Origin of the sequence: Lawsonibacter sp. LCP25S3_E2 (genome assembly GCF_052117285.1) — a bacterium.
Lineage (GTDB): Bacteria > Bacillota > Clostridia > Oscillospirales > Oscillospiraceae > Lawsonibacter.
Genome location: NZ_JBQKJL010000002.1, coordinates 222090 through 317052, shown reverse-complemented (window position 1 = coordinate 317052; position 94963 = coordinate 222090). Strand labels below are relative to the sequence as shown.

At 59.1% G+C, this 94963-nt stretch carries 87 protein-coding genes and 3 riboswitches; of the genes, 67 read left to right on the top strand and 20 right to left on the bottom strand.

Annotated features, from left to right (window positions below; all coding sequences use genetic code 11):
* Nucleotides 1-115 precede the first annotated feature (115 nt).
* Both ACTQ3R_RS03700 and alaS read left to right on the top strand, forming a co-directional pair.
* Nucleotides 116-535 carry a DUF3887 domain-containing protein gene (locus ACTQ3R_RS03700; RefSeq protein ID WP_441778048.1) on the top strand — a complete coding sequence of 140 codons (420 nt, stop codon included), beginning with the start codon at nt 116-118 and terminating at the stop codon, nt 533-535.
* A 20-nt stretch (nt 536-555) separates the two neighbouring features.
* Nucleotides 556-3231, top strand: a complete 2676-nt coding sequence (gene alaS / locus ACTQ3R_RS03695) for an alanine--tRNA ligase (protein WP_441778047.1) — start codon at nt 556-558, stop codon at nt 3229-3231.
* 75 nt (nt 3232-3306) lie between these two features.
* On the opposite strand, the gene ACTQ3R_RS03690 is transcribed toward alaS, so the two are convergent.
* Nucleotides 3307-4155 (bottom strand): polysaccharide deacetylase family protein, encoded by an 849-nt coding sequence (locus ACTQ3R_RS03690; RefSeq protein ID WP_441778046.1) that lies wholly within the window; start codon nt 4153-4155, stop codon nt 3307-3309.
* 202 nt (nt 4156-4357) lie between these two features.
* Between ACTQ3R_RS03690 and ACTQ3R_RS03685 the strand changes: the two genes are divergently transcribed.
* From ACTQ3R_RS03685 to ACTQ3R_RS03670, 4 genes are all read left to right on the top strand, one after another.
* The gene (locus ACTQ3R_RS03685) at nt 4358-4852 is read left to right on the top strand and encodes an RNA polymerase sigma factor (protein WP_441778045.1); all 495 of its coding nucleotides are present in this window, start codon (nt 4358-4360) and stop codon (nt 4850-4852) included.
* Complete coding sequence (locus ACTQ3R_RS03680; RefSeq protein WP_441778044.1) at nt 4839-5876, top strand: hypothetical protein; 1038 nt, start codon at nt 4839-4841, stop codon at nt 5874-5876. The genes ACTQ3R_RS03685 and ACTQ3R_RS03680 overlap by 14 nt, the downstream gene beginning before the upstream one ends.
* Before the next feature lie 66 nt (nt 5877-5942).
* Entirely contained in the window at nt 5943-6281 is a 339-nt protein-coding gene (locus ACTQ3R_RS03675) for a histidine triad nucleotide-binding protein (protein ID WP_441778043.1), read from the top strand.
* Between the two features lie 10 nt (nt 6282-6291).
* The gene (locus ACTQ3R_RS03670) at nt 6292-6465 is read left to right on the top strand and encodes a DUF4250 domain-containing protein (protein WP_441778042.1); all 174 of its coding nucleotides are present in this window, start codon (nt 6292-6294) and stop codon (nt 6463-6465) included.
* 107 nt (nt 6466-6572) lie between these two features.
* Here ACTQ3R_RS03670 and rpmB read toward each other — a convergent pair whose 3' ends face one another.
* Entirely contained in the window at nt 6573-6761 is a 189-nt protein-coding gene (gene rpmB / locus ACTQ3R_RS03665; RefSeq protein WP_087288054.1) for a 50S ribosomal protein L28, read from the bottom strand.
* 231 nt (nt 6762-6992) lie between these two features.
* Between rpmB and hprK the strand changes: the two genes are divergently transcribed.
* From hprK to mgtE, 10 genes are all read left to right on the top strand, one after another.
* Nucleotides 6993-7943, top strand: a complete 951-nt coding sequence (hprK, locus tag ACTQ3R_RS03660) for an HPr(Ser) kinase/phosphatase (RefSeq protein WP_441778041.1) — start codon at nt 6993-6995, stop codon at nt 7941-7943.
* A 1-nt stretch (nt 7944) separates the two neighbouring features.
* Nucleotides 7945-8895 (top strand): ROK family protein, encoded by a 951-nt coding sequence (locus tag ACTQ3R_RS03655; RefSeq protein WP_441778040.1) that lies wholly within the window; start codon nt 7945-7947, stop codon nt 8893-8895.
* A gap of 152 nt (nt 8896-9047) precedes the next feature.
* On the top strand, nt 9048-9950 hold the full coding sequence (gene murB / locus ACTQ3R_RS03650) for a UDP-N-acetylmuramate dehydrogenase (RefSeq protein ID WP_441778039.1): 903 nt from the start codon (nt 9048-9050) through the stop codon (nt 9948-9950).
* A gap of 29 nt (nt 9951-9979) precedes the next feature.
* Complete coding sequence (gene rapZ / locus ACTQ3R_RS03645) at nt 9980-10843, top strand: RNase adapter RapZ (protein WP_441778038.1); 864 nt, start codon at nt 9980-9982, stop codon at nt 10841-10843.
* 22 nt (nt 10844-10865) lie between these two features.
* Nucleotides 10866-11906: a gluconeogenesis factor YvcK family protein gene (locus ACTQ3R_RS03640; protein WP_441778037.1), complete on the top strand. Its 1041-nt coding sequence runs from the start codon at nt 10866-10868 to the stop codon at nt 11904-11906.
* Nucleotides 11907-11908: 2 nt separating this feature from the next.
* Nucleotides 11909-12799 carry a DNA-binding protein WhiA gene (whiA, locus tag ACTQ3R_RS03635; protein WP_441778036.1) on the top strand — a complete coding sequence of 297 codons (891 nt, stop codon included), beginning with the start codon at nt 11909-11911 and terminating at the stop codon, nt 12797-12799.
* 29 nt (nt 12800-12828) lie between these two features.
* Nucleotides 12829-13317: a GNAT family N-acetyltransferase gene (locus ACTQ3R_RS03630; RefSeq protein ID WP_441778035.1), complete on the top strand. Its 489-nt coding sequence runs from the start codon at nt 12829-12831 to the stop codon at nt 13315-13317.
* Nucleotides 13318-13333: 16 nt separating this feature from the next.
* Nucleotides 13334-13963, top strand: a complete 630-nt coding sequence (locus ACTQ3R_RS03625) for a hypothetical protein (RefSeq protein WP_441778034.1) — start codon at nt 13334-13336, stop codon at nt 13961-13963.
* Nucleotides 13964-14000: 37 nt separating this feature from the next.
* Nucleotides 14001-17471: a DNA polymerase III subunit alpha gene (locus tag ACTQ3R_RS03620; protein ID WP_441778033.1), complete on the top strand. Its 3471-nt coding sequence runs from the start codon at nt 14001-14003 to the stop codon at nt 17469-17471.
* A 52-nt stretch (nt 17472-17523) separates the two neighbouring features.
* Nucleotides 17524-17684: riboswitch (M-box (ykoK) riboswitch) on the top strand.
* Between the two features lie 244 nt (nt 17685-17928).
* Entirely contained in the window at nt 17929-18924 is a 996-nt protein-coding gene (gene mgtE / locus ACTQ3R_RS03615) for a magnesium transporter (protein WP_441778032.1), read from the top strand.
* Between the two features lie 40 nt (nt 18925-18964).
* On the opposite strand, the gene ACTQ3R_RS03610 is transcribed toward mgtE, so the two are convergent.
* Nucleotides 18965-19480 (bottom strand): ECF transporter S component, encoded by a 516-nt coding sequence (locus ACTQ3R_RS03610; protein WP_441778031.1) that lies wholly within the window; start codon nt 19478-19480, stop codon nt 18965-18967.
* 125 nt (nt 19481-19605) lie between these two features.
* On the opposite strand from ACTQ3R_RS03610, the gene pdxR reads away from it, so the two are divergent.
* Nucleotides 19606-20997, top strand: a complete 1392-nt coding sequence (gene pdxR, locus ACTQ3R_RS03605) for a MocR-like pyridoxine biosynthesis transcription factor PdxR (protein WP_441778030.1) — start codon at nt 19606-19608, stop codon at nt 20995-20997.
* Between the two features lie 49 nt (nt 20998-21046).
* Here the strand turns inward: pdxR and ACTQ3R_RS03600 are convergent, their stop codons facing one another.
* The gene (locus tag ACTQ3R_RS03600) at nt 21047-21670 is read right to left on the bottom strand and encodes an ECF transporter S component (protein WP_441778029.1); all 624 of its coding nucleotides are present in this window, start codon (nt 21668-21670) and stop codon (nt 21047-21049) included.
* Nucleotides 21671-21778: 108 nt separating this feature from the next.
* Nucleotides 21779-21906: riboswitch (FMN riboswitch) on the bottom strand.
* Nucleotides 21907-22081: 175 nt separating this feature from the next.
* Here ACTQ3R_RS03600 and pyrH point away from each other — a divergent pair.
* The 30 genes from pyrH to rsgA all read left to right on the top strand — a co-directional run bounded on the left by pyrH (nt 22082) and on the right by rsgA (nt 54314).
* On the top strand, nt 22082-22795 hold the full coding sequence (gene pyrH / locus ACTQ3R_RS03595) for a UMP kinase (RefSeq protein ID WP_441778028.1): 714 nt from the start codon (nt 22082-22084) through the stop codon (nt 22793-22795).
* A gap of 38 nt (nt 22796-22833) precedes the next feature.
* The gene (frr, locus tag ACTQ3R_RS03590) at nt 22834-23388 is read left to right on the top strand and encodes a ribosome recycling factor (protein WP_441778027.1); all 555 of its coding nucleotides are present in this window, start codon (nt 22834-22836) and stop codon (nt 23386-23388) included.
* Nucleotides 23389-23484: 96 nt separating this feature from the next.
* Entirely contained in the window at nt 23485-24234 is a 750-nt protein-coding gene (locus ACTQ3R_RS03585; protein ID WP_441778026.1) for an isoprenyl transferase, read from the top strand.
* A gap of 1 nt (nt 24235) precedes the next feature.
* A complete protein-coding gene (locus ACTQ3R_RS03580; RefSeq protein WP_441778025.1) occupies nt 24236-25054 on the top strand; it encodes a phosphatidate cytidylyltransferase in 819 nt (272 codons plus the stop codon).
* 47 nt (nt 25055-25101) lie between these two features.
* The gene (locus ACTQ3R_RS03575) at nt 25102-26247 is read left to right on the top strand and encodes a 1-deoxy-D-xylulose-5-phosphate reductoisomerase (protein ID WP_441778056.1); all 1146 of its coding nucleotides are present in this window, start codon (nt 25102-25104) and stop codon (nt 26245-26247) included.
* 40 nt (nt 26248-26287) lie between these two features.
* Nucleotides 26288-27361 (top strand): M50 family metallopeptidase, encoded by a 1074-nt coding sequence (locus tag ACTQ3R_RS03570; protein WP_441778024.1) that lies wholly within the window; start codon nt 26288-26290, stop codon nt 27359-27361.
* A 16-nt stretch (nt 27362-27377) separates the two neighbouring features.
* Nucleotides 27378-28415, top strand: coding sequence for a flavodoxin-dependent (E)-4-hydroxy-3-methylbut-2-enyl-diphosphate synthase (gene ispG / locus ACTQ3R_RS03565; RefSeq protein ID WP_441778023.1), 1038 nt, complete (start codon nt 27378-27380; stop codon nt 28413-28415).
* Nucleotides 28416-28504: 89 nt separating this feature from the next.
* Entirely contained in the window at nt 28505-32677 is a 4173-nt protein-coding gene (locus tag ACTQ3R_RS03560) for a PolC-type DNA polymerase III (RefSeq protein ID WP_441778022.1), read from the top strand.
* A 284-nt stretch (nt 32678-32961) separates the two neighbouring features.
* Entirely contained in the window at nt 32962-35103 is a 2142-nt protein-coding gene (locus ACTQ3R_RS03555) for an LTA synthase family protein (RefSeq protein WP_441778021.1), read from the top strand.
* Between the two features lie 86 nt (nt 35104-35189).
* A complete protein-coding gene (locus ACTQ3R_RS03550; protein ID WP_441778020.1) occupies nt 35190-35906 on the top strand; it encodes a Bax inhibitor-1/YccA family protein in 717 nt (238 codons plus the stop codon).
* Between the two features lie 168 nt (nt 35907-36074).
* On the top strand, nt 36075-36329 hold the full coding sequence (locus ACTQ3R_RS03545) for a DUF3343 domain-containing protein (RefSeq protein WP_441778019.1): 255 nt from the start codon (nt 36075-36077) through the stop codon (nt 36327-36329).
* Nucleotides 36326-37465: an aminotransferase class V-fold PLP-dependent enzyme gene (locus ACTQ3R_RS03540; RefSeq protein ID WP_441778018.1), complete on the top strand. Its 1140-nt coding sequence runs from the start codon at nt 36326-36328 to the stop codon at nt 37463-37465. The genes ACTQ3R_RS03545 and ACTQ3R_RS03540 overlap by 4 nt, the downstream gene beginning before the upstream one ends.
* Before the next feature lie 173 nt (nt 37466-37638).
* Nucleotides 37639-38517 carry a diadenylate cyclase CdaA gene (cdaA, locus tag ACTQ3R_RS03535; RefSeq protein ID WP_441778017.1) on the top strand — a complete coding sequence of 293 codons (879 nt, stop codon included), beginning with the start codon at nt 37639-37641 and terminating at the stop codon, nt 38515-38517.
* Nucleotides 38514-39746: a CdaR family protein gene (locus tag ACTQ3R_RS03530; RefSeq protein WP_441778016.1), complete on the top strand. Its 1233-nt coding sequence runs from the start codon at nt 38514-38516 to the stop codon at nt 39744-39746. Before cdaA ends, ACTQ3R_RS03530 begins: the two co-directional genes overlap by 4 nt.
* Nucleotides 39747-39781: 35 nt before the next feature.
* Nucleotides 39782-40204: a SoxR reducing system RseC family protein gene (locus tag ACTQ3R_RS03525; RefSeq protein WP_441778015.1), complete on the top strand. Its 423-nt coding sequence runs from the start codon at nt 39782-39784 to the stop codon at nt 40202-40204.
* Nucleotides 40205-40214: 10 nt separating this feature from the next.
* On the top strand, nt 40215-41081 hold the full coding sequence (locus ACTQ3R_RS03520; protein ID WP_441778014.1) for a DUF5685 family protein: 867 nt from the start codon (nt 40215-40217) through the stop codon (nt 41079-41081).
* Nucleotides 41078-41668, top strand: a complete 591-nt coding sequence (locus ACTQ3R_RS03515) for a J domain-containing protein (protein WP_441778013.1) — start codon at nt 41078-41080, stop codon at nt 41666-41668. The genes ACTQ3R_RS03520 and ACTQ3R_RS03515 overlap by 4 nt, the downstream gene beginning before the upstream one ends.
* Nucleotides 41669-42199: a hypothetical protein gene (locus ACTQ3R_RS03510; protein ID WP_441778012.1), complete on the top strand. Its 531-nt coding sequence runs from the start codon at nt 41669-41671 to the stop codon at nt 42197-42199. It begins immediately after the preceding gene.
* Between the two features lie 29 nt (nt 42200-42228).
* Nucleotides 42229-43107 (top strand): YicC/YloC family endoribonuclease, encoded by an 879-nt coding sequence (locus tag ACTQ3R_RS03505; protein WP_441778011.1) that lies wholly within the window; start codon nt 42229-42231, stop codon nt 43105-43107.
* A gap of 6 nt (nt 43108-43113) precedes the next feature.
* Complete coding sequence (locus tag ACTQ3R_RS03500; RefSeq protein ID WP_441778055.1) at nt 43114-43377, top strand: DUF370 domain-containing protein; 264 nt, start codon at nt 43114-43116, stop codon at nt 43375-43377.
* A complete protein-coding gene (gmk, locus tag ACTQ3R_RS03495) occupies nt 43371-43982 on the top strand; it encodes a guanylate kinase (protein WP_441778010.1) in 612 nt (203 codons plus the stop codon). Before ACTQ3R_RS03500 ends, gmk begins: the two co-directional genes overlap by 7 nt.
* A gap of 34 nt (nt 43983-44016) precedes the next feature.
* Nucleotides 44017-44244, top strand: coding sequence for a DNA-directed RNA polymerase subunit omega (gene rpoZ / locus ACTQ3R_RS03490; protein ID WP_441778009.1), 228 nt, complete (start codon nt 44017-44019; stop codon nt 44242-44244).
* A 69-nt stretch (nt 44245-44313) separates the two neighbouring features.
* On the top strand, nt 44314-46782 hold the full coding sequence (gene priA / locus ACTQ3R_RS03485) for a replication restart helicase PriA (protein ID WP_441778008.1): 2469 nt from the start codon (nt 44314-44316) through the stop codon (nt 46780-46782).
* Nucleotides 46783-46800: 18 nt separating this feature from the next.
* Nucleotides 46801-47292, top strand: a complete 492-nt coding sequence (gene def, locus ACTQ3R_RS03480; RefSeq protein WP_441778007.1) for a peptide deformylase — start codon at nt 46801-46803, stop codon at nt 47290-47292.
* Nucleotides 47289-48209 carry a methionyl-tRNA formyltransferase gene (gene fmt / locus ACTQ3R_RS03475; protein WP_441778006.1) on the top strand — a complete coding sequence of 307 codons (921 nt, stop codon included), beginning with the start codon at nt 47289-47291 and terminating at the stop codon, nt 48207-48209. The genes def and fmt overlap by 4 nt, the downstream gene beginning before the upstream one ends.
* Nucleotides 48210-48254: 45 nt before the next feature.
* Nucleotides 48255-49592, top strand: coding sequence for a 16S rRNA (cytosine(967)-C(5))-methyltransferase RsmB (gene rsmB, locus ACTQ3R_RS03470; RefSeq protein WP_441778005.1), 1338 nt, complete (start codon nt 48255-48257; stop codon nt 49590-49592).
* The gene (rlmN, locus tag ACTQ3R_RS03465) at nt 49589-50641 is read left to right on the top strand and encodes a 23S rRNA (adenine(2503)-C(2))-methyltransferase RlmN (protein WP_441778004.1); all 1053 of its coding nucleotides are present in this window, start codon (nt 49589-49591) and stop codon (nt 50639-50641) included. The genes rsmB and rlmN overlap by 4 nt, the downstream gene beginning before the upstream one ends.
* Nucleotides 50642-50653: 12 nt before the next feature.
* Entirely contained in the window at nt 50654-51373 is a 720-nt protein-coding gene (locus tag ACTQ3R_RS03460; RefSeq protein WP_441778003.1) for a Stp1/IreP family PP2C-type Ser/Thr phosphatase, read from the top strand.
* A gap of 38 nt (nt 51374-51411) precedes the next feature.
* On the top strand, nt 51412-53421 hold the full coding sequence (gene pknB / locus ACTQ3R_RS03455) for a Stk1 family PASTA domain-containing Ser/Thr kinase (RefSeq protein WP_441778002.1): 2010 nt from the start codon (nt 51412-51414) through the stop codon (nt 53419-53421).
* A complete protein-coding gene (gene rsgA / locus ACTQ3R_RS03450; RefSeq protein WP_441778001.1) occupies nt 53418-54314 on the top strand; it encodes a ribosome small subunit-dependent GTPase A in 897 nt (298 codons plus the stop codon). Before pknB ends, rsgA begins: the two co-directional genes overlap by 4 nt.
* A gap of 45 nt (nt 54315-54359) precedes the next feature.
* Here the strand turns inward: rsgA and ACTQ3R_RS03445 are convergent, their stop codons facing one another.
* Nucleotides 54360-55193, bottom strand: a complete 834-nt coding sequence (locus ACTQ3R_RS03445; RefSeq protein WP_441778000.1) for a formate/nitrite transporter family protein — start codon at nt 55191-55193, stop codon at nt 54360-54362.
* 463 nt (nt 55194-55656) lie between these two features.
* Between ACTQ3R_RS03445 and ACTQ3R_RS03440 the strand changes: the two genes are divergently transcribed.
* A complete protein-coding gene (locus ACTQ3R_RS03440) occupies nt 55657-57324 on the top strand; it encodes a formate--tetrahydrofolate ligase (protein ID WP_441777999.1) in 1668 nt (555 codons plus the stop codon).
* Between the two features lie 142 nt (nt 57325-57466).
* Here ACTQ3R_RS03440 and ACTQ3R_RS03435 read toward each other — a convergent pair whose 3' ends face one another.
* From ACTQ3R_RS03435 to ACTQ3R_RS03425, 3 genes are all read right to left on the bottom strand, one after another.
* Complete coding sequence (locus ACTQ3R_RS03435) at nt 57467-57910, bottom strand: Lrp/AsnC family transcriptional regulator (protein WP_441777998.1); 444 nt, start codon at nt 57908-57910, stop codon at nt 57467-57469.
* Nucleotides 57911-57933: 23 nt separating this feature from the next.
* Nucleotides 57934-59163, bottom strand: a complete 1230-nt coding sequence (gene hutI / locus ACTQ3R_RS03430; protein ID WP_441777997.1) for an imidazolonepropionase — start codon at nt 59161-59163, stop codon at nt 57934-57936.
* A gap of 176 nt (nt 59164-59339) precedes the next feature.
* Nucleotides 59340-61355: a urocanate hydratase gene (locus ACTQ3R_RS03425; RefSeq protein WP_441777996.1), complete on the bottom strand. Its 2016-nt coding sequence runs from the start codon at nt 61353-61355 to the stop codon at nt 59340-59342.
* A 392-nt stretch (nt 61356-61747) separates the two neighbouring features.
* On the opposite strand from ACTQ3R_RS03425, the gene ACTQ3R_RS03420 reads away from it, so the two are divergent.
* Together ACTQ3R_RS03420 and ACTQ3R_RS03415 are read left to right on the top strand one after the other, a co-directional pair.
* Nucleotides 61748-63583: an NAD(P)-binding protein gene (locus ACTQ3R_RS03420; RefSeq protein ID WP_441777995.1), complete on the top strand. Its 1836-nt coding sequence runs from the start codon at nt 61748-61750 to the stop codon at nt 63581-63583.
* Nucleotides 63577-65313 carry a [FeFe] hydrogenase, group A gene (locus ACTQ3R_RS03415; RefSeq protein ID WP_441777994.1) on the top strand — a complete coding sequence of 579 codons (1737 nt, stop codon included), beginning with the start codon at nt 63577-63579 and terminating at the stop codon, nt 65311-65313. Before ACTQ3R_RS03420 ends, ACTQ3R_RS03415 begins: the two co-directional genes overlap by 7 nt.
* Nucleotides 65314-65360: 47 nt before the next feature.
* On the opposite strand, the gene ACTQ3R_RS03410 is transcribed toward ACTQ3R_RS03415, so the two are convergent.
* Nucleotides 65361-66878, bottom strand: a complete 1518-nt coding sequence (locus ACTQ3R_RS03410) for a YifB family Mg chelatase-like AAA ATPase (protein WP_441777993.1) — start codon at nt 66876-66878, stop codon at nt 65361-65363.
* A 432-nt stretch (nt 66879-67310) separates the two neighbouring features.
* On the opposite strand from ACTQ3R_RS03410, the gene nifJ reads away from it, so the two are divergent.
* Complete coding sequence (gene nifJ, locus ACTQ3R_RS03405; protein ID WP_441777992.1) at nt 67311-70871, top strand: pyruvate:ferredoxin (flavodoxin) oxidoreductase; 3561 nt, start codon at nt 67311-67313, stop codon at nt 70869-70871.
* A 104-nt stretch (nt 70872-70975) separates the two neighbouring features.
* On the opposite strand, the gene ACTQ3R_RS03400 is transcribed toward nifJ, so the two are convergent.
* From ACTQ3R_RS03400 to ACTQ3R_RS03350, 11 genes are all read right to left on the bottom strand, one after another.
* On the bottom strand, nt 70976-71641 hold the full coding sequence (locus ACTQ3R_RS03400; RefSeq protein WP_441777991.1) for an HAD family hydrolase: 666 nt from the start codon (nt 71639-71641) through the stop codon (nt 70976-70978).
* Nucleotides 71638-72894: a phosphoribosylamine--glycine ligase gene (gene purD, locus ACTQ3R_RS03395; RefSeq protein WP_441777990.1), complete on the bottom strand. Its 1257-nt coding sequence runs from the start codon at nt 72892-72894 to the stop codon at nt 71638-71640. Before purD ends, ACTQ3R_RS03400 begins: the two co-directional genes overlap by 4 nt.
* A 195-nt stretch (nt 72895-73089) precedes the next feature.
* Nucleotides 73090-74262 carry a phosphoribosylaminoimidazolecarboxamide formyltransferase gene (locus ACTQ3R_RS03390; RefSeq protein ID WP_441777989.1) on the bottom strand — a complete coding sequence of 391 codons (1173 nt, stop codon included), beginning with the start codon at nt 74260-74262 and terminating at the stop codon, nt 73090-73092.
* Between the two features lies 1 nt (nt 74263).
* Nucleotides 74264-75016, bottom strand: coding sequence for an IMP cyclohydrolase (locus ACTQ3R_RS03385; protein WP_441777988.1), 753 nt, complete (start codon nt 75014-75016; stop codon nt 74264-74266).
* Nucleotides 75003-75218 (bottom strand): hypothetical protein, encoded by a 216-nt coding sequence (locus tag ACTQ3R_RS03380; protein WP_441777987.1) that lies wholly within the window; start codon nt 75216-75218, stop codon nt 75003-75005. Before ACTQ3R_RS03380 ends, ACTQ3R_RS03385 begins: the two co-directional genes overlap by 14 nt.
* Nucleotides 75219-75267: 49 nt before the next feature.
* Nucleotides 75268-75347: riboswitch (ZMP/ZTP riboswitch) on the bottom strand.
* Nucleotides 75348-75394: 47 nt separating this feature from the next.
* Complete coding sequence (gene purN / locus ACTQ3R_RS03375; protein WP_441777986.1) at nt 75395-76021, bottom strand: phosphoribosylglycinamide formyltransferase; 627 nt, start codon at nt 76019-76021, stop codon at nt 75395-75397.
* Nucleotides 76018-77061 carry a phosphoribosylformylglycinamidine cyclo-ligase gene (purM, locus tag ACTQ3R_RS03370; protein WP_441777985.1) on the bottom strand — a complete coding sequence of 348 codons (1044 nt, stop codon included), beginning with the start codon at nt 77059-77061 and terminating at the stop codon, nt 76018-76020. The genes purN and purM overlap by 4 nt, the downstream gene beginning before the upstream one ends.
* 35 nt (nt 77062-77096) lie before the next feature.
* Nucleotides 77097-78521 (bottom strand): amidophosphoribosyltransferase, encoded by a 1425-nt coding sequence (locus ACTQ3R_RS03365; RefSeq protein ID WP_441777984.1) that lies wholly within the window; start codon nt 78519-78521, stop codon nt 77097-77099.
* 39 nt (nt 78522-78560) lie between these two features.
* Complete coding sequence (locus ACTQ3R_RS03360) at nt 78561-79247, bottom strand: phosphoribosylaminoimidazolesuccinocarboxamide synthase (RefSeq protein ID WP_441777983.1); 687 nt, start codon at nt 79245-79247, stop codon at nt 78561-78563.
* A gap of 65 nt (nt 79248-79312) precedes the next feature.
* Complete coding sequence (purE, locus tag ACTQ3R_RS03355) at nt 79313-79804, bottom strand: 5-(carboxyamino)imidazole ribonucleotide mutase (RefSeq protein WP_441777982.1); 492 nt, start codon at nt 79802-79804, stop codon at nt 79313-79315.
* Nucleotides 79805-80082: 278 nt separating this feature from the next.
* On the bottom strand, nt 80083-81171 hold the full coding sequence (locus tag ACTQ3R_RS03350) for a glycosyltransferase family protein (protein WP_441777981.1): 1089 nt from the start codon (nt 81169-81171) through the stop codon (nt 80083-80085).
* A 132-nt stretch (nt 81172-81303) separates the two neighbouring features.
* Between ACTQ3R_RS03350 and ACTQ3R_RS03345 the strand changes: the two genes are divergently transcribed.
* The 16 genes from ACTQ3R_RS03345 (at nt 81304) to spoIIR (ending at nt 94872) form a co-directional block, all read left to right on the top strand.
* On the top strand, nt 81304-81876 hold the full coding sequence (locus ACTQ3R_RS03345) for a phosphatase PAP2 family protein (RefSeq protein WP_441777980.1): 573 nt from the start codon (nt 81304-81306) through the stop codon (nt 81874-81876).
* Between the two features lie 29 nt (nt 81877-81905).
* The gene (locus ACTQ3R_RS03340) at nt 81906-82754 is read left to right on the top strand and encodes an aminotransferase class IV (RefSeq protein WP_441777979.1); all 849 of its coding nucleotides are present in this window, start codon (nt 81906-81908) and stop codon (nt 82752-82754) included.
* A gap of 141 nt (nt 82755-82895) precedes the next feature.
* Nucleotides 82896-83324: a bilirubin utilization transcriptional regulator BilQ gene (gene bilQ / locus ACTQ3R_RS03335; RefSeq protein WP_441777978.1), complete on the top strand. Its 429-nt coding sequence runs from the start codon at nt 82896-82898 to the stop codon at nt 83322-83324.
* Entirely contained in the window at nt 83306-84421 is a 1116-nt protein-coding gene (gene bilR / locus ACTQ3R_RS03330) for a bilirubin reductase (protein ID WP_441777977.1), read from the top strand. Before bilQ ends, bilR begins: the two co-directional genes overlap by 19 nt.
* Nucleotides 84418-84906 carry a flavodoxin family protein BilS gene (bilS, locus tag ACTQ3R_RS03325; RefSeq protein WP_441777976.1) on the top strand — a complete coding sequence of 163 codons (489 nt, stop codon included), beginning with the start codon at nt 84418-84420 and terminating at the stop codon, nt 84904-84906. The genes bilR and bilS overlap by 4 nt, the downstream gene beginning before the upstream one ends.
* A gap of 94 nt (nt 84907-85000) precedes the next feature.
* Nucleotides 85001-85696: an RNA polymerase sporulation sigma factor SigK gene (gene sigK, locus ACTQ3R_RS03320; protein WP_441778054.1), complete on the top strand. Its 696-nt coding sequence runs from the start codon at nt 85001-85003 to the stop codon at nt 85694-85696.
* Between the two features lie 224 nt (nt 85697-85920).
* Nucleotides 85921-86979: a TAXI family TRAP transporter solute-binding subunit gene (locus ACTQ3R_RS03315; protein ID WP_441777975.1), complete on the top strand. Its 1059-nt coding sequence runs from the start codon at nt 85921-85923 to the stop codon at nt 86977-86979.
* Nucleotides 86980-87148: 169 nt separating this feature from the next.
* A complete protein-coding gene (locus tag ACTQ3R_RS03310; protein WP_441777974.1) occupies nt 87149-89128 on the top strand; it encodes a TRAP transporter permease in 1980 nt (659 codons plus the stop codon).
* Between the two features lie 136 nt (nt 89129-89264).
* Nucleotides 89265-89744: an Lrp/AsnC family transcriptional regulator gene (locus ACTQ3R_RS03305; RefSeq protein WP_441777973.1), complete on the top strand. Its 480-nt coding sequence runs from the start codon at nt 89265-89267 to the stop codon at nt 89742-89744.
* A complete protein-coding gene (locus ACTQ3R_RS03300) occupies nt 89741-90928 on the top strand; it encodes an aminotransferase class I/II-fold pyridoxal phosphate-dependent enzyme (RefSeq protein ID WP_441777972.1) in 1188 nt (395 codons plus the stop codon). Before ACTQ3R_RS03305 ends, ACTQ3R_RS03300 begins: the two co-directional genes overlap by 4 nt.
* A 23-nt stretch (nt 90929-90951) precedes the next feature.
* On the top strand, nt 90952-91551 hold the full coding sequence (gene thrH, locus ACTQ3R_RS03295) for a bifunctional phosphoserine phosphatase/homoserine phosphotransferase ThrH (protein WP_441777971.1): 600 nt from the start codon (nt 90952-90954) through the stop codon (nt 91549-91551).
* 37 nt (nt 91552-91588) lie between these two features.
* Nucleotides 91589-91804 carry a hypothetical protein gene (locus tag ACTQ3R_RS03290; protein WP_441777970.1) on the top strand — a complete coding sequence of 72 codons (216 nt, stop codon included), beginning with the start codon at nt 91589-91591 and terminating at the stop codon, nt 91802-91804.
* Entirely contained in the window at nt 91797-92024 is a 228-nt protein-coding gene (locus ACTQ3R_RS03285) for a hypothetical protein (protein ID WP_441777969.1), read from the top strand. Before ACTQ3R_RS03290 ends, ACTQ3R_RS03285 begins: the two co-directional genes overlap by 8 nt.
* A complete protein-coding gene (locus ACTQ3R_RS03280; protein WP_441777968.1) occupies nt 92014-93300 on the top strand; it encodes a DUF1015 domain-containing protein in 1287 nt (428 codons plus the stop codon). The genes ACTQ3R_RS03285 and ACTQ3R_RS03280 overlap by 11 nt, the downstream gene beginning before the upstream one ends.
* Nucleotides 93301-93315: 15 nt before the next feature.
* Nucleotides 93316-94167: a 4-(cytidine 5'-diphospho)-2-C-methyl-D-erythritol kinase gene (ispE, locus tag ACTQ3R_RS03275; protein ID WP_441777967.1), complete on the top strand. Its 852-nt coding sequence runs from the start codon at nt 93316-93318 to the stop codon at nt 94165-94167.
* Nucleotides 94168-94251: 84 nt separating this feature from the next.
* The gene (gene spoIIR, locus ACTQ3R_RS03270) at nt 94252-94872 is read left to right on the top strand and encodes a stage II sporulation protein R (protein ID WP_441777966.1); all 621 of its coding nucleotides are present in this window, start codon (nt 94252-94254) and stop codon (nt 94870-94872) included.
* The last annotated feature ends 91 nt before the right edge of the window (nt 94873-94963 follow it).

Below are 94963 nucleotides of genomic sequence, written 5' to 3'. Positions count from 1 at the left end.
GGTGATTACTGTCAGACCATTTACTCTCCCATTCTAACAGCTTCAGCTTTGAGATGGAAAAAGACGCGGCTGGCTGCCGCGCCTTAAACCGTAACTATATTGTAGGAGGTGGAATATGAAGAAGAGAAGAACCGGGCTTTTGCTGATGCTGGTCGGCGTGCTGGCCCTGTTTCTGCTGACTGGATGTAAGGGGAAACCGCTTCCGGATGGGATGGACGAGGAAACACTCCTTTCCGCCGGGCAGGAAGTGGTGGATCTGCTGATGGAAGCAGATTACCAGCAGGTCTACGACCGTTTCCGCGAGGATATCCGGGAGAACTTGACAGTAGACAACGTGAAAAACCTGATGGAATCGGAAACCAAGGGTGCCGGAGACTTTAAAAAAGTGAAGGACACACTGGCCACCGGCAGTACGGAGGGGGAAGATCACGGCATTGCGGTCATCTATTGCGAATATTCAAAGGAAAATGTAAGGTTTCGTGTGGCGTTTGACCCGGATTTGAACCTGATTGGACTTGAAATTGGACAAAATTAAACAATTTGGAGGTAATTCCCATGTACGATCCCAAACCCTATGGACTCAATGAGCTGCGTGAGATGTTCCTGTCTTTCTTTGAGACGAAGGGACACCTGCGCCTGCCCAGCTTTTCCCTGATCCCCCAGAACGATGCCAGCCTGCTGCTCATCAACTCCGGTATGGCTCCCATGAAGCCCTTCTTTACCGGCGAGCAGGAGCCTCCCCGCCACCGGGTGACCACCTGCCAGAAGTGCATCCGCACCGGCGATATTGAGAACATCGGCAAGACCGCCCGCCACGGCACCTACTTTGAGATGCTGGGCAACTTCTCCTTCGGTGACTACTTCAAAAAGGACGCCATTCACTGGGCCTGGGAGTTTCTGACCAGCAAGGAATGGGTTGGCCTGGATCCCAGCCGCCTCTATCCCTCCGTCTTTGCCGGCAACGAGACGACCCCCGCCGATGACGAGGCCTTCCGCATCTGGCATGAGGAGATCGGCATCCCTGCCGACCACATTTTCAAGTTTGGCAAGGCCGACAACTTCTGGGAGCATGGTTCCGGCCCCTGCGGCCCCTGTTCCGAGATCTACTACGACCGCGGAGAGCAGTGGGGCTGCGGCAAGCCCGGATGTACCGTGGGCTGCGACTGCGACCGGTATATCGAGGTCTGGAACGTGGTGTTCTCTCAGTTTGACAACGACGGCGAGGGCCACTATACCGAGCTGAAGCAGAAGAATATCGACACCGGCATGGGACTGGAGCGTCTGGCTTGCGTATGCCAGGGTGTGCCCTCCCTCTTTGATGTGGACACCGTCATGAACATCACCTCCAAGGTTACCGAGCTCACCGGCGCTTCCTATGGCCAGAGCCATGCCACGGATGTGTCCCTCCGGGTCATTACCGACCATATCCGTTCCGCCACCTTTATGATCTGCGACGGCGTGCTCCCCTCCAACGAGGGCCGGGGCTATGTGCTGCGCCGCCTGCTGCGCCGGGCAGCCCGCCACGGCAAGCTCCTGGGCGTCAACGAGCCCTTCCTCTACAAGGTGTGTGACACCGTCATCCACGAGAATGAGGGCCACTACCCCGAGCTGCGGGAGCGCCAGGACTATATCACCAAGGTCATCCGGGTGGAGGAGGAGAACTTCGCCAAGACCATCGACGGCGGTCTGCGCATCTTCAACGACATGCTCGCCGAGCACAAGGCCAAGGGCGAGCAGACCTTCTCCGGCTCCGATGCCTTCAAGCTCTATGATACCTATGGCTTCCCCATCGACCTGACCCTGGAGATGGTGGAAGAACAGGGCATGAAGCTGGACGAGGCGGAGTTCCACAAGCAGATGGACGAGCAGCGCCAGCGGGCCCGGAAGGCCCGTGAGGCCCTGGGTGACCTGGGTTGGGCCGGCGTGGAGTTTGGAAAGGACGTGCCCGAGACCCAGTTTGTGGGGTATGAAAATACCGCCATCGACGACGCCAAGGTCGTTGCCCTGGTCGTGGAGAATGAGCAGGCTGAGGAGCTTATGCCCGGCGTTGAGGGCATCGTGGTGCTGGACAAGACCCCCTTCTATGCGGAGATGGGCGGCCAGGTGGCCGACCACGGCACCATTTCTGCCGATGGCATCTCCTTCCAGGTGACCGACGTGCAGAAGAACAAGGGTGGCAAGTATATGCACTACGGCAAGGTGACCGAGGGTGTGCTGAAGGTGGGCGACACGGTCTCCGCCGCTATTGATGTGTCCCGGCGCAAGGCCGTTATGCGTGCCCACTCCGCCACCCACCTGCTGGACAAAGCCCTGCGTACCGTACTGGGCGACCACGTCCATCAGGCTGGCTCCCTGGTGGAGGAGGACCGTCTGCGCTTTGACTTTACCCACTTCTCTGCCATGACGGCCGAGGAGCTGGCCAAGGTGTCCGCCATGGTCAACGAGGCCGTGCTGGAGGGCTACGACATCCACACCGATGTGCTGCCCATTGAGGAGGCCAAGAAGCGTGGGGCCATCGCCCTGTTTGGTGAGAAGTACGGCGATACCGTCCGTGTGGTTGACATGGGCGAGGGCTATTCCGTGGAGTTCTGCGGCGGCACGCACCTGGATAATACTGCGAAGGTTGGTGTGTTCCATATCTCCAGCGAGTTCTCCGTGGCCAGCGGCGTGCGCCGTATTGAGGCCACCACCGGCCGGGCTTCCCTGGAAGTTATGAACCGCAACCAGGAGATGCTCTTCCAGGCCGCTGCTGCCATCAAGGCCAAGCCCGGCGAGCTGCGTGAGAAGGCAGAGGTCCTGATGGGCGAGGTGAAGGAGCTGCGCCAGGCCGTGGAGAAGTTCAAGACTCGTGAGGCCATGGGTCAGGCAGAGCGTTTCCTCTTTGGCGCTCACGAGGTTGGCGGCTTGAAGGTGCTTACCGCCACCGTTGCTGAGGCCGATGCGGGCAAGCTGCGCAGCATGGGCGATTTCCTGAAGGACAAGGAGCCCAATGTGGTGGCTGTTCTAGCCGCTGTGACCGGGGAGAAGATCACCTTCCTGGCCGTGTGCGGCAAGCAGGCCGTTGCCAAGGGCGTAAAGGCCGGCGACATCATCAAGCAGGTCTCCGCCATTGCCGGTGGTTCTGGCGGCGGCAAGCCCGACTCCGCCATGGGCGGCGGCAAGGATCCGCTGATGGTGGATAACGCGCTGGCCATGGTAGACAATGTGGTTTCCATGAAGTTGGGTCTGTAAGCCGCCCAGCGAGCGAGAGCGAGCCGCGCCGTGAGGCGTGTAAAAAATCCCCGCTGCAATGCAGCGGGGATTTTATTATGCCTGAATCAGTGCCAACAGCTCCTGAGGGGTACAGTCGTCTATGGAATACCGTCCCATCAGGTGCAGACTGTCTGGGTCATTGTGCCGTACAAGGGCCGGCTTTGCCTGGGTAGTCAGAGTAACCGAAAAGCCAAGCTGGGTGCTGATGGCCTCGCTGTCCTGGGTGTAAAGCCCGTGGGGGTAGGCCAACACCTGGATGATTGCTCCAGTGTTCTGATACAAGGTGTCTTTTGAACGCTGGAAATCCTGCTGCAATACCTGCAGGTAAGCCTCGGCAGTCTCTCCCTCCTTGGGCAAAACCCCCTTCCGGCCGCCGTCCAGCTCCAGAGGACGGTACTGGTGGAGGTCATAGGTGTGGCTTTGGATGGACATGACTCCAGAGTCGATCATCTCCCTGGCCTGCCCATATGTAAAATGAGGGATGGTGGAGACCCCGGTGTCCTTGTAGGTATCCTTGCCCACTGAGCTGCCGATGACAAAAATAGTGCCTACCATGCCACGGGCGCGAAGCGCGGGCCAGGCAATTTTATAGTTGCTCAGATAGCCGTCGTCAAAGGTGATGAGGATGGGCTTTTCGGGCAGAGAGAGCCCGTGTTTCACAAAGCTGATGACCTGTTGAAACGTGACGGTGTTATACCCAGCCTTCTGGATGGCGTCCAGGTGGGATAAAAACACCTTTTTGGAGATCGTACTGTCACCTTCTCCTGTGTCCTGAATGTCGTGATAGAGGAGAATGGGGATAGAGACCTGTTGGGGAACGTGGCTGGCAAAGACGGTGGAAATACCAGTTGCGGCCAGCAGAAGGAGAAGAACCAGCAGTTGACAGCGTTTTTTGATGAGCATGACTTGTCCTCCGTTACTATTTTATGGGGAAAAAGCGGCTTTATATCCAACACAAAGATAGGAGGAGAAATGTTGAGGATCTGTACGGGAAGAACCAAAACATGTTATAACATAAGTAAAAATGAAAAAGTTCCGTTCGGGCCAACATTTTGTCCTGCCCGATTGTGTAATGGGCAGAGAGACAGGGAAGGAGGTGTCCCGAATGGGAACCGTTCACACCGGAGAGGAAGTGGCCGCCCTCTACCGAAAGCATGTGGGTATGGTCTATCAGATTTGCCTCATGCTGATGAAAAATGTACCGGATGCGGAAGATGCCACCCAAACTGTCTTTCGCAAGGTGATGGAGTATGAAAAGCCCTTTCGTGATCCGGAGCACGAAAAGGCCTGGCTGATCGTCACTGCCCGAAATGAGTGCAGAAATCAGCTGAAGCACTGGTGGAGGAAAAACCGGGCAAGTGAAGAGACGCTGCAAAACCTGACCTGGGAGCAGCCCGAGGACGGAGAGCTGTGGGAGTATATTCTCTCTTTGCCGGAAAAGTACCGCATGGTGCTCTATCTCCACTATTATCAGGGATATACTGCCCTGGAGACGGCGGAGATACTGGGGAAAAATCCCTCTACCGTCCGCACCTGGCTGGTCCAGGCCAGATGGAAACTGAAAGAGATTTTGGAGGTGGAAGAGTATGGACAAATGTGAAGTGAAGCGGGTCTTTGACCAGGTAAAGCCAACCCCGGAACAAGAACAGGCTATGCTGGACCGCCTCCTAGAAGAACAAAAGGAGGTCAAACCTGTGAGCCGTATGAAGAAGATGACCGCCGTATTGGTGGCCGCCGCTCTGCTGCTGATGGCCTGTGCCTTTACGGTGGCGACAGGTGTGGATCAGCGTTTGCTGGCCCTGTTTCGTGGGGACGAACAAGACGCGCAGCAGATTACCGAAGGGGTCGTTTCGGTGGGAGAACGTTACAGCTATGACAATGGCTGGACGGTGGAAGTTGAGCAGGTGCTGGTGGATCGGTACTCGCTGGCCGTTTTGGTGGATCTGATCGGCCCGGAGGGAACGGTTATGAATGGGGAGGACTGCTTTATTGATTTTGCCTCTGAAATCATACCAGAGGATGGGGAGGGCGTAGGGAGCTATGTCAGCGGTTCCACCGTTTTGGAGGATGAAAACCCGGAAGATAACCGGATTTCATTCCTTTGGCAGCGGGGCCCATCCACTTTTTTGAAGTCCGGTACGCAGAGCTTGATTGGCTGTGAGATATCACTGCGGCCCACATGGCTTACGCGGGGGGGGAGCCGAGGGATCATTGCAGATTTTCGGGGAGATCAGAGAACGTTTACCATCCAATTGCCCGAAAAGGACAGCGGATGGACTTACCAACTGGGATGCCCAATCCAGGTGGACGAGGAAACTATGACACTGGAAAGCCTCTATATTTCTCCCATCAGTGTGGCTTGCTTTGTAAACGGAACCCCGCATGACGCCCGGATGTGGGGACCTCCTGGGCTGTCCGACATATATGAAAGCCTGGTGTTAAATATGGCAAACGGAGATTCGGTGACTATGAGCCAGTCTGTGAGCCAGACCTATAATCCGGAGTCTGGAGAAGGCCGCCTTGTATTTCAGACAGAACAGATCATCCAGCCCGAGAATGTGGTTTCCGTCACTCTGTTGGGCCAGACCTTCTCTCTGGAGGGCCTTGCCCCGGCGGCGGAGTAAAAATAGCTTGCAATCACGGGAAAAAGGGGTACAATGGTTTTACCAAGCAATAAAGGAGGTAACCCTATGTCTGACTGTCTGTTTTGTAAGATCGCAAACGGCCAGATCCCGTCCAACAAGGTCTATGAGGATGAGACGGTCTATGCCTTTTACGACATCGACCCCCAGGCGCCCACCCATTTTCTGGTGATTCCCAAGATGCACATTGCCTCTGTGGCCGAGATCACCCCGGAAAACGCCACCGTGGTGGCCCACATTTTCGCGGTCATCTCCAAGGTGACAAAGGAACTGGGACTGGAGAGCTACCGTGTGGTCTCCAACATTGGCGAACAGGCCGGCCAGTCCGTCCCCCATCTTCACTTCCATGTCCTGTCCGGACGGGATATGACCTGGCCTCCGGGCTGACGGAGGGACTATGCTGCCCCAAGACCCTGTGATATTGCTCAGTGTGGTCAACACCCGCCTGCGGGATGGCTGCGGCTGTCTGGAGGAGCTGTGCTCCCAGGAGGACGTGTGTCCCCAAGACCTGTGTGAAAAGCTGGCGGCCATGGGTTTTTCCTATGACCGGGAGAGCAATCAGTTTAAGTGAGATAAAATGGACCGCTCCGCCGGAGTGGTCCATTTTCACTGCGCTGAGAAAGGAAAAAACCTCTGTGTACGGTGACACAGAGGTTTTTGAGATTGCCTAATTCCAAATCACACAGCGCGGGTGACCTTACCGGAACGGAGGCATCTGGTGCAGACGTACACGTGAGTGGGAGTGCCCTTCACGATCGCCTTCACGCGCTTCACGTTAGGCTTCCAGGTGCGGTTGGAGCGGCGATGAGAGTGGGACACCTGAATGCCGAAGGTGACGCCCTTGTCGCAGAATTCGCATTTGGCCATGTTGCTTACCTCCTCGCTATGAGAATCGCTTTCCAAAAAAGCTTCGACTGATATGATACCAGAAAGTCCGACGGAATGCAAGAACTTTTTTTAAAATTTCCTGGGAAAATCGAAACTCTTCCCACACGGCTTTTTCTTGCCTAAATAAAGATTTTGGTCTATACTAATAATCACGAAACGGGCACAGGGTGAAAGGAGAATTTGTGCCCAGGCAGAGAGGGGAATTAAGCTATGACAGAAACTGTCAGCAGTGTCCGACTGGGAGAGATCATCCAGGAGTTTGACCTGGAGATCCTGCGCAAGGGACCCGATTATGAGAATGTGCCCCTGCGTACCCTGGACGTAAACCGGCCGGGGCTTCCGCTGACCGGATTTTTTGAGCATTTTGACACCGAACGCCTGCTGCTCATCGGCCTGACGGAGAGCACCTATGTGAACGGTATGACCCCCCAGCAGCGGCGGGACAGCTTTGACCGGCTGCTGTCCTATCCCGTCCCCGCCCTGATCCTGACCCGTGGGCTGGAGCCTACGCGGGAGTGTATGGAGATGGCGGACAAGCATGACCGGACGATCCTGCGTACCCATGTGCAGACTTCGGAATTTATGAGCGCCCTGATCAGCAGTCTATATAATCACCTTGCCCCGCAAATTACCCGCTCTGGGGTAATGATGGAAATCTATGGCGAGGGCGTCCTCTTCCAGGGGGAGTCGGGCGTGGGCAAAAGTGAGGTTGCCATTGAGCTTCTGAAGCGCGGACACCGCCTCATTGCTGACGACGCGGTGGTCATTAAGATGACCAACCACAAAACATTGGTGGCCAGCGCACCGGAGCTCATCCAGGGATATATGGAGCTGCGGGGGATCGGCGTGGTGGATGTGAGCCGTCTGATGGGTATGGGAGCCATCAAGATGAGCCAGCAGATCGACCTGGTAGTCAATCTGGAGCCCTGGGACGACAACGCGGTGTACGACCGCTTTGGCCTGGAATCTGCCTTTACCGAGATCATGGGGGTAAAGGTGCCCGCTGTCACCATTCCGGTGAAGCCCGGCCGGAATCTGGCCAGCATTGTGGAAGTGGCGGCTATGAACAACCGCAACCGGAAAATGGGGCACAACGCGGCTCTGGAGCTGACCCATCGGATGGATCGGCATTTTCAGACGATAGAAGAAGGGGGAAAATGAGATGTATTATATCGGCATTGATGTGGGCGGCACCAACCTGGTGGCCGGTCTGGTGAATGAGAAGGGACACATCCTGGACAAGGTGAGCCACCCGGTGGACAAGTCCATGACGGCGGAGGAGCTGTGTCATGAGCTGGCCCGCCTGGCCCAGAAGGTCTGTGAAATGGGCGCGGTGCCCTATGAGGAAATTGAGGCAGTCGGCGTGGGTCTGCCCGGCCTGGTGGACAATGACACGGGAATGGTGATCCAGACGCCCAACATGGCCTTCTCCGATACTCCCTTCCGCAAGCTCTTCCAGGAGGTTTGGAATGTCCCTGTTTTCCTGGCCAATGATGCAAACTGTGCCGCGGTTGGTGAGTACTGGGCCGGCGCGGCCAAGGGCTGTGACCCTGCTGTGGTGGTCACGCTGGGCACCGGCATCGGCGGAGGTCTGGTAGCCAATGGCAAGCTCTTTACGGGCTATGCCAACTCCGGCATGGAAGTTGGCCACATGATCATCAAGCCCAACGGCGTGCTGTGTGGCTGCGGCAACCGGGGCTGCTGGGAGCAGTACGGTTCTGCCACCGCCCTCATCCGTCTGACTCAGGCGGAGATGGAGAAGGATAAGAGCAGCGTGATGTGGGAGCTGTGTGAGGGCGACCGGTTCAAGGTCCAGGGCCGTACCGCATTCCAGGGTGCCCGTCTGGGAGACCCGGCGGCCAAGCGGGTGCTGGGTGTCTACCTCCAGGGGCTGTCCATCGGCATCATTAACCTGATCAATGTCCTCCAGCCTGAGATCATCTGTCTGGGCGGCGGCATCAGCAATGCGGAGGACGACCTGCTGCTGGAGCCGCTCCAGGAGCTGGTGAAGCAAGGTTCCTTTGATAAAACCCGCCCCACCCGGCTGGAGAAGGCTTCTCTGGGCAATGACGCGGGAGTCGTGGGCGCGGCTCTGCTGTGCAATATGATGTAAAAATATTTCGTCCAAGGGGGCATAGTCCCATGGACGATACGCTGCGGGACCTGGGCGATGCCTGGGTCCTGCTTTTTTTGCGGGAGCTATTCTATTTTAGAAAAAGTTTTGTTATAATGACTTCGTATCGAGTTCTCTCATGAGGAGGAAATATGAAAGAGTTTGAAGCGCTGAGGGAGCATCTGGCTGCGCTGTGTCCCCAGCTGGAGCTGCGGGCAGAAGAGCCCATGAGCCGTCACACTACCTTTCGGGTGGGCGGTCCCTGTGCCCTGATGGCCCTTCCTAAGACGGAGCAGGAGGCACGGGCGGCCGTTGCAGCGGCCCATGAGTTGGGGATCGCCCCCTTTTTCCTGGGAAATGGATCCAATCTGCTGGTACCGGACCGGGGCGTGGAACGGTTTCTGATCAAGACGACCGGCCTTGACTGGGTGGAGCGGCAGGGAAATGCCCTGGCAGCCGGCGGGGGGATTACCCTGGCCCGTCTGGCCCGCTTTGCACAGGGAGAGGGCCTGTCCGGGCTGGAATTTGCCCACGGGATCCCCGGAAGCCTGGGAGGCGGGGTCACCATGAACGCCGGAGCCTATGGGGGAGAGCTGAAAGATGTGGTGTGTTCGGTCACCTGCCTCAATGAGGCGGGGGAGACCGAGGAGGTCACAGACTTTGACTTTGGGTATCGCCGCAGTGCCTTTTCCGATGGCCGGCGTATGGTCCTTTCCGCCCGGCTGGAGTTGACCCCAGGAGATCCGCAGGCCATTTTGGCGCGGATGGAGGAGCTGTCTGCCCAGCGCCAGGCGAAACAGCCCCTGGAGTATCCCAGCGCTGGGTCCATGTTTAAGCGGCCCCCAGGACATTATGCCGCCGCCCTCATTGACCAGTGCGGCCTGAAAGGTTTCCTGGTGGGGGGCGCCCAGGTGTCCGAAAAGCATGCGGGCTTTGTAGTCAACCGGGGAGGAGCCACCTGTGAGGATATCCTGATGTTGGTGGACCGGGTAAGGACCATTGTGCGGGAAAAAACCGGCGTGGAGCTGGAGATGGAAGTGAAACTTCTCCAGTAACCTGGTCTTGTACAAAAGAGGTGTTTTCAATGGAATTTGTCATCATTTCGGGCCTGTCCGGAGCCGGAAAAAGCAAAGCTGCCTCCTTTATGGAGGATATGGATTTTTTCTGTGTGGACAATCTGCCCGCTCCGCTGATTCCCAAGTTTGCGGAACTGGGCATGGCCGGAGCCGGAGAGTACGACCGGGTGGTGCTGGTGACCGATATTCGGGGCGGTACCAACTTTGACGGGCTCTTCCAGGCCCTGGAGGATTTAAAGCGGATGAAGTGTTCCTACCGCATCCTCTTTATGGAGGCTTCCGATGCGGTGATCATCAAGCGCTATAAAGAGAGCCGCCGCAGCCACCCCCTGGAGGAGCAGTGCGACAGCTTGGAGCAGGCCATTGCCCTGGAGCGGAAGATGCTCGCTCCCCTGCGGGAGCGGGCGGAGTACATCATCGACACCAGCAACCTCTCCACGGCCAAGCTGAAGGGGGAATTGCGCCGGCTGTTCGGCCGGGAAGGCAGCGCCGAGGGGCGGATGGATGTGCGGGTCTTTTCCTTCGGCTTCAAGCACGGCCTGCCCATGGAGGCTGATCTGGTCTTTGACGTGCGGTTTTTGCCCAACCCTTACTATATGGCCGATCTGCGGGCCCACACAGGCCTTGAGCAGGGGGTGCGGGACTATGTGTTCCACGGCGGCCAGGCAGAGGACTTTTTGGAGCGGCTGTGGAATCTGCTGGGCTGGCTGCTGCCCCGGTATGAGGAGGAGGGCAAGACCGCACTGGTCATTGCCATAGGCTGTACTGGCGGACACCACCGCTCGGTGGCCATTGCCCACGCCCTGTCGGAAAAGATCCGGGCAGAGGGCTGGTCCGTGGCAGAGAGCCACCGGGATCTGGGCCGCACCTGAACATAAAAATGGAGGAACATCCATGTCAAATCAGTATCCAAACCTTCAGCAGTGGGAGCGGGGCCCGAAGATCGTCGCGGTGGGCGGCGGGACGGGACTGTCTACCATGCTGCGGGGCCTGAAAAAATACACCAAGAACCTCACCGCCATTGTTACCGTGGCCGATGACGGGGGAGGGTCGGGGATCCTCCGCCAGGACCTTGGGATGCCCCCTCCGGGGGACATCCGCCACTGTATGGAGGCTCTGGCCAACACCGAGCCGGTGATGGAAAAGCTGCTTACCTACCGCTTTACCGAGGGGAGCCTGGCGGGACAGTCCTTCGGCAACCTGATTCTAGCGGCTCTGAATGGCATCACCGGTTCCTTTGAGGAAGCGGTGACCCAGATGAGCCATGTTCTGGCCATCACCGGACGGGTCATTCCGGTGACCAGCGCCGATGTGCAGCTGGAGGCCGTGTTTGAAAATGGGGCCAGCGTGATAGGAGAATCGAAAATCTATGCCTGCAAAAAGGAGCAGGACTGCCGCATCCACCATGTGGCCCTGATCCCGGAGCGGCCCGAAGCTACCCCTGCGGCCCTGGAGGCCATCGGAGAGGCGGACCTCATCGTGCTGGGTCCTGGGAGCCTCTATACCAGCGTCATCCCCAACCTGCTGGTGGAAGGGGTGGCCCATGCCATTGCCCAGTCCGATGCCCCCAAAATTTATGTATGCAATATTATGACCCAGGACGGAGAGACCGAAGGTTACACCGCCGCCGACCATCTGGAAGCCCTGATGGTACACGGTGAGCCGGGGCTGGTGGATCTGTGCCTGGCCAATTCCGCCGCCGTACCCCAGAATCTGGTGGATAAGTACAGCCAAGAGGATGCCGCCCCCCTGTATGTGGACCGGGAGCGGATCGCAGCCATGGGCTTTGAACTGGTGGAGCGGCCGGTGGCCTGGGAGGGGGGGAACTTTGCCCGCCACGACCCGGACAAGCTGGCCGAGGCCCTGTTGGAGATCTACCGCCGCCGTGCGGTGCGTATTTTCCACGGAGCGCGGCGCTATATTTTGGAGGAATGACCATGTCCTTTGCCGGAGACGTAAAAAGTGAACTGTGCCGCGCCCCTCTGGGGCGCAAGTGCTGCATCCAGGCGGAGGCCTACGGCGTACTGCTCTACTGCAATACCTTCAGCCCACGGGAGATCCGGGTCGTGACAGAGAACGAAGCCTTTGCCCAGCGCCTGCCGGTGCTGTTTAAAAAGGCCTTTCGCCTGAGCTTTGACCATCTGCCGGAGGGGGAAGGAAAAAAGGTTTTTTCCATTACACAGCCGGAAAAAATTGAGGAGATCCACCATATATTTGGTGCAGACCAGGGAGCGCTGGCCCTCCATGTAAACTTTGCTGTGGTGGAGGAGGCGTGCTGCCGGGCGTCATTTCTCCGGGGTGCCTTTCTGGCGGGCGGGTCGGTCACCGACCCCAGAAAGGGATACCACCTGGAGCTGGCCACCGCCCACCACAGCGTCAGCCGGGAGGTGCTGGCCCTGATGCGGGAGCAGGAGCTGGAGCCTAAGGCGGCCCAGCGCAAGGGAAATTCGGTGATCTATTTCAAGCAGAGCAACCGCATTGAGGATTTCCTTACCTGTGTGGGCGCCCCTCTGGCCGCCATGGAAGTGATGAACGCAAAGCTGGAGAAGGACCTGCGGGGGAGCGTCAACCGACGGGTGAATTGTGACGCGGCCAATCTGGACAAGGCGGTGGAGGCCGCCATGGCCCAGCTGGACGCCATCCGCCGCCTGGAGGAGCGGGGAGAGATGATCGCCCTGCCGGATAAGCTTCGGGAGGCTGCCGCACTGCGTCTGGCCCATCCAGAGGACACCCTCAGCCAGCTGGCGGAACGTTTCGACCCGCCGATTACCAAATCCGCCCTGAACCACCGCCTGAGAAAATTGGTGGAGCTGGGCAAAGAGTCCTGAACCGCAATACTGAAATAGGAGAGATACCAATGGCAAACTGTACCTTTCGCTCTGCCGTCCAAGGGGACGAGGAGCTGATTTTATCCTTTATCCGTGCCCTGGCGGAGTATGAACATATGGCCGACCAGGTGGTGGCCACCCCGGAAATTTTGCGGGAGTGGCTCTTTGAAAAGAAAAAGGCAGAGGTGATCTTTGCCGTCCACGGGGGGAAAGAAGTGGGCTTTGCCCTGTTTTTCCATAACTTTTCCACCTTCCTGGGCCGGGCGGGCATTTATCTGGAGGACCTGTTCGTTCTGCCCGAGGAGCGTGGCCACGGCTATGGCAAGGCCCTGCTCAAGCACCTGGCCCACATTGCCGTGGAGCGGGGCTGCGGGCGGCTGGAGTGGTCCTGCCTGGACTGGAACACTCCCTCCATCGACTTTTATACCAAGCGCATGCAAGCCGTTCCCATGGATGAGTGGACGGTATACCGCCTGACTGGGGAGACTCTGGAGGAGGCTGCCCAGGAAGAGGCCTGAGCCGGGAGAACATACCATGAAAAAACTACTGGCTGCCGCGCTGGCCCTTGCTTTGCTGCTGGGGGCTGGGTGTGCCAACAAAGAAACAAATACCGCCTCGTCAAGCCAGACTGAAACCCTTGAAAATACAGAAACTGAACAGGAAAATCCCTTGACAGCGTCAGGGGTGCTGAACTTTGTCTATTCCAGCGGCGCAGGGGGCTGGAGCACCCAGCTGAGCCTTCAGAGCGACGGCTCCTTTACGGGCCGCTATGAGGATACAGACCTGGGAGACATGGGGGAGGAGAACCCCAATGGGACAATCTATGTCTGTGATTTTTCCGGCAGCTTTTCCCAGCCCGGCAAGGTGGATGACCACTTTTGGACTATGGAGCTGGAGTACCTGTCCACCCAGAAGGAGCCGGGAGAGGTTACCTATGAAGAGGGGATCAAGTACGTCTCTGCCGAGCCAAACGGCCTGGAGCGGGCCCAGGAGGTCTGGCTCTATCTGCCGGGGGCAGAGACGAAGGACCTGCCCGAAGAATTTCTGTCCTGGGCCACATCCGCCTTTTCTGGGGATGTGCCCGAGCAGCTGCCCTTTTACGGGCTTTACAGTGTAAATGATCAGTCCGGCTTTGTGGGATTCCCGGTGGAAGAGACCGCCTGAAGGAACACCTGCGCCGGACTCTGAGAGAGGAGAACCTATGTCCTTTGTCCATCTACATCTGCATACGGAATTTTCCCTGTTGGACGGGGCCTGCCGGATCAAGAAGCTGGTCCAGCAGGTAAAGGAGCTGGGCCAGGAGGCAGTGGCCATCACCGACCATGGGTGCATGTATGGAGTCATCGACTTCTATCGCGCCTGTAAGGCCGAGGGGATCAAACCCATCATTGGCTGCGAGGTCTATGTGGCGCCTCGGGGCCGTACCCGCTTCCAAAAGGTCCACGAGTTTGACGCGGAGGCCCGTCATCTGGTGCTTTTGTGCCGGAATGAAGAGGGGTACCGCAACCTCTCCTACATGGTCTCCCAGGCCTATCTGGAGGGGTTTTACATCAAGCCCCGCATTGATATGGACCTGCTGCGGGAGCACTGCGGCGGACTGATCGCCTGTTCCGCCTGTCTGGGAGGAGAGATTCCCCGTCTGCTCCTGGCCGATGACTATGAGGGGGCCAAAGCGGTGGCGTTGGAGATGCGGGAGCTGTTCGGAGAGGACGGCTACTACCTGGAGCTCCAGGACCACGGCATTGCCGCTCAGAAGCGGGTGAACGCGGGCCTGCTCCGCCTCCATGAGGAGACGGGCATTCCCCTCATCGCCACCAACGATGCCCACTATCTCCGCCGGGAGGATGCGGAGATGCAGGACATCCTTATGTGCATCCAGACGGGCAAGACCCTGGACGAGCCCAACCGGATGCGCTTTGAAACACGGGAGTTTTATGTAAAGTCAGAGGGCGAGATGGCCGCCCTGTTTCCCAACCATCCGGAGGCGCTGGAGAACACCGCAAAAATTGCCCAGCTGTGCAACGTGGAGTTTGAGTTCGGCAAATACCACCTGCCCCATTTCCAGCTGCCTGAGGGCTGGACCGATGGAGAGGCCTATTTCAAAAAGCTCTGTCTGGACGGGTTTGCCCGGCGCTATCCGGATGGACCGGAGGAGTACCGCAAACAGCTCCAGTACGAGATGGACATGATCCGAAAGATGGGCTTTGTGGACTACTTCCTCATCGTCTCGGACTTTATCGCCTTTGCCAAGGGAAACGGCATCCCCGTGGGGCCGGGCCGCGGCTCGGCGGCGGGGTCCATGGTGTCCTACTGTTTGAACATCACCGACCTGGACCCCATGAAATATAGCCTCTACTTCGAGCGTTTTCTGAACCCGGAGCGGGTGTCCATGCCGGATATCGACATTGACTTCTGCATCCGCCGCCGGCAGGAAGTCATTGATTATGTAAATCGAAAATATGGCTCCGACCATGTGGCTCAGATCGTCACCTTTGGTACCATGGCCGCACGGGGGTCCGTGCGGGACGTGGGACGGGTGCTGGGCATGCCCTATGGGGACGTGGACGCGGTGGCGAAACTCATTCCCAGTGGTCCGGGTGCCCTGCACATCACCCTGGAGGATGCTCTGAAGCTGTCCAAGCAGCTGAAAGATGCCTATGACGGGGATGAGAAGGTGAAGAAGCTCATCGACACCGCCATGGCCATTGAGGGAATGCCCCGGAATACCTCCACCCACGCCGCTGGCGTAGTCATCACCAGCCGCCCAGTGTGCGACTATGTACCTCTGGCCACCAACGATGGCCTGCCCGTGACCCAGTACATTATGACCACCCTGGAGGAGCTGGGGCTGCTGAAAATGGACTTTCTGGGCCTGCGGAACCTGACCATTCTGGACGATGCCATGCGCATGGTGAAAAGCAAGGAAAAAGACTTTACCCTTGCAGCCATTCCTGAGAATGATCCGGCGACTATGGCTATGCTTTCCGAGGGAAAAACAGCCGGCGTGTTCCAGATGGAATCGGCGGGGATGACAGGGGTGTGCCTGGGCCTGAAGCCCCAGAACATCGAGGACATCACCGCCATCATTGCCCTCTACCGCCCCGGCCCCATGGATTCCATTCCCCGGTTTATTGCCTGTAAAAATAACCCAGGGAAAATCACGTATAAGCACCCCTCTCTGGTGCCCATCCTGTCCAATACCTACGGCTGCATTGTCTATCAGGAGCAGGTGATCCAGATTTTCCAGCAGCTGGCTGGCTATTCCCTGGGACAGGCGGATATGGTGCGCCGGGCTATGTCCAAGAAGAAGGCTAAGGACATTGAGCGGGAGCGGGCTGCCTTTGTCCACGGGGACCCCTCCCGGAATATTATCGGCTGTGAGAAAAACGGCGTCCCCGCCGCCGTGGCCGAGTCCATCTACGACGAAATCAACGACTTTGCCAACTACGCCTTCAACAAGGCGCATGCGGTCTGTTACGCCGTGGTGGCCTATCAGACGGCCTGGTTTAAGTGCCACCACCCGAAGGAGTATATGGCCGCCCTGCTTACCTCCGTGCTGGACTCCACCGAGAAGGTGGCCGACTACATCGCCGAGTGCCGGGACATGGGGATCCCTCTGCTGCCCCCGGACGTGAACGAATCGGACGCCGACTTCACCGTGGTGGAGGGAGGGATCCGCTTTGGCCTGGTGGCCCTGAAGGGAGTGGGCCGGGCGGTGATCAATAGCCTGCTGGAGGAGCGGCGTAAAGGCGGAGCCTTTACAGACTTTATGGATTTCTGCGATCGACTTTTTGACCAGGACCTGAACCGCCGGGTGGTGGAAAGTCTCATCAAGAGCGGAGCCTTTGACGCCATGGGCTACCGCCGCTCTCAGCTTATGCAGGTCTATGGCCAGGTGCTGGACGGCATTGCCGCCAGCCGCAAGCGGAATGTGGAGGGCCAGATGGATCTGTTTGGCTTTGGCGGGGGAGAAGAGAGCCCATCGCCGCTGCCCACCCTCCATTTGCCCGATTTGCCTGAGTATTCTCCCCAGGAGCTGATGACCATGGAGAAGGAGACCACGGGTCTTTACCTCTCCGGCCACCCTATGGACCAGTACCGGGAGCAGGCCAAAGCTGTGGGAGCGGTGACGATCGGTTCCATCCTCGGCGACTTTTCCAGGGAGGACGGCCCCAGACAGTACCGGGACGAGCAGCGTGTAACCATCGCCGGGGTCATTTCCGCCTATAAAACCCGCACCACCCGAAACAACACCTTGATGGCTTATGTCAACCTGGAGGACGACACCGCATCTATGGAACTGCTGTGCTTCTCACGGGTGCTCAATGAGAGCGGCAGCTACATCCGGGAAAACAGTGCGGTGCTGGTGACGGGAAAGATCTCCGTCCGGGACGAAAAGGAGCCCCAGATCATGGTGGACTCTATCCGGCCGCTGGGAGATCTGGAGCCGGAGGCGGGGAAAGAGGAGAAGCTGTGGCTGCGTCTGCCCAGCCGGGAGGACCCCCGTCTGCGGAAGATCCGGCTGGCGTTGTCCTTCTTCCCAGGAGAGAGCCAGGTGATCCTCTATTTTGAGGACTGCAAAAAGCGGGTCGGGTCCCGTTGTCAGATCCATCCTGCCCTGGTGCGTGATTTGAAAGAACGCCTTGGGGAGAAGAACGTGATCGTCCAGTAGTCTGATTTTCTCTTTTTTGGTTGACAGAAGGTAAAAGTTGAGGTATAATAACCCTGTAATCCGGTAGGTAAGGCTACCGCAGGGATATGGGTCGCTGCCGCAAAAGGATGGAGACATCCTTCGTTGGTTTGAACAGGTCCTGTCGAATTCAAGGCAGAATCTAACGCGATTTCACCGCCCTGCGACGCTAAAGCTTGGACGGTGGTATGTGTTTGGTGTGTGTAGAGCACGCGTGCCGCCGCCGCGGTATGCGTGCTCTTTTTATCTGCCTGGAGAAAGCTTACAGAACAAAGTGAGGTGAACATTCCATGGACAGTGGCAGTCGAGGTCCCGGTATACGAACTCAATATTGGCTCCGGCGTCCATGGATGGGCGCCTATCTAGCCGGCTGAGTTTGCCGGACCTCCCTGTCAGGAAGGAGCGAAAGCTTGACTTTAATGACAAGGAGGAAATTCCCATGAAGAAAATGAATCTTATGCCCGTTGTCCCTGAGACGGTTGGGGCTATCATGTCCCGCGAGATGCTGATGTTTTCCCCTCTCATGCGTGCACGGGAGGCTCTGGCCCGGCTGCGCCAGGTGGGCGTGCCCGAGGATTTTATGAGCAACTGCTATGTGGTGGATGAGCAGGGGCTGCTGCTGGGGGTCTTTACCCTGCGCGAGCTGGTCATGGCGCCCGACCACAAGCGGCTGGACCAGTTCATGACCTCACCCAGGGCTGTTCTTGCTCCGGATGACGACCAGGAGCAGGCGGTGGCCCTGATGGAGCGGGTGGACTGTGTGGAGCTGCCCGTGGTGGATGACGAAGGGCTGCTGGTTGGCACCGTCACGGCTGACGACGCCCTGGAGGTCCTCCGGGAGGAGGCCACCGAGGACATGGAGCGCATGGCCGCCATTCTCCCTTCGGAGAAGCCCTACCTTCAGACCCGGATCTGGGACATCTATAAAAACCGGGTGGTATGGCTGCTGCTGCTGATGGTGTCCGCCGCCTTTACTGGGGCCATCATCACCCACTATGAGACCGCCTTGGCCGCCCAGGTAGTGCTCACCGCCTTTATTCCCATGCTCATGGATACCGGCGGAAACTGCGGCAGCCAGTCCTCGGTTACGGTGATTCGCGGCCTGTCCCTGGGGGAGATCCGTTACAGCGACTGGCTGCGGGTGGCCTGGAAGGAGATCCAGGTGGGATTGCTGTGCGGCGTGACCCTGGCGGCAGTCAACCTGCTGCGTCTGACCCTGCTCAACCATCTGGACTTCATGGTTGCCATGGTGGTGAGCCTTACTCTGGTGGTGACGGTGATCGTCTCCAAGCTGCTGGGCTGTTTCCTTCCCATTGCTGCCAGCCGGGTCCACCTGGACCCCGCGGTGATGGCCAGCCCCCTCATCACCACCATTGCCGACGCCATCTCCCTGGTGGTTTATTTCCGCATTGCAACCATGCTGCTGGGTATTTAAAAAATGGAGCGAGGAAGGATAACCTTCCCGCTCCATCTTTTTATATCCCAGCCAGGGCCCGGCCCCGGCTGAGAAGGTGGTACACTGCCGCCGCCGCCCCAAGGCCGAAGATTCCCTGAACGATGTTCCCAGGAATGGAGGCAGCGGCAGCCCATCCCTTGCCCAGCCACAGGCAGGCGTAGCCGAAATAGCCCAGTACCATAATGGTTTCCCCCACCAGACCGCTTACCAACTGGGTGGGGAGCAGGCACACCGGCTTTTGCCGCAGGGACTGGAAGAGCCAAGCCGCCGCCGCAGCCATGGCCAGCTTGACGGCAAAGGTTCCTGGGGCGTAGTGGGCGTAGCCGGAGAGCAGGTCGGCCAGCATGGAACCCACTCCGGCGGCCGCGCCCCCGTACCAGGGACCCAGTACCCAGGCGGAGAGAAGAACGGCGCAGTCCCCTAAGTTGACATAACCCTGCATGGGGGAGGGGACCTGAATGACCATGGTCATGACGGTGCACAGGGCGGCAAAAAGGGAGGCCTGCACCAGCTTGTGGATCTGTTTGTGGGACATAGTGATCGCTCCTTTGGCAGAAAAATTTCCCTTGCATTTTTTATTTATCTGTATTTTAATTATATCTGGTACTATGAAAAGAACCAAATTGATACTATTTTATAAGACCAGATGGAGCGATTGCGATGTTGACCTATGATTTGGAGCAGCGGGGGAACCTGGCCCGGTATGATTATCTGTACCGGTGTATTCGGGAGGATATTCTGTCCGGACGGCTCAGACCGGAGGAGCGGCTGCCCTCCAAACGAAGCCTGGCCGCCCATTTAAACACGGCAGTGGTAACGGTGGAGAATGCCTACGCCCAGTTGGAAGCGGAAGGGTATCTCTATGCCCGTGAGAAGCGGGGGTACTATGTGGCGCCGGTGGAGGCGCATACGTTGAAGGGGGAGCCTCCGGGACGAGAGCCGGAGCAGGTCCTTCCTCAGTGGCTGCTGGATTTGGGAGGACTGGGAAGTGGGACGGAGGGATTTCCCTTTTCCCTTTGGGCCAGGCTGACCCGGCGGGTGCTCACCCAGCGGGGAGAGCAGCTTTTGCGGGCTATGCCTCCCAACGGCGTGATGGAACTGCGCCAGGCCATTTCCCGGCACCTGTACCATGTTCGTGGGATCTCCGCTGCCCCGGAGCAAATTGTGGTGGGGGCAGGGACGGAGTATCTCTATAACTTGTTGGTGCAGCTGCTGGGGCGGGACCGGATTTATGGCCTGGAGGACCCTGGCTATTCCAAAGCGGAGCGGATCTATACCCTCAGCGGGGCCCGGTGCCTGTCTCTTCCGGTAGAGGAAGGGGGAGTCCCTTTGGAGGAGCTGGAAAAAAGCGGCTGCCAGGTCCTTCACATCTCGCCCAACCACCAGTTTCCTACCGGGACGGTCACGCCCATTTCCCGACGGCAGGGGATACTCCGCTGGGCCGGGGCGGGGGCAGAGCGGTATATTATTGAGGATGACTATGACAGCGAATTTCGCTTTACAGGCCGTCCAATTCCAACACTTCAGAGCATTGATCAAGAAGAAAAGGTGCTTTATGTCAACACATTTTCCCGCACCCTAGCCCCTTCCCTGCGTATTGGGTATTTGGTACTGCCCCGGCCGCTGCTGAACGAATATGAGAGGCGGCTGGGCTTCTATTCTTCCACGGTTCCGGCCATCGAGCAGTATACGCTGGCTTTGTTTTTGGAGGAGGGGCATTTTGAACGGCACCTGAACCGCATGCGGGTCTTTTACCGCAACCGGAGGGACCAGGTCATTGCCGCCATCCAGCATAGCCCTTTGGCCGGACGCTGCCAGATCATGGGGGAGGAGGCCGGACTCCATTTTCTTCTGCGCTTGGATACCCAGGTGGAGGACACCCAATTGGAGGCTGCGGCTCGGGCACAGGGAATCCGGCTGTCTTTTCTGACCCAGTATGAACAGGTGCCGGGGCGGGCCAGCCCGCACACGCTGGTGGTCAGTTATCCGGGATTGGACGAAGAGAAATTGGGAGCGGGACTGGAAGTGCTGGCAAAGCTTCTGGACAAATGAGCGCAAAAAAGCGAGGCAGATGATCTGCCTCGCTTTGAAACGGTTTGGCTCAGCGGTTGGTTCCGTGGAGAATGGGGGACAGGGGCTTATAGACCAGGAAACAAAGGGCGGTGGTCAGCAGCCCCTTGACCAGAGTAAAGGGGGCGTTGAAGACGATCAGACACTCCAGCAGGCCGCCGGAGGTGGGACGGATCTCTCTGTACATGTTTAAAATAGCGTCAATGGGCATGAACTTGGTGTAGATGGGGTAGGAGATGTAATAATTCAGGGGCACAGACAGGATGGCCATGATCACCGCGCCCACCAGAGCGCCCAGCAGGGCCCCCTTCCGGGATTTCATGTGCTGGTAGAGGTAGCCGGCGGGGAAGACAAAGCAGGCGCCCAGCAGGAAATTACACAGCTCTCCGGCGCCGCCGGTGGAGGTAATGGTCAGGTGAATGAGGTTTTTCACCAGGCAGACCATCACGCCGTATACGGGGCCCAGGCTGAAGGAAGCCAGCAGGGCGGGCAGCTCAGAGAAGTCCATCTGCACGAAGGAGGGGATGAGGAAGGGGATGGGGAAGTCCAGGAACATGAGCATGAAGGCCACCGCGGACAGCATGGCGGTGACGGCCAGGTTCCTGGCGCGGGTGTGGCTGGTGGCGTGGGGGGTGGCTGCAATGGGATTGGACATAAAAAACACTCCTTATTGATTTGATACACCCGGAAAGCCATGCCTTCCAGGTGTCAAAACAATTAAGGAGGTGCGCACGCACGCGCAAAAATGCGCGTGAATTGTCTAACACATCTTCTTCCATCCGGACTATAACCGTTGGTCCCGGAGTTTCACCGGGTCAGCGGACGCAGAACCTGCGCCCGGTCGCGGACTGTACCGCCAGTGGGGAATTTCACCCCGCCCTGAAGACATCCTATCCAGTTGTTCTCCCGTATTATACGCTTTGCCCGAAAAAAATGCAACCCCCAGATTTTGTTCTTCTGAAAAAAGGAAAATGTGGACAAATTGAAAAAGTTTGACTTTCCCCCTATGCAAACGGAGAGAATTATATTAAAATAGGGGACAAGAAAAATGACAGGAGTGGTACCCATGGCACCAAAGTATAAGCGCGTATTGTTAAAGATCAGCGGAGAGGCCCTGGCGGGGGAAGCATCCCGGGGCCTTGATTTTAATGTCATCGGCAGCGTGTGCGACGTAGTCAGCAAATGCGTTGACCTGGGCGTCCAGGTCGGCATTGTGGTGGGCGGCGGCAACTTCTGGCGCGGCGTCAAGGATGGCGGCGACCGGATGGAGCGTGTCCGGGCCGACCACATGGGTATGCTGGCCACCGCCATCAATGCCCTGGCTGTGGCAGATGTGCTGGAGCAGAAGGGCGTGGAGGTCCGCGTCCAGACGGCTGTGGAGATGCGGGCCATGGCCGAGCCTTATATCCGGTCCCGTGCCATCCGCCATCTGGAGAAGGGCCGCGTGGTCATTTTCGGCTGCGGCACCGGCAACCCCTTCTTCTCCACTGACACCGCCGCGGTGCTTCGGGCCGCAGAAATTGACGCGGACGTGATCCTGCTGGCCAAGAATGTGGACGGCGTCTACTCCGCCGATCCCAAGAAGGACCCCAACGCTGTGAAGTACAGCAAGATCACCTATGATGAGGTTCTGGCCCAGCATCTGGCGGTAATGGATTCCACCGCCACTTCCCTGTCCATGGACAACAAGATCCCTGTGCTTCTCTTTGCCCTGAAGGACCCCGAGAACATCCTCCGGGCCATCATGGGAGAGGAGATCGGCACCATTGTGGGCGGCTGAAGGGCTGCTGAAACAGAAACGGAAAGGAAGTAGAGCGTATGAGCCCCGAGATTAAAGAATATGACCAGAAAATGCTGAAGACCATTGACGTGGTCAAGGCCAATTTTGCCTCTGTCCGGGCCGGGCGTGCCAACGCCGGTGTGCTGGACCGCATTATGGTAGAGTACTACGGGACCCCCACCCCCTTGAATCAGGTGGCGGCCATCTCTTCCCCAGACCCCCGTACACTGGTGATCCAGCCCTGGGACGGCACCCTGCTCAAGGCCATTGAAAAGGCCATCCAGACCTCTGACCTGGGCATCAACCCCCAGAATGACGGCCGTGTGGTCCGCCTGGCCTTCCCTCAGCTTACGGAGGAGCGCCGTAAGGACCTGACCAAGCAGGTACGCAAGTATGGCGAGGAGGGCAAGGTTGCCCTGCGCAACATCCGCCGGGACGCCATGGAAGACTTTAAAAAGATGAAGAAGAACTCCGAGATCACCGAGGATGACCAGAAGAATCTGGAGAAGGAGATCCAGGAGCTCACCGACAAGCGGTGCAAGGACATTGACGAACTCACCGGCAAGAAGGAAAATGAGCTGATGGCGGTGTAAGCCCAGCGGGAAACCAACATAGAATGATGAGAAATACAGAATGTGGAATACCATGTGTTCTGCATTCTGTATTTTGAAGTGTAAGGATGAGACAGTATGCCTCTGTTTAAGAGAAGAAACGCACAGCCCAGCGCTGAGGTGGACTTTACCAAGCTCCCCCGGCACATCGCCATCATTATGGACGGCAACGGACGTTGGGCCAAAAAACGGGGCCTGCCCCGCACTGCGGGCCACGCCGCCGGAGCTGAGACCTTCCGCACCATTGCTACCTACTGTAAAGAGATCGGCCTTGACTACCTCACGGTTTATGCCTTTTCCACGGAAAATTGGAAGCGGCCCCAGGAGGAAGTCTCCGCCATTATGGGCCTTCTGAAAAAGTACCTGCTGGAGGCCATCGGCCAGATGGAGCGGGACAAGGTTAAGATGGAATTTTTTGGAGACTTGTCCCCTCTGACCCCTGAGCTGCAGGAGCTGTGCCAGCGCACACGGGAAATTTCCAAGCATTATGAGGGATGCCAGGTAAACATCTGCCTCAACTATGGAGGGCGGGATGAATTACTGCGAGGAGCCATGGCCTATGCCAAAGACTGTATGGAAGGGAAGGCAGACCCCAATCATCTGACCCAGGATCAGTTTGGGCAGTATTTGTTCTCGCGGGGCGTGCCTGACCCGGATCTGGTCATCCGGCCCAGCGGAGAGCTGCGTCTTTCCAATTTCCTGCTGTGGCAGTCCGCCTATGCGGAATTCTACTTCACCGACGTGCTCTGGCCGGACTTCTCCAAAGAGGAGCTCCACAAGGCCATTGCGGCCTATCAGCACCGCAGCCGCCGGTTTGGAGGTGTATGAGTTGGTAACACGGATTCTTGTGGCGGTGGTGCTGGCTCCGCTGTTTTTTGTGGTGCTCTTTTTCCTGCCTACCCTGTGGCTGGCCCTTCTGGTTGCGGCCATCAGTGCGATGGCATCTTTTGAACTTTTGCGCGCCACAAAAGTAGCCCATCACAATGGAATGTACTTTTATACCGCGCTGGCTGCCGCCGCCATTCCCATTGGCTGCTGGCTGGGATACGGCCTGGTGGTGACACAGCTTGCGGCCCTTCTGCTGGTGGTGACTATCTTCTATATCGCCATCCGCCTCTATGACGAGGAGCGGGCGGTGCGCTTTGAAGATGTGCTGGTGTGCTTTTTCGGCGGACTGATGATCCCGCTGGCCCTGTCCGCCCTGGTGCTGCTGAAAGGGATGGAACACGGCCGGTATCTGGTGCTGCTGCCGGTGATCTGTGCTTTTCTCACAGACGCCGGAGCCTATTTTGCCGGAGTATTTTTGGGAAAGCACCGGGGCATCACCAAGGTCAGCCCCAACAAGTCCCTGGAGGGATACATCGGCGGCATTTTGTCCGGCGGAATCTTCCTTTTGCTGTATGGCATGATTCTGCAGCGGTTTGCGGGGCTGGAGGTCTCTTTGCCCATCATGGCGATGTACGGTCTTCTGGGCAGCGGAGTGACTGAGCTGGGGGATCTGTCCTTCTCCCTCATTAAGCGGCAGTTTGGGGTCAAGGACTATGGAAACCTCCTTCCGGGTCATGGCGGGATGCTGGACCGGTTTGACTCCATGACCTTTGCGGCGCCGCTGCTGCTCATTCTGGTAGAGATGATTCCCGCCTTTTAAGGAAACACGGGAAAACAGGATGCAACATTGGATGAAGGTATGGTATGATGGAAATCAGTAAACGGATTACAATTTTAGGTTCCACAGGTTCCATCGGGCGGCAGTCATTAGAGGTGATTGCCGCCTGCGGCATGGAGGTGGCTGCCCTGGTGGCCAACTCCAGTGTGAAGCGGATGGAGGAGCAGGCCCGGCAGTTTAAGCCCGAGCTGGCGGTCCTGGCCGATGAGAAGGCGGCTGCTGACCTGCGGGTGCGCCTGGCGGATACCAATGTGCGGGTACTGTCCGGGATGGGGGGGCTGATCGAAGCTGCCACCGTCTCCAGCGCCGACACCGCCATTGCTGCCCTGGTGGGAATGGTGGGCCTGCGGCCCACGCTGGCCGCCATCCGGGAGGGAAAGCGGATCGCTCTGGCCAACAAGGAGACCCTGGTGTGTGCCGGCCCCCTGGTGCTGGAGGAGGCCAAGGATTACGGAGCCCGGATTTTGCCCGTGGACTCAGAGCATTCCGCCCTCTTCCAGTCTCTGGAGGGCAACCGGGACAGAGGAGAGGTAAAACGCCTGATCCTCACCTGCTCCGGTGGGCCCTTCTATGGGAAGAAAACAGAAGAACTGCAGGGGATGACAAGGGAAGACGCCTTGCAACATCCCAACTGGTCCATGGGGGCAAAGATCACCGTGGACTCGGCCACACTGATGAACAAGGGCCTGGAGGTTATCGAGGCTATGCACCTCTACCACATGCCCGTGGAGAAAATTTCTGTGGTGATCCACCGAGAGAGTATTATCCACTCCCTGGTGGAATACTGTGATAATGCCATGATCGCCCAACTGGGGGCGCCTGACATGTGCCTGCCCATCCAGTATGCCCTTACCTGGCCGAAGCGGATTGCCAGCACCGCAACTACCCCACTGGATCTGTGGAACTGCGGAACGTTGACCTTTGGAACACCGGATCTGGACACCTTCCGGTGTCTGGCACTGGCTCTGGAGGCGGCAAAGACTGGCGGTACCGCGGGAGCCATCCTCAATGGAGCCAATGAGGCGGCAGTGGCACAGTTCCTGGCCGGTGAAATCGGCTTTTTGGAAATTGCCCAGCGGGTCGCTCTGGCCATGGAGCGGGTTCCGGTGGTTCAGGACCCCACCCTCAACGACATTCTGGAGGCGGACGCCGCCGCACGGGAGGCCGTCCGCTGACGGCGGGCCCGATGATTTCAAGCTTTTTTGGAGGCTGCCAATGCTGTATGTGATCCTTGCTATCCTGATTTTCGGCGTGCTCATCGCCACCCATGAGCTGGGCCATTTTGCCAGTGCAAAGCTGCTGGGGGTAAAAGTCAACGAATTTGCCGTTGGTATGGGCCCCGCAATCATTAAACGCCAGAAGGGAGAAACCCTTTACAGCCTTAGAGCATTCCCGATTGGCGGCTATTGTGCCATGGAGGGGGAGGACGATGACTCTGCCGATCCCCGTTCCTTCGGTAAGGCTGCGGGCTGGAAAAAGCTGATTATCCTTTGCGCGGGAGCGGCGATGAACTTCCTCACTGGGGTCATCATTTTCCTGGTGATTTATGCCCAGTTTTCCGCGTTTACTATGCCCAAAATCAGCGGGATCATGGAAGGCTATGGTCTGGAAAACTGCGGCCTGCAGGCGGGAGATCAGGTGATTTCCGTGGACGGCCACAGGATGTATGGCTACAGCAACCTCTCCTTCTTCCTCAGCCGGGCCGGTGACAGCGTGGACTGGGTGGTCGAGCGGGACGGTGAGCGCATCGTCCTGAAGGACGTCTATATGCCCCTTCAGGAGAAAACCGACGAGGAGGGCAACACCACTTACCTGCGGGGACTGTCCATCGGGGTGGAGGTACTGCCTGGAACGTTGGGCAACAAGCTGCTGTTTGGCTGGTACGCGGCGCTAGACAATGTGCGCCTGGTCTGGATCAGCCTGGGTGACCTGCTGTCCGGAGCGGTGGGCCTGCGGGACCTGTCCGGTCCGGTGGGCATTGTCGATGTGATGACCGAGGTAGGCAGCAATCCGGAATATTCTCCCACGCCGCTGGCAGCGGCCATCAATATGGCCAATTTTGCCGGATTGATCGCCGTCAACCTGGCGGTGATGAATCTGTTGCCCCTGCCGGCACTGGATGGCGGACGGGTGTTCTTCCTGGTGCTCAACGGTATTTTGAATGCCCTGTTTAAGCGTAAGATTGATGCGAAGTATGAGGGCTATGTCCATTTAGCCGGGCTGGCCATGCTCATGGGCCTTATGCTGGTAGTCACCTTCAGTGACATTGGAAAATTGTTTGGAAAATAAGGAAGGGGGAGTCCCTGTGACAAAACAGATCCAGGTGGGCGGCGTGGCCGTGGGCGGCGGCGCGCCGGTATCCATTCAGTCCATGACCAATACCCGTACCGACGATGTGGAGGCTACCCTAAGCCAGATCCGTGCCCTGGCTGCCGCCGGATGTGACATTGTCCGGGTGGCTGTGCCCGACATGGCCGCCGCCCGTGCGGTGGGCAAGATCAAGGAACAGTGTCCCATTCCCCTGGTGGTGGACATCCACTTTGACTATAAATTGGCCCTGGAGGCCATTGCGGCCGGGGCGGACAAGGTGCGCATTAACCCCGGCAATATCGGTGGGGAGGACCGGGTGAAGGCGGTGGCCGACGCCTGCCGTCAAAAGAATATCCCCATCCGCATCGGGGTCAACGGCGGTTCCCTGGAAAAGCCCCTGCTGGCCAAATACGGCGAGGTATGCCCCGAGGCCATGGTGGAATCCGCCTTTGGCCATATCAAGCTGCTCAATAAGTTTGACTTTGACGATATCTGTGTGTCGTTGAAATCGTCCAGCGTGCCTATGACTATGAAGGCCTATCAAATCATGGTACAGGAAAGCAATTATCCTTTACATATCGGAGTGACCGAGGCGGGCACGGTCCGTATGGGGACCCTTAAGTCTGCCGTGGGCATCGGAGGGCTTCTGGCCCTGGGCATCGGCGACACCATGCGGGTGTCCCTGTCCGCTGACCCAGTGGAGGAGGTATACGCCGCACGGGATATTCTGAAGGCGGCGGGCATCCGCCGGGAGGGGGCGGAGCTGGTGTCCTGCCCCACCTGCGGGCGCACCCGCATTGACCTCATTGCTCTGGCCGGAGAGGTGGAGCAGCGCCTGAAGTCGGTGGACAAGCCCATTACCGTGGCGGTCATGGGCTGTGCCGTCAACGGTCCCGGCGAGGCTTCCGCCGCCGACTGCGGCATTGCCGGCGGCGTGGGGGAGGGGCTGCTCTTTAAAAAGGGTGAAATCATCAAGAAGGTCCCCCAGGACAAGCTGGTGGATGAGCTCTTTGCCCTTATTGAAACCTTGTGATCCCTTGGAACCAATTCAGGTGAATTTTTGTACTGCGTTTACGAAACAGTGGCTATGCCACTGTTTCGGCATTTAGGAGAGTTACCATCATGTCCAGGAAAATCCCATTTTTAGAAATGTTTGCCGCCCTGCGCCAGTGGACGGAGCTGTCCGCTGGAGTGGAGGGCTGGTTCATTGTGTCTGCCGCCATTGATAAGCGCAGCCGCAGCGCCAAGATTCTGGTGGAGGGGATCCAGGGAGCAGGCCCTAACCTGATTGCCCAGGCGGAGGAAGCCGTGTGCCGGTGCTACGGGCTGAACAGCGTGAAAATTCAGGCTGCACCGGCGCAAGGACAGCCGTCCCATGCCCCCCAGGCGGAGGGAGAGAAGGCCCAGTCGGCGGACAAGGCCCAGCAGCCTGCTCCCAAAGCGGAGGAAAAGAAGGCGGAGGAGGACCCCTTTGCCCGCACCGAGGCCATCCGCCGGGCGGCCATGAAAAAGAGCGCCCACCCTGCCGCCGCCCCTGCGCCTGCCAAGGGAGGCGGGGGAAAGAGCCAGGGGAAAGCTATTTTCGGCCGTCCCATCACCAAGGCTACTACGCCCATTGAAGAATTGGAACTGGACATGGGCATGGTAGTGGTGGAGGGTGACGTGTTCGCCGTGGACAACCGGGAGCTGAAAAAGCGCAACTCCTGGGTGGTGGCCTTTGACATTACCGACTACACCGGCTCCATCCGGGTGAGCAAGTTCTTCCCCCAGGCAGAGGAGGCCAAGCCCCTGGTGGATGGAGTGAAGAGCGGTATGCACCTGAAAATCCAGGGGCGGCTGAACCTGGACCGCTTCTATGGGGACATGGTGCTGGAGCCCACCGCCGTCACTACGGCGGAGAAGAAGATGAAGGAGGACACCGCCCCGGAAAAGCGGGTGGAGCTTCATCTGCATACCACCATGTCCTCCATGGACGCCCTCACCGCTGTGGGGCCCAAGCTGGGGCCGGACAAGAACGTGGTGAAGCGGGCCCAGGCCTGGGGGCACAAGGCTATCGCCATCACCGACCACGGCGTGGCCCAGTCCTTCCCCGATGCCTGGCACTCGGCCAAGAATATCAAGCTTCTTTACGGGGTGGAGGCCTATTTTATCAACGATGTGGATGACCGGGTGGTGGTCCACGGGGAGACGGATGCCGCCTTTGACGACGAAATCGTCTGCTTTGACATTGAGACCACGGGCCTCAATAAAAAATACGAGGTCATCATTGAGATCGGCGCAGTGGTGCTGAAAAACGGGGAGATCACCGAGACCTTCAATACCTTTGTCTCCCCAGGGCGGCTGCTGTCCCCGGAGATCGTCCGCCTCACCGGCATTACCGATGAGATGCTGGAGGGGGCCCCCTCCCAGAAGGAGGCCCTGGAGGCCTTCCTGGCCTTTGCCGGGGACCGGCCTCTGGCTGCCCACAACGCCGAATTTGATATGGGCTTTATTGCAGCGGGCTGCCGGAAATACGGCTTACCCTTCCATAACCCCTCGGTGGACAGCCTGATCCTGGCCCAGAACCTGCTGCCCGATCTGGGCAAGTACAAGCTGGACATTGTGGCCGACCACCTGAAGCTGCCCGCCTTCAATCATCACCGGGCCAGTGACGACGCGGCCACCGTGGCCTATATGCTGCCTCCCTTTTTCCAGATGATGGAGGAGCTGGGGCTGCATAAGCTCAGCGATATCAACCCCTATATGCCAAAGCTGCGCAAGGGCGGCAAAGCCCGCCGCCAGCCCAAGCACCTGATCGTCCTGGCCAAGAACCAGACGGGACTTCGAAATCTCTACAAGCTTATTTCCTTGTCCCATTTGGAGCATTTTAAGCGTGTTCCCACCATGCCGAAGTCCCTCATCAATGAGAACCGGGAGGGCCTGATCATCGGCTCAGCCTGTGAGGCGGGAGAGCTCTTTAAAGCCGTGGTGGACGGCAAAAACTGGGAGGAGCTCAAGCGCATTGCCTCCTGGTATGACTATCTGGAGATCCAGCCCATCTGCAACAATCTGTTCATGCTCCGCAAGGGCATGGTAAAGGACGAGGAAGAGCTGCGGGAGTTTAACCGCACCATCGTCCGGCTGGGAGAGGAGCTGGGCAAGCCCGTGTGCGCCACGGGAGACGTCCACTTCCTGGACCCGGAGGACGAGATTTACCGGCATATCCTCCTGGCCTCCAAGGGCTTTGAGGATGCGGACGAGCCCCTGCCCATCTACTTCAAAACCACCGATGAGATGCTTCGGGAGTTTTCCTACCTGGGTAAGGAAAAGGCCTATGAGGTGGTGGTGAAGAATACCAACCTCATTGCCGACTGGTGCGATCCCATCGAGCCCCTGCCCCAGGGCCTGTTTGCCCCCAAGCTGGAGGATTCCGACGGGGAGCTCAAGCGCCTGGTGTGGGGGAAAGCCCATGAACTTTACGGGGAGGAGCCGCCTCAGATCGTGGTGGACCGCATCAACGTGGAGCTGGGCGATATCATCCGGTGTAAGTACGACGTCATCTACATGTCCGCCCAGAAGCTGGTGCAGAACTCCTTGGAGCATGGCTACCTGGTGGGCTCCCGTGGCTCGGTGGGCTCCTCGCTGGTGGCCTTCATGTCGGGCATTACGGAAGTAAATTCCCTGCCCGCCCACTACCGCTGTCCCAACTGCAAGCACACGGACTTTGACTACGCCCAGGACCCCGCCCACCCCTACGGCTGCGGGGCAGACATGCCCGATGCCAACTGTCCCATCTGCGGGGCCAAATATGTGAAGGACGGCTTCAACATCCCCTTCGAAACCTTCCTGGGCTTCGGCGGCGACAAGGTGCCCGATATCGACCTGAACTTCTCCGGCGAGTACCAGTCCAGCGCCCACCGGTATACCTTTGAGCTGTTCGGCCAGACCCACGTGTTCCGGGCGGGTACCATCGGCACCGTGGCGGAAAAGACCGCCTTCGGCTACGTGAAGAAGTATCTGGAGGAGAAGGGAAAGACCGTCTCCAAAGCGGAGGAGAACCGCCTGGCCATCGGCTGTACCGGGGTGAAGCGCACCACGGGCCAGCACCCCGGCGGCATGGTGGTCATCCCCCAGGACAAGGAGATCTATGATTTCTGTCCCGTCCAGCACCCCGCCGATGACCCCAACAGCGACATCATCACCACCCACTTTGAATACCACTCCATGGAGAGTAACCTGCTGAAGCTGGACATGCTGGGACACGATGATCCCACCATGATCCGTATGCTGGAGGACCTTACCGGGGTGAACGCCCGCACGGAAATTCCTCTGGATGACAAGGACACCATGTCCATTTTCCAGTCCTCCAAGGTGCTGGGGTATGAGAACGACAAGATCCTGGGCCCCACAGGAGGCACCGCCATCCCGGAGTTCGGCACCACCTTCGTCCGGGGCATGTTGGAAGACACCCAGCCCAACCAGTTCGATATTTTGGTGCGCCTGTCCGGCTTCTCCCACGGGACCGATGTGTGGCTGGGCAACGCCAAGGACCTCATTACCTCCGGCACCGCCAAGGTCAGCGAGGCCATCGGCTGCCGTGACGACATCATGCTGTTTTTGATCTCCAAGGGCATGGAGCCCAAGCGCTCCTTCAAGATCATGGAGGCAGTGCGTAAGGGCCGGGGACTTCCCGAGGGGGCGGAGGACGAGATGCGCGAGCACGGGGTACCTGAGTGGTACATCGGCTCCTGTAAGAAGATCGCCTACCTGTTCCCGAAGGCCCACGCGGTGGCCTATGTGATGATGGCCTTCCGCATCGCCTGGTTCAAGGTCCACCGGCCCCTGGCTTTCTATGCGGCCTACTTCTCCATCCGGGCCAAAGCCTTCGACCAGGAATTCATGTGCCACGGCATGGATGTGTGCCAGCGGAAGATGCGGGAGATCATCGCCAAGGATAAGGAGGCCTCCGCTGTGGAGCAGGACATGCTCACCACGCTGGAGGTGTGCTACGAGTTCTATCTCCGGGGCTTTACCTTCGCCCGGATGGATTTGTACCGCTCCCAGGCCATCAACTTCGCCGTGGACGAGGAGGCAAAGGCCCTGATCCCGCCCTTTGTGTCGGTGGCCGGTCTGGGAGAGACCGCGGCCATCTCTCTGGCGGAGCAGTGCAAGGGACGGCGCTTTATCTCCATTGAGGAGGTCTCTGCCGCCTGTCCCAAGGTTTCTAAAACCCATATCGACAAGCTCACCGAGGCTGGGGCGTTCGGCGACCTGCCCCAGACCAGCCAGATGGATTTGTTTTCCATGCTGGGTTAAGACGGGAGCAGGGGCAGCAGCCTGCCCCGGACCAGCCAGATGGCTCTGTTTTCCGTACTGCAAAAATGAATCGGGAGAGCCGTTGTCCAGCGTTGAGCTCATCAGCCGGACCCCACGGGGTCCGGCTGTCGTTTTTTTCAGAAAAAAGAAAAAGAAAATTCACAAGAGAGCTCTTGACTGGGCAGAGGGAAATGGGTAAAGTATGGATGTTAAATCGTTGTAAAGGATTTCCTGGGCTGCCTATGATGGGGGGCCGGGTTTTCCATGCAGTCCGGAGGTTTTATATGTCTTACCATGGAAAACGGGCCTATGGCCGCAACCGGGAGATGGAACCCTTTCAGACCCTGGGGCGGGTGCTGTTGTTCCCGTTGCTGATCCTGTACCTGGAGCTGGTACTCCACATTTATATGAAGCTGTCTCTGAGCTATCTCCCGGTCTATCTGGTGTTCAGCGTGGCGGGAGGGCTGTTTTGCGCGGCCTTCACCCTTCCCTGGCACCGCCGGGCCAACGGGATTGTGACCAGAGTGCTGGCCGTACTCATCAGCCTGGTCTATATCGTGGAGATCATCGCCAAAAAGATTCTCCAGTCCTACTATCCCTTCAGCACCCTGGGATTAGCAGCGGGCAACCGGCTGACGGACTATTCCGAGGTCGTTGTGTCCACCATTCTTTCCAGCATCCCCATCATTCTCCTGGTGATGCTGCCCAGCGTGCTCATCTGTGTGCTGGGTGGGAGATTTCTGGGCTTCGAGCGCTTTGATATCCGCTTTGCCGGACTGGTGCTGGCGGCAGCAGCCGTTTTCCATGTGGCGGGCCTGGGGGTGATCCACCTGCCCTGGAAAGGGGACTTGACCCCCAAGCAGCTCTACCAGGTGGACACCAATCTGGATGACCAGGTGGAGCAGCTGGGCATGTGGACCATGCTCCGCTTAGACCTGAAGCATATGGTGATCAAGCCCAGCCGAAGCCTGGACGCGGACTTCAGCGGCCTGGGTGACCTGGGCGGGAGCGGGAGCTCCTCCTCTTCCGGAGGGGACATGTCCCAGGAAGAGAAGCCGGTCATCGACACCTCCCCCAACGTGATGGATGTGGACCTGACGCAGCTCGCCCAGAGTACCGATAACAGCGACATCCAGTGGCTGTGTAACTACTTCAACAGCGTGACCCCCACCAAAAAGAACGAATACACCGGCATGTTCGAGGGGTACAATGTGATCTTTTTTACCCTGGAGGGATTTTCCAGCTACGCCATTGATCCGGAGCTCACGCCCACCCTCTATAAAATGGTGAACGAGGGCTTTGTATTCCATAACTTCTATACCCCCCTCCACTTTACCAGTACCTCGGGCGGAGAGTGCCAGAACCTGCTGGGCCTCTATCCCAAAAACGGGAATCCTGCGACGGTGCCTCACACCGGAGAGCTGGGCACCAACCTCTATTTCTCTCTGGCCCAACAGCTGGGCCGTGAGGGCTACCTGGTCCAGGGCTACCACGCCAACTCCAATATGTATGACCGGGATCTGTCCCATCCCAATCTGGGCTATGACTGGCACCAGTTTGGTGTCAGCCAGGAGGAGCAGGAGACAGAGCGGGCGCGGGGCAAGCTGAGCAATTTTGATGGCCTGGAGCTCAATGACAGCGGAAAGCTCCTCTGGCCCCAGCGGGACAGCTATGCCATTGAGGCCAGCATTGACAACTACGTGAACAGCGACCAGCCCTTCCATGTCTACTACCTGACCATCAGCGGCCACATGCCCTATTCCGATAACCGGATCGTGTCCCCCTACCGGGACATCGTCCGGGCTCTGCCCTACAGCGAGACCACCCAGAACTACATTGCCACCGCCATGGAGGTGGATAAGGCCATGGAGACTCTGATTGAGAAGCTGGACCAGGCGGGCAAGCTGGACAATACCCTCATTGTGGCCGCCCCGGACCATATTCCCTATTTTGACGTAGCCACTCTGGAGGAGCTGGCAGGGGAGAAGTTCGGCAGCTCCGATGACCTGGAATATTTGAAGGAAGGGAGCCTCAACTTTGAGGTGTACAAAAATTCCCTGATCATGTGGTCGGCCAGCATGGAGGAGCCTGTCCAGGTGGATAAGGTGGTCGGTCAGGTGGACATCCTGCCCACCCTGTCGAACCTGCTGGGCCTGGAGTACGATTCCAGGATGATGGCGGGCAAGGATGCCCTGTCTGACCAGGAGGGCCTGGTGATCTTCTCTTCCCAGTGCTGGAAGTCTGACCGGGGCTTCTACAACCGTTATACCAGAGAGTTCACCCCGGCCGCCGGGGTCACGATGACCGCCGAGGAGCAGGAGAGCTACGTCTCCACCATGAAAAAGCTGGTGCAGTACCAGCTGGAATGCACGAACATGATCGTGGAAAATGATTTTTATAACTATGTATTCGGCGGCGGTTCCTGATTGATTTTTCGGCGTGATTATGGAATCATAATAACTGGGAATGCGGGGAAATCTAATTTGGCCCCCCGCGGAAAGGAGTGTTTCCTATGAGCTTTGATCCCTATGAATTTGACCGCAGCTATGACAGAAATGTGCCTGAGACTCTGGGCCAGTATACCGCCAAGACCTTCCTTTGGATGATGGTGGGCCTGCTGGTGAGCTTTGGCGTGGGCATTGTAAGCTGGAGCACCGACCTGACCTGGATCATGTACCGGGATATTCCGGGCTTTCACCTCATCTTGCTGGTGGGCACCCTGATCATCTCCTTTACCATGGTGGGCCGGATTGAGAGAATGTCCGTGGGGACGGCCATTACCCTGTTCCTGGTGTTTTCCGCTCTGTTCGGCTTTGATGTATCCCTTTTCATGTATGCCTATCAGATCGAGAGCATCCTGCTGGTTTTCCTGGTCACCGCCCTCTACTTTGGGGCTCTGGCGGCCTATGGTTTTCTGACCCGGAGCAATTTGTCCTTCCTGCGTCCCATTCTCCTTTTTGGCCTGGTGTTCCTCGTCATCTTTTATTTCCTGTCTCTGTTTATTCCGGGGCTGATGGCCTTTGACCGGCTGATTTCCATGGGAGCCATCGCCATCTTCCTGGCCTACACTGCCTACGACACCCAGCGCATCAGGGACTACTACAACTACTATGCGGGTTATCCCGATATGCTGGCGAAGGCATCCATTTTTTCCGCCCTGCAGCTGTATCTGGATTTTCTGAATCTCTTTGTCCGGCTTTTGAGCATTCTGGGCCGGCGCCGCAATTGATGCAACAAACCATCTCCGCCGGGGAAGCGCAGCGCTTCCCCGGCTTTTTTATGCCGGTGTCGCGGAGGCAGGCGGGCGCATAAGATGGGGCGGGAGGGGAGCCCAACGGGTTCCTGCGCCCAAGTTCTGCGCGACGGCCCCGAGCCGTCCCGGGAAAGGAACGAACCAATGCTCTATTATCTCATTGTATGCCGCTCGCTGACCTATGCCCAGCGTACGGCGGCCGCCCTGGAGCGCGCGGGGATTACCACCCGTGTGCTGCGCTCCCCCAAGAGCATTTCCGGGGAGGGGTGCAGCCATTCGGTAAAAATTTCCCAACGCTCTTTGCCCGACGCCCTGCGGATCCTCCAGCGGGTGGGGCTGTCCCCAAAGCGCATCTATATCACCGCCGGAAACGGCAGCTACCAGGAGGTGGAACTGTGATTTATCTGGACAGTGCTGCCACTACCCTGCAAAAGCCTGCCAGCGTGGCCCGTGCGACCGCCTGGGCCATCAACCATCTGGCCAGCCCCGGACGGGGAGGACACCGGCCTGCCATGGCTGCGGCGGATACCGCCTTTGCCTGTCGGGAGGAAGCGGCCGCTCTCTTTCATGTGTCGGAACCGGAGCAGGTGGTCTTTACCTTCAACGCCACCCACGGGCTGAATATTGCGCTTCACACCCTGGTCAAGCCGGGCAGCCGGGTGGTCATCTCCGGCTATGAACACAACGCTGTGACACGGCCCCTCCATGCCATCCCCAATGTGGAGATCCGGGTGGCCAGAAGCCCGCTGTTTGACCGGGCGGCCGCCCTGGAGGCCTTCCGCCAGGCATTGGACCAGGGGGCGGACGTGGCCGTGTGCACCCACGTGTCCAATGTTTTTGGTTTTATCCTCCCGGTGGAAGAGATTGCCGTACTCTGCCGTGACCGGGCAATCCCTCTCATTGTAGACGCCTCCCAATCGGCGGGGTGCCTGCCCCTGGACTTTGAGGCCCTGGGGGCAGCTTTCGTAGCCATGCCGGGACACAAGGGGCTCTATGGTCCCCAGGGGACGGGGCTTCTGTTGTGCGGCATGGAGCCGGACCCCCTGCTGGCAGGGGGGACAGGGAGTGAATCCAGGCTGCAGTCCATGCCCGCTTTTCTCCCGGACCGTTTGGAGGCGGGGACCCACAATATCGCGGGGATCGCCGGACTTTTGGAGGGACTGCGGTTTGTACGCCGGCGCGGGGTGGAAAACATTGCCGCCCAGGAGAGCCTGCTGGCCCGCCGGCTGGGGGAAGGACTGAGAGAAATTCCCGGTTCTCAGGTTTTTTTGGCCCAGGACCCCATGGATCAGTCTGGAGTGGTGTCCTTCCAGCTGGAGCATTGGGACTGTGAAGCTCTGGGAGAAGCGCTTGGAAAGCGGGGGTTTGCCCTGCGGGCGGGGCTTCACTGTGCCCCCCTGGCCCACGAGAGTGCGGGAACTCTGGAGCAAGGCACCGTCCGGGCGGGGCTTTCTGTGTTCAACACCCACCGGGAGGTGGAGCAATTCCTCCGGACTTTGGGCAGGTTGGCAGAGAGAGGAGAGGACCCCGCTTGATGGCCCTGCAGTCACACACCGCGGTTTTCCCCCATCCTCTTGCAGGAGGATGGGGGATTTTCTATAAAAATTTATAAAATTTTCATTTTGCCTTCCCTCTTTCGTGTTGCCATTAGGACGGGAATATCGTATAATGACATGATGAAGAATTTTGTACCTAAGGAGGGAGCCTCATGGCTGAGATGATCCAGAGGATTTTTCAGGGTTATTTCCCTTTGATCCGTATCCAGCTGGCCGACCTGCTAGACATCGCCATTATGACAGGGGTCATCTATAAGCTTTTGTGGATGCTGCGTAAGACAAGCTCCGGCCGAGTCCTGCGAGGCATTTTGATGCTGCTGCTTGCGATGGTGGCTTCCTCTGCGATCTCCCTGACCGCAACCAGCTTCCTGCTCAAGCAGGTGGTGGAGCTGGGTGTGTTGGTGCTGGTCATTTTGTTCCAGCCGGAGATCCGCCGCTTTTTGGAGCGGATGGGCAGCGGAGGTCTGGGCCTGGTCTTTGCTTCCAGCAGAGAGCCGGGGGCCGAGCTGGAGACTGCCATCCAGCAGACCACCGAGGCATACAGCGACATGTCCCGAGACAAGGTAGGGGCCCTGATGGTCTTTGAGCGGCAGAACATGCTGGACGATGTGATCAAGACCGGTACGGCTCTGGACTGCGGGGTGTCCAGCGAGCTTTTGAAAAATATTTTCTGGAACAAGGCGCCCCTCCACGACGGGGCGGTCATTGTCCGCAATGGCAGAATTGTGGGAGCGGGCTGTATGCTTCCCCTGTCGGGCAATGTGAACCTCAGCCGGGATCTGGGAATGCGCCACCGGGCGGGCATCGGTATGAGCGAGCACTCGGATGCGGTGGTAGTGATCGTCTCGGAGGAGACAGGCTCTATTTCTGCGGCCGTGGGCGGCATGCTCAAACGGCACCTGGCCCCGGAGACCCTGGAGCGCCTTTTGCGCAACGAGCTGCTCAACGACAACGACAAGGAAAAGAAAAGCAGCCAGATCCCCCTGCTGGGCCAGATCTTCGGCGGACGGAAGGAGGGTGACCGGGAATGATGGAACGGCTGCATGACAGCAAGTGGGTTTATATCCTGCTGTCCCTTCTGCTGGCGGTGATGTTCTGGATGTATGTTCGCCTGGAGGTGGACCCAGAGGACAGCACCACCATTCATAACGTGCCCATCGAGCTCACCGGAACCAATGTGCTCACCGGACAGGGGCTGACGGTCACCGGGATTTCCACGGAGACGGTGGATCTTCGTGTTTCCGCCACGGTGAGTGTCATTGACAACCTGATCCGCTACCGGGACGACATCTATATCCCTCTGGACGTATCCCGTCTGACAGAGGGGGAGAACCGTCTGACCTACCAGCCCAAATGGCCGGAGAATTTCAACACCAGCGACGTGGTGCTTCAAGGTAAGGACCCTGGGACCATTACGGTGACAGTGGGCAAGCTCTATACCAGCACCTTCAACGTGGATTTCCGCCTGAACGGCCAGGTGGCCGAAGGCTATCAGATGGGCACCCCCACCATTGAGCCCACCACTGTGACGGTGAGTGGTTCGGCGGAGGAGGTCAGCAAGGTGGCAAAGGTGGTGGCGGTGCTGGAAAACGAGAATCTGGACCAGCGCTTTACCGGAGACCTGCCCCTGACCCTGTTGGACAGCCAGGGCAATCCCCTCACAGACCTCAATGTGACCCTCAGCTCGGACACCGCCTATGTGGTGGTACCTGTGGTGGTGGAGAAGGAAGTGAAGCTTGCGGTCAACTTCCAGAATGGCGGCGGAGCCACCATTGACGACATCACCTATGACATCGACCCCAAGACCATCACGGTCTCGGGGGAGGAGAGCGATATCAAAAACCTCACCGAGCTGTCCATCGGCAGCATTGACCTGGCCAAGGTGGTGGGAACCAACACCTTTACGTTCCCCATCTCCCTGGACCCCAGCCTGGAGAATGTGAGCGGAGAGACGGAGGCCACGGTGACGGTCACGGTCAAGGGGCTGGATACCAAAGTATTCACAGTGGACAACATCTCTGTGCTCCAGCCCGCCAACGGCTACAGCGCCGTAGCGGTGACCCAGGAAAAACAGGTGACCGTCCGGGGCAAGACCGAGGACCTGAATGAAATTGATGCCAGTCAGCTGCGGATCGTGGCAGATCTGACCGATTTTACTACCACAGGGCAGATCTCCGTCCCGGTCCGGGTCTATTTGGATACCAACCGCTCGGTAGGGGTCATCGGAGAATATACCATTGTGGTGGATATCAGCCGGTAAAACCGGAGCTGTCCCAAGTTTTGGAGGAAAAAACCATGGTTCAAAACGCGATTGTAAAGAAAATTGTCCGGGATGGAGTGGCGGAGGTCTCTCTGCTGCGCCAGATGGAGTGCGGGCTGCACTGCGACGGAGCCTGTGCCGGCTGTACCGCAAAGCCGCCCCAGGAAATTCTGGCCCTGGCCACTAACCCCATTGGGGCGCAGCCGGGGGATTTGGTGGAGGTGGAGCCCTCTGTGGGCCACAACATTGGGACCTCGGTCGTGGTCTTTCTGCTCCCCTGTGTGGGGCTGGGTGCTGGCTATGTGCTGGGACAGGCTCTGCTGAACCTTGGGGAGCTGGCCGCCATGGGGACAGCCGTACTGGGGTTGGCTGTGGGCTTTGTCCCTGCCTTCCTCCTGAACCGCTCCATGACCCGCAGTACCGCCCCGGAATTTTCGATTTTGAAGCATATCCGGTGAGGAACACGGCGTGTTTGGTTATGTACGTCCCTACCGCCCGGAGCTGAAGTGTAAGGATTTTGACCTTTACAGGGCTACCTATTGCGGGCTATGCCGCTGCCTGCGCAGGCGCTATGGCCTGATCGCCCCCATGTTTTTGAATTTTGACTTCACCTTCCTGGCCCTGGTGCTGTGGGAGGGGGAGGAGCGCTGGGAGCCCTGCCGGGGGCGGTGCCACGCCAATCCTCTGGTGAAAAAGACCATGTGCGTGCAGAGCCCGGCCTTGGAGCTGGCCGCGGATGAGAGCGTGGTGCTTGCCTGGTGGAAGCTGCGGGACAGCGTGAAGGATGAGGGCTTTTTCGGAGGGCTGCCTGCACGGGGGCTGTCGCTGCTGCTGGGGCGGGCCTATGGAAAGGCAGCCCGGCGCGTGCCCGATTTTGACCGGGGAGTAAAGGTGTGCCTGGAGGAGCTGGAGAAGCTGGAGCAGGAGCGCTGCCCTTCGCTGGACCGGACCGCGGATACCTTTGCGCGACTGCTTCAGTCCGCTGCACCCGCGCAGGGAGAGCAGGGGCGGATCCTGGGGCAGTTGCTCTACCACCTGGGCCGGTGGATTTACCTGGCCGACGCGCGGGATGATTTATCAGAGGATCAGGCGTCCGGGCGCTATAATCCTGTAGCTGCGCGCTATGGTCCCTCCGGGGACGACAAGTCCCTGGCCCTGACCATGGACCAGTCCCTGGGGCAGATGGGGGCCGCGCTCCAGCTGGGGGAGTTTGGCTGCCGGAAGGCCCTTTTGGAAAATATGATCTACCTGGGCTTACCTTTGGTACAGCGGGCTGTCTTTGACGGCAGCTGGGCCCAGATCAAAAAACAAAAGATATGGAGACACGACACATGAGAGATCCGTACAGCGTCCTTGGGGTGAGCCCAAACGCCAGCGACGAGGAGGTCAAAAAGGCCTATCGGGAGCTGGCCAGAAAGTACCATCCAGACAACTACCAGAACAATCCTCTGGCCGACCTGGCTGAGGAGAAGATGAAGGAGATCAACGAGGCCTACGATACCATTACCAAGCAGCGCTCCGGCGGGGGCGGGTATCAGAGCTCCCAGAGCTACGGGGGCGGCTATCAGCAGAGCTATTCCTCCAACAATTCCACCTATGCACGGGTGCGCAGCATGATCAACGGCGGCGATCTGGCAGGTGCGGAGCGGCTTTTGTTCGAGGTCAACCAGCGGGATGGCGAGTGGTACTTCCTCAGCGGAAGCATCGCCTACCGGAAGGGCTGGATGGACGAGGCCATGCAGAACTATTCCCGTGCTGTCCAGATGGACCCCAATAACATGGAGTACCGTCAGGCTCTGGCCATTATGCAGCGTGGGGCGGGCGGCTACCGCCCCGCCGGCTACGGCGGAGGAATGGACAGCCTGGACTGCTGTACCACCATGCTCTGCCTCAACTGCCTGTGCGGCGGAGGACACTGCTAAATGGGCGGGCAAGTTCCCGGCCGGGCAGGGAAAACCGCCCTGGGAGGGGTTTTGGCAGCGGGAGCACTGGTCATGCTGTGGCTGGCCTGTGTGGCGCCCTCGGGCCGCCTGGGGCTCACTGCCGTTGGCGGGCTGTTCCCCATGGCTGCCACCTTGGCCGCGGGCCGCGGGGCCGGCTATTTGTGCTGGGGTGCCGCGAGCCTGTTGGGGCTGGTGATGCTCCCGGACAAGGGTGTGGCGCTGCTCTTCCTGACCTTCTTCGGCCTCTATCCTGTGGTGAAGGAGCGGGTGGAGAGCCTGCGAAAGCTGCCTCTGGAGTGGGTGCTGAAGCTGGGCTATTTCAATGTGGTCCTGACGCTGGGCTGGTTTGTCCTGCGCAGTCTCTTTCTCCCCAACCCGCCCCCGTGGCTGGGGGAGAATGTCTTGCTTCTCTATGGAGCGGGAAATGTGGTGTTTGTGATCTATGATGTGGGTCTGTCCCGGCTGATCGCCATGCTGGGAGCCCGGCTGCGGTCGGGACGTCGGGGCTGACCGAGAGAGTTTAAAGGAGCGTGACCCATTTGGTCAAGAGTATGACTGGCTACGGCCGGGCGGAGGAGACGGTAAACGGCTGCACCATTACGGTAGAGCTGCGTTCTGTCAACAACCGCTATCTGGACTGTAATGTCCGTATTCCCCGGCTCTACCTCTTTGCCGAGGATGCCATCAAAAGCCGGGTGCAGAGCACCATTTCCCGGGGAAAGGTAGATGTGTTCGTCACCCTGGACAGTACCGGAGCAGAGAAGGTACAGGTATCGGTGAACAAGGCGGTGGCTGACGGCTACTATGCCGCCCTGAAACAGCTGGCGGCGGACTATGGCCTGTCCGATGACATCTCCGTCTCTCTGCTGTCCCGGTTCCCCGACGTGCTGTTGGCGGAAAAGGCAGAGGAGGACGTGGAGCAGATGGCAAAGGACATCTGCACGGTGCTGGACCGGGCTTTGAGCGATTTTGATGCTATGCGCACCAAGGAAGGGAGCCGGCTGAAGGAGGACATCCTCTCGCGGGCTGCTGCCATCGAGGAAAAGGTGGCTCTGGTGGAGGAGCGTTCCCCCCAGACGGTGGCGGAGTACCGCGCCAAGCTGGAGGCCCGGATGAACGAGGTCCTCTCCAACACCCAGCTGGACCCCGCCCGCATCCTGACCGAGGCAGCCATCTTTGCCGACAAGGTGGCGGTGGACGAGGAGACCGTGCGCCTGCGCAGCCACATTGACCAGCTGCGGGAGATGCTCTCCAAGGGCGGCGCTACCGGCCGGAAGCTGGACTTCCTCATTCAGGAGTTCAACCGGGAGGCCAACACCATTGGCTCAAAGTGCAGCGACATCGACATTGCCCGCCAGGAGGTGGACATCAAGGCAGAGATCGAGAAAATCCGCGAGCAGGTCCAGAACATCGAGTAAGGAGGGCTGGGCGTGAAGCTCATTGATATCGGATTTGGAAACCTGGTGTCTGCCGGGCGGCTGATCGCTGTGGTCAGCCCCGACTCCGCCCCCATCAAGCGTATGGTCCAGGAGGCCAGAGACCGGGGGCAGCTGGTAGATGCCACTTACGGCCGCAAGACACAGGCGGTGCTTATTTTGGACAACGACCATCTGGTGCTGTCCGCCCTCACACCGGACGTGATTTCGGAACGGGTGTCAGGGACGGACAGGAAGGAGGAACCATGCTGAAACAGAAAGAGAGGGGCCAGCTCATCGTGCTCTCCGGCCCTTCCGGTGTGGGAAAGAGTACGGTGATCGCTGAGCTGTTCAGCCAGCGCGACAACATCCACTTCTCCGTCTCCTATACCACCCGGCAGCCACGGGTAGGGGAGCAGGACGGGGTGAACTACAATTTTGTCTCCCGAGAGGAGTTTGAAGGGATGATCCAGCGTGACGAGCTGCTGGAGTATGCCGAGTATGTGGATAACTACTACGGCACTTCCCTGAAAGCCATTGAGAAGCAGCTGAGCCAGGGCGTGGATGTGCTTTTGGACATCGAGGTCCAGGGGGCGGCCAAGGTCCGTTCCCGCTGCCCGGACGCCCTGTTCATCTTTATTATTCCTCCCTCCTTTGAGGAGCTTTCCCGCCGCCTCCACGGTCGGAACACCGACAGCGAAGAGGTCATCGCGGGCCGCCTGGAAAAGGCAAAGATCGAGTTCCGGGAGATCCCCAACTACGACTATCTGGTGATCAACGACAAGGTGTCCCACGCGGTGGCGGAGATCGAGGCCATCCTCACCGCGGCTGAGTGCCGGGTAGAAAACCGGACCTCCATTTTGGCCCAATTTGCCTAATGATGGAAATTGAAACGAGAAGGAGTTTTTTGTTATGATGCTCTATCCTGCTATGAAAGATCTGCTGAAGCATGTGCCCAGCCGCTATGAGCTGGTGAATGTGGTAGCCTGCCGGGCCCGGCGCATTGCCCGAGAGGCCGAGCTGGAGGGGGAGCCTCTTCAGGAGAAGCCCGTCAGCATTGCCATTCAGGAGGTAGCCGACGGCAAGCTGGAGGCGGAAGCCGCCCAGCAGGAGAACCAGACCGAGAACGAGCAGGTGTAAAAGGGAGAAAAGCAAGCGTAGGGAGAACCGCCCTTCGCTTGCTTTCCTTCCGTTTAAGGGGGCAGGGCCATGGGGCGAACAATTGCAAAAGTGGCTGTGTCCCGTGCGGTGTACGCCATCGACCGACCCTATGACTATCTGGTTCCCCCAGAGCTGGAGGATCGGCTCCAGCCGGGGATGCGGGTGCTAGTGCCCTTTGCCGCGGGGAACCGGGGTTCAGAGGGCATTGTATTGTCCATCGGGGAGGAGCCGGGGGAAGCCCGGAGCCTGAAACGCATCGAAGCGGCCCTGGACGAGGAGCCAGTGCTGGACCGCAAGGCGATCCAGCTGGCCCTTTGGATGCGGGAGCGGTACTTCTGCACGGTGTATGACTGTGTGAAAGCTATGCTGCCCGCGGGGCTCTATTTTTCCCTGCGGGACTGCGTGGCCCTGAAGCAGGGGGTGGACCGGGAAAGCGCCTACGCCGCCGCCGAAGGAAGCGCCGCCGCCCAGCGGCTGCTGGATATGCTGTGGAGCTGGGGCGGAACGGGGGACATGGAGCAGATCCGTTTGGCCTTCGGCCCCCAGGACCCCAACCCCGCCATCCGCCGCCTGACCGAGGCGGGGGTGGCCCAGGTGGAGACCAGTACCCAGCGGGGAGTGGGGGATAAAACGGAGAAGCTGGCCGTACTGGCCATTCCCGCGGAGGATGCCATGGCAATGGTGACCCCCCGGCGAAAGAGCGCTCCCCTGCGCTATGCGGTGACGGAGCTTCTGTGTACCCTGGGAGCAGCTTCTGCCAAGGAGCTGTGCTACTTTACCGGAGCCTCCATGCCCACCATCAAGTCTTTGGAAAAAAGCGGAATCCTAACTCTGGAAGCCCAGGAGGTCCTTCGCCGCCCGGTGCTGGAGGAAGTGGAGCCCGCCCCGCCGCCGGTACTTAACGAGGAGCAGCAGCGGGCCTTTGAGGGGCTTGACCAGCTGGCCGGGCAGGGGAAAGCCGCCGCGGCGCTGCTCTATGGCGTGACGGGCAGCGGCAAGACACAGGTCTATATCCGTCTGATTCAGAGCACGCTGGAACGGGGCAAAACGGCCCTGGTGTTAGTGCCGGAAATCGTTTTGACACCTCAGCTGTTAAGGATATTTGCCTCACACTTTGGAACGCAAGTTGCCCTCCTCCACAGCTCCTTGCGGGCGGGGGAGCGGTATGACGAGTGGAAGCGGATTCGCCGGGGAGAGGCCCAGGTGGTGCTGGGCACCCGGTCGGCGGTGTTCGCTCCGCTGAAAAATCTGGGCCTTATGATCCTGGACGAGGAGCAGGAGGCCAGCTACAAGTCGGAAAACGTCCCCCGGTACCATGCCAGAGATATTGCGAAGTACCGCTGTGTCCAGAATAAGGCCCTTTTGGTGCTAGGGTCAGCCACCCCGTCAGTAGAGTCCATGTACCATGCCAGGCAGGGGGACTATGCCCTGTTTGAACTGTGCCGGCGCTACAACCAGAAAGCCCTGCCCCAGGTGCTGCTGGTGGACATGAAGAAGGAGCTGCGTGCCGGGAACAACACCGACGTGAGCGGGGTACTCCGGGCGGAACTGGAGGAGAACTTCAAGCACGGGGAACAGGCCATCTTGTTTCTCAACCGCCGGGGCGCCAGCCGGATGGTGTTCTGCGGGGAGTGCGGCCAGGTGCCCGAATGCCCCCGGTGTTCGGTGAAGCTCACCTACCACTCGGCCAACGGGCGGCTCATGTGCCACCACTGCGGCCATTCCCAGCCTCTGCCACCTGCCTGTCCGGAATGCGGCGGAATTCTGAATTTCATCGGCACCGGCACCCAGCGCCTGCAGGAGGAGCTGGAGGAACTGTTTCCCTTCTGCCCGGTGCTGCGCATGGATACCGATACCGTTTCCGCCGCCCACCCCCACGAGGAGCTGTTGGACCGGTTCCAGAAGGAAAACATCCCCATTCTGGTGGGCACCCAAATGGTGGCCAAGGGGCTGGACTTTGAAAACGTCACCCTGGTCGGAGTGGTAGCGCCCGACCTGTCCCTCTATGTGGATGATTTCCGGGCGGGGGAACGCACCTTCTCTCTGCTTACCCAGGTAGTGGGCCGGGCGGGCCGGGGGGAGAAGAAGGGCCGGGCGGTGATCCAGACCTTCACCCCGGATAACGATGTGATCCGCTGTGCGGCCCGCCAGGACTATGACCAATTTTATGAGGAGGAGATCGCCCTGCGGCAGCTGCGGCGGTATCCGCCCTTTGCCGATCTGACCCTCCTCACCGCCTCCGGCGTGGAGGAGGGGGCTGTGCTGCGCTGCTGTACGCGGCTGCGCCGGAGCCTGGAGCAGGTTTTGCCCCAAGTGCCCGGCCAGTGGCAGTTACTTGGCCCGGCCCCGGCGGCCGTGGCAAAAATCAACAACCGCTACCGCTACCGCCTGACCCTCACCGGGCCGGTGGGGAGAGAGGCACGGGCCCTGCTGGCCCACTTGCTCCGGGCGGCCTATCAGGATAAAGAAAACCGGGGGGTGTCCGTCTATGTGGACGTGAACCCCTACAATAGCTGAGAAAGAGGAGAATTGATTATGGCGATCCGCACCATTTTGACCGAGGGCGATCCCGCCCTGAACAAGGTCTGCCACCCTGTGACCAAATTTGACGACAAGCTGGCCGATCTGCTGGACGATTTGAAGGAGACTTTGGCCAAAGCCAACGGCCTGGGCCTGGCTGCCCCCCAGGTGGGGATCTTGCGCCGGGCGGTCATCGTGGTGGATGACAACGGGGAGATGCTGGAGCTGGTGAATCCCGAGATCATCGACCAGAAGGGGGAACAGGACGGCCTGGAGGGCTGTCTGTCCGTGCCTGGTAAGTGGGGCTACGTAAAGCGGCCCGAGTGGGTGAAGGTAAAAGCCCAGGACCGCAGCGGCAACTGGTTTGAGGTAGATGGAAAGGACGTCACCGCCCGCTGCTTCTGCCATGAGCTGGGCCACTTGGACGGCCACCTCTATGTGGAGCTCACCGACCGGCTCTATACCAATGAGGAGCTGGATGCCATGGCCCAGGAGGACGAGGAATGAGAATCGTCTTTATGGGTACCCCTGACTTTGCTGTCCCCTCCCTGGAGGCTCTGGTCCAGGGGGGACATGAGGTCGTGGGGGTCTTCAGCCAGCCGGACAAACCGGTGGGACGGCACCAGAATAAGCTCCAGCCCACCCCGGTGAAGGTGTGCGCCCAGAGCCATGACATTCCGGTCTATCAGCCCACCACTCTGCGGGATGGGGAGGCCCTGGCCACCTTGCAGGAGCTCTCCCCGGAACTCATCGTGGTAGCGGCCTACGGACGGGTGCTGCCCGATGAGATCCTGGCCCTGCCCCCCAAGGGATGCATCAACGTCCATTCCTCCCTGCTGCCCAAATACCGGGGAGCCGCCCCCATCAACTGGGCGGTGGTCAACGGGGATCAGGAGACCGGGGTCACCATTATGGACATGGCCCATGAGCTGGATGCGGGGGATATCATTGCCCAGGTGCGTACTCCCATTGGCCCGGATGAGCTGGTGGGAGAGGTCCACGACCGGCTGGCCGCTCTGGGCGGGCAGCTGCTGGGACAGGTGGTGGAGCAGATTGCCCAGGGGACGGCCCGGAGAACTCCCCAGGACCCCGCCCTGGTCACTTACGCCCCCATGCTCTCCCGTGCGCTCAGTCCCATCGACTGGAGTCAGAGCGCCCAGAGCATTCACAATAAAATCCGGGGCCTCAATCCCTGGCCTGCCACCTCTACGGACATTTTCGGCCGTGATGTGGTGAAGGTGTTCCGCTCCCAGGTGACGGACCGGACGGCCAAAGGCACGCCCGGAACCATTCTGGGAGGAGGAAACGAGGGCATTGAGGTGCTGTGCGGAGACGGGACCGTTCTTCGGATTCTGGAGCTCCAGGCCCCCGGTGCCCGGCGGATGTCCGCCGGGGACTACCTGCGTGGTCACCCCCTGGCCTGAGACCGTTCCGGCCGGATGAGAGAGAACAAAGAAGGAGTGGAGCCTATGGATGCCAGAGAGGTTGCCCTGCTGACCCTAAACGCCTGCCAGCGGCAGGGAGGCTGGTCGGACAATATTCTGAAAAAGCAGCTGGCCCAAGCCGGTCTGGACAGCCGGGATGGGGCCCTGGCCACCCAGCTCTGCTTTGGTGTGCTCCAGAACCAATTGCTGCTGGACTTTTATCTGTCTAATTTTTCCAACCTTCCCTTAAAGCGCATGGAGGGAAAGGTGGTCCAGGCCCTGCGTCTGGGGGCCTATCAGATGCTCTTCCTGACCAAAATCCCCCACAGCGCCGCGGTGAACCGCTCGGTGGAGATGACCCGTACCCACTGCAAAAACCCACGGGCTCCGGGAATGGTCAACGCCATTTTGCGCAGCCTGGAGCGAAATCTGGACAACCTGCCCACCATCCCACAGAGGGACCCGGTGAGCTATTTGTCCGTGCTGTACTCAACCCCTGAGTGGCTTGTAAAGGAATTTCTCCTTACATTAGGAGAAGGGGAAACCGCCAAGCTTTTGGCCGCCAACAACACCCGAGCCCCCATCACCGCTATGGTAAACACCCTGAAAACAACTCCCGAGGAGCTGATGGAGGCTTTGCAGGAGGAGGGGGTAGAGGCCCAGCCCCATCCATGGATGGAAGGGTGCCTGCTTCTGTCCAAAACCGGAGACTTGGAGCGGCGGAAGGTGTTCCAGGAGGGCCTCTTTTACGTCCAGGACCCGGCTTCCCGCCTGGCCATTCAGGCCGCGGGCGTCAAGCCGGGCATGCGGGTACTGGACTGCTGTGCCGCCCCAGGGGGCAAGTCCTTTGCCGCGGCCATTGCTATGAAAAATCAGGGGGAGGTCATTTCCTGTGACCTCCATCCCCACAAGAAAAAACTCATTCAGGCGGGAGCGGACCGGCTGGGGCTGTCCGTGGTGACCCCCATGACCGCCGACGGAAAGGTGTTCCGGCCGGAGTGGGAGGGGGCCTTTGACCTGGTACTGGTGGACGCTCCCTGTTCTGGGCTGGGGGTCATCCGGAAGAAGCCGGATATCCGCTACAAGCAACCGGAACCTCTTGCGGGACTGCCTGAGATTCAGAAGGCCATCCTGGACAACGCCCAGCGGTATGTGCGCCCAGGCGGTGTGCTTCTCTACTCCACCTGTACCGTCCTGTGCCGGGAGAACGAACAGGTGGCGGCGGACTTTTTGAACCACCACCCCGATTTCAAGGGAGAAGACGTTACATTCCCTGGAACGATTGGTACTTCCGAGGGCGGCATGATGACTCTGTGGCCCCACCGCCACGGGACGGACGGCTTTTTTATCTGTAAATTAAGAAAAGGGGAGGGTACCCTTTGACTGACCTCAAATCCATGAATCTTCCCGAACTCACCGCCTGGTTCAAAGAACGGGGACAGCCCGCCTTCCGGGCCAAGCAGGTATTTAAGTGGTTCTACCGGGGAGTCACCTCCTTTGAGGAGATGAGCGACCTGCCCAAGGCCCTGCGGGAGGAGCTGACGGAGCAGTGCATCTTCACGCCGCCTAAGGTGGCCCGGAAGCAGGTCTCCGCCCAGGACGGGACCATCAAATACCTGTGGGAGCTGGGAGACGGCAACTGCGTGGAGTCGGTGCTCATGCGCTACCAGCACGGAAATACCGTGTGCATCTCCTGCCAGGTGGGGTGCCGCATGGGCTGTGCCTTCTGTGCATCCACCATTGCAGGGCGGGTGCGCAACCTGACCCCGGCGGAGATGGTGGATCAGGTGCTCTTTGCCCAAATGGACAGCGGTGCTCCCATATCCAACATTGTGCTTATGGGGATCGGAGAACCTCTGGACAATTTTGATACCGTAATGCGTTTTTTAGAGCTGGTCAATCACCCCGACGGGCTGAACATCGGCATGCGCCACATCTCCCTGTCTACCTGTGGTCTGGTAGATCAAATTGACAAACTGGCCCAGTATGGGTTACAATTAACACTATCTGTCTCCCTCCATGCCCCAGATGACGAGACCCGGTCCAAGATCATGCCGGTGAACCGCAGTGTGGGCGTGGAGAAGCTGGTGGAGACCTGCCGGCGGTATTTTGAGACCACCGGGCGGCGGATCTCCTATGAATATGCCATGATCGATGGAGTAAACGACAGCGACTGGCAGGCGGACCTGTTGGCAAAGCGCCTGCGGGGGGTACCGGCTCATGTGAACCTCATCCCCCTCAACGAGGTGGAGGAGAGTCCTCTGAAACCCAGCCGCCGGGTGGCCGCCTTCCAGAAGCGTCTGGAGAGCCATGGAATTACCGTCACGGTCCGGCGCAAGCTGGGCGGCGACATTGATGCCTCCTGTGGTCAGCTGCGGCGCAAGGCCATGAAGGAGAATGAGAGAAACAGTCCGGAATACCGGAAGAAATGAGGTTGGACGGCAATGCAGGTATGGGGTATCACCCACCGGGGCGCGGTGCGCAGCCAGAATCAGGACGCGTACGCCGCCCGGCAGTTGGAAGATGGCCGGATCATCGCCTTGGTGTGCGATGGGATGGGCGGAGCCCGTGCGGGCAACGTAGCCAGTACCATGGCCGTGGAGCTGTTTATGAAGGAGTTCCTAAACCAGGCGGGAGACACCAGGGAAGAGGAGCGTATGCAGCGGGCGGCTGCCCTTGCAAACCAGGAGATCTTCCAGCGTTCCATCCGGGAAGAGGAGTGCACCGGTATGGGGACGACCCTGGTGGCAGCCCTGGTTGGGGAGCGGGAGGCCGTCATCCTCAATGAGGGAGACAGCCGGGCCTACCACATTAACCAAGATGGCATCGTCCTCATCACACGGGACCACTCTTTGGTAGAGGATCTGGTGGAGCGGGGAGAGCTCACAAGGGAACAGGCCCGGACCCATCCCCATAAAAATCTGATCACACGGGCCTTAGGTGCCGAGCCGGTGCTGATGGCCGACTGCTTCCGCAAGGAACTGCTTGCCGGGGATTACCTGCTGCTGTGCAGCGACGGGCTGAGCAATGTGGTGGGAGAGCAGGAGATGCTCTACGAAGTCATCCACGGCGGAGAAGAAGAAACCTGCTGCCAGCGCCTGTTGGAAATTGCCCTGAATCGGGGCGCGCCGGACAATGTGACGGCGGTGCTGGTCTCCCGGTGAGCTGTTCCGGGACAGAAGTAAGAAGGAGGATATTTACCATGGATCCCTATATCGGTAAATTACTCGATAACCGTTATGAAATATTGGAACCGGTAGGGACCGGCGGTATGGCCAGGGTTTATAAGGCCCGGTGCCACCGCCTCAACCGCCTGGTAGCCATTAAAATTCTGCGGGAGGACCTGGCCCAGGACGCGGAGTTCCGCCGCCGTTTCCATGACGAATCCCAGGCGGTGGCTATGCTGTCCCACCCCAACATTGTGGCAGTCTATGATGTAAGCCGCTCCTCAGAGCTGGAGTATATCGTCATGGAGCTCATCGACGGTATCAACCTCAAGCAATACATGCAGAAAAAGGGCAACAAGCTCAATTGGCGGGAGGCCCTGTACTTTATCACTCAGATCACTAAGGCCCTGGGCCACGCCCACAGCCGGGGGATCATTCACCGGGACATCAAGCCCCACAACATTATGGTGCTCCGGGACGGCAGCGTGAAGGTGGCCGACTTTGGCATTGCACGGGTTGCCTCGGGGGGGCACAGCACCCTCACCCAGGAGGCGCTGGGATCGGTGCACTACATTTCTCCTGAGCAGGCACGGGGCAGCCACATTGACGAGCGCTCCGACCTCTACTCCGCCGGTGTGGTGCTCTATGAGATGATCACTGGCCGCCTGCCCTTTGAGGGGGACACCCCTGTGGCGGTGGCCATCCAGCATATCAATTCCATCCCGCTCTCTCCCCGGGAGATCGACCCTACCATTCCCGAGGCCCTGGAGGCCATCACCATGAAGGCCATGGCCCCCAACCCCAACAACCGCTATTCTTCCGCCGACGAGATGCTCGCCGACCTGGAGGAGTTCCGGAAAAATCCCGACGTCAACTTTGAGTACCATGTTTCCGATTTTTCCCCTGAGGCAGAGCTGGACGAGGACCGCACCCAGGTGCGTCCCATTGCCCCTTCCCACAGAAGCGGTACCCAGCGCGCGTCCTACAGCGCCCCCCGAGAGACCCGGCGGGAGCGGGAGTACCACCCCGAGGAGGAGGAGCCTGCCCGCAGAGGACCCATGTGGCCGGTGATCCTGGCGGTGGCCGGTGTGCTGCTGTTTGTGGGACTGGTATTTTTCTTCCTGTGGAATTCTGTATTTTCCGGTTTGCTGGAACCTCCCGAGACTTATTCCGTGCCGAAGCTGGTGGGGAAGATGTATGAGGACGTGAAGGACGATACCGCCCTTCTGGGTGAGCATTTTACCGTCGTTTTGGGCGACACGGTGGCCGATGATTCCGAGCCGGGTACCATCATCAAACAGGACCCGGAGGATGGGAAAAAGGTGACCGGAGAGCTGACGGAGATCACCATTACCATCAGCGGCGGACAGGAAATGATCGAAATGATCGATCTGACCAACATGGACTTCCAGACCGCCTATAATACCCTGGTGGAAATGGGACTGAAACCCCTTACGCCTGAGTACGAGTTTGATGACAAAGTCGAGGAAAACCACGTTATTTCTTACACCCCGATGAAGGGGGTGCCGCTGTCCCCAGGGGATGAGGTACAGATGGTGGTGAGCAAAGGCCCGGAGAAGAAGACCTTTGTCATGCCCAGTCTGGTGGATATGACCCTGGAGCTGGCACAGACCAACATTGACAACTGCAACCTGAGCCATGGCAGAGTGCAGGAGGCCTATGACGATACCGTCCCTGAAGGCAAGGTCATCAGCCAGTATCCCACGGCGGGCACAGAGGTGGCTGAGGGTGACGAGGTCAATCTGATCGTCAGCAAGGGCCCTGATCCCAGTACCCTGCCCCCCGAGCCTACTGAGGTGACCAAGACCATCTATGTCCCCATGCCGGGAGACGCCGAGGGTTTGGTGAATGTGCGGGTCCTGGTGGATGGAGAAGAGGTATTGAACCAGGCTCTGGATGCCACCATGTCCGCCCAGGTGCCTGTGACTGTGACGGGAACCGGAGTCAAGACCGTGACCTACTACTTCGATGGAGAGTACGGTGGCTCCATGACGGTGGATCTCACCCAGGCGGACGGCACATGAGCGAAGGAATCATTCGAAAGGCCCTCAGCGGCTTCTATTATGTGGATGACGGACAGCAGGTGATCACCTGCCGGGCACGGGGCAAGCACCGTCATGCCGGACAGTCTCCCCTGGTTGGGGACCGGGTGCGCTTCACCCCCCTGGAAGAGGGGGCTGGGGCACTGGACGAGATTTTGCCCCGGAAAAATGAATTTTACCGCCCTGCGGTGGCCAACATCGACCTTCTGGTGGTGGTGGCCGCCCAGGCGATCCCGGTGACCGACCCATACCTCATTGACCGGGTCGTGGCCATTGCCGAAAGCCGGGGATGCGACAGCCTTATCTGTGTGAACAAGTGTGATCTGGCCTCCGGAGAGGATCTGGCCCGGATCTATGAAAAGGCGGGGTTTCAAACCGTTCGCCTCAGTGCCCAGACGGGGGAGGGCGTGGAGCAGCTGCGCCAGGCTATTGCCGGGAAAGTTTGTGCCTTTACGGGAAATTCCGGCGTTGGAAAGTCCAGCCTCCTCAATGCTCTGGAGCCGGACATGGATCTGGCCACCGCTCAGGTCAGCGATAAGCTGGGGCGGGGCAGACACACGACCCGCCATGTGGAGCTGTTTCGCCTTTCCTGTGGAGCGCTGGTGGCGGATACGCCCGGCTTCTCCTCTTTTGATGTGGACCATATGGAACTGGGCCGGAAGGAGGAACTCCAGTATGCCTTCCGGGAATTTGCTCCTTACCTGGGCAAGTGCCGGTTCCAGGACTGTGCCCATTTGAAGGAGAAAGGCTGCGCTGTGTTGGAGGCGGTGGCGGCAGGAGAGATCCCCGCCACCCGGCACCAGAGCTATCTGCGCCTCTATGAAGAGGCAAAGGCGATCCCAGATTGGGAGCGAAAAGAGGATAAAAAAAGGTGATTGGAAGATCCAATCACCTTTTTTTGTTCTTTGATTGTCGGAAGCTTATACTCCGGCGGGCTTGCGGTCTTTCAGATGAATAAACCACATGACCCAGGCGGGGGCCAGGCCGCCCAGAATGTTCCCGATGGTGACGGGAATCAGGTTGTTGATGAGGAAATTGGGCAGCGTGAGAGCGGTCAGATCAATGCCCATCTCAGCGGCCAGCTGGGCATAGGCGGGAACGCTTTTGGCCATGAGACCAGCAGAGATGTAGTACATGTTGGCGACGCAGTGCTCAAATCCGCACATGACGAAGAAAGCCACAGGGAGATAGGCACAGATGATCTTGCCGGCGCTGTCCTTGGCGGACAGGGCCATAAGCACGCCCAAACATACCAGCAAGTTGCAGAAAAAGCCCAGCACCAAACCGTTCTGGAAGGGGATAGCACATTTGGCAGCGGCCACTTTCATGGTGTATACCGCCAACTGTCCGCCGCCCAGATCCATCTGCCCAAACCAGGCGCAGCCGCCTGCTACGATCAGGGAACCGACGAAATTAGCCAGATAGACAATGACCCAGCTGCGCAGCATCTGCAGCAGAGTACACTTTTTATCCAGCAGAGAGATACCAATCAGGCAGTTGCCGGTAAACAGCTCTGCACCCATAATGACGACCATACCCAGGCCGAAGGGGAAGAGCAGTCCGCAGATGGTCTTAATGGTCCAGGGATCGGTAATCCCATAGACCGCTGTGTTGGTGGAGGCACCGCCCAGGGCGATGAGAATTCCGGCCAAAATACCCAGGACGATCAGCTGGGAAGTGGGGCGCGTGGCTTTACCAGCGCCAATGTCAGAGTAACGCTTGGCAATGTCGGCGGGGGAGAAGCTCAATTCCATATAGGTTCCATCCTTTCCTTGTCTTTGAAACATCCCGGCCAGTAACAATAACAATTTAAAAAATATATCATAAAAACCCTGAAAATGCAACAGTACGTGGTAAAAACTTAGTATAATCAACGAAAAACGATAAAAAATGTAATTATTTTAAGGAAAACGAATGACTGACATTAAAATATAAGCTGACATAAAATGGAAATCATACTGTGCAAAACAAATGATTTTTTACGTTAAATAGTAAAAAAATAATGTAATTTATCCATATTATAGGGATGTTTTGAGGAAAAAAATGATGGTAAAATTCGTAAAGTAAAGATCGGAATTCACTTAATGAAAAAAAGCATGTTTTTCAAAAAGAACAACAAAAATCCTGTACGAAAAGGGGAAAATGATGTATAATACTACCATCGTAAACCCCATTAGGTGACCACATAATTTACATTAATTTAAGGAGGCCATCGTCATGACTGACATCGAAATCGCCCAGCAGTCCACTATGCTGCCTATTGTTGAGGTTGCTAAGTCCATCGGTATTTCTGAGGACCAGCTGGAGAACTATGGTAAGTACAAGGCCAAGGTAGATATCCACGCTCTGCGCGACCTGCCCCGCAAGGCTAAGCTGGTTCTGGTGACCGCCATCAGCCCCACCCCCGCTGGTGAGGGCAAGACCACCACTTCCGTGGGTCTGGCCGATGCTCTGAACAAGCTGGGCAAGAAGACCATCGTCTGCCTGCGTGAGCCCTCCCTGGGTCCCGTGTTCGGCGTCAAGGGCGGCGCTGCCGGCGGCGGCTATGCTCAGGTTGTCCCTATGGAGGACATCAACCTCCACTTCACCGGTGACTTCAACGCCATCGGCATTGCCAACAACCTGCTCTCCGCTCTGATTGACAACCACATCCAGCAGGGCAACGCTCTGGACATCGACACCCGCCAGATCACCTGGAAGCGCGTGGTCGATATGAACGACCGTCAGCTGCGCCACATTGTCTGTGGTATGGGCGGCAAGGCCAGCGGCGTGCCCCGTGAGGACGGCTTCGACATCGTGGTGGCCTCCGAGATCATGGCCGTTCTGTGCCTGTCCACCGGTCTGGCTGACATGAAGGCCCGTCTGGCCAAGATGGTCGTGGGCTACAGCCGTTCCGGCAAGCCCATCACCGCTCACGATCTGAAGGCTGAGGGCGCTATGGCTGCCGTTCTGAAGGACGCCATCAAGCCCAACCTGGTTCAGACTCTGGAGCACACCCCCGCTTTCATCCACGGCGGCCCCTTCGCCAACATCGCTCATGGCTGTAACTCCATCCAGGCCACTGAGACCGCTCTGAAGCTGAGCGACTACACCGTCACCGAGGCCGGCTTCGCTGCTGACCTGGGCGCTGAGAAGTTCCTGGACATCAAGTGCCGTGCCGGCGGCTTCCATCCCGATGCCGTTGTTATCGTGGCCACTGTCCGCGCCCTGAAGTATCACGGCGGCGTGCCCAAGGCTGACCTGAACAACGAGAACCTGGAGGCTCTGGAGAAGGGCCTGCCCAACCTGCTGCAGCACGTGGACAACGTGAAGAACGTCTATGGCCTGCCCTGCGTGGTCGCCATCAACGCCTTCCCCACTGACACTGAGGCCGAGCTGAAGCTGGTTGAGGAGAAGTGCAAGGAGCAGGGCGTCAACGTCCGTCTGTCCGAGGTTTGGGCCAAGGGCGGCGAGGGCGGCAAGGCTCTGGCCGAGGAGGTTATCCGTCTGGCTGAGGATACCACCAACGATCACTTCCAGTTTGTCTACAACGTGGAGGACTCCATCGAGGACAAGCTCAATGCCATCGCCACCAAGGTCTACCGCGCTGACGGCGTGACCATCACTGCTGCTGCCAAGAAGCAGATCCAGCAGCTGACCGAGCTGGGCTTCGACAAGATGCCCATCTGCATGGCCAAGACTCAGTTCTCCTTCTCCGATGACCAGACCAAGCTGGGTGCTCCCCGCGGCTTCAAGATCACCATCCGTGAGGTCAAGGTCAATGCCGGCGCCGGCTTCCTGGTTGCCAAGACCGGTGACATCATGACCATGCCCGGCCTGCCCAAGGTGCCCGCTTCCGAGCGTATCGACATCGACGAGAACGGCAAGATCACCGGCCTGTTCTAAGAAATCGTTTAAACTGATCTGGAATGAATTGACCCGGCGCGGGGAGTTTCCCCGCGCCGGGTCGGCGTTTATATTATGATTTTCTTAAAAAAGAAACGCTGAGGAACGTTCCTCAGCGTTTCTTGTCATGGTATGGTTCGGCTTATTTTTGAAGGGGAATGGGAATATCCTTATAATCAAAATAAGTCTTGAGAGCTACCGAAGTCTGAGAGTTGCCGTATTGCTTGATGGAGGAGAGGAGGGTCTCCAGCTCCTGAGTTCCTTGTACGGCAAAATGCAGCAGAGCGTTAAACACACCGATGGTGTGGTAATGGGCGGTAATCGCCGGGTGCTTCAAACAGAAATTACAGAAATCATTGTACTTTTCGGGCTCCGGGGCCACCCAGATAAAACCAGAAATGTTACAGTTAATCTGTTCCCGATCCACATCGATCCGATAAGCTCTTATCACGCCCTGTTCTTCCAGCCGGCGTGTGCGTTCCGAAACAGCGGGAGCGGTAAGGCCCACCTGGTCGCCTATGCTTTTTAGCGTTGCCCGGCAATCACGCTGTAGGATATTCAGGATCTGATAATCGGTTCGGTCCATATGATTTCTTCCTTTCTCTGGATTCAGCGCACCACAGTGCCCTTCTTAATAACGGTCTGAGTCAGGTTGCTGCCCACGCGGTAGCAGATATAGTCCAGGTCAGGGGCATCCCAAACCACCAGGTCGGCCAGCTTACCCACCTCAACAGAACCCACCTGGTCGGCCATGTCAATGGCGGCGGCGGCATTCAAGGTGACGGCGGTGAGAACCTCCTCGGGGGTGAGCTTGTACTTCAGGCAGCCCAGGTTGATGACGAACTGCAGGTTCAGGCAGGGGCAGGAACCGGGGTTGAAGTCGGTGGCCATAGCCACGGGGACACCGGCCTTGACCATGTCACGGGCGGGAGCAAAGACAGCGCCCAGGTTGAAGCTGGTGGCAGGCAGCAGGCAGGCGATCACGCCGCCCTTGGCCAGGCTCTCGATGCCCTCGGGAGGGCAGACGATCAGGTGCTCGGCGGAGATAGCGCCGATCTCACCGGCCAAAATGGAGCCGCCGATGGCCTCGATCTCGTCGGCGTGGATCTTGGGACGCAGACCATACTTCAATCCGGCCTCCAGCACCTGGCGGGACTCCTCTACCGTAAAGGTGTCTGCCTCGCAGAACACATCGCAGAACTTGGCGATGCCCTGCTCCTTCACCGCGGGGATCATCTCCTCGCACACCAGACGGATATACTCCTCCCGGTTCTGCTTGTACTCGGCGGGAACCAGGTGAGCGCCCATGAAGGTGGGGACAATGTCCATAGCGTGACGGTCGTTCAGGTTCTTGATGACCTGGAGGGCCTTCAGCTCATGCTCGGTGGCCAGACCGTAGCCGCTCTTGGCCTCGCAAGTGGTAACACCGAAGCCCATCATCTCGTCCAGAGCCTTAGCGGCCTTTTCGGTGAGCTCCTCCTCGGTGGCCTGACGGGTGGCGTTGGTGGTGGACTGGATGCCGCCGCCGGCGTTCTGGATCTCTAGATAGGTCTTGCCGTGGAGCTTCATGCCCAGCTCATTCTGGCGCCAGCCGCCGAAGATCAGGTGGGTATGGGCGTCCACCAGGCCGGGAGTGACCAGCTTGCCCTGGGCGTCTACAACCTCAGCGCCCTCCACGGCGGGAGCGGCACCGGTGCCTACCTGGGCAATGCGGCCATCTTCACACAGCACCCAAGCATCCTTCAGAACCTGGATATTTCCCTGCTCCTCCCCCTTCTTGGGGCCCTTGCCCTGAGGGGTGGCCAGCATGCCGATGTTGGTCAGCAGTAGTTTCTTCATAGTTTCGTGTCCTTTCTGGGGGAATCCCCCAATGGTAATTCGACTCTATTCATAGGAAAGCATATTTTTCCCTCCTTGTCAACCAAAGAAACATGAAGATTTTCTGGAATGGATGACAGGAGAAAAAAGGGGGCGTGATGACACGCCCCCTTTTCAGGTTACGGGATATTTGGGGCTTAGCCCTTCATGCCCTTCACAGCCTCAGCCACGACAGCGTCGTCAGCCAGGTAGGGCAGAGTGATGTGGTCCTGACCCTCGTAGATCTTGTTGTACTCAGCAACGGTGGTCAGAGCGTTCTCGTTGCGGGCCCAGGCGCGGCGGGAAACACCGATCATGGTATCCCAAGGCATAGCCATCTTCAGGATGGTGTCCACGCGCTCGGAGCCGTCCAGCACCATGCCGAAGCCGCCGTTGATGGAGTTACCGATACCGGTACCGCCACCGTTGTGGAGGGCGATGTAGCTCATGCCGCGGGCAGCGTTGCCGGCGTAGCACTGGGTAGCCATCTCAGCCATGATGTTGGAGCCGTCCTTGATGTTGGAGGTCTCACGGAAGGGGGCGTCGGTTCCGCCAGTATCGTGGTGGTCACGGCCAAGGATAACGGGACCGATCTCGCCGTTACGGACCATCTCGTTGAACTTCAGAGCGATGCTCATGCGGCCCAGAGCGTCCTGATAGAGGATACGGCACTGGGTGCCGACAACCAGCTTGTTCTTCTTCGCGTCGCGGACCCAGACATAGTTGTCGTAGTCCTGATAGCGGCGGTTGTGCTCCTTGATGTACTCGGCGGCGGCGGCGTCGGTCTTGTCCAGGTCCTCGGGGTTCCGGGACAGGCAGCACCAACGGAAGGGACCGTAGCCGAAGTCGAACAGGCAGGGACCGAGGATGTCTTCCACGTAGGAGGGGAAGATGAAGCCGTCCAGGTCGTTCTCGCCGTTCTTGCAGATGGACTTCACGCCGGTGTCGTACACGGCCTTCAGGAAGCTGTTGCCGTAGTCGAAGAAGTAGGTGCCCCGCTCGTGGAGCTTGCAGATCATCTCATAGTGATGCTGCAGGGTCTTGTCAACCAGCTTGGCAAAGCCCTCGGGGTCCTTGTCCAGCATGTCGGTGCGCTCCTCGAAGCTCAGGCCCTGGGGGCAGTAGCCGCCGTCGTAAGGCACGTGGCAGGAGGTCTGGTCGGACAGCAGATCCACGTGGATGTTGTTGTCGTACAGGTACTCCAGCAGGTCCACTACGTTGCCGTGGTAAGCGACAGCGCAGGGCTCCTTCTTCTCCATGTGCTCCTTGGCGATGGCCCAAGCCTCCTCCAGGCTGGAGGTGCGGTGGCTGACCCAGCCCTGGCTGTAACGGGTCTCGATACGGGAGTCGTCCACCTCGGCGATGATGGAAGCAGCGCCGGCGATCTCAGCGGCCTTGCCCTGAGCACCAGACATGCCGCCCAGACCGGCGGAGACGAACAGACGGCCGGCCAGGTTGCCGTCCTGGGGGATACCCAGCTTCAGACGGCCGGCGTTCAGCAGGGTGTTGAAGGTGCCGTGCACGATGCCCTGAGGACCGATGTACATCCAGCCGCCGGCGGTCATCTGGCCGTAGTTGGCCACGCCGATAGCAGCGGCACGGTTGAAGTCCTTCTGGTTGTCGAAGGTACCGACCATCAGGCCGTTGGAGATGATAACACGGGGAGCCAGCTTGTGGCTGTGGAACAGGCCCAGGGGGTGACCGGACATGACCACCAGGGTCTGCTCGTCGGTCAGGACCTCCAGGTACTTCTTGATCAGGCGGTACTGCATCCAGTTCTGGCAAACCTGACCGGTCTCACCGTAGGTAACCAGCTCGTAGGGATACAGAGCGATGTCGAAGTCCAGGTTGTTGTCGATCATCACCTGGATGGCGCGGCCCTCGATGCACACACCCTTGTACTCGTCGATGGGCTTGCCGTACAGCTTGCCGGCGGGACGGAAGCGGTAGCCGTAGATACGGCCGTGCTCCTCCAGCTCCTGAGCAAACTCCTTGGCCATCTGCTCGTGATGGTCGGGGTGGATGTAGCGCAGGGCGTTCTTAATGGCAAGGGCCTTATCAGACTCGCTCAGGTGGGACTCCCGGCGGGGAGCCCGACGATACTGGGGGTCAAAGGCGGGGTACTCGGGCAGCTCATAATCCAGCTTGATGGTCATGGCTTCTTCCAGATTCATGGTAATTCCTCCGCTTCTCATTTTTTGTGAAAACATCATAATTACACCGCATGTTTTCCTTACGTCTTGTATTTTACATGAAAATTGATATAATGAAAAGTACTACTATTGTATAATTGCTATATCTTAAAAGTATGGCGTATAAATATAAAAAAAGAAAAGAAAAAAGGGAGAATCCCTAATAAAATTAAAGACAAATGTTGAGAAACGCAGTTGCGAACCGGAAATAGCTTGTGAAAAAAGCTGGATAGCGGGAAACCAGTTAAACCTTCCCTTTTGGAAAAATATAGTGTACAATTTCCTTGATTTGTCGTCCTGCCCGGAGGGAAGGAACCGGGTGGGGGGAATGATGCAGGGGTGCAATGCCCCTAATTTTGGAAGGAGGAATGAACTTGAGCCGGCTTTCCATTGAAAACCCTGGAAGAGCTCAAACCGTATTAAGCGGATTGTATATGGACATGGACCGGAGGATCCGTTCCAGCCAGCCGGGACTTTGCCCGGTGGACATGTCCCTGAACTTTCTGCGCCTTTGTCACGCGCAGACCTGCGGCAAGTGCGTGCCCTGCCGGGTAGGGCTCAATCAGCTGGCGGTACTCATCGAGCGGGTGCTGGACCGCACGGCCGATCTGCCTACCATTGATCTCATTGAAAGTACTGCACAGGTGATCGCGGATTCTGCCGACTGTGCCATCGGTTATGAGGCGGCCCATATGGTGCTCAAAGGGGTGCGAGGCTTTCGGGAGGACTATGAGGAGCATGTGCGAAGCGGCCGGTGTATCTGCGGGCTGAGCCACCCGGTGCCCTGCGTGTCCACCTGCCCCGCCCATGTGGATATTCCGGGATATGTGGCCCTCATCCGCATGGGCCGGTATGAGGATGCGGTGCGCCTCATTCGAAAGGACAATCCCTTCCCGGCGGCCTGCGCCTATGTGTGTGAGCACCCCTGTGAGGAGCAGTGCCGGCGGAAGATGGTGGATGACAGCGTGAATATCTGCGGCCTGAAGCGGTTTGCCGTGGACCACGCGGGAGACTTGCCCGCCCCGCCCCGTGCGGAGGAGACGGGAAAGCGGGTGGCTGTCATCGGCGGCGGCCCCTGCGGCCTGACTGCGGCTTACTACCTGTCCTGTATGGGCCACGCCGTCACGGTATATGAGCAGCGGCCCAAGCTGGGCGGCATGCTCCGCTACGGAATTCCTGATTACCGGCTGCCCCAGGATGTGCTGGACCGGGACATTGCCCATATTCTCTCGGCGGGAGTCCAGGTACATACCGGCGTCTCTGTGGGCCGGGAGGTGCCCATGGAGGAGATCCAGCGCAGCTACGATGCGGTCTATATTGCCATTGGCGCCCACACGGACAAGAAGCTGGGCCTGCCTGGAGAGGACAGCAAAAATGTCATCAGCGCCGTGGAGCTGCTCCGGGGCGTGGGAGAGGGGAATATCCCCGACTTTACCGGCAAGCGGGTATGTGTCATCGGCGGCGGAAATGTGTCCATGGACGCCACCCGCACGGCTCTTCGCCTGGGGGCGGAGCAGGTCACCTGCGTCTACCGCCGCCGGGTGGATGATATGACCGCCCTCAGCGAGGAAATTGAGGAGGCCATGGCCGAGGGCTGCCAGATCCTGCCCCTCCAGGCCCCCGATCATATTGAGGCGGACGAAGAGGGCAAAGTGGCCGCCCTGTGGACGAAACCTCAGATCATCGGCCGCTATGGCCGGGATGGCCGGCCCGCCCCTGCCGGAGCGGACGCGAAGCAGTTCCGGATTCCCTGCGACTATGTGATCGTGGCCATTGGCCAGGCCATCGAAGCCCAGCCCTTTGAGACCATCGGCGTCACTACCCGCCGGGGCGCCATTTTGGCGGATCTGAGCAGCGCGGTACCTGGTGTGGACAATGTCTTTGCCGGAGGCGATGCGGTTTCCGGCCCCGCTACGGTCATTCGGGCAGTGGCGGCTGGAAAGGTGGCTGCCGCTAACATTGACAATTATCTGGGCTTTGACCATAAAATCAGCTGCGACGTGGAAATCCCGCCTGCCCACCTGACCAACACCCCGCCCTGCGGCCGGGTGAACCTGCGCAACCGGCACCTGCGGGGCTGTGTGGGTGATTTCTCTCTGGTGAAGGAAGGGATGACCCTGGAGGAGGCACAGCAGGAGTCCAGCCGGTGCCTGCGGTGCGATCACTTCGGGTACGGCAGCTTTAAAGGAGGCAGAGAGACAGAATGGTAACCTTGACCATCAACGATCAGATTGTTCAGGCGGAGGAGGGCACCACCATTTTGCAGGCTGCTGCCCAGGTAGGAATCCAGATCCCACACCTTTGCTATTTAAAGGATATCAACGAAATTGCCGCCTGCCGGGTTTGCTGCGTGGAGGTGGAGGGAGAGCGGGCCATGGTCACCGCCTGCAATACCCCCGTACGGGAGGGAATGGTGGTGCACACTAACTCTCCCCGAGCCAGGACCACCCGCCGGATCAATGTGGAGCTCATGCTGTCCCAGCATGACTGCATGTGTGCCCTGTGTGTGCGCAGCGGCAACTGTGCCCTCCAGACCATCGCCAACGATCTGGGGATCATCACCGTCCCCTATGAGACCCAGCTGCCCCAGGGTCTGCGCCGGGCCTGGACCACGACCTTCCCGCTGTTCCATGATTATAATAAATGTATCAAGTGCATGCGCTGCATTCAGGTATGTGACAAGGTCCAGTCCCTGGGTATTTGGGAGCTGACCGGTACCGGCGGCCGGGCGACCATTGACGTGTCGGGCAACCGGGTCATCAAGGACTCCGACTGTGCCCTGTGCGGCCAGTGTATTACCCACTGTCCCACTGGAGGTATGCGGGAGCGCAGCGACACCAAACCGGCCTTTGCCGCCCTGGCTGACCCGGAGAAGATCACCGTGGTCCAGGTGGCCCCCGCGGTGCGTACCGCCTGGGGGGAGTACTTTGGACTCAGCAGGGAGGAGGCCACCGTGGAGCGCATGGCGGCCACTTTGCGCCGTCTGGGCTTTGACTATGTCTTTGACACCAATTTTGCCGCCGACCTCACGATCATGGAGGAGGGCCACGAGCTGCTGCGGCGCATGAAAACCGGAGAGCTGGAGTGCTGGCCCATGTTCACCAGCTGCTGCCCCGGCTGGGTGCGGTTCCTGAAGAGCCAGTACCCGGAGCTGGTGGGCCAGCTGTCCACGGCCAAAAGCCCCCAGCAGATGTTCGGCAGCATAGCGAAAACCTGGTTTGCCCAGAAGCTGGGGGTGGAGCCGGAAAAGATCTTCTGTGTGTCCATCATGCCCTGTGTAGCCAAAAAGGCGGAGAGCGAGCTGCCCACCATGGCCACGGAACATGGCCGGGACGTGGATCTGGTACTCACCACACGGGAGCTGGTGCGGATGATCCGGGCCGACAAGCTGGACCCGGCCAGTCTGCCCGAGGAGCCTCTGGACGACCCCATGGGCGTCCACACCGGAGCGGGGGCCATCTTTGGAGTGACCGGCGGGGTGATGGAGGCCGCTTTGCGTACTGCCTGCTGTGTGCTCACCGGACAGGAGCCTTCCCCGGAGCAATTCAGCCAGGTACGTACCGGCCCCGGTTTCCGGGAGGCCGTCTATGAGCTGGGCGGCACCACCCTGCGCTGTGCGGTGGTCAGCGGGCTGGGCAACGCCAGAGCGCTGATGGAGCGCCTGCGTGCGGGCAAGGTCCACTACGACTTTGTAGAGGTCATGGCCTGCCCCGGCGGCTGCGTGGGCGGCGGCGGACAGCCCATCTCCATGGACGAGGAGGAGCGGGCGCCCCAGCGGGGAGAGACCCTATATCAGCTGGATAAAAAGAATGCAATTCGCCTCTCTCACAAAAATCCGCAAGTACAAAAGCTTTACAGCGAATTTTTGGGTGAGCCCCTCAGCGAGCGTGCCGAGGAGCTGCTGCACACCGACCATACCGCCTGGGAGATGCCCCATTAAACGGAAAATGTCCCTCTCTGCATTATGCGGAGAGGGACATTTTATTTCTAACGGCGCAGATAGGCGGGGGGACGGTACTGAAGTGCTTCGGCCAGGTGGGGGACCTGAATGGCGTCGCTTCCATCCAGATCGGCGATGGTCCGGGCCACCCGGAGGATGCGGTCGTAGCTCCGGGCAGTGAGGCCCATGCGGTCGAAGGCGCCTTTCATCAGTCTCTGGCACCCCTCGTCCAGGGCACAGAACCGGTCCAGTCCCTCTCGGCCCAGCCGGGCGTTGCAGGGGACTCCGGTGAGGTCCTGACGGGCGGTTTGGAGATTCCGGGCCTTGTCCACACGGACCTTGACCTGGGTGGAGGACTCAGAGCGTTCCCCCTGGGCCAGCTCCTCAAATTCCAAGGGAGCTACCTCCACAAACAGGTCCAGTCGGTCCAGCAGAGGCCCGGAGAGACGGGAGAGATACTTCTTGACCTCGCTTTCGGTGCACCGGCACCGGCCGGAGGGGTGGCCGTACCAGCCGCACTTACAGGGGTTCATGGCACACACCAGCATAAAGCGGCTGGGGTAGGTGACGGTGCCTGCGGCGCGGGAGATCTGGACCTGGCCGTCCTCCAGAGGCTGGCGCAGCACCTCCAGCACCTCCTTGGGAAATTCGGGCAGCTCGTCCAGAAACAGGACCCCGTTGTGAGCCAGAGAGATCTCGCCCGGACGGGGGTTGGAGCCGCCGCCCGCCATTCCGGTGGAGGAGACGGTGTGGTGGGGCGAGCGGAAGGGACGCAGGGTGATCAGGGGCTGCTCCGGGGTGGTCAGGCCCATGACCGAGTGGATCTCGGTGGATTCCAGGGCCTCTTCCTGGGTCATGTCGGGCAAAATTCCCGGCAGGCGCCGGGCCAGCATGGACTTGCCCGTCCCCGGAGGGCCGGACATGAGAAGACTGTGCCCTCCGGCGGCGGCAATTTCCAGGGCCCGCTTCACCTGCTCCTGGCCTTTCACCTCGGAAAAGTCGGGACAGTGGACCGTCTGACTGCCCGGCTTCCAGGCCGGGGCGGGGGAGAGGGGCTCCTCCCCGGTGAGGTGGCGCACCAGCTGCCCCACATCCCGGAGGGGATAAATGGTGGGGCCTTCGGCCAGAGTGGCCTCGGCGGCATTGTCCTCGGGGACAAACAGTACCTCAATGCCCGCCCGTTTTGCGGCCAGGGCCATGGGAAGCATACCCGCGCAGGGCCGCAGCTGACCCGACAGGGACAATTCCCCCACAAAGGCGCAGTTGCCTTTCGGCAGCTTCAGCTGTCCGCCTGCGGCCAGAATTCCCACCAGAATGGGCAAGTCGTACAGGGTGCCCACCTTTTTCACATGGGCAGGGGCCAGGTTGACGGTGATCCGGCTGACGGGGAAGGTAAAGCCGCAGTTCTTGATGGCCGCACGTACCCGCTCCCGAGCCTCACTCACTGCCGCGTCAGGCAGGCCCACCACCGTAAAGGCGGGCAGGCCGCTGGACAGGTCGCACTCGGCAGACACCGGATAGCCGGACACCCCCTGCAGTCCCAGGGAACGAATGGAACAGACCACTGCCCCCACCTCCTCCTTAGAAATGTGTCAGTATAATAAAACCATTTTACCTGTTTCTTCCCTGCTTTTCAAGAGCGAAGGAAACGGGGGCGCCTCCCGGACCGTTGTTCTCGGAGAAAAGGACTGTGGATCGGGGTGGCGGAAAAGGGAGGAGGAACATGGAGGGGATTTTTTTGCCCGTGAGGCTGAAAAAATGCAGGTAAAAAGTTTACAAACACTTAAAAAAGTGATACACTGTCCCCGTACACAAAAATGACCAGCACCCTTTCTGCCGGGGTGCGGTACTGTTATGTCCCGGCATAATTAAACAGCTATAGCATCTATAACTGTTTTCACCATAGCCAGATTTGGACAGGGCTGTACAATAGAGCAGAAAGCGTTTCCGGGGCGTGGCTTCCACGCCCCAAAATAAGGAAGAAAGTAGGGAACTCTATGGCAAGAAAGTTCAAAACCATGGACGGCAACAATGCTGCGGCATATGTCAGCTACGCCTTTACCGAAGTAGCGGGCATTTACCCCATTACACCGTCCAGCCCCATGGCTGACTATGTTGACCAGTGGGCGGCCCAGGGCCAGAAGAACATCTTCGGTACCACTGTCAAGGTCATCGAGATGCAGTCTGAGGCCGGTGCCGCCGGTACCGTTCACGGCTCGCTGAATGCGGGCGCCCTGACCACCACTTATACCGCCTCCCAGGGCCTGCTGCTGATGATCCCCAACATGTACAAGATCGCCGGCGAGCTGCTGCCCTGTGTGTTCCATGTCTCCGCCCGTACCGTGGCCACCCAGTCTCTGAACATCTTTGGTGACCACTCCGACGTGATGGCCTGCCGCCAGACCGGCTTTGCCATGCTGGCTGAGGGCAACGTGCAGGAGGTTATGGACCTGGGTGCTGTGGCCCACCTGGCCGCCATCAAGGGCCGCGTTCCCTTTATCAACTTCTTCGACGGCTTCCGTACCTCCCACGAGATCCAGAAGGTCGCCATTTGGGATTATAACGACCTGGCTGAGATGGTGGACATGGACGCGGTCAACGCCTTCCGTAAGCGCGCGCTGAACCCCGAGCACCCCACCATGCGCGGCTCCCACGAGAACGGCGACATCTTCTTCCAGCACCGCGAGGCTGCCAACAAGTACTATGATGCCCTCCCCGAGATCGTGGAGGAGTACATGGGCAAGGTCAATGCCAAGCTGGGCACCAACTATCAGCTGTTCAACTACTACGGCGCTGCTGACGCCGACCGGGTGATCATCGCCATGGGTTCCATCTGTGACGTGGCCGAGGAGGTCATCGACTACATGAACGCCCACGGTGAGAAGGTGGGCCTCATCAAGGTCCGTCTGTACCGCCCCTTCCGTGCGGACAAGCTCATCGCCGCCATCCCCGCTACCGCCAAGAAGATCGCGGTTCTGGACCGCACCAAGGAGCCCGGCGCTCTGGGCGATCCTCTGTACCTGGACGTGATCACCGCTCTGGCCGGCGCCGGCATCACCGACAAGACTGTCGTGGGCGGCCGCTATGGTCTGGGTTCCAAGGACACCCCGCCCAAGAGCGTGTTTGCCGTGTATGAGAACCTGGCTCAGGCCGAGCCCAAGAACCACTTCACCATCGGCATTGTGGACGATGTGACCAACACCTCCCTGGAGGAGAAGGCCTCTCCCAATACCGCTGCTGAGGGCACCATCGAGTGCAAGTTCTGGGGCCTGGGCGGCGACGGTACCGTTGGCGCCAACAAGAACTCCATCAAGATCATCGGCGACCACACCGACAAGTACGTGCAGGCCTACTTCCAGTACGACTCCAAGAAGACCGGCGGTGTGACCATCAGCCACCTGCGTTTCGGCGACAAGCCCATCCGCAGCCCCTACTACATCAACAAGGCCGACTTCGTGGCCTGCCACAACCCCTCTTACGTCACCAAGAACTTCCCCATGGTGCGTGACGTGAAGCCCGGCGGTGTCTTTATGATCAACTGCCAGTGGTCCAAGGAGGAGCTGGAGCACCACCTGTCCGCTGAGGCCAAGCGGTATATCGCGGAGAACGACATCCAGCTGTACACCATCAACGCCATCGACCTGGCCGCTCAGATCGGCATGGGCAAGCGTACCAACACCATCCTCCAGTCCGCCTTCTTCTCCCTGGCCAAGGTTATGCCCGAGGCCGAGGCCATCCAGTACATGAAGGACGCTGCCACCCACTCCTACCTGAAGAAGGGCCAGGACGTGGTTGACATGAACCACAAGGCCATCGACGCCGGCGCCACCGCCTATGTGAAGATCGATGTGCCCGCTTCCTGGAAGGATGCCAAGGACGAAGAGAAGGTCAGCAAGCACACCGGCCCCGTGAAGCTGGTGGACATGGTCAACAAGATCCTGGATCCTGTGGACCGCATGGACGGCGACAGCCTGCCTGTTTCCGCCTTCGTGCCTCACGCCGACGGCACCTTCGAGCTGGGCGCTGCCGCCTATGAGAAGCGCGGCGTGGCCGTTCAGGTTCCCACCTGGGATGCCACCAAGTGTATCCAGTGTAACCAGTGCTCCTACGTCTGCCCCCACGCCACCATCCGTCCCTTCGCCCTGACCGAGGAGGAGGCCGCCAAGGCTCCCGAGGCCGCCAAGATCGTGGACGTGAAGGCCGGCAAGGGCAAGGGCACCTACAAGTTCTCCATCGCGGTCAGCCCCCTGGATTGTATGGGCTGCTCCGTGTGTGCCAACATCTGCCCCGTGAAGGCCCTGACCATGGTGCCTCAGGAGCAGGAGGCCAAGCAGCAGGACGTGTTCGACTACATGGTGGCCAATGTCACCGTGAAGGAGGACGTGGCCGACCTGACCGTGAAGGGCAGCCAGTTCAAGAAGCCTCTGCTGGAGTTCTCCGGTTCCTGCGCCGGCTGTGCCGAGACCGCTTACGCCCGTCTCATCACCCAGCTGTTCGGCGACCGGATGTATATCTCCAACGCCACCGGCTGTTCCTCCATCTGGGGCGGTCCCGCTGCTACCTCTCCCTACACCACCAATGCTGAGGGTCACGGTCCCGCCTGGGCCAACTCCCTGTTTGAGGACAACGCCGAGCACGGCCTGGGCCTGTATCTGGGCCAGAAGGCCATCCGCAGCCGTTTGGCCGCCAAGACCGAGGCTCTGATCGCCATCGACTACACCGACGAGGCCGTCAAGGTTGCCGGCAAGGAGTGGCTGGACACCATGGAGGACGGCGCCGCCAACGGCGAGGCCACCAAGAAGTATGTGGCTGCCCTCCAGGATGCCGTGAAGGAAGACTGCCCCTGCGAGGCCTGCGCTCTGGGCCGGGATATCCTCCGGGATCAGGAGTACCTGGCCAAGAAGTCCGTGTGGATCTTCGGCGGCGACGGCTGGGCCTACGACATCGGTTACGGCGGTGTGGACCACGTCCTGGCTTCCGGCGAGGATGTGAACATCTTCGTCTTCGATACTGAGGTCTACTCCAACACCGGCGGCCAGGCTTCCAAGGCCTCCAACATCGGCCAGGTGGCTCAGTTCGCCGCTGCCGGTAAGGTGATGCCCAAGAAGTCTCTGGCTGAGATCGCCATGACCTACGGCTACGTGTATGTGGCTCAGGTTGCCATGGGCGCCAACCCCAACCAGACCCTGAAGGCCATTGCTGAGGCTGAGGCCTATCACGGTCCTTCCCTGATCATCGGCTACGCTCCCTGTGAGATGCATTCCATCAAGGGCGGCATGGCCAACTGCCAGGCTGAGATGAAGAAGGCGGTTGAGTGCGGCTACTGGAATATGTTCCGCTTCAACCCCGCTGCCAAGGCTGAGGGCAAGAACCCCTTCACCCTGGACAGCAAGGCTCCCGCCGGCGGCTATCAGGAGTTCCTGATGAACGAGGCCCGCTACTCCTCCCTGACCCGCTCCTTCCCCGAGCGCGCCAAGGAACTGTTCGCCAAGAACGAGGAGACCGCCAAGGCCCGTTACGAGCACCTCATCCGTCTGCAGCAGATGTACGAGGGCTAAGCGCCTCCATTCATAAGCACAAAGGGCCGGGATGGAATTCCATCCCGGCCCTTTTTATGAAAAAACCGCCTGACACAAAAAAATCAGTGTCAGGCGGTTTTCCATTACAGCACTTGTGCCAGATAATCTTTTAGCTCTAACAGGGAGGTAAATTTCTGAAATGCCAGTGCCTCCAGCTCTGGGGTAGGGGGGAGGAGGTCAGGAATCATCACCGTCATCATTCCGGCGGCATGGGCGGAGAGTACGCCATTTTTGGAGTCCTCTACTGCCATGGAATGGACGGGATCGATGTCCAGCGCCTGGCAGGCGGTGAGGTAGATTTCCGGGTGAGGCTTGCCATGGCTGACCTTATCTCCGGTGATCACCGCTTGAAAATATGGCTCCAGGCCAGAGCTTTCCAGCTTAAACTGGGTGGTGGGCCATCCGCTGGAGGTGGCCATGGCCACGGGAAGCTGTTTCTGAGCACAGAATTCCAGCAGTTCCCGCGCGCCTTCCTTCACGGGCACCCCCTCCCGGTTCAGCTTTTCCCGGCTGCGTTGGGAGCAAGTGGCCAGAAATTCGTCCAGAGGAAAATCCGCAGAACAGACCGACCGGAGCAGGGCGACGATCCCTTCCCGGTTCCGGCCGATAAGTTCCATGTAGTGCTCCGCAATCGCCGTTGCCTTCCATTCCTGGGCTACTCCCAGCCAGACAGTACGGGCCAGACGCTCAGTGTCAAAAAGGGTGCCGTCCGCGTCAAAGACGATCCCCTGGAGAGAAAGCTTGCTCATACTTTACCGATGTCCGTGCGGAAGTGCATGTCCTGGAAGGAGATGGGCTTGGCGGCCTCATAGGCCTTGGCAATGGCATCCTCCAGGGTAGCTCCGGTGGCGGTAACACCCAGAACGCGGCCGCCGGCGGTGAGGATCTCACCGTTTTCTCCCGCCTTGGTGCCCGCGTGGAAGACGGTGGCGGACTGGCCTGCCTCTTCCAGGCCGGAGATGGGGTAGCCGCTCTGGTACTTCACCGGATAGCCGCCGGAGGCCAGTACGATGCAGCAGGCCGCGCCGGGTTTCCACTTGATGTCTATCTGGTCCAGAGTGCCGTCCACACAGGCCTCGAAGATGTCCATCAGGTCGCTGTCCAGCATGGACAGGATGGGCTGGGTCTCCGGGTCGCCAAAGCGGGCGTTGTACTCCACCACACGGGGGCCGTCCTTGGTGAGCATGAGGCCGAAGTAGATGACCCCCTTGAAGGGCCGGCCCTCGGTCTTCAGGGCCTCCACAGTGGGACGGAAGATCTGCTCCTCACAGACCTTGGCGATCTCCGGGGTGTACTTGGGGGAGGGGCAGAAGGCGCCCATGCCGCCGGTGTTGGGGCCCTGGTTGCCGTCATAGGCACGCTTGTGGTCCTGAGAGGACAGCATGGGAACCAGGTGCTCTCCGTCGCAGAAGGCCAGCACGGTGACCTCGGGGCCTACCATGCACTCCTCGATGACCACGGTGGAGCCGCTCTCGCCAAACTTCTTGTCCTCCATCATCTCACGGGCAGCGGCCTGAGCCTCCTCTACGGTGGAGGCCACGACCACGCCCTTGCCCAGAGCCAGACCGTCGGCCTTGACCACGATGGGCGCACCCTGCTGGGCAATGTAGGCCAGAGCCTTATCAAGCTCTGTAAAGGTTTCATACTTTGCAGTAGGGATGTGGTATTTCTTCATCAGTTCTTTGGAAAAGGCCTTGCTGGCCTCAATGATGGCAGCGTTGGCCCGTGGACCGAAGGCCCGGATACCGGCCGCCTCCATGGCATCCACCATGCCCAGGGCCAGGGGATCATCAGGGGCCACCATGACAAAGTCCATGGCGTTCTCCTTGGCCCACGTTACCATTCCGTCTACGTTTGTGGCCTTGATGGGCACACAGGTGGCAACCTGGGCAATGCCGCCGTTACCGGGGGCGCAATAGAGCTCAGTTACCTTGGGGCTCTGAGCCAGCTTCCAGCAAATGGCGTGCTCACGGCCGCCGCCGCCGACTACGAGTACTTTCATTGCGATATTCCTCATTTCTCATTTGTTTGTAGCCCCCTCTGTGGAGAAGCTTGATCAGTATGGTTCCCCACATGGCCCCCTCGGAGAGCGGAGGGGATATTGCGGCGAAACCGCATATCCAGGGGGAACTGGTTCCCCCTGGAAGGCGCATATGGGAGCGAAGCGACAGCCTTTCCGCAGAAAGGCGATGCGCCTTTAGTGGTGGAACAGCCGGATTCCGGTAAAGGCCATCACCATGTTGTACTTGTCGGCGGTGGCAATCACCTGGTCGTCCCGGATGGAACCGCCGGGCTGGACGATGTACTGGACGCCCGACTTGTGGGCACGCTCCACGTTGTCCCCGAAGGGGAAGAAGGCATCGGAGCCCACGGTGACCCCGGAGAGCTGAGCGATCCAGGCGGACTTTTCTTCCTGGGTCAGCACTTCAGGCTTCGTCTTGAAGATGGTCTGCCACACCCCGTCGGCCAGCACGTCGTCGTGCTCGTCAGAGATGTACAGGTCGATGGCGTTGTCCCGGTTGGGGCGGCGGATATCGTCTACAAAGTCCAGAGCCAGAACCTTGGGGTGCTGGCGCAGCCACCAGATGTCCGCCTTGCTGCCGGCCAGACGGGTGCAGTGGATGCGGCTCTGCTGGCCGGCGCCCACGCCCAGGGTCTGGCCGTTTTTCACATAGCACACGGAGTTGGACTGGGTATACTTCAGGGTGATGAGGGCCAGGAGCATGTCGTTTTTGGCCTGCTGGGACAGCTGCTTGTTCTGGGTGACGATGTTCTGGAGCATAGCCTCGTCGATCTTCAGGTCGTTGTAGCCCTGTTCAAAGGTAATGCCGAAGATGTTCCGGCGCTCCAGGGGGGCGGGGGTGTACTCCGGGTCGATCTCAATGACGTTGTAGCCGCCCTTGCGCTTGGTTTTCAGAATTTCCAGCGCCTCGTCGGTGTAACCGGGGGCAATGACGCCGTCCGAGACCTCCTCCGCCAGGAAGCGGGCGGTGTCGCCGTCGCAGGTGTCACTGAGGGCGGCCCAGTCTCCGAAGGAGCACAGGCGGTCGGCTCCACGGGCCCGGATGTAGGCGCAGGCGATGGGGGAGAGGTCCCCCTCGGGAGCAAAGTAGATCTTCCGCTCCACCTCGGTGAGGGGCAGGCCCAGGGCGGCCCCGGCGGGGGAGACATGCTTGAAGGAGGCAGCGGCAGGCAGGCCGGTGGCCTGTTTCAGGGCTTTGACCAGCTGCCAGGAGTTCAGAGCGTCCATAAAGTTGATGTACCCCGGACGGCCGTTTAAAACCTTCAGGGGCAGCTCGCCTTCCTCCATGAAGATCCGGGCGGGCTTCTGGTTGGGGTTGCAGCCGTATTTCAGTTCCAGTTCGGTCATGTCAGTTCTCCTCCTTCCAGATGGAGGCCTTGGGGGCGCTGTGGGTGCGCTCACCGTGCTTATTGATGATGACGGTTTCAGGGAAGCCGTTGCGCAGGTCGATGTAGCGCACGAAGAGGGAGACTTTGTTGTCCTCGTTAAGGCTGCCCCAGAGCTGATCGGCCAGCTCGTCAGCGCTCTTGGCGGTGATGGCTACCTCCACCGGCTCGCCGTGGAAGGAGGGACGGGGATCGCCGAAGCCCTCGTAGGTGCTGATGAAGTGGCCGGTGCCGTACCGGGGCATATACTCAAAGAACTGCCGCTGGCACAGGCGGTCCTGGCCCTCCTTCAAAATGGACAGGCGGTAGTTGCCGGAGCGGTCCATGAGGCCGGAGATCCGGGGGGTGAAGTTGGGCTCGTCGGGCTCATACTCACGGGTACGCAGGGACTCCTCAAAGGTCTTGCCCGCCACAAGAAAATCCCGGACCGTGTCCGTCTGGTCCCCATTGGTGACGATGGTGGTGGAACACACCATGCGCACCGGGTGGTAGATGATGAGGGAGGGGTCGGTCATCTTGCTCTCGTCATAGGCTTTGGTGCGGATGCCGTCCTCAGTGGTTTCGAAAATCCGGTTGCGGCTGTTTTCACTGCGGCCCATGATAAAGTAAGCCATGACGGCCTGGGCCCAAGTGTCGTTATGGGACAGCCCCAGCAGAATGCCCCGGCCGGGATAGGGGCGCTGGGACAGGTAGTCCATCAAATCAAGTTTTGCCATTGGAATCCTCCTTATTCTTCTGCTTGGACGGATCGGGTAAGTGGAGATCCAGCCACTGGTTAAAGCAGCGGAAATAGAATACGATCAAAGGGATCAGACCTGAAATGGCCAGGATGATCCCCAGGGGATACAGGAACGTGAATGTGAGGAGAATGCCGCCCAGGAACAGAAATCCACCCGTTAAAATCAGCTGAAGCTCCATGAAAGAGTCTCCTTTCTGTGCAAAAAGGGCGCACCCGTGGTGTTGTCCATGGATGCGCCCAGACGGTCGGCTTTTACAGAGGCGATGCTCCCCGTGGTTCGTCCACTTCCGTCAGTCACATCGCTTGTTGGTTTGTATCGGGCGCGTTTCCGGTGTAAAGGGAAAACACCGTCCAATTATTGTAAAATACGGACGTTTCGTCCTTCCACCACCAGCTTGTCCTGACAGAACAGGCTGACGGCCTGCGGCAGCAGCTTCCACTCGCACTCTTCCATGATCCTGCGCTGAAGAACCTCCGGCGTGTCGTCCGGGAGGACCTCCACGGTTTTCTGAAGGATGATGGGGCCAGCGTCGCACTCCTGGGTGACGAAGTGGACCGTAGCGCCGGACACCTTGACCCCGTAGGCCAGGGCCTTTTCATGGACGTGGAGCCCAAAACAGCCCGGTCCGCAGAAGGAGGGGATCAGGGAGGGGTGGATGTTAAGGATGGCGTTGGCATAGGACTGAAACAGCTCTTCCGTCACGATGGTCATAAAGCCTGCCATCACCACCAGCTGAATGTCCAGCTCCCGGAGCTTCTCCACCAGGGCCACGGTGAGGTCCCGTGGGGTGGGGTACTGCGCTCGGGAGAGCACATAGCCGGCAACTCCAGCCTTCTTGGCCCGCTCCAGGGCGTAGGCCTGGGGGTTGTTGGAGATCACGGCGACGATTTCCCCGTTAACCAGTTCCCCCCGGTTCTGGGCGTCCAGGAGGGCCTGCAGGTTGGTCCCGCCGCCGGAGACCAGTACGGCGATCTTTTTCATACCAGCTCCACGCCGTCCTCGCCGGCAACTACGCTGCCCACCCGATAGGCCTGCTCACCGGCTTCTTTCAGCACGGCCAGGGCCTTGTCCGCCTGATCGGCGGGGAGAGCCAGCAGCATGCCCAGACCCATATTGAAGGTGTTGTACATATCCCGCTCAGGGATGTTCCCCTTCTTCTGGATCAGGTCAAAGATGGGCAGGCGGGGGAAGGAGTTCAGATCGATGCGGGCAGTGAGGCCCTCGGTCATCATCCGGGGCACGTTCTCATAGAAGCCGCCGCCGGTGATGTGGCTGATGGCGTGGATGTCCACACCCTCCTTGAGCAGGGCCTTGATGGCCTTCACGTAGATCCGGGTGGGGGTGAGCAGGGTCTCGCCCAGGGCCTTGCCGCCCAGCTCCTCCATGGGGGAGGTGAGGTCGGCGTGCTCTACGTCCAGCACCTTGCGTACCAGAGAGAAGCCGTTGGAGTGGACGCCGGTGGAGCCCAGGCCAATGAGGGCGTCCCCTTCGGCCAGGCGCTTACCGTCGATGATCTTTTCCTCGTCCACAATGCCCACGGAGAAGCCGGCCACGTCGTAGTCGTCCTCGGGCATCATGCCGGGGTGCTCGGCGGTCTCGCCGCCTACCAGGGCACACTCACCCTGGCGGCAGCCCTCGGCAATGCCGGCGACGATCTCGGCAATACGCACCGGATCATTTTTGCCGCAGGCGATGTAGTCCAGGAAGAACAGGGGAGCGGCGCCGCCGCAGATGATGTCGTTGACGCACATAGCCACGCAGTCAATGCCGATGGTGTCGTGCTTGTCCAGCAGCTGGGCCAGGCGCAGCTTGGTGCCCACGCCGTCGGTACCGGAGACCAGCACGGGCTTTTTCATGCCGGCCACATCAGGGGCGAACATGCCGCCAAAGCCCCCCAGGGTGCCCATCACGCCGGGGATATAGGTGGACTCCACCATAGGCTTAATGCGCTTGACGGCCTCGTAGCCGGCGGTGACGTCCACGCCAGCGGCGGCGTAGGAAGCGGAGTGCGAATTTTTCATCTCTAAAACCTCCAGATTGATCGGACAGAACCTGATTACTCCTTGCCCGTCCAGCAATAGGTACAAACCTTATCCCGGTCCAGACCGATGGCCTCCAACAGGCCGTCCAGGGACTGGTACCCCAGGGAATCAAATCCGAATTTTTCGCAGATCGACTTGAGCAGACAGGAGCCGCGCTCGGTGTTCACATCGGAGTACTCCTCCAGGTGCTTTTGCCCCTCGTCTCCCTCCAGCTCCTGAACGGTGCGCCGGGCCAGCAGATCCATATCCGAGTTGCCGCGGGAGAAGTTCAGGTACTTGCAGCTGTACATAATGGGAGGACAGGCCGAGCGCATATGCACTTCCTTGGCCCCGGACTCATAGAGAAAGTCCACCGTCTCCCGCAGCTGGGTGCCCCGGACGATGGAGTCGTCCACGAACAGGAGCTTTTTGTCCTGAATGAGCTCAGGAACGGGAATCTGCTTCATCTTGGCCACCTGGTTGCGGACCTCCTGATTGGTGGGCATGAAGGAACGGGGCCAGGTGGGGGTATACTTGACGAAGGGACGGGCAAAGTGAGCCTGGCTCTCGTTGGCGTAGCCGATGGCGTGGGGAATGCCCGAGTCGGGAACGCCGGCCACATAGTCCACCTCCGGGCACTGGCCGCGCTTTTTCTCGTCCCGTGCCATGATGGCACCGTTGCGGTAGCGCATGACTTCCACATTGACTCCTTCGTAATTGGAGTTGGGGTAGCCGTAGTAGGACCAAAGGAAGGCGCAGATCTTCATGTCCTTGCCGGCGGGGGAGAGGGTCTCAAATCCGTCAGCGGTGATTCGGACGATCTCCTGAGGGCCCAGCTCATAGGCGTCCTCATAGCCCAGCTTGTGGTAGGCGAAGGACTCAAAGGATACACAGTGGCCCTGATCGTTTTTGCCTACCAGCACAGGCAGACGGCCCAGCTTGTCCCGTGCGGCGATGATCTCGCCCTTGTCGTTGAGGATCAGCAGGGTGAGAGAGCCCTGGATCTCCTGCTGGGCGTGAAGAATGCCGCTGACCAGGTCGTCTTTCTGATTGATGAGTGCGGCGGCCAGCTCGGTAGAGTTGATTTTCCCGGAACTCATGGCCATGAACTGGTGGCCATGGTCGGAAAAGTACTGCTGTACCAGCTCCTCAGAGTTGTTGATGATGCCCACGGTGGTGATGGCGTACAGCCCCAGGTGGGAGCGGACCATCAGAGGCTGAGGGTCCGTATCGCTGATGCAGCCAATGCCGCTGCAGCCGTGAAACTCAGTCAGGTCCTTCTCAAACTTGGTGCGAAAAGGGGTATTTTCAATGGAGTGGATCTGCCGCTGGAAGCCGTCCTGGGCGTCATGAATGATCATGCCGCCCCGGCGGGTACCCAGATGGGAGTGGTAGTCCACCCCGAAGAAAATATCCAGGGAGACGTCGCGCTTGGAGACAGCGCCGAAAAAACCGCCCATTCTTGTTACTCCTTCGTTAAAACTCAGACTGTGGGGGGATTAGGCGAAGAACAGCTTGGACAGGGTCATAGGATCGATGTACTTGCCGTCCTTGTACACACGCATGTTGCCGGAGGCCACCTCGTCAATGAGCATGACCTGGCCGTCGGCGTCATAGCCGAACTCAAACTTGATGTCGTAGAGGACCAGGCCCTTCTCCTTCAGGTCGTCAGCCACGATCTGGGTGATCTTCTGGGTCTCCTCCTTGATGGCGTCGTACTGCTCCTCCGTCATCACGCCCAGCACCACCAGGCCGTCCTTGGTGACCAGGGGATCGCCCAGGGCGTCATTTTTAAAGGTGGTCTCCACATAGGCGGGCAGATCAGCGCCCTCCTCGATGTAGTCGCCGTAGCGGCGCAGGAAGCTGCCCACGGCCTTGTGGCGGCAGATGACCTCCAGGCCCTTGCCGAACACCTTAGCGGGCAGAACCTCCATGGTGGTATCCTCCAGGTTGGCGGAGACGTAGTGGGTCTTCAGGCCGGCGGCATTGATCTTTTCAAAGAAGTAGATGGACATGCGCAGGTTGACATCGCCCACGCCGTCAATGGTCAGGCCAACGGAGTTCTCACCGGGATCGAACACGCCGTCCTTGCCGGTGCAGTCGTCCTTGAACTTCAGCAGGTAGTTGCCGTTGTCCAGAGCAAACACGTCCTTGGTCTTACCAGTGTAAACAAGCTTCTTTTCCATGATGATGTCCTCCGATCAAAAATATAATATAAAATGAAGTGGAAAGGAACAAACAAAGCAGGTTATTATCCCAGCTCCGCCTGGAGCTTCTGCTCCTTCTGGGCGATCTGGGCGGCCATGTCGGCGCGGGCCTGGTCCAGCTTGGCGGCCAGCGCGTCATCGCTGACGGAGAGGATCTGGGCGGCCAGCACAGCGGCGTTTTTGGCGCCGTTGATGGCAACCGTGGCTACGGGGATGCCGCTGGGCATCTGAACGGTGGCCAGCAGAGCGTCCAGGCCGTCCATGGCTCCGCCCTTCATGGGGATGCCGATGACGGGGAGGGTGGAGTTTCCGGCGAATGCTCCGGCCAGATGGGCGGCCATACCGGCGGCGCAGATGAGTACGCCGAAGCCGTTTTTCCGGGCGCTGGAGGCAAATTCCGCGGCGGCGGCGGGGGTGCGGTGGGCACTGAGAATGTGGGCCTCATAGGGGATACCAAAGGCCTTTAACTGCTCGCAGGCCCCCTTGACCACAGGCCAATCGCTGTCAGAACCCATAATAACCGCGACTTTTTTCATAGGGATAGCTCCTTTCAAAAAAGATTCAGGCCATCTGTATGGTGTGTACAGACAGCCTGGAGATTTTTACCGGTTCCCTTTGGACAGATTGAGGCCGTGGCCAAAAATGCTCTGGGGACAAAACAGGGGAAAGCGGAGCATAGGGCACACCTCTTTCTATCGATCAATTAGAGTTTTATTTTATCGAAAAAACGCGTCCTTTGCAAGAGGGCATGCGATTTTCGTAGGCTTGAACAAGAGAAACGGGAAGAAACTGGGAAAATCTTGGTGTTCAAATCCTAAAGAAGGCCGGCGGTGGTGAGAATGCGGGTGACCGCGGCGCTGCGCAGGGTCCAGGCGGCTGCGGCCGCGTGGTTCTGGCGGCGCTGGGAGACAAAGCCGGGGACCTCATTCAGGGCGTGGGCGCAGAGGGTGACAAACTCCTCCTCATCGTGGGCAGAGTAGACCACATCGGGAAAGGGCTCCACCTGGTCGGGCCACACCATGGAGACGATGGGCTTGCCTGTGGCCAGGTACTCATAGAGCCGGGGAGAGACCACGTCGTCATAGGGCCTTTGGTTACGCAGCAGCTCCACCAACGCATCGCAGCGGTAGAGCCAGTTTGGAACTTCATTCACCGGCCGGGAGCCGGGGATGATCACATTGGGCTGGCGCTTTAGGTAGGGGAGCAGGGGATTGCCCTTTTCCCTCCGGCCCAGAAGCAGAAAGGTCCAGTCCGGCCGGTCCAGAGCGGCGTAGAGGATGGGGGTCAGGTCCAGATCAGCCCAGATGGTCCCTGCCCACCCGAAGAGAGGACCCTTCACCTGGGGCAGCGGGTCAGAGCGGTCAAATTCCGGGGCAAAGAGCGGAAGATTGATGCCGTTGGGCAGCAGGACGATATTGCTGCTGCAGGGAGAAAGCCGGTCGGCCAGCTGAGGGGAGGCGGCGAAGACTACATCAGCGGCCTGGGCCAGGCGGCCCTCCCAGTGGGGGGGCAGGTCTTCCCATTCCCGGTCACAGTCATAGACCAGGGATTCATAACTCAGGTGGTCCAGCACATGCACATGCTCCGGGCTGGTGACCCACAGCAGGGGCTTTAGAAAACGGTGCCGGGCCGCTTTGGCGGCGATAAAATGCCCGATATACCGGCGCTGGGCCCGGAACATGGCGCCGTGGCGCTCCTTCAGAGGGAGCAGGGGTACGGGCAGAGTATAGGCGGTCACATTGGGCCGGACCTGGAGGCCCTTTTGATATAGGGCGGAATCCTTCCAGTGCTGGCCGGGGGAAAAATAAAGAATTTCTGCGTCCCGCATGCGGGAAATAAGCTGCTGGGTGCGACCGGGAAGCCGGCTCCAGGGCTCGGTGGACAGGCAAATGATTTGCTTCAAGGAAAAGCCTCCCCTCCGGTAAAGGTTGACGAATGGAGAATTTTCTCTTATTATAATATGAGACGGGGAAGACAGTCAAGCCGCTGGGGCGAAGGGTGTCGGAACCGGAGAATCTGCAAGGAGAAAGTGTAAATGCTAGAAACTTTACAGCAATTGGACGGCAGCATTTTGCTCTGGATACAGACCTTACATCTGAGCTGGCTGGACCCGGTGGTTGCCCTCTTTACTTCCCTGGGGAACGCGGGGCTTTTATGGATCGTCCTTTCTCTTGCCATGGTGTGCTGGAAACCGACCCGAAAGGCGGGGGCCGTGGCGCTTCTGGCCATGGTGCTGGGGCTGCTGGTGACCAATGTGACCATCAAGCCCCTGGTGGAGCGCGCCCGGCCCTGGCTGGATCTGCCCATTACCCCCCTGGTGGTAGAGAAGGATCCCCATTCCTTCCCCTCGGGGCACACCTGTGCCGCCTTTGCCGCGGGAATGATTTGGCTGCGTGCCTTGCCCTGGAAGTGGGGGAGGGTGCTGGCGGTGGTGCTTGCGGTATGTATGGGACTGTCCCGGCTCTATGTGGGAGTCCACTATCCCACCGATGTTCTGGCCGGTGCGGTGATCGGCTCGCTGTGTGCCTGGATGGCCTGGAGACTTTTTATCTGCTGGGAAAAGCAACATCATAAGCTGGGCGGCCCAGGGGCCGTTTCCAATCAATGAGAACTGAAACAGAGAGAGGAGAAACCATTATGTGGAAAACTGTCGGTTACTATAACGGCGAGATGGGCCCTCTGGAGGAAATGAAGGTGCCCATGGGGGACCGGGCCCTGTACTTTGGGGACGGCATCTATGAGGCCACCTGTGTGGCCAACCGGGTGCCCTTTGCCCTGGATGACCACCTGGACCGGATGTATAACAGCCTGCGGCTGCTGGAGATCCCCTTCCAAAAGGACCGGGACTGGATGAAAGCGGAGCTGCAGAAGGTCATCGATGAGGCGGAGGATTCTCCCGTCCATTTCCTCTACTGGCAGATCTCGCGGGGAGTCTGCCCCCGGAACCATCCCTTCCCCAAGGATGTGGAGCCCACCCTTATGGCCTATGTGAAGCCCCACACCATGAAGCCTATGGATAAGCCCTATAAGCTCATCTCCATGGAGGACATTCGCTTCAAGCTGTGCAACATCAAGACCCTGAACCTCATCCCCAGCGTACTGGCCAACCAGCGGGCGGTGGAGCGGGGCTGTGACGAGGCGGTGCTTCACCGGGGCAGCCGGGTGACCGAGTGTGCCCACAGCAACATCTCGATCCTAAAGGACGGGGTGCTGTGCACCGCCCCCACCGACGAGCTGATCCTGCCGGGTATCACCCGAAAGCACCTGCTGGCCCTGGCCAAGGAGAACGGCATCCCCACCGATGAGACGCCCTTCTCCATGGTGGAGCTGATGAATGCCGACGAGGTGATCGTCACCAGCTCCAGTGCTCTTTGCATGATGGTGGAGGCCATCGACGGCATCCCCGTGGGCGGCAAGGATCGGGGACGGCTGAAGCTTCTTCAGGACGCTTATCTGGCCAAATTCCAGCGGGAGACCGCCAAGTAAATACGTACTGTACCTATGACCGCCGGGACCTTCGGGCCCCGGCGGTTTTTTGCTTGTCCGGTCGTGTTTTAAAAAAGAGGACTTGACAAAGTCAAGTAATTGAGATAAACTTGACTTAGTCAAGTTGAAAGGGGGAGACCAATGACTGAGACGTTTTCCTACCGCTGCATTACCTTTTACCGCAGCTTTGTGGCCTATACGTCCCGCCGCCTTCAGGAGCTGGGGCTGAGCTTTGGGGTATTGTTTCTTCTTGTCTATGTAGGCAAGCACCCGGACTGCACCCAGGGGGAGCTGACCCAGGCCCTGGAGCTGGACTGGGGCTATTGCCAGCGCAGTGTGGTCAAGCTGGTGGAGGACGGTTTTCTGCTCCGGGAGCGGAAGGGCCGGGCCTATCATCTGGATTTGAGTGAAAAGGGGCGGGAGGCCTTTGACCTGAGCCACCATTTCTTTTCGGAATGGGACGAGCAGGTGCTGAGCGCGTTTGGGGAGGAGGAGCGGGAACACCTGTTTTCCCTGCTGAACAAAGTAAACATCAAGGAAGGAACCGACCCATGTACGAAACCATTCTGAGCCCGGTAAACTACGGCGGGCTGACTTTAAAAAACCGAATCATTTTTGCCCCTACCTCTATGGGACTGCCCAGAGAACAGTGGATGGCACGTCTGCGGGCCATCGCGGCGGGTGGGTGTGCGATGATCATCCTCGGAGACATTCCGGTAGGAAAGCATGGCTTTGGCCCCTCACTATACACCCCAAAGGGGCGTGCCTTCTATCAGGAGCTGGCCCGGATGGTCCATGGAGAGGGGTGTATGTTGTGCGCCCAGCTGCATCAGTCGGACTCCAACCTAAAAGCTATGCTCAAATATGTACCGGGGATTCTGAGTAAAAAAATTTCCATGGAACAGTTGCGTCCTCTGCTCAATGAGGAAGTAGGCCCTTATATTACCGGGCTGTCCGAAAAAAAGGTGCGGGAGATCACCTCCAGCTTTGGCGCTGCCGCCGGACTGGCCAAAGAAGCTGGATTTGACATAGTCCAGGTCCATGGGGACCGGATGTGCGGCAGCTTCAGTTCTGTCCTCTATAACCATCGGCAGGATGCGTACGGCGGCAGCGTGGAAAACCGGGCCAGATTTGCGGTAGAGGCGGTGGAAGCGGTGCACCGGGAAGTGCCGGAGCTGCCCATTGATTTCAAACTGGCAGTCCGGCAGGAGCATCCCCACTACGGAAACGCCGGCATGCTGGAAGAGGAACTGGAGATTTTTGTCCCCCTGCTGGAGCGGGCGGGTGTGACCAGCTTTCATGTGACGCTGGCCAACCATGGCAGCCTCACCGATACCATTCCTCCGGCCAATCACCCGCAGTTCGGACAGGAGGGCTGTTTTCTCGGCTTCTGCGACCGGGTGCGTGCTTTGACGGACCGTCCCATTTGCGCAGTGGGCGGGCTGACAAACCCGGATTTTATCGAAGAACAGCTTGCCGCAGGAAGAATGGACTGCGCTGCCATGAGCCGGCAGCTGATCGCCGATCCCAATTGGCCGAAAAAAGTAGCCGCAGGTGAGATTCAAAATTTGCGCCGCTGTGTGCGCTGCAACCAGGCATGCCTGGGGGGCATGATGGCCCACAAGGGCGTCCACTGTATTTATGATAAAAAGGAGGAAACAGCATGAGCTATTCCATTGTGTACAGCAGCAAGACGGGGAATACCGCCCTTCTGGCCCAGGCCCTGCGCAAGTGTCTGGGGGAGGAAGACTGCCTCTATTTTGGACCGCCCAGCGCCCAGGCGCTGGACGCCCAGCGGATCTATGTGGGGTTCTGGACGGATAAGGGGACCTGTGACGGGGAGACGGCCCAGTTTTTGGCTACCCTTACAGGGCAGGAAGTTTTCCTCTTTGGCACGGCCGGTTTTGGTGGGGAACCCGATTATTTTGCCAAAATCCTCGCCATGGTAAAAGAGGAGATCCCGGAGAGCGTGAAGGTGATCGGGGAATATATGTGTCAAGGAAAAATGCCTGACACGGTGCGCCGCCGCTATGAGCAGATGGAGGACAGCCCCCGCAAGCAAATTATGCTGGCTAACTTTGACCGGGCCCTGGCCCATCCCGGCAGGGAGGATTTGGAGGCCCTGGCAAAGGCAGTGCTGGCCGCACATTAAACGATGAAACCCGCCCGGATGGCTCAGTCCGGGCGGGTTTTTGGCGCATAGGGACGGGCAGGCGGGGAATAAGCTGGGGCGGAGGTGTTGAATGATGTTGTCCCCCGTGATCTATTTAATGATGAATGGGATCTTCTTCACGCTGCGCCTGTCCGGGGGCGGAGGGTCCTTCCCCAGACCCCTGAAGGCAGCGGAGGAGAAGGAATATTTGCAGCGGTGTGCCCAGGGTGATCTGGAGGCGCGGAATCTGTTGGTGGAACATAACCTCAGGTTGGTGGCTCACATTGTAAAAAAATACTATGCGCAGACCGGAGATCAGGATGACTTGATTTCCATCGGCACCATTGGGCTGATCAAAGGGATTTCGACGTTCAAGGCAGATAAAAATGTACGCCTTGCTACCTATGCATCCCGTTGCATTGAAAATGAGATCCTGATGCACTTTCGTTCCCAGCGCAAGCTTCAGGGTGAGGTGTCCCTGGCGGATACTCTGGAGGCGGCGGGGGAGGGGGGCTCCCTGTCGCTGATGGATGTCATTGCAGTGGATGACAATATGCTGGAGGAGCTGGATACCCGAGATGCCTGCGTCAAGGTACGCAGCTGCGTAAAAACCTGCTTGACCCCCAGAGAGCGTACCATCATTACTATGCGCTATGGGTTGGATGGACAGACGCCTCGTACACAAAGGGAAATCGCTGGTCAGTGCGGTATCAGCCGATCCTATGTCTCACGCATTGAAAAGAGGGCGTTGGAGAAGCTGCACCAGGGGATGGAGGGCTGGACGCCTTGAAATTTCTGGGTTTGTTAAAGGAAAAACAATCCTTTGTTTTTTAAGTTCAAAGCATAATTGAGTTTAATAAAATTAAAGTGAAAGAGCAATTTACTTTTGAATATTTTGTCGAAGACGAGGGGAGAGGAAAAATTCTATTGCTTTTTACGATGTAATGTACTATAATAACCATGCAAGTGCAGATTGCTTTGCAAATCCAAACTTGGAAATTGGAGGAAAGAAAAATGAAAAAGAAGATTGCGATTGCTCTTTCCCTTGCCATGGTTATGAGCATGGCGCTCACCGCTTGCGGTGGGAACACTGCCTCTTCCGGCAGCCAGGCATCCTCCGGCAGCCAGGCCGCCAGCTCCGGTGCTACCAGTGAGTCCGTGATCGAGACCGTTAAGGGCGGCAAAGAGGGCGGCACCAGCCTGAACTTTACCACTGGCGGCGACCAGGGTACTTACTACGGCTTCGGCGGCGTTGTGGCCCAGAAGGTGGGCGATGCCACCAGCACTAAGGTGACCGCCATCGTGTCCAGCGGTTCCCAGGCCAACATTGAGAACATGGAGGCTGGCGATGCTCAGCTGGGCTTCGTGCAGTCCGACGTTATGGCCTATGCCTACCAGGGCATCCGTAACTTTGAGGGTGAGCCCATCACCGACTTCTCCACCGTGGCTGCCCTGTACATGGAGCAGGTTCAGATCGTCACCCTGAACCCCGACATCAAGACCGTGGCTGATCTGAAGGGCAAGAGCGTGTCCATCGGTGCCCCCGGCTCCGGCGTGTACTACAATGCCGTTGACGTGCTGGCCGCTTACGACATGACCGAGAGCGACATCAACGCCACCTATGAGGACTTCGGCACCAGCGCTGAGTCCCTCCAGGACGGCAAGATCGACGCCGCTTTCGTGGTTGCCGGCGCTCCCACCACCGCTATCACTTCTCTGTCCACCACCAAGGACGTGTACCTGGTCAACCTGGACGACGAGCACATTGCCAAGCTGCAGGAGTCTTCTCCCTACTACAGCAAGGCTGTGATCTCCGCTGACACCTACAACATGGCCGCCGACGCCACCACCGTGGCTGTGGTCGCCACTGTCATTGCCCGGGACGACGTGTCCAACGAGGACGTGTACAACTTCCTGTTCGGTACCTTCGAGAATGCCGAGGGCCTGGCCCAGGCGCACTCCAAGGGCGCTGAGCTGGACCTGGAGTTTGCCGCTTCCAACACCGCCGTTCCCTATCACCCCGGTGCTGCTGAGTACTTCGCCGAGAAGGGCATCGAGGTTCCCACCAAGTAAGTGAATCCAGCCTGCATAATCTGATTTTAGGGCGGCTGCAGCGGGCCCAGCCCGCCGCAGCCGCCCTTTCTTTGTGTATCCCGCGGTGCAGATGCGTCCGCGCCTGGCGGGACGCGGAGGCATGTGTTCCGTAGACACTGTGTCGACGCGAGGAGAAAGGAGATAAAATATGGAGTCGAAAGACAACAAAAAGCTGGTGGACAGCCAGGCGGAAGAAGTCGATACTTCGGTAGGTACCGCCGCCGACGTGGATGAGGTCATGAAAAAGTATGACCGTGAGTCCAACACCCGTATTTGGGAGGGAACACCCAAGCTGATCGTCAAGGCGATCATGGTGCTCTTCTCTGTGTACTGCATTTACGTGACCCTGTTTGTGAATGGTCTGCTGGAGATCCGGCTGACCCGTTTCCTGGCGTTCATCCTGGTCATTGGCTATTTGAACTTCCCCATCAAGAAGGGGATCACCAAGGTCAACTACCTGCCGTGGTATGACTGGATCATTATGATCCTGGGTGCAGGCTCGTTCCTGTACTTCTCCTTCCGTGCCCGTGAGATTTTGATGCTGGCTACAAAGGTGTCAAGAGACCCGGCCATGGTGGCCATTGCCATCATCGGCACGCTGGCGCTGGTGGAGCTGTGCCGCCGGTGTGTGGGCCTGCCCATTCTGTGTGTGGCCGGTGCCCTGCTCATCTATACCTTTGCCACCGTCCGGTTCGGCAAGGTGATCTATGACCTGTTCTTCACCACCAACGGCATTATGGGTACCCCGGTGCAGGTGTGCTCCAAGTACATCGTGGTGTTCATCATCTTCGGCGCGTTTCTGGAGCGTACCGGTATTTCCAACTTCTTCATCAACCTGGCCAACTCCATTGCCGGCTCCTCTGCCGGCGGTCCCGCCAAGGTGGCCGTGATTTCCTCCGCCCTGTGCGGCATGGTGTCCGGCTCCTCCGTGGGCAACACCGTGACCACCGGTTCTGTGACCATCCCCATGATGAAGCGTACCGGCTATAAGCCCGAGTTTGCCGGCGCGGTCGAGGCCTCTGCCTCCACCGGCGGCCAGATCATGCCCCCCATCATGGGTGCTGCCGCCTTCCTGATGGCCGAGTACATGGGCATCCCCTACGGCCAGGTGGCCCTGAAGGCTATCCTGCCCGCCGTGCTGTACTTCACCGGCATTTACATCGCCGTCCACCTGGAGGCCAAGAAGCTGGGCCTGAAGGGCATTCCCCGCAGTGAGCTGCCCCGCATTGTCAGCCTGCTGCCCAAGATCTACCTGCTGCTGCCCTTGGTGGTGCTGGTAGTCATGGTCTCCCTGAATATGCGCACCATGCAGTTCTGCGCGGCTGTGGCCATCATCATCACCATCCTGGTTGGCCTTGTGAACAAGGACGACCGCATTACCCTGGCGAAGTTCTTTGACGCTCTGGAGGCTGGCGGCAAGGGCACCATCACCGTAGCGGTGGCCTGTGCCATGGCTGGTATCGTGGCCGGCTGTATTACCTCCACTGGTCTTGCTTCCAAGCTCATCACCGCCATCGTGGCCGTGTCCGGCGGACGGGCCTTCATCGCCCTGTTCCTGACCATGCTGTGCTGTATCGTCCTGGGCATGGGCGTACCCACTACCGCCAACTACTGCATCATGGCTTCCACCTGCGCGCCCATCCTGATGAGCCCGGAGATCGGCATTCCTGCCGTGGCCGCCCACTTCTTCGTGTTCTACTTTGGCATCGTGGCCGACATCACCCCGCCCGTGGCTCTGGCCGCCTACGCCGGTTCTGCCATTGCCAAGGCTCCGCCTATGAAGACCGCTTTCAATGCCACTCGTCTGGCCATTGCCGCGTTCATCGTGCCCTATATCTTCGCCATGAACCCGGCTATGCTCTTTGAGTTTGACGTGACCGGCTTTGCCGCGGTGCTCCAGGTGATTCAGATCTGCGTCACCTCTCTGCTGGGCATCTTCGGCGTGGCTGCCGCCCTCAACGGCTTCCTGTTCAAACCCATGAACATCTTCTTCCGTGTGCTCATGGCTGCAGGCGGTCTGGCTATGCTGGTGCCCGAGCCCATCTCCGATGTGGTGGGCCTGGTCATCGTGGCCGGTATCTACGTCTTCCTGCGCATGACCACCAAGAAGGAAGCGGCTGCCGCCTGAGCGGCGGATGCGCGATCCCTTCCCAGACCTCCCAAAGCCGCAGGCCCAAATAGGGCTTGCGGCTTTGCTTATCATCGATTATAATAAAAAGAAACCGGAAGGGACCGGAAATTCAATGATTTTGGAGGGAACGTCCATGGAGAAGCTGCTGGAACTGCTGGAGCAGGACTGCACCATGTCCACGGCTCAGCTGGCCGCCGCCGCTGGAGTGCCGGAGGCAGAGGCAAAGGCCGCCATTAAAAAATATGAGGACGAGCGGGTTATTTTGGGCTATCAGGCCATCATCGACTGGGACCGGGTGCGGAAAGAGACGGTGACTGCCCTGATCGAGGTAAATGTGACGCCCCAGTCCATCGACGGCTTTGACCGCATTGCTGAGCGCATCTACCAGTATGACGAGGTGGAGAGCATGTATCTCATGAGCGGTTCCTTTGACCTGGCCATCATCATCTCCGGGCGCACCCTGCGGGAAGTGGCCATGTTTGTGGGCGACCGGCTGTCCACCATCCAGGGCGTCACCGGTACGGCGACCCACTTCATTTTGAGAAAATATAAAGAGAAGCACCTGGTGTTCCGTCCCCAGGAGCCTGAGGAAAGGGAGTACATCTTCGTATGAATTACGACAACATCCTGAATGAGAAGATTCAGGGGATCAAACCCTCTGGAATTCGGAAATTTTTTGATATTCTGGAGGAGATGACCGACGCCATTTCGCTGGGCATCGGTGAGCCTGACTTTGTCACCCCCTGGCACATCCGGGACGCGGGCATCTACTCCCTGGAGCGTGGCCACACCAAATATACCTCCAACGCCGGTATGCTTCAGCTCCGGCGGGAGATTGCCGCCTACCTCAATCGCCGCTTTGATTTGCAGTACGACTACAACGGCCAGATCCTGGTCACTGTGGGCGGCAGCGAGGCCATTGACCTGGCCCTGCGGGTGCTGATCAATCCTGGAGATGAGGTCATCGTCCCCGTACCTTCCTTTGTGTGCTATGGCCCGCTGACCGAAATGGCCGGGGGCGTGCCAAAATATATTGAACTCAAGGCGGAGGATCAGTTCCGCCTTACCCCCGAGCAGCTGAAGGCCGCCATCACCGACAAGACCAAGGTGCTGGTGCTGCCCTTCCCCTCCAACCCCACCGGCGGCATTATGGAGCGCCGGGATCTGGAGGCCATTGCCGAGGTCCTGCGGGGCACCGATATCATGGTCATCTCCGACGAGATCTACGCCGAGCTTACCTATGGTCAGCGCCATGTATCCCTGGCCAACCTCACCGACATGTATGAGCGCACCGTGGTGGTCAACGGCTTCTCCAAGAGCCACGCCATGACCGGCTGGCGCATGGGCTATGTGTGTGCCCCCAAGCCCATCATTGCCGCCATGACCAAGCTGCACCAGTTTGGCATCATGTCTGCCCCCACCACCAGCCAGTACGCCGCCGTAGAGGCCATGCGCAACGGGGACGGGGATATCGAGCACATGCGGGAGGAGTACGACCGCCGCCGCCGGTATCTGGTGGAAAACCTCAACCGCATCGGCCTTTCCTGCTTTGAGCCCAAGGGCGCCTTCTATGTGTTCCCGGATATCCGTTCCACCGGCCTGACCAGTGAGGAGTTCTGCGAGCGCTTCCTCATGGAGGAGAAGGTGGCCGTCATTCCCGGCAACGCCTTCGGCCCCGGAGGTGAGGGCTTTGTCCGGGCCTGCTACGCCGCGTCCATGAAGGATATCGCCGAGTCCATCGCCCGGATGGACAACTTCCTGACCAACCTGCGCCGCAAGCAGGGACGGGAAGGCTGAGGATGAGAAAAAGGAGCATGGAAATGAATGTTGTCTGTTTGGATATGGAGGGGGTCCTGGTCCCCGAGATCTGGATCGCCTTTGCCGAGGCCAGTGGGATCCCCGAGCTGAAGCGTACCACACGGGATGAGCCCGACTATGATAAGCTGATGACCTGGCGCCTGGGCATCTTGAAGGAGCATGGACTGGGCCTCAAGGAGATCCAGGCCACCATCGCCACCATTGACCCCCTGCCCGGAGCCAAGGAGTTTCTGGACAAGCTGAGAAGTGAGACTCAGGTCATCATCCTCAGCGACACCTTTGAGCAGTTTGCCAAGCCCCTCATGGAAAAGCTGGGCTGGCCCACCATTTTCTGCAACACCCTGGAGGTGGGGGAGAATGGGGAGATCACCGGATACAAAATGCGCTGTGAGAAGTCGAAACTTACCACAGTGAAGGCCCTGCAGTCCTGCGGCTTTGACACCATTGCCGCCGGAGACAGCTTCAACGACTTGGGGATGATCCAGGCCAGCAAGGCGGGCTTCCTCTTTAAGAGCACCCAGGCCATCAAGGCCGACCACCCGGAGCTTCCTGCCTTTGAGGAGTTTGACGAGCTGCTCCACGCCATCGAACAGGCCCTGTAAGAACGAGCCATCGGGGAAACGCTTGGGAGGTAACGCTATGTTTTTCGGCTATTGCATCCTCTTTGCCGCTATTTTGGCCACAGCATATTTTTTCTGTGGGATGATCGGCGGGGAGATTATGGCGTATATCCTGGGATTTGCGGTCCTGGTGGCAGCCCTGGCCGCACTGGCTACCATTGTGACGAAGCTTGGGGATCTGGAAGAAAAGATCGACAAGCTGCTGGGGCAGAGAGGGGACGACAGCCATGAATAACGGTCTGAAATTTGCCGCCTGGGCGGCCCTGTTCGTCTTTGTGATCTACCTGCTAGCTTCCATGTTTACCGGGCCGGGACGGGACGACCAGCTGCTGCTGGACGCGGTGCTCACGGGCCTGGTGCTCTCCGGACTGTGGATGGTCTGGAATAAGCAGAAGGAAATGGAACAAAAGCTGGACAAGCTCCTGAAAGAAAAGAAGGGTACACATGAAAACTAATTTTCCATTTCAGCCGGCCAATATCCTCCTGCCTCAGAACTGTGATCTGAGCCTGTGGAGCGTGGTGGCCTGCGATCAATATACCTCCCAGCCGGAGTATTGGCAGCGGGTGGAGGAGCGGGTAGGCCGTTCCCCCTCGGCCCTGCGCCTCATTCTGCCCGAGAGCTGCCTGGAGGGCCCCAACGTGGAGACCGACATCATGGAGATCAATACCACCATGACCCGGTATCTCCGGGAAGGCCGGTTCCAGGAATATCCCCACAGTCTCTTTTACGTGGAGCGCACCCTGGACTGCGGCAAGACCCGCCGGGGCCTTGTGGGCATGGTGGATCTGGAGCAGTATGACTACGAGCCTGGCTCCGGTGCGCCCATCCGGGCTACGGAGGGCACTGTCCTTTCCCGCATTCCGCCCCGTGTGGCGGTGCGGAAGAATGCCCCCATCGAGCTGCCCCATGTGATGCTCCTGGCCGACGATCCCGGCAGGACGGTGATCGAGCCGCTGAGTGCCCAAAGGGGAGCAATGGAGCCGGTCTATGACTTTGAACTGATGGAACAGGGCGGCCACATCAAGGGCTGGAAGCTGGGAGACCAGGAGCAGGCGCAGGTCTTTGCCGCCCTGGAGGCCCTGGCCGACCCCGCTGCCTTCCAAACACGGTATCATTTGGAGCAGGCGCTGCCGGTGCTCCTCTTTGCGGTGGGAGATGGGAACCACTCCCTGGCCACCGCCAAGGAGTGCTATGAGCGCGCCAAAAAGCTGACCCCGCCGGAGCAGTGGGCAAATCTGCCCTCCCGGTACGCCCTGTGTGAGCTGGTGAATCTCCACGACGAATCTCTGGAGTTTGAGCCCATCCACCGTGTGGTTTTCGGTGTAAAGCCAGAAGACTTGCTGGATGCGCTCATGGCCTATTATCCCGGCGCTGTCCAGGGCCGGGGCGAGGGGCATGTGCTGTCCTTTGTGGCCAGCCGCTGGAGCAAGGGGGAGATCACCGTGACAAATCCCCGGCAGCAGCTTCCGGTGGGGACCCTGCAGGTCTTTTTGGACGAGTATTGCGCGGCCCATCCGGGAAGCCGGATCGATTACATCCACGGCGCCGATGTGGCCCAGAGGCTGGCCCAGGAGCGTGAGGAGGCCATTGCCTTCCTCCTGCCGCCTATGGGCAAAGAGGAGCTGTTCCCCACGGTGATCCACGACGGGGTGCTGCCCCGTAAGACCTTCTCCATGGGGGAGGCCCACGACAAGCGCTTTTATTTGGAGGCAAGAAAAATTCGGGAGTAAAGGGATGGTGTTGTCATGTTCATCCAGGCAAATGCAAAGCTGAATCTCACCCTGGACGTGCTGTCCAAACGCCCGGACGGCTACCACGATATGCGGATGATCATGCAGTCCATCACTCTGGCCGACGACCTGACGGTGGAGCCTCTGGGTTGGAATGAGCTGCGGGTCAAGACCAATGTGCATTTTTTACCCAATAACGAGAAAAATTTGGCCGCCCAGGCTGCCCTGCGGTACTGGGAGGCACGGGGGCAGGAGCCCCAGGGACTGGAGATCGCCATTACAAAGCGCATTCCCATCTGTGCCGGTATGGCCGGGGGGAGCAGCGATGCCGCCGCGGTGCTCCGGGCGCTGAACGAGATGGACGCCGCTCCGGTGGAACAGGAGGCTCTGGCGAAAATCGGGGAGATGGTGGGGTCCGATGTGCCCTACTGTGTTATGGGCTGTACCGCCCTGGCCGAGGGCAGGGGAGAGGTGCTCACCCCGCTGCCGCCTTTGCCAAAGTGCTGGGTAGTGGTGTGTAAGCCCGACTTTCCCATCTCCACGCCCGCCCTTTTTGCCCAGATCGACCGGGTGCGCCTGCGCCGCCATCCGGATACGAAGGGAGCCATAGAGGCCCTGGAGGCCGGGGATCTGGCCGGGGTGGCCCGCCGGATGTACAACGTCTTTGAGGATGCCCTTCCCAAACGCCAGCTTGCACGGGTGTGTGAGATCAAAAACGAGCTCATCCGCTGCGGAGCTCTGGGGGCCAGCATGAGCGGCACCGGGCCCACTGCCTTTGGCCTGTTTGAGCGGGAAGAGGAGGCCCAGGAGGCCTATGCGCGCCTGCGGGAGACCAGCAATGAGACTTTTTTGACCCAGACGGTTTAAAATGATTAGAAGCCGCCTATACTGTAAAGCAAATTAGCTTTATGGTATTGGGCGGCTTTTTTGCCGCCTTGAAAGGAGACGGCAATGGATCGGAAACTGAAATGTTGGGAATTGTCCCTGATGTTTGGGCTGCTGGTGGCAGTAGCTGCGGGGAGCTGGCTGGGACAGGAGCAGCGGGAGCTGGCAGACAGTGTCATCCGCTTTCATGTGATCGCCAATTCGGACAGCCAGGCCGACCAGGCTCTGAAGCTGCAGGTGCGGGACCGTGTGCTGGCCCAGGCGGAGACCTTTTATCCGGAGCATGCCACCCTGTCTGAGGCACGCTCTGCCCTGGAGGCCCATCTGGATGAACTGGCCCAGGCGGGCCAGGCGGTGGTGGAGGAAGCGGGGTACCCTTACCAGGTCACTGCCCAGCTTACCAACTGCTGGTTCCCCACCAAGGAATATGAGGGCTTTGCCCTGCCCGCGGGGAATTACAATGCCCTGCGCATTGTCATTGGGGAGGGGAAGGGACAAAACTGGTGGTGTGTGGCCTTCCCGCCCCTGTGTCTGGGAGCAGCCAGTGAGACGGTGGAGGAGGCTACCCAGGCCGGCTATTTTACCCCCGGCCAGGCGGCCCTGGTGACGGAACAGGACGAGGGCTATGTGCTGAAATTCAAGAGTATGGAGCTGCTGGGCCAGCTCCAGGGGCTGTTTTCTGAATAGAGGAGAGAATTTCTCCGCTGACAAGGGTTCCGGAAGGCCGGAACCCTTGCATTTTTGCAAAAAATGATGCAAAAAGCAGGGAAAGCTGTAA

Excerpts from the sequence above, each read along its gene's own strand:
- ACTQ3R_RS03700 (WP_441778048.1), top strand. The coding sequence starts at position 116 with ATGAAGAAGAGAAGAACCGGGCTTTTGCTGATGCTGGTCGGCGTGCTG.
- alaS (WP_441778047.1), top strand. The coding sequence starts at position 556 with ATGTACGATCCCAAACCCTATGGACTCAATGAGCTGCGTGAGATGTTC.
- ACTQ3R_RS03690 (WP_441778046.1), bottom strand. The coding sequence starts at position 4,155 with ATGCTCATCAAAAAACGCTGTCAACTGCTGGTTCTTCTCCTTCTGCTG.
- ACTQ3R_RS03685 (WP_441778045.1), top strand. The coding sequence starts at position 4,358 with ATGGGAACCGTTCACACCGGAGAGGAAGTGGCCGCCCTCTACCGAAAG.
- ACTQ3R_RS03680 (WP_441778044.1), top strand. The coding sequence starts at position 4,839 with ATGGACAAATGTGAAGTGAAGCGGGTCTTTGACCAGGTAAAGCCAACC.
- ACTQ3R_RS03675 (WP_441778043.1), top strand. The coding sequence starts at position 5,943 with ATGTCTGACTGTCTGTTTTGTAAGATCGCAAACGGCCAGATCCCGTCC.
- ACTQ3R_RS03670 (WP_441778042.1), top strand. The coding sequence starts at position 6,292 with ATGCTGCCCCAAGACCCTGTGATATTGCTCAGTGTGGTCAACACCCGC.
- rpmB (WP_087288054.1), bottom strand. The coding sequence starts at position 6,761 with ATGGCCAAATGCGAATTCTGCGACAAGGGCGTCACCTTCGGCATTCAG.
- hprK (WP_441778041.1), top strand. The coding sequence starts at position 6,993 with ATGACAGAAACTGTCAGCAGTGTCCGACTGGGAGAGATCATCCAGGAG.
- ACTQ3R_RS03655 (WP_441778040.1), top strand. The coding sequence starts at position 7,945 with ATGTATTATATCGGCATTGATGTGGGCGGCACCAACCTGGTGGCCGGT.
- murB (WP_441778039.1), top strand. The coding sequence starts at position 9,048 with ATGAAAGAGTTTGAAGCGCTGAGGGAGCATCTGGCTGCGCTGTGTCCC.
- rapZ (WP_441778038.1), top strand. The coding sequence starts at position 9,980 with ATGGAATTTGTCATCATTTCGGGCCTGTCCGGAGCCGGAAAAAGCAAA.
- ACTQ3R_RS03640 (WP_441778037.1), top strand. The coding sequence starts at position 10,866 with ATGTCAAATCAGTATCCAAACCTTCAGCAGTGGGAGCGGGGCCCGAAG.
- whiA (WP_441778036.1), top strand. The coding sequence starts at position 11,909 with ATGTCCTTTGCCGGAGACGTAAAAAGTGAACTGTGCCGCGCCCCTCTG.
- ACTQ3R_RS03630 (WP_441778035.1), top strand. The coding sequence starts at position 12,829 with ATGGCAAACTGTACCTTTCGCTCTGCCGTCCAAGGGGACGAGGAGCTG.
- ACTQ3R_RS03625 (WP_441778034.1), top strand. The coding sequence starts at position 13,334 with ATGAAAAAACTACTGGCTGCCGCGCTGGCCCTTGCTTTGCTGCTGGGG.
- ACTQ3R_RS03620 (WP_441778033.1), top strand. The coding sequence starts at position 14,001 with ATGTCCTTTGTCCATCTACATCTGCATACGGAATTTTCCCTGTTGGAC.
- mgtE (WP_441778032.1), top strand. The coding sequence starts at position 17,929 with ATGAAGAAAATGAATCTTATGCCCGTTGTCCCTGAGACGGTTGGGGCT.
- ACTQ3R_RS03610 (WP_441778031.1), bottom strand. The coding sequence starts at position 19,480 with ATGTCCCACAAACAGATCCACAAGCTGGTGCAGGCCTCCCTTTTTGCC.
- pdxR (WP_441778030.1), top strand. The coding sequence starts at position 19,606 with ATGTTGACCTATGATTTGGAGCAGCGGGGGAACCTGGCCCGGTATGAT.
- ACTQ3R_RS03600 (WP_441778029.1), bottom strand. The coding sequence starts at position 21,670 with ATGTCCAATCCCATTGCAGCCACCCCCCACGCCACCAGCCACACCCGC.
- pyrH (WP_441778028.1), top strand. The coding sequence starts at position 22,082 with ATGGCACCAAAGTATAAGCGCGTATTGTTAAAGATCAGCGGAGAGGCC.
- frr (WP_441778027.1), top strand. The coding sequence starts at position 22,834 with ATGAGCCCCGAGATTAAAGAATATGACCAGAAAATGCTGAAGACCATT.
- ACTQ3R_RS03585 (WP_441778026.1), top strand. The coding sequence starts at position 23,485 with ATGCCTCTGTTTAAGAGAAGAAACGCACAGCCCAGCGCTGAGGTGGAC.
- ACTQ3R_RS03575 (WP_441778056.1), top strand. The coding sequence starts at position 25,102 with ATGGAAATCAGTAAACGGATTACAATTTTAGGTTCCACAGGTTCCATC.
- ACTQ3R_RS03570 (WP_441778024.1), top strand. The coding sequence starts at position 26,288 with ATGCTGTATGTGATCCTTGCTATCCTGATTTTCGGCGTGCTCATCGCC.
- ACTQ3R_RS03560 (WP_441778022.1), top strand. The coding sequence starts at position 28,505 with ATGTCCAGGAAAATCCCATTTTTAGAAATGTTTGCCGCCCTGCGCCAG.
- ACTQ3R_RS03555 (WP_441778021.1), top strand. The coding sequence starts at position 32,962 with ATGTCTTACCATGGAAAACGGGCCTATGGCCGCAACCGGGAGATGGAA.
- ACTQ3R_RS03550 (WP_441778020.1), top strand. The coding sequence starts at position 35,190 with ATGAGCTTTGATCCCTATGAATTTGACCGCAGCTATGACAGAAATGTG.
- ACTQ3R_RS03545 (WP_441778019.1), top strand. The coding sequence starts at position 36,075 with ATGCTCTATTATCTCATTGTATGCCGCTCGCTGACCTATGCCCAGCGT.
- cdaA (WP_441778017.1), top strand. The coding sequence starts at position 37,639 with ATGGCTGAGATGATCCAGAGGATTTTTCAGGGTTATTTCCCTTTGATC.
- ACTQ3R_RS03530 (WP_441778016.1), top strand. The coding sequence starts at position 38,514 with ATGATGGAACGGCTGCATGACAGCAAGTGGGTTTATATCCTGCTGTCC.
- ACTQ3R_RS03525 (WP_441778015.1), top strand. The coding sequence starts at position 39,782 with ATGGTTCAAAACGCGATTGTAAAGAAAATTGTCCGGGATGGAGTGGCG.
- ACTQ3R_RS03515 (WP_441778013.1), top strand. The coding sequence starts at position 41,078 with ATGAGAGATCCGTACAGCGTCCTTGGGGTGAGCCCAAACGCCAGCGAC.
- ACTQ3R_RS03510 (WP_441778012.1), top strand. The coding sequence starts at position 41,669 with ATGGGCGGGCAAGTTCCCGGCCGGGCAGGGAAAACCGCCCTGGGAGGG.
- gmk (WP_441778010.1), top strand. The coding sequence starts at position 43,371 with ATGCTGAAACAGAAAGAGAGGGGCCAGCTCATCGTGCTCTCCGGCCCT.
- rpoZ (WP_441778009.1), top strand. The coding sequence starts at position 44,017 with ATGATGCTCTATCCTGCTATGAAAGATCTGCTGAAGCATGTGCCCAGC.
- priA (WP_441778008.1), top strand. The coding sequence starts at position 44,314 with ATGGGGCGAACAATTGCAAAAGTGGCTGTGTCCCGTGCGGTGTACGCC.
- def (WP_441778007.1), top strand. The coding sequence starts at position 46,801 with ATGGCGATCCGCACCATTTTGACCGAGGGCGATCCCGCCCTGAACAAG.
- fmt (WP_441778006.1), top strand. The coding sequence starts at position 47,289 with ATGAGAATCGTCTTTATGGGTACCCCTGACTTTGCTGTCCCCTCCCTG.
- rsmB (WP_441778005.1), top strand. The coding sequence starts at position 48,255 with ATGGATGCCAGAGAGGTTGCCCTGCTGACCCTAAACGCCTGCCAGCGG.
- ACTQ3R_RS03460 (WP_441778003.1), top strand. The coding sequence starts at position 50,654 with ATGCAGGTATGGGGTATCACCCACCGGGGCGCGGTGCGCAGCCAGAAT.
- pknB (WP_441778002.1), top strand. The coding sequence starts at position 51,412 with ATGGATCCCTATATCGGTAAATTACTCGATAACCGTTATGAAATATTG.
- rsgA (WP_441778001.1), top strand. The coding sequence starts at position 53,418 with ATGAGCGAAGGAATCATTCGAAAGGCCCTCAGCGGCTTCTATTATGTG.
- ACTQ3R_RS03445 (WP_441778000.1), bottom strand. The coding sequence starts at position 55,193 with ATGGAATTGAGCTTCTCCCCCGCCGACATTGCCAAGCGTTACTCTGAC.
- ACTQ3R_RS03440 (WP_441777999.1), top strand. The coding sequence starts at position 55,657 with ATGACTGACATCGAAATCGCCCAGCAGTCCACTATGCTGCCTATTGTT.
- ACTQ3R_RS03435 (WP_441777998.1), bottom strand. The coding sequence starts at position 57,910 with ATGGACCGAACCGATTATCAGATCCTGAATATCCTACAGCGTGATTGC.
- hutI (WP_441777997.1), bottom strand. The coding sequence starts at position 59,163 with ATGAAGAAACTACTGCTGACCAACATCGGCATGCTGGCCACCCCTCAG.
- ACTQ3R_RS03425 (WP_441777996.1), bottom strand. The coding sequence starts at position 61,355 with ATGAATCTGGAAGAAGCCATGACCATCAAGCTGGATTATGAGCTGCCC.
- ACTQ3R_RS03415 (WP_441777994.1), top strand. The coding sequence starts at position 63,577 with ATGGTAACCTTGACCATCAACGATCAGATTGTTCAGGCGGAGGAGGGC.
- nifJ (WP_441777992.1), top strand. The coding sequence starts at position 67,311 with ATGGCAAGAAAGTTCAAAACCATGGACGGCAACAATGCTGCGGCATAT.
- ACTQ3R_RS03400 (WP_441777991.1), bottom strand. The coding sequence starts at position 71,641 with ATGAGCAAGCTTTCTCTCCAGGGGATCGTCTTTGACGCGGACGGCACC.
- purD (WP_441777990.1), bottom strand. The coding sequence starts at position 72,894 with ATGAAAGTACTCGTAGTCGGCGGCGGCGGCCGTGAGCACGCCATTTGC.
- ACTQ3R_RS03390 (WP_441777989.1), bottom strand. The coding sequence starts at position 74,262 with ATGACCGAACTGGAACTGAAATACGGCTGCAACCCCAACCAGAAGCCC.
- ACTQ3R_RS03385 (WP_441777988.1), bottom strand. The coding sequence starts at position 75,016 with ATGGCAAAACTTGATTTGATGGACTACCTGTCCCAGCGCCCCTATCCC.
- ACTQ3R_RS03380 (WP_441777987.1), bottom strand. The coding sequence starts at position 75,218 with ATGGAGCTTCAGCTGATTTTAACGGGTGGATTTCTGTTCCTGGGCGGC.
- purN (WP_441777986.1), bottom strand. The coding sequence starts at position 76,021 with ATGAAAAAGATCGCCGTACTGGTCTCCGGCGGCGGGACCAACCTGCAG.
- purM (WP_441777985.1), bottom strand. The coding sequence starts at position 77,061 with ATGAAAAATTCGCACTCCGCTTCCTACGCCGCCGCTGGCGTGGACGTC.
- ACTQ3R_RS03365 (WP_441777984.1), bottom strand. The coding sequence starts at position 78,521 with ATGGGCGGTTTTTTCGGCGCTGTCTCCAAGCGCGACGTCTCCCTGGAT.
- ACTQ3R_RS03360 (WP_441777983.1), bottom strand. The coding sequence starts at position 79,247 with ATGGAAAAGAAGCTTGTTTACACTGGTAAGACCAAGGACGTGTTTGCT.
- purE (WP_441777982.1), bottom strand. The coding sequence starts at position 79,804 with ATGAAAAAAGTCGCGGTTATTATGGGTTCTGACAGCGATTGGCCTGTG.
- ACTQ3R_RS03345 (WP_441777980.1), top strand. The coding sequence starts at position 81,304 with ATGCTAGAAACTTTACAGCAATTGGACGGCAGCATTTTGCTCTGGATA.
- ACTQ3R_RS03340 (WP_441777979.1), top strand. The coding sequence starts at position 81,906 with ATGTGGAAAACTGTCGGTTACTATAACGGCGAGATGGGCCCTCTGGAG.
- bilQ (WP_441777978.1), top strand. The coding sequence starts at position 82,896 with ATGACTGAGACGTTTTCCTACCGCTGCATTACCTTTTACCGCAGCTTT.
- bilR (WP_441777977.1), top strand. The coding sequence starts at position 83,306 with ATGTACGAAACCATTCTGAGCCCGGTAAACTACGGCGGGCTGACTTTA.
- bilS (WP_441777976.1), top strand. The coding sequence starts at position 84,418 with ATGAGCTATTCCATTGTGTACAGCAGCAAGACGGGGAATACCGCCCTT.
- sigK (WP_441778054.1), top strand. The coding sequence starts at position 85,001 with ATGTTGTCCCCCGTGATCTATTTAATGATGAATGGGATCTTCTTCACG.
- ACTQ3R_RS03315 (WP_441777975.1), top strand. The coding sequence starts at position 85,921 with ATGAAAAAGAAGATTGCGATTGCTCTTTCCCTTGCCATGGTTATGAGC.
- ACTQ3R_RS03310 (WP_441777974.1), top strand. The coding sequence starts at position 87,149 with ATGGAGTCGAAAGACAACAAAAAGCTGGTGGACAGCCAGGCGGAAGAA.
- ACTQ3R_RS03305 (WP_441777973.1), top strand. The coding sequence starts at position 89,265 with ATGGAGAAGCTGCTGGAACTGCTGGAGCAGGACTGCACCATGTCCACG.
- ACTQ3R_RS03300 (WP_441777972.1), top strand. The coding sequence starts at position 89,741 with ATGAATTACGACAACATCCTGAATGAGAAGATTCAGGGGATCAAACCC.
- thrH (WP_441777971.1), top strand. The coding sequence starts at position 90,952 with ATGAATGTTGTCTGTTTGGATATGGAGGGGGTCCTGGTCCCCGAGATC.
- ACTQ3R_RS03290 (WP_441777970.1), top strand. The coding sequence starts at position 91,589 with ATGTTTTTCGGCTATTGCATCCTCTTTGCCGCTATTTTGGCCACAGCA.
- ACTQ3R_RS03285 (WP_441777969.1), top strand. The coding sequence starts at position 91,797 with ATGAATAACGGTCTGAAATTTGCCGCCTGGGCGGCCCTGTTCGTCTTT.
- ACTQ3R_RS03280 (WP_441777968.1), top strand. The coding sequence starts at position 92,014 with ATGAAAACTAATTTTCCATTTCAGCCGGCCAATATCCTCCTGCCTCAG.
- ispE (WP_441777967.1), top strand. The coding sequence starts at position 93,316 with ATGTTCATCCAGGCAAATGCAAAGCTGAATCTCACCCTGGACGTGCTG.
- spoIIR (WP_441777966.1), top strand. The coding sequence starts at position 94,252 with ATGGATCGGAAACTGAAATGTTGGGAATTGTCCCTGATGTTTGGGCTG.